114 protein-coding genes, 2 pseudogenes, 1 riboswitch and 1 other annotated feature are annotated in these 115,343 nt (G+C 34.8%); of the genes and pseudogenes, 83 read left to right on the top strand and 33 right to left on the bottom strand.

What is annotated here, in order from left to right:
• A partial coding sequence (locus ACSG5Z_RS00820; RefSeq protein ID WP_435710405.1) for a flagellin N-terminal helical domain-containing protein occupies nt 1–761 on the bottom strand: 761 nt, incomplete at its 3' end.
• Between the two features lie 255 nt (nt 762–1,016).
• On the opposite strand from ACSG5Z_RS00820, the gene ACSG5Z_RS00825 reads away from it, so the two are divergent.
• The 19 genes from ACSG5Z_RS00825 to ACSG5Z_RS00915 all read left to right on the top strand — a co-directional run bounded on the left by ACSG5Z_RS00825 (nt 1,017) and on the right by ACSG5Z_RS00915 (nt 16,418).
• Nucleotides 1,017–1,802, top strand: a complete 786-nt coding sequence (locus ACSG5Z_RS00825; protein WP_046955151.1) for a lytic transglycosylase domain-containing protein — start codon at nt 1,017–1,019, stop codon at nt 1,800–1,802.
• A 62-nt stretch (nt 1,803–1,864) separates the two neighbouring features.
• Nucleotides 1,865–2,089, top strand: a complete 225-nt coding sequence (locus ACSG5Z_RS00830) for a flagellar motor switch protein FliN (RefSeq protein WP_000775712.1) — start codon at nt 1,865–1,867, stop codon at nt 2,087–2,089.
• Nucleotides 2,090–2,103: 14 nt separating this feature from the next.
• Nucleotides 2,104–3,090, top strand: coding sequence for a flagellar motor switch protein FliM (gene fliM, locus ACSG5Z_RS00835; protein ID WP_000012366.1), 987 nt, complete (start codon nt 2,104–2,106; stop codon nt 3,088–3,090).
• Nucleotides 3,091–3,100: 10 nt separating this feature from the next.
• Nucleotides 3,101–3,460 carry a flagellar motor switch protein FliN gene (fliN, locus tag ACSG5Z_RS00840; RefSeq protein ID WP_000680010.1) on the top strand — a complete coding sequence of 120 codons (360 nt, stop codon included), beginning with the start codon at nt 3,101–3,103 and terminating at the stop codon, nt 3,458–3,460.
• Between the two features lie 12 nt (nt 3,461–3,472).
• The gene (locus tag ACSG5Z_RS00845; RefSeq protein WP_000121176.1) at nt 3,473–3,793 is read left to right on the top strand and encodes a hypothetical protein; all 321 of its coding nucleotides are present in this window, start codon (nt 3,473–3,475) and stop codon (nt 3,791–3,793) included.
• Nucleotides 3,790–4,548: a flagellar type III secretion system pore protein FliP gene (locus ACSG5Z_RS00850; RefSeq protein WP_001220582.1), complete on the top strand. Its 759-nt coding sequence runs from the start codon at nt 3,790–3,792 to the stop codon at nt 4,546–4,548. Before ACSG5Z_RS00845 ends, ACSG5Z_RS00850 begins: the two co-directional genes overlap by 4 nt.
• A gap of 33 nt (nt 4,549–4,581) precedes the next feature.
• Entirely contained in the window at nt 4,582–4,857 is a 276-nt protein-coding gene (locus tag ACSG5Z_RS00855; protein WP_001098085.1) for a flagellar biosynthetic protein FliQ, read from the top strand.
• A 15-nt stretch (nt 4,858–4,872) separates the two neighbouring features.
• Nucleotides 4,873–5,634 carry a flagellar biosynthetic protein FliR gene (locus tag ACSG5Z_RS00860; protein WP_001055716.1) on the top strand — a complete coding sequence of 254 codons (762 nt, stop codon included), beginning with the start codon at nt 4,873–4,875 and terminating at the stop codon, nt 5,632–5,634.
• A 10-nt stretch (nt 5,635–5,644) separates the two neighbouring features.
• Nucleotides 5,645–6,691, top strand: coding sequence for a flagellar type III secretion system protein FlhB (gene flhB, locus ACSG5Z_RS00865; protein ID WP_087983205.1), 1,047 nt, complete (start codon nt 5,645–5,647; stop codon nt 6,689–6,691).
• A gap of 24 nt (nt 6,692–6,715) precedes the next feature.
• A complete protein-coding gene (flhA, locus tag ACSG5Z_RS00870; RefSeq protein ID WP_087983203.1) occupies nt 6,716–8,782 on the top strand; it encodes a flagellar biosynthesis protein FlhA in 2,067 nt (688 codons plus the stop codon).
• A 14-nt stretch (nt 8,783–8,796) separates the two neighbouring features.
• On the top strand, nt 8,797–10,107 hold the full coding sequence (flhF, locus tag ACSG5Z_RS00875) for a flagellar biosynthesis GTPase FlhF (protein WP_098815373.1): 1,311 nt from the start codon (nt 8,797–8,799) through the stop codon (nt 10,105–10,107).
• Between the two features lie 42 nt (nt 10,108–10,149).
• Nucleotides 10,150–10,923 carry a flagellar basal-body rod protein FlgG gene (locus ACSG5Z_RS00880; protein WP_426707947.1) on the top strand — a complete coding sequence of 258 codons (774 nt, stop codon included), beginning with the start codon at nt 10,150–10,152 and terminating at the stop codon, nt 10,921–10,923.
• A gap of 819 nt (nt 10,924–11,742) precedes the next feature.
• On the top strand, nt 11,743–12,873 hold the full coding sequence (locus ACSG5Z_RS00885; protein ID WP_435710406.1) for an RNA-guided endonuclease InsQ/TnpB family protein: 1,131 nt from the start codon (nt 11,743–11,745) through the stop codon (nt 12,871–12,873).
• Nucleotides 12,874–13,265: 392 nt separating this feature from the next.
• The gene (locus tag ACSG5Z_RS00890) at nt 13,266–14,102 is read left to right on the top strand and encodes a TrmB family transcriptional regulator (protein ID WP_435710407.1); all 837 of its coding nucleotides are present in this window, start codon (nt 13,266–13,268) and stop codon (nt 14,100–14,102) included.
• Nucleotides 14,095–14,820 carry an AzlC family ABC transporter permease gene (locus ACSG5Z_RS00895; protein ID WP_262748406.1) on the top strand — a complete coding sequence of 242 codons (726 nt, stop codon included), beginning with the start codon at nt 14,095–14,097 and terminating at the stop codon, nt 14,818–14,820. Before ACSG5Z_RS00890 ends, ACSG5Z_RS00895 begins: the two co-directional genes overlap by 8 nt.
• Nucleotides 14,811–15,122 (top strand): AzlD domain-containing protein, encoded by a 312-nt coding sequence (locus ACSG5Z_RS00900; RefSeq protein WP_000425942.1) that lies wholly within the window; start codon nt 14,811–14,813, stop codon nt 15,120–15,122. The genes ACSG5Z_RS00895 and ACSG5Z_RS00900 overlap by 10 nt, the downstream gene beginning before the upstream one ends.
• A 62-nt stretch (nt 15,123–15,184) precedes the next feature.
• Nucleotides 15,185–15,355 (top strand): DUF3951 domain-containing protein, encoded by a 171-nt coding sequence (locus tag ACSG5Z_RS00905; protein WP_048561248.1) that lies wholly within the window; start codon nt 15,185–15,187, stop codon nt 15,353–15,355.
• A gap of 87 nt (nt 15,356–15,442) precedes the next feature.
• Nucleotides 15,443–16,027, top strand: a complete 585-nt coding sequence (locus ACSG5Z_RS00910) for a TetR/AcrR family transcriptional regulator (protein ID WP_087983192.1) — start codon at nt 15,443–15,445, stop codon at nt 16,025–16,027.
• Nucleotides 16,020–16,418 (top strand): DUF5367 family protein, encoded by a 399-nt coding sequence (locus ACSG5Z_RS00915; protein WP_142287555.1) that lies wholly within the window; start codon nt 16,020–16,022, stop codon nt 16,416–16,418. The genes ACSG5Z_RS00910 and ACSG5Z_RS00915 overlap by 8 nt, the downstream gene beginning before the upstream one ends.
• A gap of 27 nt (nt 16,419–16,445) precedes the next feature.
• Here the strand turns inward: ACSG5Z_RS00915 and ACSG5Z_RS00920 are convergent, their stop codons facing one another.
• From ACSG5Z_RS00920 to ACSG5Z_RS00940, 5 genes are all read right to left on the bottom strand, one after another.
• On the bottom strand, nt 16,446–16,805 hold the full coding sequence (locus ACSG5Z_RS00920) for a hypothetical protein (protein ID WP_087983188.1): 360 nt from the start codon (nt 16,803–16,805) through the stop codon (nt 16,446–16,448).
• Nucleotides 16,806–16,816: 11 nt separating this feature from the next.
• The gene (locus ACSG5Z_RS00925; protein ID WP_087983186.1) at nt 16,817–17,410 is read right to left on the bottom strand and encodes a dienelactone hydrolase family protein; all 594 of its coding nucleotides are present in this window, start codon (nt 17,408–17,410) and stop codon (nt 16,817–16,819) included.
• 2 nt (nt 17,411–17,412) lie between these two features.
• Entirely contained in the window at nt 17,413–17,748 is a 336-nt protein-coding gene (locus ACSG5Z_RS00930) for an antibiotic biosynthesis monooxygenase family protein (RefSeq protein ID WP_088610064.1), read from the bottom strand.
• 176 nt (nt 17,749–17,924) lie between these two features.
• Complete coding sequence (locus ACSG5Z_RS00935) at nt 17,925–18,104, bottom strand: H-type small acid-soluble spore protein (protein ID WP_137012631.1); 180 nt, start codon at nt 18,102–18,104, stop codon at nt 17,925–17,927.
• A 66-nt stretch (nt 18,105–18,170) separates the two neighbouring features.
• A complete protein-coding gene (locus tag ACSG5Z_RS00940) occupies nt 18,171–19,385 on the bottom strand; it encodes a helix-turn-helix domain-containing protein (RefSeq protein WP_435710408.1) in 1,215 nt (404 codons plus the stop codon).
• A 119-nt stretch (nt 19,386–19,504) separates the two neighbouring features.
• On the opposite strand from ACSG5Z_RS00940, the gene ACSG5Z_RS00945 reads away from it, so the two are divergent.
• A complete protein-coding gene (locus tag ACSG5Z_RS00945) occupies nt 19,505–20,773 on the top strand; it encodes an MFS transporter (RefSeq protein ID WP_435710409.1) in 1,269 nt (422 codons plus the stop codon).
• Between the two features lie 126 nt (nt 20,774–20,899).
• On the top strand, nt 20,900–21,424 hold the full coding sequence (locus ACSG5Z_RS00950; RefSeq protein WP_098815367.1) for a DUF4398 domain-containing protein: 525 nt from the start codon (nt 20,900–20,902) through the stop codon (nt 21,422–21,424).
• Nucleotides 21,425–21,464: 40 nt separating this feature from the next.
• On the opposite strand, the gene ACSG5Z_RS00955 is transcribed toward ACSG5Z_RS00950, so the two are convergent.
• Nucleotides 21,465–22,358: a LysR substrate-binding domain-containing protein gene (locus tag ACSG5Z_RS00955; RefSeq protein ID WP_098147404.1), complete on the bottom strand. Its 894-nt coding sequence runs from the start codon at nt 22,356–22,358 to the stop codon at nt 21,465–21,467.
• 160 nt (nt 22,359–22,518) lie between these two features.
• On the opposite strand from ACSG5Z_RS00955, the gene ACSG5Z_RS00960 reads away from it, so the two are divergent.
• From ACSG5Z_RS00960 to ACSG5Z_RS00980, 5 genes are read left to right on the top strand one after another with little or no spacing between them, the layout of a single operon-like run.
• Nucleotides 22,519–23,511: an ABC transporter ATP-binding protein gene (locus tag ACSG5Z_RS00960; protein ID WP_098068116.1), complete on the top strand. Its 993-nt coding sequence runs from the start codon at nt 22,519–22,521 to the stop codon at nt 23,509–23,511.
• A complete protein-coding gene (locus tag ACSG5Z_RS00965; RefSeq protein ID WP_046959003.1) occupies nt 23,489–24,514 on the top strand; it encodes an ABC transporter substrate-binding protein in 1,026 nt (341 codons plus the stop codon). Before ACSG5Z_RS00960 ends, ACSG5Z_RS00965 begins: the two co-directional genes overlap by 23 nt.
• 12 nt (nt 24,515–24,526) lie before the next feature.
• Nucleotides 24,527–26,197, top strand: coding sequence for an ABC transporter permease (locus ACSG5Z_RS00970; RefSeq protein WP_435710410.1), 1,671 nt, complete (start codon nt 24,527–24,529; stop codon nt 26,195–26,197).
• The gene (locus ACSG5Z_RS00975; RefSeq protein ID WP_435710411.1) at nt 26,194–27,456 is read left to right on the top strand and encodes an MBL fold metallo-hydrolase; all 1,263 of its coding nucleotides are present in this window, start codon (nt 26,194–26,196) and stop codon (nt 27,454–27,456) included. The genes ACSG5Z_RS00970 and ACSG5Z_RS00975 overlap by 4 nt, the downstream gene beginning before the upstream one ends.
• A gap of 20 nt (nt 27,457–27,476) precedes the next feature.
• The gene (locus tag ACSG5Z_RS00980) at nt 27,477–28,310 is read left to right on the top strand and encodes a hypothetical protein (RefSeq protein WP_262748392.1); all 834 of its coding nucleotides are present in this window, start codon (nt 27,477–27,479) and stop codon (nt 28,308–28,310) included.
• Nucleotides 28,311–28,362: 52 nt separating this feature from the next.
• Here the strand turns inward: ACSG5Z_RS00980 and ACSG5Z_RS00985 are convergent, their stop codons facing one another.
• Nucleotides 28,363–28,785: a YfmQ family protein gene (locus ACSG5Z_RS00985; RefSeq protein ID WP_073529983.1), complete on the bottom strand. Its 423-nt coding sequence runs from the start codon at nt 28,783–28,785 to the stop codon at nt 28,363–28,365.
• Between the two features lie 41 nt (nt 28,786–28,826).
• Between ACSG5Z_RS00985 and ACSG5Z_RS00990 the strand changes: the two genes are divergently transcribed.
• From ACSG5Z_RS00990 to ACSG5Z_RS01020, 7 genes are all read left to right on the top strand, one after another.
• Nucleotides 28,827–28,943, top strand: a complete 117-nt coding sequence (locus tag ACSG5Z_RS00990; protein WP_002011946.1) for a hypothetical protein — start codon at nt 28,827–28,829, stop codon at nt 28,941–28,943.
• A gap of 65 nt (nt 28,944–29,008) precedes the next feature.
• Nucleotides 29,009–29,170: a peptidase gene (locus ACSG5Z_RS00995; RefSeq protein WP_087983163.1), complete on the top strand. Its 162-nt coding sequence runs from the start codon at nt 29,009–29,011 to the stop codon at nt 29,168–29,170.
• A gap of 161 nt (nt 29,171–29,331) precedes the next feature.
• A complete protein-coding gene (locus ACSG5Z_RS01000) occupies nt 29,332–29,967 on the top strand; it encodes a cupin domain-containing protein (protein WP_060489788.1) in 636 nt (211 codons plus the stop codon).
• Nucleotides 29,968–30,063: 96 nt separating this feature from the next.
• Nucleotides 30,064–31,155 carry a serine hydrolase gene (locus ACSG5Z_RS01005; RefSeq protein ID WP_435710412.1) on the top strand — a complete coding sequence of 364 codons (1,092 nt, stop codon included), beginning with the start codon at nt 30,064–30,066 and terminating at the stop codon, nt 31,153–31,155.
• Nucleotides 31,156–31,205: 50 nt separating this feature from the next.
• Nucleotides 31,206–31,847 carry a DUF3885 domain-containing protein gene (locus ACSG5Z_RS01010; RefSeq protein ID WP_098222385.1) on the top strand — a complete coding sequence of 214 codons (642 nt, stop codon included), beginning with the start codon at nt 31,206–31,208 and terminating at the stop codon, nt 31,845–31,847.
• Between the two features lie 157 nt (nt 31,848–32,004).
• On the top strand, nt 32,005–32,580 hold the full coding sequence (locus ACSG5Z_RS01015) for a histidine phosphatase family protein (RefSeq protein WP_435710413.1): 576 nt from the start codon (nt 32,005–32,007) through the stop codon (nt 32,578–32,580).
• 89 nt (nt 32,581–32,669) lie between these two features.
• Nucleotides 32,670–33,041, top strand: coding sequence for a hypothetical protein (locus ACSG5Z_RS01020; protein WP_046959012.1), 372 nt, complete (start codon nt 32,670–32,672; stop codon nt 33,039–33,041).
• A gap of 18 nt (nt 33,042–33,059) precedes the next feature.
• Here the strand turns inward: ACSG5Z_RS01020 and ACSG5Z_RS01025 are convergent, their stop codons facing one another.
• From ACSG5Z_RS01025 to ACSG5Z_RS01035, 3 genes are read right to left on the bottom strand one after another with little or no spacing between them, the layout of a single operon-like run.
• The gene (locus ACSG5Z_RS01025) at nt 33,060–33,920 is read right to left on the bottom strand and encodes an alpha/beta hydrolase (protein ID WP_199695956.1); all 861 of its coding nucleotides are present in this window, start codon (nt 33,918–33,920) and stop codon (nt 33,060–33,062) included.
• 36 nt (nt 33,921–33,956) lie between these two features.
• Nucleotides 33,957–34,286 carry a DUF3147 family protein gene (locus ACSG5Z_RS01030; RefSeq protein ID WP_000545644.1) on the bottom strand — a complete coding sequence of 110 codons (330 nt, stop codon included), beginning with the start codon at nt 34,284–34,286 and terminating at the stop codon, nt 33,957–33,959.
• Complete coding sequence (locus ACSG5Z_RS01035) at nt 34,270–34,680, bottom strand: MarR family winged helix-turn-helix transcriptional regulator (RefSeq protein WP_435710414.1); 411 nt, start codon at nt 34,678–34,680, stop codon at nt 34,270–34,272. Before ACSG5Z_RS01035 ends, ACSG5Z_RS01030 begins: the two co-directional genes overlap by 17 nt.
• 124 nt (nt 34,681–34,804) lie before the next feature.
• Here ACSG5Z_RS01035 and ACSG5Z_RS01040 point away from each other — a divergent pair, with 124 nt between their 5' ends.
• A complete protein-coding gene (locus ACSG5Z_RS01040) occupies nt 34,805–35,632 on the top strand; it encodes a PP2C family serine/threonine-protein phosphatase (RefSeq protein WP_088062938.1) in 828 nt (275 codons plus the stop codon).
• A gap of 42 nt (nt 35,633–35,674) precedes the next feature.
• Here the strand turns inward: ACSG5Z_RS01040 and asnB are convergent, their stop codons facing one another.
• Nucleotides 35,675–37,498, bottom strand: a complete 1,824-nt coding sequence (gene asnB, locus ACSG5Z_RS01045; protein ID WP_435710415.1) for an asparagine synthase (glutamine-hydrolyzing) — start codon at nt 37,496–37,498, stop codon at nt 35,675–35,677.
• A gap of 416 nt (nt 37,499–37,914) precedes the next feature.
• Between asnB and ACSG5Z_RS01050 the strand changes: the two genes are divergently transcribed.
• The gene (locus ACSG5Z_RS01050; RefSeq protein WP_088062940.1) at nt 37,915–38,481 is read left to right on the top strand and encodes a sigma-70 family RNA polymerase sigma factor; all 567 of its coding nucleotides are present in this window, start codon (nt 37,915–37,917) and stop codon (nt 38,479–38,481) included.
• Nucleotides 38,478–39,623 carry a DUF4179 domain-containing protein gene (locus tag ACSG5Z_RS01055; RefSeq protein ID WP_088062941.1) on the top strand — a complete coding sequence of 382 codons (1,146 nt, stop codon included), beginning with the start codon at nt 38,478–38,480 and terminating at the stop codon, nt 39,621–39,623. The genes ACSG5Z_RS01050 and ACSG5Z_RS01055 overlap by 4 nt, the downstream gene beginning before the upstream one ends.
• Before the next feature lie 40 nt (nt 39,624–39,663).
• On the opposite strand, the gene ACSG5Z_RS01060 is transcribed toward ACSG5Z_RS01055, so the two are convergent.
• Complete coding sequence (locus ACSG5Z_RS01060) at nt 39,664–40,737, bottom strand: WD40/YVTN/BNR-like repeat-containing protein (protein WP_435710416.1); 1,074 nt, start codon at nt 40,735–40,737, stop codon at nt 39,664–39,666.
• A gap of 212 nt (nt 40,738–40,949) precedes the next feature.
• On the opposite strand from ACSG5Z_RS01060, the gene ACSG5Z_RS01065 reads away from it, so the two are divergent.
• Together ACSG5Z_RS01065 and fbpA are read left to right on the top strand one after the other, a co-directional pair.
• Entirely contained in the window at nt 40,950–41,849 is a 900-nt protein-coding gene (locus tag ACSG5Z_RS01065; protein ID WP_435710417.1) for a cation diffusion facilitator family transporter, read from the top strand.
• A 193-nt stretch (nt 41,850–42,042) separates the two neighbouring features.
• On the top strand, nt 42,043–42,213 hold the full coding sequence (gene fbpA, locus ACSG5Z_RS01070) for a Fur-regulated basic protein FbpA (RefSeq protein WP_000098301.1): 171 nt from the start codon (nt 42,043–42,045) through the stop codon (nt 42,211–42,213).
• A gap of 56 nt (nt 42,214–42,269) precedes the next feature.
• Here fbpA and ACSG5Z_RS01075 read toward each other — a convergent pair whose 3' ends face one another.
• The 3 genes from ACSG5Z_RS01075 to ACSG5Z_RS01085 all read right to left on the bottom strand — a co-directional run bounded on the left by ACSG5Z_RS01075 (nt 42,270) and on the right by ACSG5Z_RS01085 (nt 45,298).
• Nucleotides 42,270–42,941 carry a GntR family transcriptional regulator gene (locus ACSG5Z_RS01075; protein WP_087983249.1) on the bottom strand — a complete coding sequence of 224 codons (672 nt, stop codon included), beginning with the start codon at nt 42,939–42,941 and terminating at the stop codon, nt 42,270–42,272.
• A gap of 16 nt (nt 42,942–42,957) precedes the next feature.
• Nucleotides 42,958–43,923 (bottom strand): DMT family transporter, encoded by a 966-nt coding sequence (locus ACSG5Z_RS01080; RefSeq protein ID WP_262748386.1) that lies wholly within the window; start codon nt 43,921–43,923, stop codon nt 42,958–42,960.
• Between the two features lie 187 nt (nt 43,924–44,110).
• Nucleotides 44,111–45,298 (bottom strand): GTP-binding protein, encoded by a 1,188-nt coding sequence (locus ACSG5Z_RS01085; protein WP_435710418.1) that lies wholly within the window; start codon nt 45,296–45,298, stop codon nt 44,111–44,113.
• A gap of 185 nt (nt 45,299–45,483) precedes the next feature.
• Between ACSG5Z_RS01085 and ACSG5Z_RS01090 the strand changes: the two genes are divergently transcribed.
• The 5 genes from ACSG5Z_RS01090 to fumC all read left to right on the top strand — a co-directional run bounded on the left by ACSG5Z_RS01090 (nt 45,484) and on the right by fumC (nt 51,379).
• Nucleotides 45,484–46,461, top strand: coding sequence for a permease (locus ACSG5Z_RS01090; protein ID WP_435710419.1), 978 nt, complete (start codon nt 45,484–45,486; stop codon nt 46,459–46,461).
• Between the two features lie 13 nt (nt 46,462–46,474).
• A complete protein-coding gene (locus tag ACSG5Z_RS01095; protein WP_435710420.1) occupies nt 46,475–47,359 on the top strand; it encodes a TIGR03943 family putative permease subunit in 885 nt (294 codons plus the stop codon).
• A 112-nt stretch (nt 47,360–47,471) separates the two neighbouring features.
• Entirely contained in the window at nt 47,472–48,131 is a 660-nt protein-coding gene (locus ACSG5Z_RS01100; protein ID WP_001104679.1) for a class I SAM-dependent methyltransferase, read from the top strand.
• A gap of 332 nt (nt 48,132–48,463) precedes the next feature.
• The gene (nhaC, locus tag ACSG5Z_RS01105) at nt 48,464–49,867 is read left to right on the top strand and encodes a Na+/H+ antiporter NhaC (protein WP_000843982.1); all 1,404 of its coding nucleotides are present in this window, start codon (nt 48,464–48,466) and stop codon (nt 49,865–49,867) included.
• 123 nt (nt 49,868–49,990) lie between these two features.
• A complete protein-coding gene (fumC, locus tag ACSG5Z_RS01110; protein ID WP_046959025.1) occupies nt 49,991–51,379 on the top strand; it encodes a class II fumarate hydratase in 1,389 nt (462 codons plus the stop codon).
• Nucleotides 51,380–51,467: 88 nt separating this feature from the next.
• On the opposite strand, the gene ACSG5Z_RS01115 is transcribed toward fumC, so the two are convergent.
• Nucleotides 51,468–51,890, bottom strand: a complete 423-nt coding sequence (locus ACSG5Z_RS01115) for a PH domain-containing protein (protein ID WP_087983140.1) — start codon at nt 51,888–51,890, stop codon at nt 51,468–51,470.
• Between the two features lie 512 nt (nt 51,891–52,402).
• A complete protein-coding gene (locus ACSG5Z_RS01120) occupies nt 52,403–53,188 on the bottom strand; it encodes an MBL fold metallo-hydrolase (protein ID WP_435710421.1) in 786 nt (261 codons plus the stop codon).
• A 212-nt stretch (nt 53,189–53,400) separates the two neighbouring features.
• On the opposite strand from ACSG5Z_RS01120, the gene ACSG5Z_RS01125 reads away from it, so the two are divergent.
• Nucleotides 53,401–54,165, top strand: a complete 765-nt coding sequence (locus ACSG5Z_RS01125) for a DUF2087 domain-containing protein (protein ID WP_064470811.1) — start codon at nt 53,401–53,403, stop codon at nt 54,163–54,165.
• Nucleotides 54,166–54,264: 99 nt separating this feature from the next.
• Nucleotides 54,265–55,674: an MATE family efflux transporter gene (locus ACSG5Z_RS01130; RefSeq protein WP_000804152.1), complete on the top strand. Its 1,410-nt coding sequence runs from the start codon at nt 54,265–54,267 to the stop codon at nt 55,672–55,674.
• A 56-nt stretch (nt 55,675–55,730) separates the two neighbouring features.
• Here ACSG5Z_RS01130 and ACSG5Z_RS01135 read toward each other — a convergent pair whose 3' ends face one another.
• Nucleotides 55,731–56,429: a peptidase E gene (locus tag ACSG5Z_RS01135; RefSeq protein ID WP_087983132.1), complete on the bottom strand. Its 699-nt coding sequence runs from the start codon at nt 56,427–56,429 to the stop codon at nt 55,731–55,733.
• Between the two features lie 490 nt (nt 56,430–56,919).
• Between ACSG5Z_RS01135 and ACSG5Z_RS01140 the strand changes: the two genes are divergently transcribed.
• The 6 genes from ACSG5Z_RS01140 (at nt 56,920) to ACSG5Z_RS01165 (ending at nt 60,695) form a co-directional block, all read left to right on the top strand.
• Nucleotides 56,920–57,318: a DUF3942 family protein gene (locus tag ACSG5Z_RS01140; RefSeq protein ID WP_435710422.1), complete on the top strand. Its 399-nt coding sequence runs from the start codon at nt 56,920–56,922 to the stop codon at nt 57,316–57,318.
• Nucleotides 57,319–57,425: 107 nt separating this feature from the next.
• Nucleotides 57,426–57,842 carry a BlaI/MecI/CopY family transcriptional regulator gene (locus ACSG5Z_RS01145; protein ID WP_000495070.1) on the top strand — a complete coding sequence of 139 codons (417 nt, stop codon included), beginning with the start codon at nt 57,426–57,428 and terminating at the stop codon, nt 57,840–57,842.
• A 1-nt stretch (nt 57,843) separates the two neighbouring features.
• Nucleotides 57,844–58,656: a M56 family metallopeptidase gene (locus ACSG5Z_RS01150; RefSeq protein WP_327971666.1), complete on the top strand. Its 813-nt coding sequence runs from the start codon at nt 57,844–57,846 to the stop codon at nt 58,654–58,656.
• Between the two features lie 53 nt (nt 58,657–58,709).
• The gene (gene ccdA / locus ACSG5Z_RS01155) at nt 58,710–59,423 is read left to right on the top strand and encodes a cytochrome c-type biogenesis protein CcdA (RefSeq protein WP_000990445.1); all 714 of its coding nucleotides are present in this window, start codon (nt 58,710–58,712) and stop codon (nt 59,421–59,423) included.
• Nucleotides 59,424–59,441: 18 nt separating this feature from the next.
• The gene (locus ACSG5Z_RS01160; RefSeq protein WP_000733169.1) at nt 59,442–59,996 is read left to right on the top strand and encodes a TlpA family protein disulfide reductase; all 555 of its coding nucleotides are present in this window, start codon (nt 59,442–59,444) and stop codon (nt 59,994–59,996) included.
• 18 nt (nt 59,997–60,014) lie between these two features.
• Nucleotides 60,015–60,695 (top strand): prolipoprotein diacylglyceryl transferase family protein, encoded by a 681-nt coding sequence (locus ACSG5Z_RS01165; RefSeq protein ID WP_142936417.1) that lies wholly within the window; start codon nt 60,015–60,017, stop codon nt 60,693–60,695.
• A 53-nt stretch (nt 60,696–60,748) separates the two neighbouring features.
• On the opposite strand, the gene ACSG5Z_RS01170 is transcribed toward ACSG5Z_RS01165, so the two are convergent.
• A complete protein-coding gene (locus ACSG5Z_RS01170) occupies nt 60,749–61,294 on the bottom strand; it encodes a helix-turn-helix domain-containing protein (RefSeq protein WP_435710423.1) in 546 nt (181 codons plus the stop codon).
• 145 nt (nt 61,295–61,439) lie between these two features.
• Between ACSG5Z_RS01170 and dsdA the strand changes: the two genes are divergently transcribed.
• Nucleotides 61,440–62,780 (top strand): D-serine ammonia-lyase, encoded by a 1,341-nt coding sequence (gene dsdA / locus ACSG5Z_RS01175; RefSeq protein WP_435710424.1) that lies wholly within the window; start codon nt 61,440–61,442, stop codon nt 62,778–62,780.
• A 159-nt stretch (nt 62,781–62,939) separates the two neighbouring features.
• Complete coding sequence (locus ACSG5Z_RS01180) at nt 62,940–64,187, top strand: DUF445 domain-containing protein (RefSeq protein WP_435710426.1); 1,248 nt, start codon at nt 62,940–62,942, stop codon at nt 64,185–64,187.
• Nucleotides 64,188–64,216: 29 nt separating this feature from the next.
• Here ACSG5Z_RS01180 and exsE read toward each other — a convergent pair whose 3' ends face one another.
• The 4 genes from exsE to ACSG5Z_RS01200 are packed head-to-tail and all read right to left on the bottom strand — an operon-like array spanning nt 64,217 to nt 67,155.
• Nucleotides 64,217–65,173, bottom strand: a complete 957-nt coding sequence (gene exsE, locus ACSG5Z_RS01185; RefSeq protein WP_435710427.1) for an exosporium protein ExsE — start codon at nt 65,171–65,173, stop codon at nt 64,217–64,219.
• Nucleotides 65,170–66,240 (bottom strand): hypothetical protein, encoded by a 1,071-nt coding sequence (locus ACSG5Z_RS01190; RefSeq protein WP_435710429.1) that lies wholly within the window; start codon nt 66,238–66,240, stop codon nt 65,170–65,172. Before ACSG5Z_RS01190 ends, exsE begins: the two co-directional genes overlap by 4 nt.
• Complete coding sequence (locus ACSG5Z_RS01195) at nt 66,233–66,676, bottom strand: hypothetical protein (RefSeq protein WP_088082902.1); 444 nt, start codon at nt 66,674–66,676, stop codon at nt 66,233–66,235. The genes ACSG5Z_RS01190 and ACSG5Z_RS01195 overlap by 8 nt, the downstream gene beginning before the upstream one ends.
• Nucleotides 66,673–67,155, bottom strand: coding sequence for an RNA polymerase sigma factor (locus ACSG5Z_RS01200; RefSeq protein WP_435710431.1), 483 nt, complete (start codon nt 67,153–67,155; stop codon nt 66,673–66,675). The genes ACSG5Z_RS01195 and ACSG5Z_RS01200 overlap by 4 nt, the downstream gene beginning before the upstream one ends.
• Nucleotides 67,156–67,438: 283 nt before the next feature.
• Between ACSG5Z_RS01200 and ACSG5Z_RS01205 the strand changes: the two genes are divergently transcribed.
• The 6 genes from ACSG5Z_RS01205 (at nt 67,439) to cls (ending at nt 73,873) form a co-directional block, all read left to right on the top strand.
• Nucleotides 67,439–68,077 carry a response regulator transcription factor gene (locus ACSG5Z_RS01205; protein WP_060489832.1) on the top strand — a complete coding sequence of 213 codons (639 nt, stop codon included), beginning with the start codon at nt 67,439–67,441 and terminating at the stop codon, nt 68,075–68,077.
• Between the two features lie 4 nt (nt 68,078–68,081).
• Nucleotides 68,082–69,182 carry a sensor histidine kinase gene (locus ACSG5Z_RS01210; protein WP_435710432.1) on the top strand — a complete coding sequence of 367 codons (1,101 nt, stop codon included), beginning with the start codon at nt 68,082–68,084 and terminating at the stop codon, nt 69,180–69,182.
• 136 nt (nt 69,183–69,318) lie between these two features.
• On the top strand, nt 69,319–70,257 hold the full coding sequence (locus ACSG5Z_RS01215; RefSeq protein WP_435710434.1) for an ABC transporter ATP-binding protein: 939 nt from the start codon (nt 69,319–69,321) through the stop codon (nt 70,255–70,257).
• Nucleotides 70,258–70,294: 37 nt separating this feature from the next.
• Nucleotides 70,295–71,404, top strand: a complete 1,110-nt coding sequence (locus tag ACSG5Z_RS01220; protein ID WP_435710435.1) for an ABC transporter permease — start codon at nt 70,295–70,297, stop codon at nt 71,402–71,404.
• A 1-nt stretch (nt 71,405) separates the two neighbouring features.
• Complete coding sequence (locus ACSG5Z_RS01225) at nt 71,406–72,551, top strand: ABC transporter permease (protein WP_435710436.1); 1,146 nt, start codon at nt 71,406–71,408, stop codon at nt 72,549–72,551.
• 110 nt (nt 72,552–72,661) lie between these two features.
• Entirely contained in the window at nt 72,662–73,873 is a 1,212-nt protein-coding gene (gene cls / locus ACSG5Z_RS01230) for a cardiolipin synthase (RefSeq protein WP_435710437.1), read from the top strand.
• A gap of 315 nt (nt 73,874–74,188) precedes the next feature.
• Here cls and ACSG5Z_RS01235 read toward each other — a convergent pair whose 3' ends face one another.
• Nucleotides 74,189–76,225, bottom strand: a complete 2,037-nt coding sequence (locus ACSG5Z_RS01235) for a serine hydrolase domain-containing protein (RefSeq protein WP_435710439.1) — start codon at nt 76,223–76,225, stop codon at nt 74,189–74,191.
• Nucleotides 76,226–76,800: 575 nt separating this feature from the next.
• Here ACSG5Z_RS01235 and ACSG5Z_RS01240 point away from each other — a divergent pair.
• From ACSG5Z_RS01240 to ACSG5Z_RS01255, 4 genes are all read left to right on the top strand, one after another.
• Nucleotides 76,801–77,961 carry a serine hydrolase domain-containing protein gene (locus tag ACSG5Z_RS01240; RefSeq protein ID WP_435710441.1) on the top strand — a complete coding sequence of 387 codons (1,161 nt, stop codon included), beginning with the start codon at nt 76,801–76,803 and terminating at the stop codon, nt 77,959–77,961.
• Between the two features lie 548 nt (nt 77,962–78,509).
• Nucleotides 78,510–79,676: a serine hydrolase domain-containing protein gene (locus tag ACSG5Z_RS01245; protein WP_435710442.1), complete on the top strand. Its 1,167-nt coding sequence runs from the start codon at nt 78,510–78,512 to the stop codon at nt 79,674–79,676.
• Nucleotides 79,677–80,327: 651 nt separating this feature from the next.
• The gene (locus ACSG5Z_RS01250) at nt 80,328–80,918 is read left to right on the top strand and encodes a sensor domain-containing protein (RefSeq protein WP_435710444.1); all 591 of its coding nucleotides are present in this window, start codon (nt 80,328–80,330) and stop codon (nt 80,916–80,918) included.
• 4 nt (nt 80,919–80,922) lie between these two features.
• Nucleotides 80,923–82,713 (top strand): response regulator, encoded by a 1,791-nt coding sequence (locus tag ACSG5Z_RS01255; RefSeq protein WP_435710446.1) that lies wholly within the window; start codon nt 80,923–80,925, stop codon nt 82,711–82,713.
• Between the two features lie 153 nt (nt 82,714–82,866).
• Here ACSG5Z_RS01255 and pyrH read toward each other — a convergent pair whose 3' ends face one another.
• Nucleotides 82,867–83,610, bottom strand: a complete 744-nt coding sequence (gene pyrH, locus ACSG5Z_RS01260; RefSeq protein ID WP_137014168.1) for a UMP kinase — start codon at nt 83,608–83,610, stop codon at nt 82,867–82,869.
• A gap of 376 nt (nt 83,611–83,986) precedes the next feature.
• On the opposite strand from pyrH, the gene ACSG5Z_RS01265 reads away from it, so the two are divergent.
• From ACSG5Z_RS01265 to ACSG5Z_RS01290, 6 genes are all read left to right on the top strand, one after another.
• Entirely contained in the window at nt 83,987–85,258 is a 1,272-nt protein-coding gene (locus ACSG5Z_RS01265; protein WP_435710448.1) for a cation:dicarboxylate symporter family transporter, read from the top strand.
• A 24-nt stretch (nt 85,259–85,282) separates the two neighbouring features.
• A complete protein-coding gene (gene aspA, locus ACSG5Z_RS01270) occupies nt 85,283–86,722 on the top strand; it encodes an aspartate ammonia-lyase (protein ID WP_048543319.1) in 1,440 nt (479 codons plus the stop codon).
• Between the two features lie 75 nt (nt 86,723–86,797).
• Nucleotides 86,798–88,510 (top strand): oxaloacetate-decarboxylating malate dehydrogenase, encoded by a 1,713-nt coding sequence (gene malS / locus ACSG5Z_RS01275; protein ID WP_435710449.1) that lies wholly within the window; start codon nt 86,798–86,800, stop codon nt 88,508–88,510.
• Between the two features lie 63 nt (nt 88,511–88,573).
• Nucleotides 88,574–89,872, top strand: a complete 1,299-nt coding sequence (locus tag ACSG5Z_RS01280; RefSeq protein WP_079998372.1) for a sensor histidine kinase — start codon at nt 88,574–88,576, stop codon at nt 89,870–89,872.
• Between the two features lie 2 nt (nt 89,873–89,874).
• Complete coding sequence (locus ACSG5Z_RS01285) at nt 89,875–90,807, top strand: response regulator (RefSeq protein WP_048543316.1); 933 nt, start codon at nt 89,875–89,877, stop codon at nt 90,805–90,807.
• A 118-nt stretch (nt 90,808–90,925) separates the two neighbouring features.
• Nucleotides 90,926–94,120, top strand: coding sequence for an SNF2 helicase associated domain-containing protein (locus ACSG5Z_RS01290; protein WP_435710450.1), 3,195 nt, complete (start codon nt 90,926–90,928; stop codon nt 94,118–94,120).
• 95 nt (nt 94,121–94,215) lie between these two features.
• On the opposite strand, the gene ACSG5Z_RS01295 is transcribed toward ACSG5Z_RS01290, so the two are convergent.
• Nucleotides 94,216–94,350, bottom strand: coding sequence for a DUF3934 domain-containing protein (locus ACSG5Z_RS01295; protein ID WP_000047588.1), 135 nt, complete (start codon nt 94,348–94,350; stop codon nt 94,216–94,218).
• Nucleotides 94,351–94,755: 405 nt separating this feature from the next.
• Nucleotides 94,756–95,014: a binding site (T-box leader), on the top strand.
• 70 nt (nt 95,015–95,084) lie between these two features.
• Here ACSG5Z_RS01295 and asnA point away from each other — a divergent pair.
• Complete coding sequence (gene asnA, locus ACSG5Z_RS01300) at nt 95,085–96,068, top strand: aspartate--ammonia ligase (RefSeq protein ID WP_435710452.1); 984 nt, start codon at nt 95,085–95,087, stop codon at nt 96,066–96,068.
• A 136-nt stretch (nt 96,069–96,204) separates the two neighbouring features.
• Complete coding sequence (locus tag ACSG5Z_RS01305) at nt 96,205–96,642, top strand: helix-turn-helix domain-containing protein (protein ID WP_435710454.1); 438 nt, start codon at nt 96,205–96,207, stop codon at nt 96,640–96,642.
• Between the two features lie 207 nt (nt 96,643–96,849).
• Here ACSG5Z_RS01305 and ACSG5Z_RS01310 read toward each other — a convergent pair whose 3' ends face one another.
• Together ACSG5Z_RS01310 and ACSG5Z_RS01315 are read right to left on the bottom strand one after the other, a co-directional pair.
• A complete protein-coding gene (locus tag ACSG5Z_RS01310; protein WP_088082889.1) occupies nt 96,850–97,302 on the bottom strand; it encodes a VOC family protein in 453 nt (150 codons plus the stop codon).
• Between the two features lie 347 nt (nt 97,303–97,649).
• Nucleotides 97,650–98,879 carry an aspartate kinase gene (locus ACSG5Z_RS01315; protein ID WP_435710456.1) on the bottom strand — a complete coding sequence of 410 codons (1,230 nt, stop codon included), beginning with the start codon at nt 98,877–98,879 and terminating at the stop codon, nt 97,650–97,652.
• Between the two features lie 200 nt (nt 98,880–99,079).
• A riboswitch (Lysine riboswitch) is annotated at nt 99,080–99,266 on the bottom strand.
• 191 nt (nt 99,267–99,457) lie between these two features.
• Between ACSG5Z_RS01315 and ACSG5Z_RS01320 the strand changes: the two genes are divergently transcribed.
• Genes ACSG5Z_RS01320 through ACSG5Z_RS01330 form a run of 3 tightly spaced genes read left to right on the top strand, consistent with a single transcriptional unit; the run spans nt 99,458 to nt 102,612 of the window.
• The gene (locus ACSG5Z_RS01320; RefSeq protein WP_435710458.1) at nt 99,458–100,366 is read left to right on the top strand and encodes a DoxX-like family protein; all 909 of its coding nucleotides are present in this window, start codon (nt 99,458–99,460) and stop codon (nt 100,364–100,366) included.
• A 3-nt stretch (nt 100,367–100,369) separates the two neighbouring features.
• Nucleotides 100,370–100,981 (top strand): DUF4166 domain-containing protein, encoded by a 612-nt coding sequence (locus tag ACSG5Z_RS01325; RefSeq protein ID WP_435710460.1) that lies wholly within the window; start codon nt 100,370–100,372, stop codon nt 100,979–100,981.
• 5 nt (nt 100,982–100,986) lie between these two features.
• Nucleotides 100,987–102,612 (top strand): YndJ family protein, encoded by a 1,626-nt coding sequence (locus tag ACSG5Z_RS01330; protein WP_435710461.1) that lies wholly within the window; start codon nt 100,987–100,989, stop codon nt 102,610–102,612.
• Nucleotides 102,613–102,640: 28 nt separating this feature from the next.
• On the opposite strand, the gene ACSG5Z_RS01335 is transcribed toward ACSG5Z_RS01330, so the two are convergent.
• Nucleotides 102,641–103,126, bottom strand: coding sequence for an 8-oxo-dGTP diphosphatase (locus ACSG5Z_RS01335; protein WP_087983082.1), 486 nt, complete (start codon nt 103,124–103,126; stop codon nt 102,641–102,643).
• 169 nt (nt 103,127–103,295) lie between these two features.
• Between ACSG5Z_RS01335 and ACSG5Z_RS01340 the strand changes: the two genes are divergently transcribed.
• The 4 genes and pseudogenes from ACSG5Z_RS01340 (at nt 103,296) to ACSG5Z_RS01355 (ending at nt 106,885) form a co-directional block, all read left to right on the top strand.
• Nucleotides 103,296–104,537, top strand: coding sequence for an N-acetylmuramoyl-L-alanine amidase (locus tag ACSG5Z_RS01340; protein WP_097906901.1), 1,242 nt, complete (start codon nt 103,296–103,298; stop codon nt 104,535–104,537).
• Between the two features lie 255 nt (nt 104,538–104,792).
• Complete coding sequence (locus tag ACSG5Z_RS01345) at nt 104,793–106,205, top strand: S-layer homology domain-containing protein (RefSeq protein WP_435710464.1); 1,413 nt, start codon at nt 104,793–104,795, stop codon at nt 106,203–106,205.
• A gap of 130 nt (nt 106,206–106,335) precedes the next feature.
• Nucleotides 106,336–106,473 (top strand): annotated as a pseudogene (locus tag ACSG5Z_RS01350) (MFS transporter); the annotation flags it as partial.
• A 133-nt stretch (nt 106,474–106,606) separates the two neighbouring features.
• Complete coding sequence (locus ACSG5Z_RS01355) at nt 106,607–106,885, top strand: hypothetical protein (RefSeq protein ID WP_435710466.1); 279 nt, start codon at nt 106,607–106,609, stop codon at nt 106,883–106,885.
• 19 nt (nt 106,886–106,904) lie between these two features.
• Here the strand turns inward: ACSG5Z_RS01355 and ACSG5Z_RS01360 are convergent, their stop codons facing one another.
• Nucleotides 106,905–107,369 carry a YozF family protein gene (locus ACSG5Z_RS01360; protein WP_088608705.1) on the bottom strand — a complete coding sequence of 155 codons (465 nt, stop codon included), beginning with the start codon at nt 107,367–107,369 and terminating at the stop codon, nt 106,905–106,907.
• Nucleotides 107,370–107,618: 249 nt separating this feature from the next.
• Here ACSG5Z_RS01360 and ACSG5Z_RS01365 point away from each other — a divergent pair, with 249 nt between their 5' ends.
• From ACSG5Z_RS01365 to ACSG5Z_RS01375, 3 genes are all read left to right on the top strand, one after another.
• Entirely contained in the window at nt 107,619–108,431 is an 813-nt protein-coding gene (locus ACSG5Z_RS01365; protein WP_435710468.1) for a polyphosphate kinase 2 family protein, read from the top strand.
• 175 nt (nt 108,432–108,606) lie between these two features.
• Nucleotides 108,607–109,155 carry a PadR family transcriptional regulator gene (locus ACSG5Z_RS01370; RefSeq protein ID WP_435710469.1) on the top strand — a complete coding sequence of 183 codons (549 nt, stop codon included), beginning with the start codon at nt 108,607–108,609 and terminating at the stop codon, nt 109,153–109,155.
• Between the two features lie 36 nt (nt 109,156–109,191).
• Nucleotides 109,192–110,940: an MFS transporter gene (locus tag ACSG5Z_RS01375; protein ID WP_435710471.1), complete on the top strand. Its 1,749-nt coding sequence runs from the start codon at nt 109,192–109,194 to the stop codon at nt 110,938–110,940.
• A gap of 35 nt (nt 110,941–110,975) precedes the next feature.
• Here ACSG5Z_RS01375 and ACSG5Z_RS01380 read toward each other — a convergent pair.
• A pseudogene (locus tag ACSG5Z_RS01380) lies at nt 110,976–111,821 on the bottom strand (leucine-rich repeat domain-containing protein); the annotation flags it as partial.
• 251 nt (nt 111,822–112,072) lie between these two features.
• Between ACSG5Z_RS01380 and ACSG5Z_RS01385 the strand changes: the two are divergent.
• Nucleotides 112,073–113,341 (top strand): MFS transporter, encoded by a 1,269-nt coding sequence (locus ACSG5Z_RS01385; RefSeq protein WP_435710473.1) that lies wholly within the window; start codon nt 112,073–112,075, stop codon nt 113,339–113,341.
• Between the two features lie 85 nt (nt 113,342–113,426).
• Here the strand turns inward: ACSG5Z_RS01385 and ACSG5Z_RS01390 are convergent, their stop codons facing one another.
• On the bottom strand, nt 113,427–114,410 hold the full coding sequence (locus tag ACSG5Z_RS01390) for a ketoacyl-ACP synthase III (protein ID WP_435710474.1): 984 nt from the start codon (nt 114,408–114,410) through the stop codon (nt 113,427–113,429).
• A 180-nt stretch (nt 114,411–114,590) separates the two neighbouring features.
• On the opposite strand from ACSG5Z_RS01390, the gene ACSG5Z_RS01395 reads away from it, so the two are divergent.
• Nucleotides 114,591–115,145 (top strand): cobalamin biosynthesis protein CbiN, encoded by a 555-nt coding sequence (locus tag ACSG5Z_RS01395; RefSeq protein WP_435710476.1) that lies wholly within the window; start codon nt 114,591–114,593, stop codon nt 115,143–115,145.
• Nucleotides 115,146–115,343 lie beyond the last annotated feature (198 nt).

Consider the following 115,343-nt stretch of genomic DNA (forward strand, 5'->3'; position numbering starts at 1 on the left):
TCAGACATTTCTTTCGCCATGTCAGCGTCTTCGATTTGAGAAGCAGCAGAAGCCATGTTAGTAGCTTGGCTAGTTACGTTGTTTAAGTTATGGTCTAAACGGTTTAATTGAGAACCGAAAGTTGCTCTTGCATCAGCAACTGCTTGGATGGCAGTATCAATTTTACCCATTTCAGTTGTTGCTGCAGTTACAGCAGCTGCTGAATCAGCACCTGTTAATTTTCCAACAGCAGCACCAAGTAGTGTATCAACCTTTGCATCAATAGCTGTAATAACAAGAGTATCACTTGCAGCGTCAGAAAGTTGGATAGTCACATCTGAGCCCTTCTTAGTAGCATCAGCATCAGCAGAGTTTAAAAATGCATTACCGTTAAAGTTAGTTTTTTCAGCAATATGGTTAATTTCTTTTGCTAATTGTTGGTACTCTTCGTCTAGAGAAGCTGAATCTTTAACATTATTTGTACCACTAGCAGCTTGCGTAGCAAGATCACGCATACGAAGTAAGATGTTAGAAATTGAGCCTAATGCTGAGTCACCAGTACGTAAAGCAGACATAGCGTCTTGTGTGTTACGCGCCCCAACGTTTAATCCGCCTTCTTTCGCACGCATACGAGTAGCGATAGCTAAACCAGCAGCATCGTCAGCCGCACTGTTAATAGATTTACCGCTAGATAAACGATTCATCGCAGTATTCATTTTGTCTTGGTTTTGTCGCATGTATTCTTGCGTACGCATGCTGTTAATGTTTGTATTAATTCTCATGTTAAGAACCCCCATTTTTTTATATTGATTTTTCTGTTAATTGTTAAACATAAATATGCAAAAAAATCAATTTCGAGATTAATTGTAATCCTTGGTATATATCGTGTCAACGAATAATTGTAATTAATGAATATAAAAAAATGATAATTTCCTATTTGTTCATTTTTTTATTACAATATTATCAAAAGGATTATTGCAAACTTTTAAAAAAAACTCTAATATTAGATTATCTTTGTTTACCGAAAAGGTGATATTATGATAGTTGGAAATATAGTAAAAGAAGTGCTTGCATATAAGAAAGGACAAATTCAGCAAAAGCTAAGTAGTCCACAAGCATTCGTTAGTAGTCGTTTTCAAGAGAAGTTGCAGAGTGAACCTGCGAAGGAGACGAAGGGTACTGCGCAGCCGGCAAGTGTAGAGAATATGAGTCAGCCGGTACAATCTACGAAAATAGAAACGGTCGTAAATAAACCGGAACAATCTATTAATAAAGTAGAGGAAGCGAGTAAGCCTGAAGAAAAAGCTGAAACGAAGAACGTAGATGAAGTGCAAGTCGCACAAAAAGAGTTTGAACGACGTTTCCCAGAAACGAAAAATGAGGCTGCTGATACGTGGGAATTAACGAAGAAGTATAATATTCAAAAAATACGTTCTTCCAATGAGGGGAAGTATGAGGATATTATTGATCGCGCTAGCCGTACATATGGAATTCCGAAAACGTTAATTCAAAAAATGATTGAAGTAGAGTCTAATTTTAATCCGAAAACGGTGTCACATGCAGGTGCGATGGGTCTTATGCAGCTTATGCCAGCGAATGTGAAAGAGATGGGTATAAAAAATCCATTTTCACCAGCTGAAAGTATTGAGGGCGGTGTGAAAGAGTTAAGCGGTTATTTAAAGAAAAATAACGGCGACTTAGTATTGGCACTTGCCTCTTATAATGCTGGCCCTGGTAATGTGAGAAAGTACGGAGGCGTACCGCCATTTAAAGAAACGCAAGGATATATTAAAAAAATATTAAATATCGACGTTTCAAAATAAGAAGTTTCATATATAGAGAGAACATGAAATTTTCGTGAACATGATATGGGAGTTGGCTAGATTTGAAATTACAAGATGATATTCCGTTAACAATTTATTTTGAAATCGGAAATACGAAAAAGAAAATTGAAGATTTGCTTCATATTACGAAAGGTACATTGTATCGTCTTGAAAATTCAACGAAAAATACGGTGCGTCTTATGCTTGAGAATGAAGAGATTGGAACCGGAAAGATTTTGACGAAAAACGGGAAGATGTACGTTGAAATCGTTGAATTGAAAAGGTAGGGAAGGGGATTGTCATGAGTGGCGAAAAATTAAGCCAAGAGCAAATTGATGCCCTGCTGAAGGCGGTAAATGAAGGCGAGGAAATGCCAGCTTTCGCACAAGAAGCAGGGAAGCAAGAGAAATTTCAAGAGTATGATTTTAATAGACCGGAGAAGTTCGGTGTTGAGCATTTACGTAGCTTGCAAGCAATTGCTTCTACATTTGGTAAACAGACGTCACAGACGTTGTCAGCGCGTATGCGTATTCCAATTGAGCTAGAGCCTTCAACGGTTGAGCAAGTTCCGTTTACGAGTGAGTATGTGGAGAAAATGCCGAAAGATTACTATTTATATTGTGTTATTGATCTTGGCCTCCCGGAGCTTGGAGAAATTGTTATTGAGATTGATTTAGCGTTCGTTATTTATATTCATGAATGTTGGCTTGGTGGAGATAGTAAGCGTAACTTTACGATGCGCAGACCACTTACCGCATTTGAGTTTTTAACACTGGATAATATTTTTATGCTCCTTTGTAAAAATTTAGAGCAATCATTTGAAAGTGTTGTGGCGATTGAACCGAAATTTGTAACGACGGAGACAGATCCGAATGCATTAAAGATTACAACAGCGAGTGATATCATTTCATTACTGAACGTAAATATGAAAACAGATTTTTGGAATACGACGGTGCGTATCGGTATTCCGTTCTTATCTGTTGAAGAAATTATGGATAAGTTAACGTCTGAAAATATTGTCGAACATTCTTCGGATAAACGTAAAAAGTATACGTCTGAAGTGGAAGTGAAAGTAAATCAAGTGTATAAACCTGTTCACGTTGCAATTGGCGAGCAGAAGATGACAATGGGTGAGATTGAACAAATTGAAGAAGGCGATATTATTCCGCTTCATACGAAAGTTTCGGATGAATTACTTGGTTATGTAGATGGAAAGCATAAATTTAATTGTTTTATTGGGAAAGATGGAACGCGTAAGGCGCTCTTATTTAAAAGTTTTGTAGAGTAGGAGGATCCATATGAAGCATGAAGTATCTCCTGTGTCATTAATGGGATTAGAAGATTTTGCAGGGAAGCGAAATGAAGCAGGTAAAGCACATATTGATACTGTTTCAGACATTTCGATTGAACTTGGTGTAAAGCTTGGGAAGTCATCTATTACGCTTGGTGATGTGAAACAGTTAAAAGTGGGCGATGTTCTGGAAGTAGAGAAAAACTTAGGACATAAAGTAGATGTGTATTTAAGTAATATGAAAGTCGGCATCGGTGAAGCGATCGTAATGGACGAGAAGTTCGGTATTATCATTTCTGAAATTGAAGCCGATAAGAAGCAAGCTGCGCTTATGAAAGCGCAAAGTCAAATGCAAGATAAAGAGTAGAGGAGGAGTCATATGTCGTATATGACGACCTTATTTCAAGTCGTTTTACTGTTTGGTGCGCTCGGTTACGGTGCATATTATATGACGAAAAAGACGCGCAAGCAGCAGTTTTTTAAACAAGGTGAAAATGGCCATATTCAAGTAAAAGACGGCGTGTATTTAAATCATCAAACGAGCGCCTTTTTATTTGAAGTGGATGGCAAGCAAGTGTTCACTGTTATTAGTAATAACGGTGTACAATCTGTGCAATTAACAGGAACAGGAAATCAGTTTCAACAAGCGCTAGAAGACGCGGTAAAGAGTGAAACGAAAAAAGTAGAGGATCCATCATGAGAATAAAGAAACAGTTATCATTATTAGCCGTTATTTTCGTATTTTCTATCGTTTTTTCAATTATTTTTGTAAATCCAGCGTATGCGGCCCCGAACGGTTTTATTAATTTCGAAAATGGAAAAGAGTTTACGAGTAATTCAAGTGTACAGTTATTTGCGCTCGTTACCCTATTATCATTATCTTCTTCTATCGTTCTATTATTTACACATTTTACTTATTTTATGATCGTTCTTGGGATTACACGTCAAGGACTTGGGGTAATGAACTTACCACCGAACCAAGTGCTTGTAGGACTTGCACTATTTTTATCCCTCTTCACGATGCAGCCTGTACTCGGGCAATTGAAGAGCGATGTGTGGGATCCGATGACGAAAGAGAAAATAACTGTAAGTCAAGCTGCGGAGACGACAGCTCCGATTATGAAAGAGTATATGTCAAAGCATACGTATAAGCATGATTTAAAAATGATGCTGAAAGTGCGCGGAGAAGAGTTGCCGAAAGATTTGAAAGATCTTTCCTTATTTACGCTCGTACCATCCTTTACGTTAACGCAAATCCAAAAAGGGTTGTTAACGGGGATGTTCATTTATTTAGCGTTTGTATTTATAGATTTGATTATTAGTACACTTTTAATGTACCTCGGGATGATGATGGTACCGCCGATGATTTTAAGTTTACCATTTAAAATACTCGTTTTCGTATATTTAGGTGGATATACAAAAATCGTCGACATTATGTTTAAAACGGTCGCCTGAAGCGTTTGATGCTATGTGATAGGAGTCATATAAATGAATACGTCACCAATTATAGATATTTTTCAAACCTTTTTTTATAAAGGGGTTATGATTTTAATGCCGGTTGCCGGCGTAAGTATGATTGTCGTTATTATCATCGCTGTCATTATGGCGATGATGCAAATTCAAGAGCAAACGCTGACGTTTTTACCGAAAATGGCGAGTATTGTACTCGTTATTATCATTTTAGGTCCGTGGATGTTTCAAGAGTTAACGACGCTTATTTTAGATTTATTTGATAAAATCCCATCGCTATTGCGTTCGTACTAAGATAGGTGAACTGAAATGAATATGGAATTATGGGCGGCGACGTTTTTTGCGTTTTGCCGCATTACTTCATTTTTATATTTTTTACCGTTTTTCTCAGGTCGATCCATTCCAGCGATGGCAAAGGTTACAGTTGGACTTGCTCTTTCGATTACAGTGGCCGATCAAGTTGATGTCTCTCACATAAAGACAACTTGGGACGTTGCAGCTTATGCAGGTACGCAAATTGTAATCGGATTATCGCTTTCAAAAATTGTAGAAATGCTGTGGAATATTCCAAAAATGGCAGGGCATATTTTAGACTTTGATATCGGTTTATCACAGGCGAGTTTGTTTGATGTAAATGCAGGCTCACAGTCTACTTTACTATCAACCATTTTTGATATATTTTTCCTCATTATTTTTATTTCACTTGGCGGCATTAATTATTTCGTTGCCACGATTTTAAAGTCGTTTCAATATACAGAGGCGATTTCAAAATTGCTGACGACTAGTTTCCTAGATAGTCTACTCGCAACGTTATTATTTGCGATTACATCAGCGGTTGAAATTGCTCTTCCGCTTATGGGAAGTTTGTTCATCATTAACTTTGTTTTAATTTTAATCGCAAAAAACGCTCCGCAATTAAACGTTTTTATGAATGCGTACGTCATTAAAATTACATGTGGTATTTTGTTTATTGCGATGAGTGTACCAATGCTCGGTTATGTGTTTAAAAATATGACGGATGTATTGCTTGAGGAATATACGAAACTATTTAACTTTTTCTTAACGAAGTAGGGGGACGCGCATGGCAAAGGATAATAAAACAGAAAAGGCCACCCCGCAGAAGCGTAAGAAATCGCGTGAAGAAGGGAATATTGCCCGGAGTAAAGATTTAAATAATTTATTTTCCATTCTCGTATTAGCAGTTGTCGTTTACTTTTTCGGAGATTGGCTCGGTTATGAGATTGCCAATTCTGTAGCGGTGCTGTTTGATCAAATTGGAAAAAATACAGATTCGACCGAGTATTTTTATTTAATGGGTATTTTATTACTAAAAGTTTCAGCGCCAATCTTAATACTCGTATACGCTTTTCATTTATTCAATTATATGATTCAAGTCGGTTTCTTATTTTCTTCTAAAGTTATTAAGCCGAAAGCGTCGCGTATTAATCCAAAAAACTATTTTACGAGATTGTTTAGTCGTAAAAGTTTAGTAGATATTTTGAAATCACTATTTTATATGGGATTAATCGGGTACGTTTCTTACGTTCTCTTTAAAAAGAATTTAGAGAAGATCGTTAGTATGATTGGATTTAACTGGACTGCGTCACTTTCTGAAATTATTAGGCAAATTAAATTTATCTTTTTAGCTATTTTAATTATATTAATCGTTCTTTCTATTATTGATTTTATTTATCAAAAATGGGAGTACGAACAAGATATTAAGATGAAAAAAGAAGAAGTAAAAAGAGAGCATAAAGATAATGAAGGGGACCCACAAGTAAAAGGGAAACGAAAAAACTTTATGCATGCGATCTTGCAAGGGACAATTGCGAAGAAGATGGATGGTGCAACGTTTATTGTAAACAATCCGACTCATATTTCGGTCGTACTTCGGTACAATAAACAGGTTGATGCGGCGCCAATTGTCGTTGCAAAAGGGGAAGATGAGCTCGCATTATATATACGAACGCTTGCCCGAGAACAAGAAATACCAATGGTGGAAAACCGTCCGCTTGCTCGTTCTTTATATTATCAAGTCGAGGAAGATGAGACGATTCCAGAAGATTTATACGTAGCTGTAATTGAAGTTATGCGCTATTTAATTCAAACGAATGAACTTGAAGTATAATAGCGCGGTTGGAGGAGATCTCTTGTGTTTAAGATAGATTCTGCAAGAACCTATTTTTCTATCTTTTTAGCAGCGTCATTCGTAGTGGCGCTCTTAATTCCACTTCCACCATTTATACTTGATATCGTTATCGTTTTTTTACTAAGTATGTCAGTGCTTATTTATATGCGAGCAACAAGTATTAACGAGTGGGATGAATTAAAGTCATTTCCGACGATGTTGTTATTAATCGGGATATTCCGCGTATCGATTAACGTATCGACGACGCGAGCGATTTTGACAGACGGAAATGCGGGACATGTTATTGAAGAGTTCGGTCAGTTTGTAATTGGCGGGAACTTATTAATTGGTATCGTTATATTTACAGTATTAATCATATTCCAGTTTATCGTTGCAAACGGTGCATCTCGTACAGCTGAAGTTGCAGCTCGTTTTACACTTGATTCTTTACCCGGGAAACAAATGTCGATCGATGCAGATTTAAACCAGCGTATCATTACTGAAAAAGATGCACAGGCAAAACGAAAGAAATTAAATATGGAAACAGAGTTTTACGGAGCGATGGATGGTGCCGGAAAGTTCATTAAAGGGGACGTTATTTTCGGGATTGTCATCTTATTCGTAAACATTATTTTCGGTTTAATTGTCGGGATGATGCAGCAGGGGATGAGTTTTGCTGATGCAGCTATTCACTATACACAGCTAACTGTCGGTGACGGAATCGTAAACCAAATCGGTTCGTTAATGCTTGCGATTTCAACAGGTATTATCGTAACACGTGTATTTGATGGTTCAGCGGATACAGTAACAGAAGGTATCTTTAAAGAGTTATTAGCACATGAAGTTGTTGTATATGCGCTTGGTGGTTTATTTATTGCGATGGGTATTTTCACTCCGCTACCATTTCTACCGTTTGCTCTTGTTGGTGGAACAATTATTTTATTAGGAATTCGTAATAAAAACCGAATAAAGAAAGAAAAAGAAGACGAGCTTCAAAAAGAATTAGAAATGATTCAAGGCGAAGATGAGCAACTGCAACAAGTGGAAGATTCATTCGGAGTATTTACAGATAAATATCCAATTATTGTAGAACTCGGTTTAGATTTAGCAGCACTTGTAAAGCAGAAGATTAACGGGGAAACAGCTCGTGATAAAGTTGTTCTTATGAGGAAGTCGATTATTACCGACCTTGGTATTAACGTTCCTGGCATTAACTTTAAAGATAATACGAGTTTTAGACCACGCGGACGTTACATTATTCGTATTAAAGGTGCGAAGGCAGCTGAAGGTGTTTTAAAATCAGGTTATTTATTAGCATTGAAAACACCGAATGTAATGGCCGATTTAGATGCAGAACCAGCGAAAGATCCAATTTTCGGTGAAGATGGATATTGGATTTTAGAGCATATGGTACAAGATGCACAAATGAAAGGCTATCAAGTATTAGAGCCGCTTAGCATATTAATTACACATTTAGATGTTGTCGTTAGACGTAATCTTCATGAGTTAATTCAGCGTCAACATGTAAAAGACTTAATTAACTCGCTTGAAAATGATAACGGTGTTTTATTAGAAGAGATTAAGAAGAAAGAAATCGACTTATCACTCGTTCAAAATGTTATTAAACAATTGCTAAAAGAGGGTATTTCTATTCGTGATTTACCAACTATTATCGAAGGTATTATTGACGGAAAAGAAATTTATCAAAATCATGTAGACGGTGTAACGTCATTCGTCCGTGAATGTATTTCAAAAGTGATTTGTGAAAATGCAAAAAATCCTGACGGTAAAATTTATGCGGCGCTCTTCTCAGATTCAATCGAGTTAGATGCGGATGTTGTAAATAATTCATACCAAGGTTACTTATTAAACTGGGATTTAGATTTAGAAACACGTGTTGTTGAACAAGTACAGCGTGTCTTTAAACAAGCTCGTTTAATGGGAAGAGAACCAGTATTATTAACGCGTAGAAAAGATTTCAGATTTGCGATTGTAAGACTTCTTGAGCGTTATCAAGTAGAAGCGCAAGTACTTTGTATTAGCGAATTAGCACCGGAAATTGTTGTAGATCAAATTGCCTATATTGAATAGTAGGGGGTGAAGTAATGGAAAGTACAGAAAAGAAAGAAGCGTTAATGCGAATAAAAGCAGCTTCGAAAAATGAATTGTATCGAAAGTTATTTGACCAATATGGTACAGATTATTATTACGTTGTCGATGAAAGTGTAAAACGAAATATCCCGTTTTTTTGGAAAAAGAATTATGAAATGTTAGTTGCTTTTCCAGAGGATAAACAGGAAGAAGTGAATGAAGGCACAGCTCAATTTCATGAACAACTAATGGATGTTGTAAATGATTCTTCAGAACAAATTGTGAAGGCGAACGGAATTCAATCGGTACTGCACAATTTAGAAAACGTGACGACTTCTATGTCATATGCGGCGATGCAAACAGGAAATAGTGAAGAATGGACAAGAAAGAAAGAGAAACTATTAAAGCTGTTTGAAAAAGGTATCGTCGTTGTGAAACAGACGGAAGAAACGAAAGTAACGAAAAAGCAAAAAACTGTGAAAAAAGTCGTTCCCGTTAAGAAAGAAGAAGTTGTTGTAAAGAAAGAAAAGCAAGAATCTGTACCGTTTATTATTCAAAAGGTAATTCGCATGCTAGAGCAAAACGATGTAGAACAATATTTCATTCATGCATATGCTGAAAAGTTAAAAGTGAAGTTTGAGAATGCGACGATGATTACAGAAGAAGAAGTGATCGGATACATATTGGAAGATATGAGATCTCATTTCAATACGGAAAACGTTTTTGAAAAAGAAGTGCAAACAATTGCATTAATCGGTCCAACTGGAGTTGGGAAAACGACGACACTTGCGAAAATGGCGTGGCAGTTTCACGGTAAGAAAAAAACGGTTGGTTTTATTACGACAGACCATTCACGCATCGGGACAGTGCAGCAACTGCAAGATTACGTCAAGACAATTGGATTTGAAGTAATCGCTGTACGTGATGAAGCTGCAATGACAAGAGCGCTTACGTATTTTAAAGAAGAAGCGCGCGTCGATTATATTTTAATTGATACCGCCGGAAAAAATTATCGTGCGTCAGAAACAGTAGAAGAAATGATTGAAACGATGGGACAAGTAGAGCCAGATTATATTTGTTTAACGTTATCAGCTTCGATGAAAAGTAAAGACATGATTGAAATCATTACGAATTTTAAAGATATTCATATTGATGGTATCGTATTTACGAAATTTGATGAAACAGCAAGTAGTGGTGAATTATTGAAAATTCCAGCAGTATCATCAGCTCCAATTGTATTAATGACAGACGGACAAGACGTGAAGCAACATATACATATCGCTACAGCTGAACATTTAGCGAAACAAATGTTGCAAACATCATAGAAAAGAGGTGAAGGATAAGGCAACTGCCTTATTCAAACGAGTATGAACGGTCTTTATATAGGTTCTATGGGTATGATGAATTACATGCAGCGCATTAATGTTCATTCGAATAACGTTGCAAATGCTCAAACGACAGGATTTAAAGCAGAAAATATGACTTCTAAAGTATTTGATGTACAAGACACATATCGCCGCGGAGATGGAGCTGTGACAAATATCGGTTCGGTCGATTACGCTGTAGTACCAGCCGCAACGCATGTGAACTTAGTACAAGGAAATATACAAATGACAAATAGTGCTACAGATTTCTTTTTAGATGACGGTACGGCCGGCACATCATCATTTTTCGTTACATCTAAAAACGATGAAACATTTTTAACGAGAGATGGTAGTTTTACATTAAATAGTGATCGTTATTTACAAACAACTTCAGGCGCTTTCGTAATGGGAGAGAATAATGAACGTATTCGTATTCCAGAAGGAGCAAAAGTAGCTGTACAAGCAGACGGTACGTTATATGATGCAGTAACACAAAATAATATTGCCCGTCTGCAAACAAAAACAATAGGTGCAGAAGCGAATAATCGTCTCGTACAAAGAGAGAACAAAAGCTTTACACTAGCAGAAGGAAACATTGCTGATTTACCGAACGGAGTAGGGACAGTAAAAAATCATATGCTAGAAAATTCAAATGTAGATATGACGAAAGAGATGGCTGATCTTATGACGGATCAAAAAATGATTTCAGCGTCACAACGCGTTATGACTTCATTTGATAAAATTTATGAAAAAGAAGCGAACGAAATATTGAGATAGGAGACTTTCCTTAGCGGAAGTCTTTTTTTATTGCTTTTATTACAGTTACATCATAAAATGATAATGATTATCAACATCGTTATTGTGAGGATAGAATTTCATAATGATAGCAATGCTTATTTAACTAAGTGAATTAAAAAAGGGGTAACTAACTGTTACGATTTATTTAACCAATTATAACCAAAGTTAATTAAATATATCAGCAAGCCCTGCTAGTCAAGTGATTGGCTAGTAGTGAGGGTTAACTGCGGGCAATCCCTAAAGCTGATTGAACTACAACGTGGCTAGAAATAGCGAGTGTGAATGTCGCGAAAGCAGAAAAAATCAATCAGATGGTGCAAGGTTAAATCCTAAACAGTAGAATAATGGGTCTTCCGCCTCGAATCATCTAAGGCAAAATGGATAAGATGAATGTTCAACGACTATCTCGTATAACTGACGAGAGTACACCACAAGCCTATGGTGGTGGAAAATCCTCTATCTCTAAAGAGATAAACATATAGTCTGCGCTCATGTGAAAACATGAGAAGTTCATAAGAGAACTGGCTAAGGAATTGCGCCCTTAGTTGAACGAGATAAATTTTATTAAATTTATCAAACTTCATTGAATATATCGAACGTATGTGCTATGGTGGATTCAATGAGGTGAGAATAATAATGAAATTTTCACGAGTTAGTCAAGTATCGGAATTAACAGGTTTGTCTCCTAGTAGTCTTAGGAGAATGCTGGTGGAGTACGCTATTATTCAGAAGAATAAATCTTTCATTATCTGAAAGGTGAGTGCCCGAATAATCGCACAGTAAAGGAGTAGGCTTCTGATGATATTGGCGAAGAAAGTCAGACTGATTCCAACGCCTGAACAAGAAAAAGTGCTTAGAAACCATGCTGGTGCTGCAAGATTCGCTTATAACTATTGTAAAAGAATGAGTGATAGATACTATAAGCTATTTGGAAAATCTGTTTCACAGTTAGCTTTACAGAAACGATTTACAAAGATCAAGAAGCGAAAGAGATATGAGTGGTTAAATGACATCAACGCACAAGTTCCCAAACAGGCTTCAAAAGATTTTGATAAGGCGAGGAAACATTCGTTCAAAAAGTACAAAAATGGTTCTCACACTTCTTATAAATCCAAAAAAGATTTAATCCAAGGATTTTATGCTAATTATGAAAGACTGATTATAGGAAAGAAAGTAGTTCATATTCAATCCGTTGGAGAAGTGAAAACAAGCCAACAACTACCAAGAAACAAAAAGCCATCCAATCCAAGAGTTACCTTTGATGGTCGTCACTGGTGGATTAGTGTAGGGTTCCAAGAAGACTTTGCATCACAAGAACTAACCAATGAGTCGATTGGTGTGGATGTTGGTTTAAAAGAGCTGTTTGTAGCTTCTAATGGTACGAAAGAACGAAATATAAACAAAGATGCTAAGGTTAAAAAACTTTTGAAAAGGAAAAAGTCAGCGCAAAGAGATATGTCTAGGAGATTTAAAAAAGGTGTAAAAATTCAATCTGCCGGATATGAAAAAGCCAAAACTGAGCACCTGCGGTTATCTAGGGAAATTATGAATATCCGAAATAACCATATCCATCAAGCAACAGCTAAATTGGTGAAAACCAAACCAATGAGGATTGTTGTGGAAGACTTATCTATCTCAAACCTGTTAAAAAACAAAAAACTATCGAAAGCATTTTCATTTCAAAAATTAAACTTCTTCTTTCAATGTTTATCATACAAGTGCGAGAAGTATGGCATTGAGTATGTAAAAGCTGATAAATGGTTCGCCTCAAGCAAGATTTGCTCATGTTGCGGAGTAAAATACGACCATTCAGTTCAACCAGAAGGACAGTGGAGTTTAAAAATACGTGAGTGGTGTTGTGCTTCATGCAATAGCCATCACGATAAGGATGTAAATGCTTCGATAAATTTATCAAGATGGGTAAAATAAATGCTTGATAATAGGAGGTAACGATACTGCCTCGTGTGGAGTGTTATACCCCTCGTCCCCTCGGGGTTGCGAGAACACGATGAAGCACTAATTTGTATAAATTTGATTGAATTGTATAGATTTAGTTAAGTTTATCGTATCGGAAGAGTATACAGGTTCTACTTTACGGGAGCATTTGGAGGAGAATCTATCAAATACGTTGCAGCTAAAATAAGTGGAATAGTATGTAAAAAAAGCCTTTTAATTAGAAGGCTTTTTATTTTCGGATGAAATTTCAGAATTATCAATTGACTTTACAGTTCTGTTTTTTTATATTAGTAGGTATACTAATAACTACTAATATATATGTATCGTTTTGAGATGAGAGTTATATAGAATGTGAGGGATTACCGTTGGATGAAATAATAAAGGAATTACAAAAGTTAGGTTTTTCCCAGTACGAATGTAAAGCGTATATTGGATTATTAAAACATTCCCCAGTAACTGGGTATGAAGTGAGTAAACAGACAGGAGTACCTCGTTCGATGATTTATGAAGTGCTCGGTAAATTGATGGATAAAGGAGCAGTGCATATCGTTCCTACTGAACCAGTGAAATATGTACCAGTACCAGCTACGGAGCTAATGGATCGAATGCGAAAAGATTTTGAAAAGTCCTTTGAATTTTTAGACCGGAAATTAAATTGTTTAGAACAAGAGAGACAAATAGATGTAATTTCGCATATTCGCTCCAATGATCGTGTTGTAAAAGAAATATGCAATATAATTAATAGGGCAAAGGACGAGTTATGGATTTCTGTATGGGAAGATCAAGTACATGAAATTGAGCCATATATTCGTCAAAAGGAAGAGGAAGGTGTACATATATTTTCAATCTTATTTGGCGCTCCAAATACAAAAATAGGCGCGACGTTTCACCATAATTATATGACGCCCCACGTTGTTGAAAAGAGAATGGGTGGTCATTTAACTGTTATTGCTCGTGATAGAGAGGAAGTATTAATTGCGAACTTTTCAAATGATTGTACCTCATGGGCCGTAACAACGTATGACCCAGCTTTAGTGCTCGTTGCTACAGAGTATGTGCGGCACGATATTATGGTTGAAGAAATCACGAAGGAATTTGGAGCTAATAAGTTAGATACGTTATGGCGTGAAAATATAGATTTAGTTCATGTCGTAACAGGAAAACGAACGATGGAAAGAATGGAGGATGATACGAATGAGTAAAGCTCAGGCACATGTAGCTTTGCAGAGCGATGATACATTTCAGCAAGGAGTAAAAGATTGTTTACCAACTGTATTTGGTTATTTAAGCATCGGTATAGCAGCTGGTGTAATTGCAAAAACAGCAGGTTTCTCCATCATTGAAATTGCATTTATGTCCACTTTAATTTATGCAGGTTCTGCCCAATTTATATTAGCTGGTATGTATGCAGCTGGTGCGCCTGCTTCAGCAATTATTTTTACCGTCTTTTTTGTTAATTTACGCCACCTTCTAATGAGTGCTGCGCTCGCGCCGTACTTTACGAAACTTCCCCTAGTAAAAAACGTAATGATCGGTTCTCAAATTACAGATGAAACGTTCGGCGTTGCAGTGCAGCATGCAGCGCAAAAAGGATATTTAGGTGAAAGATGGATGATCGGGCTTAACGTAACAGCGTATTTAAATTGGATTCTTGCTACTATTATCGGCGGGCTGTTTGGTGAATGGATACCAGATCCGCATACGTACGGCATGGATTATGCATTACCAGCAATGTTTATCGGATTATTTGTCCTTCAGCTCATAAGTAGTAAACCGAAGTTAGCAATTCATCTTACTGTTGCAATTGTAGCGATTATGATCGCATACGTTTCACACTTATTTATGCCAGATAGTATAGCGGTTATTATCGCAACATTACTAGCTGCGACGATTGGAGTTGTGATTGAAAAATGGAAATGAGATTAGACGTACTATTACTTTTATTAGCAGCTGGAGCTGTCACACTCGTGCCACGTATTTTACCTCTACTCGTATTTAGCAAACTACAAATTCCAGACTGGGGTTTAAAATGGCTAAATTACATACCAATTGCGATATTAGCAGCACTTTTAGCACAAGTACTATTTATGCATGAGACGATGCAGTGGGATTACCTTATCGCAGCAATCCCAACATTTCTTGTTGCAATATATACTCGTAGTTTATTAGGTACAGTATTAACGGGAGTGATTGTGATTATTTTGTTACGTTTCTTTTTCTAAAAAGGATTACGCTCATATAATAGCGAAAGGTGTAATAACATGAAAGATATAGGGGTGGTGTTATGATACTTTTAACGATAGGAGCAATTTTGTTAACGTTGTTTATTTTATTTATTATCGGCTTCGTCACGTTTATGATGTTTGTTGATAAGGCGACACCTCAAATATATTATACACCTTGTGAATCAGTGACAGTGAAAACTAAAGGTAAACATAGAAGGAAGAAAAGTTGAATGTTGGCTTTTCTTTCTTTTATTTTATCTGATTTTTCTGTATAATTTAAGTTAGTTATCTAACTAACTTAAAAGGAGGTTGTAGAAGTGGCAAAACCGAATGTTGTTAATAAGAAGAAGTTATTAGAAGCGGCAAAAGCAATTATTGCAGAACACGGGATGGAAAAGTTGACATTAAAAGCAGTTGCAGAAAGTGCTGAAGTTACACAAGGTACCGTATATTATCATTTTAAAACGAAGGATCAATTATTACTTGAAGTAACTGAATCGTTTTGTAAAGCGTCATGGGAACAAATAGGAAAGGATGTACAGTTAGAGAAGGCTTTACAGTCTGCGGAAAGTAGATGTGTGAAAGATTCAATGTATCATCATTTGTTTTTTCAATTAGTAGCTAGTGGATTACAAAATGATGCGATGAAAGATAAAATTGGTGGATTGTTACATTATGAAAATCAAGAATTAAAAGGTGTGTTAAATAAAAAAATAGGAGATACAATGACAACTCAAATTTCAACTGAAACATTGAGCATTTTATGTAATGCATTAATTGACGGATTGGCATTGCAAGCATTATTCAATCCATCTTTTTCTACAGATAAAGTATATGGTGATTTATATACGCTCTTGGAAAAGTTTTCAGTGCTGCAAAAGGGAGGTAATGTCAGTGAATAATAGATTTTGGCTCACTATTTTATTTTCGATTGGTATATGGTTTTTTGCCTCAGCATTCTTCATTATTTTCGGTTCTTCCGTTTTATTAGAATACACTTCAAGTAGATTTTTTCTACAATTGACGTTTCTTGAATTAGGCACAGCTATAGCCTTATACTTTGTAATGTGGTTATACAAAAAACTAGATACTACGAAATATGCAGTTATTAAGTTAGGTATATGCGGTACAGCAATCGGTTTAATTTTAGATACTTACATCTTATATAATTCTTCTAATCTATTCTCACAATTCTCCTCAGAGCAAATCATATCATTTACCATTTGGATGGTTATTGCTTATGCTTTATATTTACTAATTCCTTTCGTCATGGAACGAAAAAAATTGTTGTAAAGAGGTATGTTATCCTCTTTACAACAATTACATCCCGGAAAGAACTAACAAAAACAACCCAAATAAAAAACTAATAAAGGAAAGAAAGCCAATACATATTGAGAACACACGATTGTTTCTCCATTCGCGCCAGAAAACGATAAGTCCTAAAATACAAAGGAGAAACCAAATGGGCAAGAATAGGAATTCGCTAACTTTATCGGGAAGTAACGTATAAAAAGATGTTAAATATAAGATCCAATTTGTAAAAAATAAAATGTAAACGATAATAGATTGTAAGTAGGGACGTTTGGAAAACTCCCCCTTTTTTACGGTTGCAATAATGATAGTTAGTGCTGAGAAAAAGGCAATGAATATGAAAAAAAGTAAGAGTAATGTAAGTGTCATTTAGATCTCCTTTATAAGATTGTTCTTGCAAGAAATGAATCTATTATATTGTATGCTTGCTTTGTAGAGTGCTCGTTATATTTTTCTGTGTACGGATTTAGGAATCCATGCTCACCGTGTAGTTGTTTTATTTCTAATAAAGGATTTTTTTGTTGCTGCAATGTTTGGATTAAAGAGGATATTGAAAAACTAACTTCTTTTTCAGGGAAAATAAGTAAGGTAGCACATGTTGGTTTCATATGAATATAGTCACGTATACGGGAACCGTAACAGCCGATAATAAAATCTATTTTCGGATTGTTACTGCATAGCCAAGAGATGGTAGCGCCAACACTAAATCCGATAAGTCCAATATGTGTATAATTACTTGAAAGAGTATTGATGAATTCTTTAATTTGTTCTTTTCCATCATCAAATCCAATATTATTTACAAAATGTTGATATGCTTTTTCTTCATCACTATAATGAAATGCATGTTGCGATTGTAGAAGATTAGGACAGAATACATCTATATGAGATGAAGTGAAGTGGTGGATAACGTGATGCATATGGTCGTTCACACCATATATTTCATGAACAGCAACGAGAGCTAATTTTTTCTTCATCGTTACAATGTACCTCTATGAAACTTAAATTCTTTCTCAACAAGGCAGATACGTAGATGGAAGTTTTCATACCATTGCTCACGACCTCTTTTTTTCGCTTCTTTATGTAAGGCGTTCTGTTTCCAATTGTCAATTGCCGCAAGTGATTCCCAATAAGAAATTGTGATTCCGAGTCCCGAATGATTTCGTGCACTTTCTACACCTAAAAATCCAGGTTGCTGCTTTGCAAGTTCCTCCATTTTGTCGGCAACGGTACTATAATCTGTCGTATCATTTGATAAATGAGAAGTGAATATAACTGCATAATAATGATTGTTTTTTTCTAAAGCAGATTTCATTATCTTTCCCCCTTAATATATAGTGCGAATAATTCATTTATAGTTTGTATTTTAGCAGGTTAAAAAAAGAAAAGAAGTAGAAGATTCTTATTTTTTCAGTTGTTGTAAAACAAGGGGGTATAGAGAATTTATATGAAAGTAAGAAAAATGCCACTTCAAAATCGAAGCGGCATTTTTTATATTTCCTCTAAGCTATTAACGGGGACCGTTAATTCGCGGTCTGGATTTTTAACTTCATATATGCGGGCGGTTTCGTTGCTTTCATCGACGTGTTGAATTGTAACAGGCATGCCTTGAAAACTAACATTAGCTTGCTCCGCTGACACAGAAAGCTCTTTTGCACGTTGAATATTCATTTATATTCCTCCCATCATTATTATCTTTGCTAAAAAAGAGGAATAATATACCATTTAGAGACATTCTTAAAGTTTTTGTATTATTTGTAATGTTTCTTCAATAAATGAAGAGAAGATGGAATCAGGATAGCTATCTATCGCTTGAACTGCTTCTTTTGCTTCTTTCAAGGCAGATTTTTTATCTTGAAGTTCTATATAGCAAAGGGCACGATAAGATCCAGCTGTTAATAACCACGATTGATCAAGTGGATGACTCATATAATCCGGTATGATAGCACGATCTAATACTTCTAAAGCTTCCTTGTAATGTTTTAAACCATACAGAGATTTTCCTTTTTCAAGATAATACAGTCCATCGTCTTGAAAAATTGGTACATCTTTTAGTTTTTCTCGGAATTGTTCTAAATGTGCTAATGCAATTGTATATTCATTCGTAACGGTATTGTAGTAATAAGCTTTTAATATATCTATATTTGCAACAGATAAAGTATCTTCTGTAAAAATGGCAAATTGCTCAGATTTTTTTATGTAATATAAATATCTTTCTTTATCAGTTGTAATGATTTTTTGATAAGATAAAATACGGTAAAATTCATCTGTTTTATAATACACTTGATGTTTTTTTGAAAATGCAAGTGCATCTAAAATGACTTTTTCACATTTTTCATAATTACCATATGCGAGTAAAATAATTGCTTCTTTTAAATATAATTGTATATGTGTAATAAGATCCATTTCTAAATTCTTCGTTTTATATTCATCGCGAATTTTGGTAATCAACTGTAAACATTCTTTATATTTTTTCCGTTTGTAGAGCATATAGTAAAACAGTAGTTTCGTTTCAGTACTTTCGCGATACAAAGTATATTTTTCAAATATAGAAACAGCTTTTTCAACGTAATATTCAATATTATAATCGTTCATAATAGCCGCTCCAGTTATGAACTGTTTATATAAACGTGCTGTATTTAAAGTAAGAGGTAGTTCTTTTTGAACGATAGGTAGTAAAGTCTCATATACTTCATCGCATTTATTTGCTTTTATTAATGGCTCCATTTTTTGAATGAGTGCTACAATTTCTACATCATCTTCTTCTAATAAAAAACTCGTTTCACATTCAAGTTTTTCTGCAATATATTGTAATGTTTTCATAGAAGGTGTAGCTTTTCCATTTTCAATTTGACTAAGCATGCTTTTTGTCAATTCGGAACCTGCCAGTGCTGTTTGAGTAAGCTTTTTTTCTTTTCGCAATGCCTTAATTTTTTCTCCGAGAGTTGCCATATTGTAGCTCCTTTATAATTAAAAAAGTTAAATGCAATTAAACTTTTTGTTGTGATAATTGGAAAGTTGATTATATAATAAGTTTAACACAATTTAACTTTTAAGGGGAGAGTGTCATAATGGAAGATGTAAGTATAGGTCAAGCTGATTCAAGAATGAAGATTGCAACGAGAAATATCATTTTAATGATGATTGGAAAGATGACGTCTTTGTTAGGGGCGGGTATTTATACGTTTGCAATGGGGTTATACGTACTAAAGACAACTGGTTCAGGAATGGGGTTTGCAATTACGCTCGTTTGTGGATCGCTTCCAAGGATGATCTGTGGTCCAATTGCAGGTGCTGTAGCTGACCGTGTCAATCGAAAATGGCTTGTCATTGGTACAGATTTATTAAGTAGTTTAACGATGCTTATTATGTTTATTCTTGCTACTATATTTGGACCATCACTTCTTTTTATTTATATTTCAGCAGCATTATTATCAATTTGTGCAAGTTTTTATTCTGTTGCATTAACGTCGTCTATTCCGAGTTTAGTGGATGAGGGGCGTATTCAAAAAGCGAGTGCTTTAAATCAAACGGCAGCTTCTTTATCAAATATTTTAGGGCCGATTATTGGTGGAGTTGTATTTGGTTTCTTTTCAATTAAGTCGTTCTTTTTGTTAAATAGCATTACATTCTTTTTAGCGGTTATTTTGCAATTATTTATTGTGTTTGATTTATATAAAAAAGAAGTGGCTGAGAGTAAAGAGCATTTCTTGACGAGTATAAAAGAAGGTTTTTCATATGTAAAACGACAGCATGAAATATATAGCTTAATGAGAATAGCATTGTGGGTAAACTTTTTTGCTTGTGGGCTAACCGTTGCACTTCCATACATTATCGTCCATACATTGCATTTATCTTCAAAGCAACTCGGTACTGTAGAGGGAATGTTAGCAGTCGGGATGTTAATGGGGGCGATTGCTTTATCAGTGCGTAAAGAAGTGAATAATCCGTTTCGTTCTATTTATACGGGACTGTTTTTGTTTGCTGGTTTGAGTTTATGTACAGTCTTCCCGTTGTTAGTTACCATTCCAAAAGTGGCAAGTTTTATTTACTATATTGCTTTTATGATGTTAACGGGTATATCAATTATGATTGTAAATATTCCGATGCAAGTACATATGCAAAAGACGACAGATCCGAGCTACTTAGGGCGTGTGTTTGGCCTACTTGAAACAATTGCTACTGCAATTGCACCGCTCGGTATGATTGTATATGGATTATTATTAGATATGTTGCCAACTAGCATTGTTATGATGACATTAGGCGGAGGTTTATTGTTAGTTGTATTAGTTGGAGTAAAGCAACATATGGCGAAAAAACAAGTGGACGTGTCGGCTTAAAAATAAGAAAATACTAAAAATTTGACTTATCATTATAAAAATGACCAAATTAGTATTTTAGTTTTTGAAACTCTTTTTCATGTATGTTACAGTATAGTGAGCAAGCAAAGAAAAGGAGAAAACATCATGAAAAAATTAAGTTTTGTTATGCTTTTTCTATTAGTCGTGATGGCTGGATGTAGCAACTATGACACATATATTGAAACAGGTATGCAATCATTGAAAGATGAAAAATATAGTGATGCAACGATGTGGTTTGGAAAAGCAGAAAAAGAGAAATCAGGAAATGAAGCGAAATCATATAAAGAAGTTGCTGAGAGAATGGATCACGGGGCAAAAGCATTAAAAGACGGTAAGTATTTAGAAGCGAAAGATATTGCAAATGTAGTGTTACAAATGAAAAAGGACGATGCACTTGAAACAGCTGTAACATCAAATGCAGAGAATATGCTTCAAAAAGCAAAAGATGTGGAAAAGAAAGTAAATGAAAGAGTGGCAAAGCGTAGAAAAGTAGAAGAAGAAGGAATTGATAAACTTATCAAAGCTGTCGATAGCATAGATGACGTGAAAGAAAAAGAGAAAAAATTTTCAGAAGCATTAGATAAGGCTGAAGAGGCACAAGCAAGAATTGAAGCGAAGAAAAATAAATAGAGTTGTAGTTTAAAAGGCTGTCGTGTATAACGACAGCCTTTTAACTTTTTTCTGCATAAGAAGTGATGCTATGTAGTAAAAAAGAAATAATTTTAGAATTCCATCTGTCCTCATGATGAATTGTATAAATGTTACGCTGAAATTCAAATTCAGGGATAGGTATGTAGCATAGTTCATTTCGTTGTACTTCTTGTTCAATAGCGAGTTTAGAAATAAAAGCGACACCATTACCGTATTTTAAAATTTGTTTCATCGTTTCTAATGAATCTAATTCAATTTCGGATTGGAATGTAATGTTATGAGCTAACATCCATTTTGTAAGTAAATCTCTCGTTGTAGATGGATTACGATGCAATAATATACGTTCCTTTTCAATGTCTTGTAATGATACATTTTCTTTTTTGGAAAAAGGATGTTCTTTGGAGAAAACAAGAACAAGTGTATCAGGCATTACAAGCGTCTGTTTTAAAAGTGATTCATCAAACGGTGCCGCAGAAATTACCCCGAGATCAATTTCATGATTTTGTAGCATTGTTCGAATTTCAGGAGCTGTTTTTACCATAAGTGTTATTTTTATATTTGGAAATTCACATTGAAATTGGTGAATAATTTCTGGTAAAAGATAAGTCGCTGGTACATAACTAGCGCCAATTGTTATAGCGCCTTTATGAAAATCTTTAAACTCTTGCGTGACCCGCCTAGCTTCTTTCATAAGTGCATCTATTTTACAAGCATAATGATGCAATGCCTCACCAGCCTCTGTTAAGAAATATCTTCCAGAACGTAATTCAAATAAAGACACACCGAGTTCCTCTTCTAAGCTTTTTATATGGAATGTAATAGTAGGTTGTTTAACACCAAGTTTTTCTGCAACAATCGTAAGCTTTTTATATTTCTTAATAAGCACTACAATTTCTAATTTTAAGAGATTCATGGCAATTTGCCCCTTTTTCTTCTAACTATAGAAAAAATCTATAGAAATAAATAGTTTATTAGAAGTTTTTTAATTTAATCTTTACAGTACATTAACATTCAGTATAAATCTTCCATATAGAATGAAAGCAGGTTAAGAATGAGGGGAGAGAGGTGAAACGATGGACATTAAAATTAGTGGATTAGAAAAGAATTTTGGAAAAACGCAGGCGTTAAAGCCGTTACAAATTGTTATGAAACAAGGTGAATTTACCACACTTTTAGGACCTTCGGGATGCGGGAAAACGACTTTACTTAGAATGATTGCAGGACTTGAAGAACCAGATAAAGGAGAAATATATTTCGGAGATACGTGCATGTATTCTAGTGCGAAAAAAATAAAAACATCTCCTCATGAACGTAATATCGGTATGGTATTTCAAGATTTCGCTTTATGGCCACACATGAATGTATTTGAAAATGTTGCATTTGGTTTAAGGGCTACAAAGCAAACGAATCAATTACGGGAAAAAGTAGAAGATGCAATAAAGCGAGTTCGCCTGCAAGGGATGGAGAAAAGATATCCACATGAACTCTCTGGCGGACAGCAGCAACGTGTCGCATTTGCTAGAGCGATTGTAACAAAACCGCACTTTATTTTGTTTGATGAACCGCTGAGTGCACTCGATGCAATTTTGCGAGAAGAAATGCGATTAGAGCTTATGGATATCGTTCATTCGATCGGTTTAACGGCATTGTATGTCACTCACGATCAAACAGAAGCAATGTCAATGTCAGATCAAATTATTGTCATGAAACAAGGAGAAGTATTACAAAAAGGAACACCAGAAGACATTTATGTGAAGCCATCTCATGAATTTGTTGCAAAATTTGTTGGTAAGGCAAATTGGCTTGTAGAGGGTAAACAAATGATTCGTCCAGAGCATGTGAGCTGGACGAAAAATGAAGTGTGTGAAATGTATACAGGTAAAATTCAGCACGTTACATATGTAGGAGAACGGTATGAAATGAAAGTAAACATGGGTGCACTTGGAATATGGACAGCTTATCACAATAGTAAATTAAGCATCGGTAAACCAGTATCGTTATATGTGCCAAAAAAATATATTCATCATATAGGGGGAGAATCGTATGAAGAAATTCAGTTCGCTTAAGTCTTTATTTGTATGTACGTTATTATTTTCTGCTGTAGTAACAGGGTGTAGTTCAAAGACAGGTAGTGCAGATGCCAAAAATAAAAATGCGAATGAAAAGAAAATTGTTGTATATAGTGCGGGGCCAAAAGGATTAGCAGAAAAAATTCAAAAGGACTTTGAAAAGAAAACGGGTATAAAAGTAGAAATGTTTCAAGGAACAACTGGTAAGATTTTAGCGAGAATGGAAGCTGAAAAGAAAAACCCAGTCGTTGATGTTGTCGTACTTGCATCTTTACCAGCGATGGAAGGATTAAAAAAGGATGGGCAAACGTTAGCTTATAAAGAAGCGAAACAAGCTGATAAGCTTCGTTCTGAATGGTCGGATGATAAAGGACACTATTTCGGTTATAGTGCTTCAGCGTTAGGAATTGTATATAACACAAAAAATGTGAAGACAGCGCCTGAAGATTGGAGTGATATAACAAAAGGGGAATGGAAAGGGAAAGTGAACCTTCCAGATCCGGCACTTTCAGGTTCAGCTTTAGACTTTGTAACAGGATATGTGAAAAAGAATGGGAAAGATGGATGGAATTTATTTGAACAGCTTAAGAAAAATGAAGTTACAGTAGCAGGTGCAAACCAAGAAGCGTTAGATCCAGTAGTAACAGGTGCGAAAGACATGGTAATTGCGGGTGTTGATTATATGACGTACAGCGCAAAAGCAAAGGGTGAACCGGTTGATATTGTCTATCCAAAAAGCGGAACAGTTATTAGCCCGCGTGCAGCAGGTATTATGAAGGATAGTAAAAATGTAGAAGGTGCAAAAGAGTTTATTGATTATTTATTATCAGATGATGTGCAAAAACAAGTTGCTAAAGCGTATTTATTACCAGGCAGAACAGATATAAAAGCTGAAAATAGACCGAATGTAGAAGAGATTCCCGTATTAAATATTGATTGGAAGACAGTTGAGAAAGAACAAGATGAAATAGGAAAACAATTTAAGAAAGTATTTCAATAAGATGGTGATTACATGGTAAATCGATTCGTATCAGTAAGACAAGTTGGAATGACGGTAGCGTTGTTACTTGTGGCGATGTTAATCGTCATTCCGCTTTTTCTCATTTTATTTTCTAGTGTATATGAAAATAGTAGTTGGAATTTTTTAAAGCCTTTTGAAGTGATGCAGAGTGGTGGATTAGCTGGGATTTTTCTAAACTCAATGCTCCTAGGTGTACTCGTAGTAATAGGAGCAACCATATTTGCATTTCCATTAGCATTTATTATGAGCAAAACAGATGTTGGAAAGTATAGTAAGTTAGATATTATTTTTATGATTCCATTTATGACACCGCCATATATTGGATCGATGGGCTGGATTTTGTTCATGCAACCGAACGGCTATTTCGAACAGTTTTTCCCGATGCTAAAGACGATTTCATCTTCGTTTTTTAGTTTAGGTGGTATGGTTTTAATTATGAGTCTGCATTTATTCCCATTTCTTTACTTCATGTTGAAAAACACGTTACTTCAAATTGGAAGTAGTAAAGAAGAAGCGGCAGCAGTTCATGGTGGAGGATTTTTCTATCGTTTACGAAAAATAATATTGCCGTTATTAGTATCAAGTTATGTAATGGGTGCTTTACTCATTTTCGTAAAGACGATTGCTGAATTTGGAACACCGGCTACATTCGGACGAAGAATAGGATTTCATGTGTTAACATCAGAGATTCATAAATTTATTTCGAGTTGGCCGATTGATTTTAGTAGTGCAACAGCATTATCTTCTTTATTACTTAGTGCGTGCATGCTCATTTGGTATATGCAAAATGTATTAAATCGAAAGTATTCATATGCAATGGTTAGTGGAAAAGGTGTGAAATCTAAAAGGTATACATTGTCTATATTTACACGCGTTGTGGCATGGGGCTATGTAATTGGTTTATTAATCGTATCAATTGGAATCCCATACTTTTCTATAATGATTGCTTCATTATCAAAATTAAGAGGCGGCGGCTTGCAGTTAAATAACTTTACAACAAGCCATTATGAAGCATTGTTTACAATTGGCTCTCCAGGATTAGAAGCTTTATGGAACAGTTTTCTCTTTTCACTTATAACAGCGATTATTGCTGTAATGATTGGGGTCTTTTTGGCGCTTATGATCCGAAAGGGGAAAAAGTCCTCTGAAAAATGGCTTGATATGTGCGGTATGTTACCGAATATGGTACCAGGAATCGTGATGGTTGTAGGGCTGATTTTATTTTGGAATTCACCCTATATGCCCATGTCAATTTACAATACACCAGTCATGGTTATCGTGACGTACGTTGTTCTTTTTTTACCTTATACGGTGCAGTATGTAAAAGCATCGCTCGGGCAAATTGATGATTCTCTTGTACAGGCAGGAAGTATTTTTTCTGGAAATTATGTTTATATTTTTAGAAAAATAATATTACCTCTTATTATCCCGGGCATTCTTGCTGGGTGGGCGATGACATTTACAATCTCGATAAGAGAGTTAGTAGCATCCCTTCTTGTACTGCCTCCATCAGTAGAAACTTCAGCAACATTTATTTTTGCTCAATTTGAACAAGGAGAAGTATCTATTGGAATGGCAATGGCTGTCGTTTCAGTTGGACTTACAACAATATGTTTATTACTTCTGCAACATATGGAGCAAAAACGAAAAGGGGTAGCATGATGAGGATAGAAGTGTGGGGAGGAGCGGGGGAATATGGTCGTTCCTGCTACTTCGTAAAAAATAAAGAGACGAAAATATTGTTTGATTGTGGTATTAATCGATCATATGAAGATAGTTATCCGAGAATAGAGAGGAAAGTTGTACCATTTTTAGATGCAGTATTTTTGTCACATATTCATGAAGATCATACGATGGGTTTACCATTATTAGCGAAGTATGGATATAAGAAAAAAATTTGGACGACTCGTTATACGAAGAAGCAACTTCCCGCTTATTATGAAAAATGGAGAAACTATAATTTGACGCAAGGATGGAATGTACCTTATAACGACCAAAATGTTAAAGATTTAAATTATGTATATATTGATGAAATTAGTAATCCGAATGAATGGATACAGATTACACCTACATTGCGTTTTCAATGGGGGTATAGTGGGCATGTATTGGGGGCTGTTTGGTTTTTAGTGGACATGAGTCATACATATGTATTTTATTCTGGCGATTACTCAGCAGAGTCTAACATACTACGAGCTAATTTACCTGAGAATTTGCGCGCTGATATAAAAGTCGCAATTGTTGATGCAGCTTATCATACTGATGATGTTTCGCAACATGAACGAGTAAACGAACTATGTACAGAAATTGAGGGAGTTGCGCAAAAGAAAGGAATAGCATTACTACCGTTGCCACCGCTTGGTAGGGCGCAAGATATCGTATTGTATTTGTATAAAAAATATAAAGAACTTCCCATTATAGTAGATCAAGAAATTTTGCATGGATTTGAGGAGATGTTCGCATATAAAGATTGGCTCAAAAATAATGAAGAACTTGAAGGGCTTATGGAGAGTTTAAAAAGAAACATAATCGCTATGGATCATGACATCGGTACGCAAAATAGTTATGGAATAGTTGTAATGAGTGATGCGAATATGCAAACGAAACGAGCGCAGTTATATTATGAACAACTGCGATATGAAGAACGAAATTCCATTATATTTACAGGACATATTGCTAAAGGGAGTTTTGCAGAAAAGGTTATGAAAGAACGTGTAAATAAAGAATGTAGGGTGAAGCGAGTTCCTTATAAAGTTCATCAAAGTATAAGTGACGTTAAGGCAATGTTAAATACACTATTACCAGAACATACGGTGTTAGTACACGCTTTGAAAGAGGATACGGATCGATTACAGAAAAAGCTTAGCACGGCAGGGTATGAAAATGTACATTCACTTACTATGGAACGTATAGAAGTCATTTGAAATGTAAAGGGGATAGGTATATGAAAAAAGTATTTGTATTCGTAAGCATTTTCTTTTGTTGTTTCCTTTATAACGTTAAGGAAGGGTTTGCTGCCAGTCCGATGACACCTAGTTTTGAAGTGAAATTATTATTAAAACCAGAACAAGTATTAGGTTATAACAAAGAGATAAATCAAGAGGTACTAGAATATTTCCAGGCTGGTACAAATTATGAAAGAATACAAGTGCAATTTTTAGATACGGTAAATAAAAATTTAAGTAAGGAAGGTTGGTTTGCTAGAATTCGAAAGAAAGAATTTAGTAAAGATTTTGAGCTAACATATAAAAAAAGATATCCTATTCCAAACGGTGTAATTCAAGATGCACTAGAAGTAGCTAAAAATGATGGATTTGATAGTAAAATCGATAACTATGATGCGGAAATAGATTGGGGATTTGAGAAGAAAACGTTAAGTATTTCAAATAAGAAAAGCTACAGTGCTAAAGGATATGGAGTACTTGATTTACCAAACGAACGAGCTGCTCAAAACATGTTAATAGAAAAGTTGCCAGGGAAAATGAACAAATGGTTGTATACGAATTGGGGAGAAGAAATGCTCAAAAATTCTCGTATTTATGGGCCTGTATTAATGAAAAGGTATACAGCTGAATTTGAAAATATTAAAACGAATATTGAAGTTTGGCCATTAAGTAATACAGGGAAAATAGAAGATGATTTCGTAATAGAAGTGTCGTTTAAAACAAAAGAGGAAAGTATTGCAACAAAACAAAGAGAATTATTAATGAAGAGTTTAGAACAAAAAGGATGGTTGTTACCGAAAGATAGTTTGAAGACAGAGCTTATTTTTCAGTGAATAGTAAAAAGGAATCCATATTCCATGGATTCCTTTTTCTAATATATGAGTATTAAGCTAAATCAGCTGACACGAACATATCATTATTTTGAAGGTTTTTAGAGCGTAAACTATAAGCAACTACTTTCTTTTTATGTTGCTTTACAACATCAACATGCTCTTCATGACTATAAATATAAAATGTAAAATCTTTTTTGCCACGTTTTGCATTGATTATTAAAGGCGTACCCTCATTGTGTGGCGGTGCATAATAGCGATCTAAAAATAAACCTTCGTTAAAATCATGAATAATTTTGGATTTTTGTTCGCCTTCTAAGTTATTTCCATTGATTGTAACAGTCGCATTCTCTTCTTCAAGTTGCGGATGTGTTTCGTACTTGCTAATAATGGATTCAATAACAGTGTTAGGAAGGCTCGAAACGATAATTTTAAATGCCCCAAATACAACTAACATAACAATAAACCAAGTCGTCATAGTATATCATCCCCTTTTTCCTATTAAATAATATAACTCATATGGTAATAGTACATATGGTGAAGTTTTGTATAATTTGTGAAAAATATGCCATTTTTACAAATGAAATATTAGAAAAATCAATTTTGTTACAAAAAGTTGAAATCGAAGTATTTTAAGAGAAAAAGGTTTATAATAAAAATATAACTAATAACCACATTACTAATTATAAGGAAGTGTAACTATGAGTACTGTAACAATCGTGTATGGTATTATTCTTTCCACAATTATCATTTTATTTATCGTTGGGGTTTCACGTTATATTCATAAATGGAAAGAAGGCGTTGCGAAATTAAATCACATTGAAGAAGAACTTAGTGATTTAATGTTACATCATGGTAAGTAAAAAATTTATTTTTTAACTAAATAATGTGAAGAATATCACAAAACATGCTCTCCTTATGAAGGCATGTTTTTTTGTTATGTGAATGATAGGCACATTCATACATTTTTTCCATACGATACAGTGTGAAACTAGAAATGTTCGGAGTGGAAAAGAGGGATAAAATGAGTAGTTCAGGTTATGTTCCAGATAATAAAAATTTAAAGAAAAGTTCAGGAACTCCAAACCTTTTCTTTGATTCGAGAAAAAACATCTTTTTTAAAAGAGATGAGAAAAACGTTGCCTATGAAGTTACGTCAACGCAGTTACCAGCAATGATCGGTGGAGCGTTTGTCGATTTATTTATGACAAAAGGGCACATGCGGGAACCACATTGGCATCCGAATGCGTGGGAATTAGATGTTGTTGTATCAGGAGAAGCGATTACATCTATCTTAAATCCGGAAACGAATCAATTGCAAAATTATCATGTAAAAGCGGGGCAAACCGTCTTTATTCCAATGGGATGGTGGCATTGGATCACAGCGGTAACAGAAGAAGTACAATTACATTTGTTCTTCAATAACGATCAGTTTGAAACAGCAGAAGGATCAGACATACTTAGATTAACACCGCCAGAAGTATTTCAAGCTGCATACGGTGTAAGTGCGGAAAAATTAGGGAAGGACCTTTCGCAAATTAAGGAGTCAGTTGTCATTGGTCCTCCTAACTCCAATCGATTAAAAGGTGCTAAAGAAAGTGGCGACTCAAATATAGTCGTTACGTTAAATGGACAAATAACATCATGTGAAATAGAGTAACTCTTTCTTTTTTAGGAAGAGTCACTCTGTTTTGTATAATTTTGTAATTAGATTCGTTATAATTATATAGTAGGGAACTTAAAAGGGGGGCATATTGTGAACATATTAAAGATTATAGGAATTGTTGCAGGAATTATTATAGTAGCCGCTATAGCTTTCTTTTTTATTATGAAGTACTATTTGTCAAAAGAAGATCCTAATTACGTATTACAGTACATAAAAGAGCATAAAGGTGATAAAACATGTTCATTACTAATTAGAAAAAATGGGGAAGTAGTAAAATCTATAAATGAAGATGTAAAATTGCCATTAGCGAGTATGGCCAAAATTGTAATAGCCGTTGAATTTGCTAAGCAAGTGTCAGAAGGAAAAATAAGTCGGGATGAACAAATTTCATTGCAGGAGTTAGAAAAATATTACGTTAAAAACACTGACGGTGGAGCGCACCCTGACTGGTTAGAAGATGCCAAAGCGAGAGAATTAGTGAAAAATGGACAAATCGCTTTAGAAGAAGTCGCTAAAGGGATGATTCATTATAGCTCTAATGCAAATACAACATATTTGTTAGATAAGCTTGGAATAGAAAGAGTAAATGATAGTTTAAAAGAATTAGAGCTTACGAGTCATGACAAGTTCTCTTCGTATACTGCTTCACTATATATGAGAGGGTATGTAGAAAAAGAGCTTCATGAGCCAGAAAATCAATCGTTAGAAATGATACGTAACATGTCAAAGGATGAGTATAATAAACATGTTTTACAAATTCATGAATGGATGAAAGATGAAGAAGAATGGAAAAAACGGGATATCCCCTTAAAAGTAGATATGGAATTTCAGCGAATTTGGTCAGATCGATTAGTGGGTGCAAACGCTAAAGATTATATGAGTATAATGGAAAAGATAAATAGTAGAAATTATTTTCCAAAACCAATGCAAGAAGAAATCGAGAATGTTTTCAAAGGAACAGTTAATAATAGTAAGTTAGAATACGCTGGTCAAAAAGGTGGCTCTACTGCATTCGTATTGACAAAAAGTTTGTATACTACGGATAAGAAGGGTAATAAGGTAGAAGCTGTCATTATGTTTAATAGTATAGAAGATCAAGTTGCATATCAAAAGCTGAGAAATAATGTAGATTATTTTATTCGAGACATTATAACAAGTGAGGAATTCAAAAATAAATTATAATAGAATAATTTTATTATGTAAACAAGGTGCTATTAAAGGTAGGTGTTGAGATGAGGTTGAATGAGTATATGCTTGAAACGTTTCCAAATTTAGAACTTAGACCACCTCTATTTTATAATGGGGATATTGGTATTCGCTTTAGATTAGGTGTGAACTATGATTGCAATAACATTTATGAAAACTGCCCATATTTAGAAGGCGTTTATAATAGAGCGATTACTTTATTTCAGTCTTTACATGCAACAGAAGATGATATTTATATCGTAGTGGATGTAAATGACTATGCAGACGGTGAAATTTTCAAACACAAATTGAATATCTTTTCTAAGTATGTAAAAGAGAAGTCCGATTTGTTTAAGTTACAGAAAAATACAATCCCTTATATTTTTCCAGAAGACGATGAAGACGGGGTATATAAAACTCATAGATATACTTTGAAATGTAAAGTTTCAGACTTGAAATACATTCCTATGCTAAAAGCAATTTGTAATCAAGATATGGGAATAAAACCGCGTATTTTTCATAGGGTGTATTTCATAAATATTAACAAGAATACTATATTTCACGTTTATGATGATAGGGGTTGTGATGTATTAGCTACCTCTCCTAATACAATTAGAGATATTTATCATACATATAATGATTGGATATTAGAATACGACAGAAATAAAATTGATAAAGTATTTAATTGAATGTAGTCTATTTTAAATGAGGGAAATACCATAGAGGTGTTTCCCTTTTGTTAATATGAAAATCAACATTCAAATTTGACAGCACTTATTATAAAGGTAAAGGGATTTGATGGTAATGTATTGAATTTGGATAGAAACAGAAAAGGGGGATGAATGAATGACGACAATATATTTCGTTCGCCATGCCCACTCTACCTATACAAAAGAAGAACGGGAACGGCCTTTATCTGAAAAAGGTTTGTTAGATACGCAGCATGTAACACGCTTATTAAAAGATAAACATATTGATGTTGTGATTTCTAGTCCGTACAAAAGGGCAATGCAAACTGTGCAAGGAATTGCGAATACATATAATTTATCAATACAACTGGAAGAAGATTTACGGGAAAGGCTATTAAGTAAAGAACCAGTACAGGATTTTAATGATGCTCTTCAGAAGGTATGGGAAGACTGGACTTTTGCATACGAAGGCGGAGAATCAAATGATGTAGCGCAAAGACGTGCTGGAATATGTATGCAAAGTATATTAAAAAAATATAAAGGTAAGAATATTGTAATAGGTACTCATGGGAATATTATGGTATTACTAATGAATTATTTTGATTCGAAATATGATTTTCAGTTTTGGAAAACCTTTCATATGCCTGACGTGTATAAATTAACTTTTGATAATAATTGTTTCAGTTCTGCTGAAAGAATACAGTCTACAGATTATCAGATAAATAATTTGTAAAAGTTTATCAAAAAAAGAGGAAAGGGAGAAGTTATTGTAGAAGTATGACTTTGTAACATAAAAAATATGTGTTAAAGGAGGCTGTTTACATGTTTGAGAAAGAGAAAGAAGGGCTTATTGAAGTTCAGAACGTATTTGAAATTGTACCAGCAGATGGAGCAATTATTGGTATGGCAACGGAAGAAGAAATGGAAATTGCTGCTGAACTAGAGCTGCAGTACTATGCCCATTCTCGTTTGTTAGAAGCAAATATTCAGTTAGACGGTTCCTCCTACAAAGAGTTACTTCAGGAGTTCCAGGAGTACGAAAGAAAATCAATGAGCTTTTGGCGAGCAATACATAAGCGTTTAGCTGTGCCATGGGCATGGGTATTACGTATTGACGTTGCGAATGGCCCTATATATGTAAGTAATGGGAATTCGTATTATGAAGAAATCGATGATGAAGAAGATTATGAATAGATAAGTAAGGAAGCAGCGTTAGTTGCTTCCTTTTTTTATTTGCAAGGAGTGAATTGCTTCAATAATAATATCTGGTCGAGTATTTTCAATTCCGTGACCAGCATGTTCGGCAAGTATATATTGGCTATTTATTGAGAGTTGTAATTGTTCATGAATCAGTTCTTGCCACATTGTTTCTAGTTGTGTTGCTTCCTCTTTTGGCATGCCATCCTCAGTCAACTGAGTAATAGAATATTGAGGGTCCCTACCAATAACGATTAAAGGTGTTTCTAATGTTTTATATAACTCTTTTATTAAGCGAGCACAATTTTTCCACGCACATAGTTCAGAAGCTGTCGCTTTATATAATAGAGGGGAGGTAGAAAATTCAATGTACTGTCTTGATTGATCAACGAGTATAGGTTTTAGTTCATTATTAAGCATGTCTATATCCATTTTGGAGTATGTATTATATTTTTGAAGCCACATATCATCCGAATCCGTTTGATCAGAAATTGGTAAATGCAGTTCATCTAATCGGTGTAAGTTCATAGAAGTAGAATCAACTAAAATAAGTGCTTGCAGCTTATCTTCATGTAACATCGCAAAATGTTGTGCACATAAGCCTCCATAGGAATGACCGATTAAAATGATAGGCTCGTGAATAGCAAGTTCATGTAGTAACATATGAAGTTCGTTTGTCGCTTGTCTTGTAGTACGCGAATAATTTCCTAGTTCACTTTTTCCGTAACCTGGGCGATGGTATGAAATGACTGTAAAATGTTGTGAAAGTTTTTCTATAATAGGGAGCCAATCATAAAATGAGCAACCCATTCCGGTCTGAATAACTACCGTTTGTTTACTACTTCCTTTTGTATATACTTCTATAGTTTGCTCCAATACCTCTACAAATTTATAAATAATAAACCCTCCTAACTAAGCTTGAAATAATTTTTGACAAGCAAAAACGATACACCAAACACCTATACCAAACAGGACAGATGTACTAAGTGAAAATGAGTTTTTTAGACCAATATAGACGATAAATAGTAGTAGTGCGGATGCAGGAAATCCATATAATACGCCTATAGCAAATTGACTTAATTCTTGTTTGTTCCCGCCTTCTAAAGAAATCCAAAATAGGCTTAGTAAACTTACAAGAGGAAGGGCAGCAATAAAGCCGCCTATCGTACTATAATGTTTAGCGACTTCAGTAATAACGCCAATAATAAGTGCAGAAACGATTACTTTAACGAGGAAATGCATATTTTGCCTCCGTCGCTAATAACGAAAAGGCTTTTTCAATTAATTGTTGTTCTTCTTTTGATAACTGTGATTCTAATATTTTTATCTTTTCTTTATCTAGTAAAGTATGCTTTTCTAATATTTCAATGCCTTCTTTCGTTAAAGTAAGGTTTACGACCCTTTCATCTTGTTTGTTTCTTTCTTTTATAATAAATCCTTTTTGAATAAGGCGCTTTACGTGTTCTGACGCTGTGTTATGAGAGAGACTAAGCTCAGTAGCCACTTTTCCAATTGTTATATCTTTCTCACGAGAAATGAGTTGTAAAATACGAATGGCTTGGTGAGAAAGGTTGTCCTCATACTCATATCGTAAGTGATAATAAATGCTCTCCCAATGTTGATTGATGTCTTTCATAATGATAAATCCCCCTGTTTTTATATCGTATAGTAAGATATATTCGTGAACGTAGAAATAAAATCCTTTTATTTGGATAAAAAATGTTGAAAAAGTTTATTTTTATTGAAATATAAGGTAATCTATGTGTAAAGGTATACATTTAGCAAGAGAGAGGATGATAGCTGTGAATACATTCAAATGGATGAGTCATGAACAGATGTATGTAGATGAAATACATGTTGAAAAATGTGGTCCTCTTTCAGTCGGCGTATATGGGGGAAATCAAGAGAGTGATGCATATGAACGAGGAGATGCGGTACTTGCTTGGTGGGATCCTGAATTACAATTTGAATTTGTTATGATTTTTGATACACACCACAAAACAAAAAATATTGATTATATAATAGAAGCAATTTCAGCAAGAAAAGAGAAACTAAAAGAGTTATTTTCTTACCCGATACATTTAGCTTTTCATCATACGCATATGTACTTATTAGCGTTATTTACAGATGAATTGTTTATTGAAAAATGTGATCAAGATGACGAGGAACTTGCATGCTTAATTTGTTTGCGAAAAGGCGAATTTTTATATTGGCTATCAGTTGGTGATTGCTTCGCATATTTATTCCATTCTGAAAAAACGAAGAATGGTAAAGGGCGGTTAAATAAACGGAAGAATTACGAATATATTGGTAGGAAAAATATTTTTGCTGCAAATACACCTTGCTTTACATCAGGTGTCAGAGGATTAGAAAAAGGAATGAATCACATTGTAATGGCAACGGACGGTATTTTAGAGTGTGATAAACGAAAATTTGATGATGATCAATCTTTAGTAGAAATATTGCACGACGGAAGTTGCTTACAGATTGAGCCAGTATTAACAAATGTACTGCAGTGGAAAGGTAGAGATTGTGCAACAATTATTGGATGGTCCATTGATACTGAAAATAAAAAATGCGCTAATTAATATAAAAGGAGTTCAAGGTTTTTATCCTTGAACTCCTTTTTGTTAAGCAATATGAATATGATACGTTTTCAACCATTCATTTACTTGTAGCATATATTCCATAGCACTTCTTGCTTCAAAATTGTTAATTTCTTTATTGCTTTCATCGGCAATGGCAAGTAATGTGGAATGATTAATAAGTGAGAAAATAGGATTGTTTTTATTACTGCACAAGTCGAGTGATAAATGACGGATTGTTTGTAAATAATGTGGATCTTGTGAAGTTGGATAAGCACTTTTTCTTCTATTGCGTACATCGTCAGGTAAAGCAGGTTGCAGTGCTCTACGTAAAATGCCTTTTTCAATATTATCAATGCTTTTTATATTGAAAGGAACGTTCCATAAATATTCAACTAATCTATAATCGCAAAACGGTACACGTACTTCAAAGCCTACAGCCATACTCATACGATCTTTACGATCAAGTAAGAACGGGAGAAATCTCGTTAAAAATAAATAAAACATTTGGCGTTGTTTCGCGGATTTTTTACTTTCCCCTTCAAGAGTAGGTACTTCAAGAATCGCTTCTTGGAAGCGTGTATCAATATAGTTTTCTAAGTTGCATTGGTTATTTACTTCATTTAGTAGAAGAGGGGAAGTGTTTTTCCAATTTGTTAGCCAAGGAAATTTATCGACAAATAGTAAATCCTCTTGATGAAACCAAGGGTACCCACCGAATACTTCATCAGCAGATTCGCCGGATAAAGCTACAGTTGCATCTTTTTTCATTTCGCAAAATAGTAAATATAGTGAAGTTTCCATTTCGCCAGCACTCGGTAAATCTTTTGCACGGAGAGGGACGAATAAGTGATTTGCTAATTCTTCAGCATTCACAATAATGTCATGATGAGATGTCCCTACATGTTCGGAAACACGTTTTACCCAAGGAGCGTCTAAACCAGTGCGAGCAAATGTCAGCTCGAAATCTTTTGCACTATTTACAAAGTCAACGGAATACGTATGAAGTGTTTTATTTTCCGCTGCAAACTCTTTACCCGCTAGTGCAGTAATACCGCTAGAATCTAATCCTCCTGATAACATACAAACGAGAGGAACATCGGCAATTAATTGTCTTTTTACTGTATCTTGTAAAATAGATAAAATATGTGATGATGTATCTTCAGTAGAGTCTGTATGAACTTTACTTTCTAAATTCCAATATTTCTTAACTACTTTTTTATCACGTGTAAACGTTATAGAATGTCCAGCACGCACTTCTTGAATATGTTTAAAGACGCCACATCCTGGAGTTCGAAATAATCCTAATCCAAATATTTCGTTTATGCCATCTGCATCAATTTCAGCAGGGACAGATGGATGCGCTAATAGTGCTTTTATTTCAGATCCGAAAATAATGCTGTCATTTCTTTCAGTATAAAAGAGTGGCTTTACGCCTAAATGATCACGTGCTAAAAATAATTGTTGCTTCTGATCATCCCATATTGCAAAGGCAAAAATACCATTTAAATGTTGTACGCAATCTTCTTTCCATTCTAAATAAGCATGTAGTAATACTTCTGTATCTGAATGCGTTTCAAATGCATGACCACATTGTTGAAGTTGCTCTCTAAGCTCGCGGAAATTATAAATTTCTCCATTATAAGTAAGAGCATACGTATAATCACCAGCACGAAATGTCTTCGGCTGTGTTCCGCCTTCTGGATCAATTACGATTAACCGACGGTGTGCAAAGGCCGCACGAGGTGAAAACCAAAATCCTTCAGCATCCGGACCGCGATGCTGGATACTATTTGCCATCTTTTCTAAAATAACATGTTCATTGGAAAGATCCTTACTCCAATTTACCCAGCCTGTAATTCCACACATACACATCTCATCTCCTAGTTTAAAATGTTGAAAAGTAGATTAATGAAATAAAGTGAAACTTTAATCAGTGGGGGGGTTCCATCCCCCACTGATTATTAGTTGAACCAATCGGGCTTTTACGGACAGTTATCTCCCACCTAACTTCCTCGCATTCGCCCAATTTTGAGGTGGGATTTATTGCCCGTTAATGCGGAGTAAAATGTACACCAAGTTAAAGAATGACTATATAAATAGTGTACTACATGAATTAAATTGCAGACTTGAGAAAATTTTCTTGTAATACATAGTTATGTGAGACAATGGCGTAGGGAAAGTATTCCATAACATACAAAAAATAAAAAAGATGAGAGAAAATATTTTGTAAGACGTTATATAGGGTGTAAAAGCTTTTACAAAAAAATAAGGGGAATCGCTACATGAAATCAAATGAGAAAAATTTTATAAAAAGATTACAACGGCAAAAAGAAGATGCGCTAGAATTCGTTGTCGATACATATTTACCACTTATAAAAGGAATAACGCATAAAATCCTTCTTCCGGTTCAAAATGATGGATTAATAGAGGAATGTGTAAACGATATATTTCTTTCCATTTGGAATAACGCAAATAAATTTCATGGAGAGCCGAGTGACTTTAAAAAATGGATAGCGGCGATTGCGAAATTTAAAGCGATTGATTATTACCGGAAAGCGACTAGAAAAGTAGAAATTATTTCAGATGAGTTTCATATTAGTACGGAAAAGTCAGCGGAAGATGAATTAATCGTTATGGAAGATAGGGAAGAGTTATTGAAGCTTATTAATCAATTAGAACCGTTAGATCAAAAGGTGTTCATTATGAAATATCTTCTCGGTATGAAGACAGAAGAAATAGGAGATAAGTTAGGGTTAACTCGGGCAGCGATCGATAATCGTGTGTACCGTGGAAAAAAGAAACTACAACAAAATGCTACGAAAATTAGTTTTGGAGGTAGTGCAATATGAAAGACATTTATGAACTATTAAATGATATTGATATAGATGAAAAAGAAATTGAGGAAATTGAGGCTTCTGAAATTGAAAAAGAAAAAGTGAAACGTAATGTAAAACAATCGATACGTACGAAGAAAAAGATGAAAAGTTGGAAAAAAGGTGTTGCTGCTGCATCTATTTTAGTAGGGTTATCAGTTGCAACGCTTGGTATCGGGTTTCCTACATATGCCGGGGGATTGCCAATTGTAGGTGACATATTCCGATTTTTAGATAATGGTAGAACAGGGTTATATGAAAATTATAAAGCGGACGCAGAGAAGAAAACGGGGCTTCATAATAATTATCAACAATACGCCACAGTACTAAATATGACAAAAGAAAGCAATGGAATTAAGATAACGATTAATAATGCGATTTTCGATGGTAAGACAGTATCAATAAACTATTCTATAGAAAGTAACAGAGATTTAGGTAAAAATCCAAGTACGTTGGATTTTTTAACTATTAAAGGAGCAGGTGCCCAATCAGGAAGCAATGAAATTATTAAGGTCGCTGATAGGAAATATGAAGGTTTAATAAAAACAAGTAGTGATCTAGTTAGTAATAAAGGAACTACAGTGAATGTTGAATGGAGTATACAAAGTATAAACATTTTAGAAACAGAAGAAGAGATAAAAGGAGATTGGAATTTTAATATTAATCTAAAAGGAATAGAAAATAAAGAGAAATTGATTAGAGGTAGTGCAGAAAAAGACGGTGTAAAAGTTAATATGGAGAGAATGGAAATAACACCCATGTCGTTTATTCTATATTACAACCAAGAAGTAGCTCAAGAAATAAGAGGTGTATGGGATGGAGTGGATGTTGATTTAAAAGTGAGAGATGATATAGGTAATCAGTATTATGGAGAAGGAAATGGAGGCTCAGGTGAAGATCCTTATAATTTTAATTGGAGTGAAACATTCCAACAACTTAATGAGAATGCGACTAAGTTAATAATAACGCCCTACATTAATTTAAGAATTCACACTCCTGAAAATTATGGCTCGGTAACAATAGTTGGAGGAGAAGTAAAGGAGCGTTTTGTGCCTCGAAGATTGGGAGGCAATAAGGGTATTGCGTTAGATGATATTGTAATTGACTTAAAGAAATAAAAAAGAGACTGCCTAAAACCATTAGGCAGTCTTTTTTTCGTTAAGAACTAGTAACGAGTAATGCATGTGGATGCTGCGTTTTATACTCATCTTTCCACGGAATGTTTAATTGTTCCCACGATTCGCCGCTATCTTTGGATTGAAAGGCGCCATTGTTATTTAAAGTGTAAAACGTATGTGGTTCTGCTGGATTTGTAGCAAACATTGAAATGACTGTACCAATTGCAGATGGTAGACCTTGTTGCACTTGCTCGAAAGGAGTATCTTTCGTTTTACGATAAATATAAGATTCATAAGGAATATGGTGATGGGCGAGGTCAGCGCTTGGTGCGGCAGAAACGAGAATTGTATTGCAATCAGCTGGATCAATAGCCATGCTGTATAAATAATGGTGTTCAAGTCCTTCACTGCATGAGATCCAGCTGTTTCCACTGTTATAACTTTCAAGGTATGCGCGATCAGGTCTGCCCATAAAACCATCACCACATGATGCATAAAGGCGATTTGGAGCTTCAGGGTGCATAAGCAATTGATGCGCATCGATAGGAGCACCGAATTTTTTATCAATCCAAGTATGCCCTCTATCATTACTTTGAATAACAGCACCAGCTTCAATTGAAACATGGATTGTATTTGGATTGTTTGGATCAACTGTAATCCAGCGTACATGATGGGTGAAAGGTCTAGGCGGAAAAGCCCACGTATAAGAAGATAATAATGATTTCATATTTTTAAGTTCAGTCCACGTTTCACCACCATTTTCAGAACGGAATAAAGCGCTCGGTTCTGAGCCGACATAAACGACGCCATAGCCGTTAACTTGTTCATTAGGACTTATCGTAATGGAAGTTATCGAAGAGTGTAAAATACCATCTTCTTTAGGGAAATCAAAGTAACGATATGAATCTCCAATCGGTTTCCACGAATCCCCGCCATCGTCGCTTAACCATAAACCTCGTCCAAATGTTCCGCAGTATACACGATTCTTTTGAAATGGATCAACAGCGATACAGGTAGGTTGCATATTTTGTAAGTGATACGCTGTTTCAAAGTGACCATATTGTTCTTTCACTACAACAAGTTCTCGCTCCATACAGAGAAATAAACGTTTCATTTTAGTAACCTCCTTAAAAATTCTTTCATTAGTAAACAATATGAAGCTGAAAAAGAAGTAGTCTTATTTTTTGTTGAGAAAAAGGACTTGTTTGAAAAATAGCGAAGTGTGTAGGTAGAGGAAGCGGACGTTTATGGGCAGTTAATGGGGGATAAAGAGCGGGAGTTTGTTTCATACTAACATACAGATATTGCACTTAAAGGAGCATTCGTATGGGACATTCACATGATCATGGTCATTCTAACAATAAAAAGGCGTTACTAATTGCTTTCGTACTAACGACAAGTTTTATGATTGCTGAAGTTATTGGGGGATTTGTAACAAATAGCTTAGCACTATTATCTGACGCGGGGCATATGTTAAGTGATGCAGTATCGTTAGCGTTAAGTTTACTTGCGTTCAAGCTCGGAGAAAAAACAGCAACAACTGCGAAAACATATGGGTATAAGCGAGTCGAAATGTTAGCGGCATTATGTAACGGTGTCGTTCTTATTGTCATTTCAGTATACATTTTTATTGAAGCAATTCGCCGTTTTAAAGAGCCAGTTGAGATTGCTAGTAATGGGATGCTTATTATTGCTGTACTTGGTCTGCTTATTAATATTTTATCAGCTTGGATATTAATGAGAGGCGGAGATGTGAAGGGGAATTTGAATTTAAGAAGCGCTTTCCTACACGTATTAGGCGATCTATTAGGATCAGTCGGAGCGATTATTGCTGCGCTATTTATTAAATTTTTCGGATGGACTGTTGCTGATGCGATTGCTAGTATTCTTGTGTCTATTTTAGTCATTATTAGCGGATGGCGTGTAACACGTGATACGGTCCATATATTAATGGAAGGTGCACCCCAGCACATAAATGTTGAAGAGGTAAAAAGTACATTATTAAATATTACGGTTGTAAAAGAAGTTCATGATTTGCACATATGGTCTGTCACATCTGATTTTCAAGTATTAACTTGCCATTTGATTATTACAGGTAATGAAACGCAAAGGGTACTAAAAGAGGCTACGGATGTATTAAAGGAGAAGTTTCATGTAGAACATGTCACCATTCAAGTAGAGATAGATGGTGAATTTAATCATAGTGAGACAACTTGCAAAGTATGAAAGAAAAAGGATAAGAAAAAGTGTCATAACATTTTTCGCGAGGCATACATATATATAATGTGGCCACAAATACTTTGTAAGGTAAATATTTCATGAAATTACTTTACTTATAAAGAGTCATCTTTTATAATCAGAAGTGATAATTGATAAAGATTATCATTTTCAATGATTGTAGAAAGGAGTTTTTTTAAAGATGAGTAGTCAACTCCGTTTTGCTGTTGAAAATCGTAAGAGGCATTTAATCGATGAGTTAATTGGAGCAGGTGTGTTTAAAATTCGCGATCGACAATTATACGAGCTGTCTTTAGAGGAATTGGAAAAAGAGTACGAAGATATGGAAGATTATGCAGATATTCAGGCATAACTATATAGATTAGTAAAAGGTGAGCTGGTTACGATTTTATGTAACCAGCTCTATTATTATTTCGTAGAAATTATTTTTGATATTTCTTTCATTGGACGGAGCCAGTTTTGAGACATCATTTGTTCTATTTGTTTTTCGTCCTGCTTTTGCAATGCTTGAATGATAGAGTGATGTTCTTCAATAGATTGACTTGCTGGAACAAAGTTTTGGAAAAACAAATATTCAAGGCGTAAAACGTGAAGTTGCATATTTTCTAGAAAGGGTTCAATATATTGGTTTTTAGCAATAGAAGAAATTGTATTGTGAAATTGTATATCTAGTTTTAAAGCTTGTTTTGCGTTTTTCTTCTCTATAGAGCGCTGAAAATCAGCATTTATTTCAGAAAGTAGTTTCAGATCAGCGTCTGTAATGTTTTGAAGTGCTTGCTTTCCTATAATAGAGTGAAGACCAGCCATCGTTTCATAAATGATAGGAATGTCGTCTAACTTAATAGGAGCAATTTTTGTTTTTTGCCCAGGTACCATTTCCACTAATCCAGAAAGTTCCAATATTTGAAGTGCTTCTCTTACAGGTGTTCTGCTTACTCCTAGTGCTTCAGCCAACTCCCCATCATTAATTTTTTCATCAGGCTGCAGTACACCTTCAATAATCCAATCTTGTAGTTGATTTAAAACGAGTGATTTTGCCGAAACTCTTCCTTGTTTTTTATAATTTTGAGGGATAGGCATAGTGAATTCAATCCTTTCATTGTATATTTTCTTTTTTCTCATGAACAAACTTTAATTCTTGTTTCCCTTCATCCGGTTTTTGGCTTAAGATGAGCACCATTACAATGACACAAAAAGCCCCTAATAACTGAAAAGATTGAAAGGGTACGTGTAATATAAGTACAGAAGAAATAATAGCTGCGAGTGGTTCAGTACAACCGAATAATGTCGTTTCTTTCGGAGTCAGGTATCGTATGCTGTCTAAGTATAAATAAAATGCAATCAGTGTTCCGAAAATGACGACAAATGTGATGAGCGGTAGGGTACTTAGTTTTACATATTTCATAGTCGATAATAAAATGAAATCGTTTGTAGAAATAAAGTGTAGAATCGTAACGCCAATACCCCCAATAATCATGCCCCATCCAACGATAACAGAGGAAGACCAGCTTTCTAGTAATTCCTTGGAATATAAACTATAAAAAGCAAGAGATAACCCAGATAAAATACCCCAAATAATAGCCGGTGTAGAAACAGCCAAGTTATGAACAGACCCATTTGTTAGTAAGAGAAAAGTGCCTACTAATGAAAGGGTAATGGAAATGAAATCAATTTTTGATGGCCGAACGTTCCATTTGAAAAGTAAGTATACAGTAATAAATATAGGAGCTAAATATTGCAATAATGTTGCGACGGCAGCGTTCCCTTCTTTAATAGAAGCGAAGTACGTGTACTGTACAGCAAGCATACCGAATAGGCCAAACAATATCATTTTAGTAGCATCAGATTTTTGTTTCCATATGCCGAATATTTCTTTTTTTCTCGTTCCGAATGATGAAATAAGGAGCAAGATAACGCCAGATATAAGCAATCGAATTGTAACTAACCATTCAGTAGAAACATTTTCATATTGAAAAAGTTGTTGTGCAGCTGTTCCGGACAATCCCCATAAACAAGCACCAATTACAACCATAATGATTCCTTTTAAACGATTTGGATCCATAAGGTATTTAGTCCTCCTTTCAAAATATATATTGGATATATTATGCAATATATCACAGGGTGTATAAAAAACAAACTGAAATTTCTTACTTAATGTAAAGTTGTTATTCAAATTAAAGAAAGTTTGTTAATTAAGAGAACGATAAAATAAAAAAGGCTTCTGTTGACGGAAGCCTTTTTATTTTAGATTATGAAGTGTAAGTAAAAGCCGGAATAGGGTCAACAAATGTATTCCACTTTTGTTCCATTTCCTTTTCTGTTAATAGACAATCATCTAATGATTGTTCAATCACAGAACGATTTATATTAATACCGATAAATACGAGCTCAGTTATTCGATCTCCATATCGCTCGTCCCAGTTTTTCAATACCTCGGGTTCTTCTGTAATAATTTGATTTCTTTCAGTTTCAGGTAATGCCGCTATCCATTCACCGGCTCCTTGAATTGTAATAGAGGAACCTGATTGAGATAGAAGCCCTATCATATTATTACGAGATGCGAGCCAGAAAAAGCCTTTCGCTCTTACAACATCTACAGGCCATTTTTTTAGCCAATTCATAAGGCGTTCAGGATGGAAAGGGGATTTACGACGGTACACAAAGGAATTGATACCATATTCTTCAGTTTCGGGTGTATGATGTTCACTATTTAGTTCTTGCATCCAGCCCGCCGATTGACTCGCTTCCTCATAATTGAATAAATTTGTATTTAAAATTTCTTGCAATGGTACGTTGCTAAATGAAGCTTCAATAATTTTTGCACCGGGATTTAATTTTTGTAGTAAATGATGAAGTTCTATCCTATCTTCTTTTTCTATTAAATCAATTTTATTAAGAATAATGACATTCGCAAATTCAATTTGGTCTATTAGTAAATCAATAACTTCTCGAGTATCATTTTCATCGATAGCCTGTTTACGGTCTAATAAACTTTCACCATCTGCAAAATCATCCCAAAATTTATTTGCATCTACAACTGTAACCATCGTATCGAGGTGACAATTTTTCGTTAAATCGATATTAAGTACTTCGTCAGTATAAGTAAATGTTTGGGCAACTGGAATCGGCTCACTTATACCTGAAGATTCAATAACTATATAGTCAATATCACCGTTTTCAACAAGCCGACTCACTTCTATCATTAAATCTTCTCGTAGTGTACAGCAGATGCAACCATTTTGAATTTCCACTAATTTCTCTTCCGTACGTGAAAACCCACCTTTTTTTATAAGCGACGCATCAATGTTTATTTCACTCATATCATTAACGATAACAGCCACTTTTAAGTTGCTCTTATTAGCCAAAATATGATGTAGTAGAGTGGTTTTTCCAGCTCCTAGAAACCCACTTAATACAGTAATAGGTACTTTTTTCATAAAATGATCTCTCCTTTAAATCGTAACGATTACGTTTTATATTAAGTGATAAAAAAGGAAAAATCAACAATAAATCATAATGATTACGATTTAAGAATAGGAATAGACTATAAAATTTGTGCTGTAGTAGTGTAGGGCATTTGGACAAGTATACGATTTAATATGAATAAAGTGGGGGGATAATGTTGGTATTTAATAGAGTTTCAAAAGAATTAATAGGAATAGCCCTTATTGCTATTTTTCTTTTTTTATTATTTTTTGTAGATTTTACAAGTCTAGCAAATTTGCACAAAAGTATGCCAAAAGAATGGTTGAATGTGAATACCGTGTTTTTAAGTATTATATTCGAAGCAATACCTTTTATTTTATTAGGGGTAATTGTTTCTTCTCTCATTCAAGTGTTTGTGACGGAAGATATGATTCAAAAAGTAATGCCGAAATCACAGATTGTTGCAATGATTCCAGCGGTATTTGTCGGAATCATTTTTCCGATGTGTGAATGTGTCATTATACCAATCGTAAGAAGACTTATTCAAAAAGGACTCCCTCTTCATGTAGGAATTGTAATTTTATTGAGTGCACCTATTATGAATCCGATTGTTCTTTTATCTACCGTATATGCATTTCAAAAAAATGATGTAGTTGTATATGCACGCTTTGGGATAACAATTTGTGCGGCACTATTAGTAGGGCTAATTGTGTATTATTTCTATCACGGGAAAAATATTTTAAAAGATAAAGAGGATTCGGTTCAGAAAAAAGAAAAAAAGGGCTGGGGGAATGTTGTGAATCACACTGTAGATGAGTTTTTTGATACGGGTAAATATTTATTGATTGGTGCTTTTTTTGCGAGCGTATTTCAAACGTTTTTTGATCGAAATGTACTTGATGCAGTGGCCCATAATGAAGTGATTTCCCCAATTATTATGATGGGATTTGGTTATGTTTTATCCATTTGCTCAGCTGCTGATGCATTTATAGCGGCATCTTTTGGACATGTTTTCTCTGTAAAAGCACTTCTCGCATTTCTTGTGTTTGGACCTATGCTTGATATGAAAAATACATTAATGCTATTTGCTTATTTTCAAAAGAGATTTGTATTCTTTTTGATTGGAATTATTATTTTATCGGTGTACACAATCGTGCAAATTACAACGTTATAGGAGGTGGGAGAAAGTGGAGGAAAAGGAACAGAAGGCCTATCATCGCTATATTCGTGGCATTATTTTAATTGGTTTAGCAATGCTCTTATTTAAATTACTTGTAACAGGGAATATTTATAATTTTATCGCTCCAAAAATGATTAAATTTACGTATATAGCTTTTGTATTGATTTTACTTCTTGGTTCTTTACAAGTTTGGAGAGATGGGAGAGAAAAACAGGATAATTGTAATTGTTGTAAGCATCATACAGCATTAAAATCAGGGATGAAAAGTTTCTTTGTATATGTTTTATTTGTTGTTCCGATTATGAGTGCTTTTCTATTTGGAAGTGTAACAATTGACGGAAGTTTAGCGGGAAAAAGAGGTATGAATCAAAGTGTACAGGCGAGAAGTATGGAAAAGAACGAAAAAGAGGGAATACAGGCAAATTCTGATTGGAAAGAAATATTAGTTGATCAAGATGAAACCTCGAATTTAAAAATGACAGATCAAGTGGAAGAGCAATTAACAAAAAGTATGTTAGGGCAGCGTAAAATAGAAGTAGAGGATATGGACTATGTTCAAACAATGAGTATAATTGGTCAAGCTGTTAATGGATTTAAAGGGAAAGAAATTACATTCACAGGGTTCATATATAAGGATAAAGATGTGACGGGGAATAAAGCAGTGGTGGCTCGATATGGCATAACTTGTTGCATTGCAGATGCATCAGTCTGGGGGATGATTGTTACGGGGCAAAACGTTGGAAAGTTCCCAGAAGAAACATGGGTGAAAGTAACAGGGATATTAGATAAAACGACATATAAAAGAACGCTATTTCCACTTGTGAAAATAAGTAAAGTGGAGAAAATTAATAAGCCAACAGACCCATATGTATATGATGCTTTACCACAATAAAAAAGAATTAATTCTTCATATTTTCATGAAATAGACTCATAATCATGACGATAAAAAAATAAAGATAAGAGTAATTTGGTTTGTTAAAAATATGTGTAGAAGGAGATACGCGATGAACTGGGTTACTCATAAACCAACATTTGAATTTGATAATTTTAGTCCATTTATTCGTGCGAATACTGCGTGGCTTGGGCATTTGGAGTTCGCATACGATTTAGTAAGATTTGAAAAACCCGAAATATTAGTTGAGCTAGGTACACATCTAGGCGCTTCTTTTTTCAGTTTTTGTCAAGGGGTAAAGGATGGGGGATTAGCTACAAAATGTTTTGCTGTAGATACTTGGACAGGAGACGGGCATACAGGTCCATATGGAGAAGGTGTTTTCCAAATCGTAGATAAAGTGGTAAACATGAGTTATCCAAATATAGGTAATTTAATTCGATCTACTTTTGATGAGGCTGTTGATCAATTTCAAGATGGAACGATAAATTTGTTGCATATTGATGGCTATCATACGTATGAAGCAGTTTCTCATGACTATAAAACATGGTTACCGAAACTTGCGAATAACGGTATCGTATTATTTCATGATATTGAGGTGAAAGATCGAAACTTCGGCGTGTATAAATTTTGGGATGAGGTTAAAGCGAAGTATCCTCATTTTCAGTTTGAGCATTCATATGGGCTTGGAGTGTTATTTCCGAAAGGTTGTAGCGAGAAGTTTGTGGAAATACTTAAAAATAAAGAAGAAATACAAAATATGTATAAATAAAAGTGGAGCATGCATCATTTGAATGATGTGTGCTTTTTTTGTGTGGGGAATAATGATACTCCTTAAAACGGTGAGGATAATAGTAAAAAGTTTTATGGTGGCAAATATTAAAAAAGTTACTCTTTGATTGTTAAATATAAAAAATGTAACATTTTTTATATTTTCCATTGCGAAAAGTAGTATCTACTTTTACAATAGAAAAGGTGTCCGTATATTATACTGGAAAAATAAATCGAAATAATATGAAAATTTTGTTTTGTCTTCGCTAATTGTATATTACATACATGTAAGACGACATACGTCATGTTATCGACTTGTAAGGAGAGAAAAAAATGAAAAGTGTAAGATTACCATCGATGCTAGAAATCATAGTTCTTTTATTACTATTTCTTGCTGTTGTCTTTTCCTTCCAAACGATTTTTGATCTCCCAATTCAATTAGCGCTATTTATTTCATGGTTTTTAGTAATTGCGCTTGGATTAAGATTAGGATTTCGTTATCAAGAATTGCAAGATGCAATTACGAAAGGGATTTCTAACGGATTAGAAGCAATACTGATTTTAGTTGCGGTAGGTGCTTTAATTGGAACTTGGATTGCTGGTGGCGTTGTACCAACATTAATCTATTATGGATTAGAGTTTATTCACCCTAGCATATTCCTATTAGCAACATTAATTATTTGTTCGATAACTTCTATTGCGACAGGAACATCATGGGGAACAGTTGGAACAGCAGGTATTGCTATGATGGCGATTGGTGAAGGACTTGGCTTACCACTTCCGCTTGTTGCTGGTGCAGTTCTTTCAGGAGCTTATTTCGGCGACAAATTATCACCACTTTCTGATAGCACAGTTCTTGCAGCTTCTATGGCGAAAGTAGACGTTATTGCTCACGTTCGAGCTATGCTCGTATTAGATGTTCCGGCTTACATTATTACTAGCATTATGTTTACTGTAGCTGGTTGGATGTATGGCGGCGATAATGTAGATTTGAATCGAGTAGAGTTTTTAAAAGAAGCTTTATTAAAGGAATTTGATATTAAAATATGGATGCTTGTTCCGGCAGTCATTGTTATCGCTTTATTAGCGATGAAGAAACCTTCTATGCCAACAATTGCAATGGGAGCTTTAATTGGTGCAATTTGGGCAACTCTTTTCCAAGGAATGAACTTTGGAGAGGCGATTGGAACAGCGTATAACGGATTCTCAATTCAATCAGGTGTTGAGTTTGTTGACAAGTTATTAAACCGTGGTGGAATTAACGGTATGCTTGGCTCAGTAGCCGTTATTATTTTCGGTTTAGGATTTGGTGGATTACTTGAAAAACTGGGTGTTTTAAAAGTGATTGTATCAAAATTTGAGAAGAAATTAAATTCTGCAGGTAATGTAACATTGTCTACATTAATCGTAGCATTCTTAGCGAATATATTTGGCTGTGCGATGTATGTATCATTAATTTTAACACCGAAAATTATGGAAGATAGCTATGATAAATTAAAAATAGACCGACGTGTATTAGCGCGTAACTCAGAAGTAGGTGGAACGCTAACTTCTGGTATGGTTCCGTGGTCGGATAATGGTATTTTTATGGCTGGTATTTTAGGTGTAGCAACGTTCTCATACGTTCCGTTTATGTGGTTAAGCTTTGTTTCATTAATTTTAGCAGTTATATACGGATACACAGGCAAATTCATTTGGTATGTAGATGACGTTGAAAAAGGAAAGCAAGCATCATAAAAAAATACCTTCTGCGATGGCAGGAGGTATTTTTTTATATATACGAGTGAGAATTCTTATCATTTGGGTGAGATTCTGTTAAAATGAGAAATGTAGGTATTTTATTTTCAAGGGGATGAAAAAATGGAGTACAGAATTGAAAGAGATACAATAGGAGAAATAAAAGTTCCAGCTGATAAATTATGGGCAGCACAAACGCAACGTAGTAAAGAAAACTTCCCAATTGGAACAGAGCAAATGCCGCTTGAAATTGTAAAAGCATTTGCCATTTTAAAGAAAAGTGCAGCACTTAGTAATCAAAAATTAGGAAAGCTATCAGAAGAAAAAGCAGAAGCAATTGTGGCAGCAGCTGACGAAGTGATTGCAGGGAAATGGAATGAACATTTTCCACTTGTCGTATGGCAAACTGGTAGCGGTACACAGTCAAACATGAATGTGAATGAAGTAATTGCAAATCGAGGGAATCAAATTTTGAAAGAGAAGGAATCTGACGTACATATTCATCCGAATGATGATGTGAACATGTCTCAAAGTTCAAATGATACATTCCCAACGGCGCTTCATGTAGCATGTGTAATTGCAGTGGAAAATCACGTATTACCAGCAATTACGAAATTAAAAGAAACGTTAGCAGAAAAAGTAACTGCATTTGAACATATTATAAAAATTGGTCGTACACACTTACAAGATGCAACACCGTTAACATTAGGACAAGAAATTAGCGGATGGCACCGTATGCTTGAAAAAACAGAGCGTATGATTGCTGAGAGCAATACATATATGAAAGAGCTTGCAATTGGTGGTACTGCAGTTGGAACAGGTATTAATGCTCATCCTAAATTTGGTGAGATGGTGTCAGAGGAAATTAGCCAATTTACAGGTAAGCAATTTATTTCTGCACCAAATAAGTTCCACGCATTAACGAGCCATGATGAAGTTGTATATACGCATGGTGCATTAAAAGCATTAGCAGCTGATTTAATGAAGATTGCTAACGATGTGCGCTGGCTGGCAAGTGGTCCACGTAGTGGGCTAGGAGAAATTATTATTCCGGCAAATGAGCCAGGAAGCTCTATTATGCCAGGTAAAGTAAATCCAACGCAAAGTGAAGCGTTAACGATGGTTGTAGCGCAAGTAATGGGAAATGACGCAACAATCGGATTTGCAGCGAGCCAAGGTAATTTTGAATTAAATGTATTTAAACCTGTTATTGCATATAACTTCTTACAATCTGCTCATCTATTAGCGGATGCAATTGTTTCATTTAATGATAATTGTGCAGTTGGTATTGAAGCAGATGAAGAAGTAATTAAAGAGAATGTGAATCGTTCTTTAATGCTTGTTACAGCATTAAACCCGCATATCGGATATGAAAATGCAGCGAAAATTGCGAAGCATGCTCATAAAGAGGGCTTAACGTTAAAAGAGGCAGCGCTGCAATCTGGACTACTAACAGAAGAACAATTTAATGAAATTGTCGATCCGAAAAAAATGATTGCTCCGAAAGAGTAATAAAAAAGCCAAGATTCTTTAGAATCTTGGCTTTTTTGATATTTATTTTTATGACTTCCATTTGTATTACTACAAGTGCCAAAATATATTATTTGTTAGCAGGCATGTTCAATACTTTCATTTGTGGACAGTTTTCTTTTAAGAGTGAAATGAACTTTTCTTCTTCTTGTGGTACGAAAGTTGTCACAGAATCAAATAAATTGTAATGGATTTCTAATTGCTGCCTAGTCCACTTTTCTGAGCGAAGTGTTTTGCCAGAGTATGTAATATGGCGAATATCTTCAAATGGAATTTCAGTACGCAGTATGAAACCATGTTTTACGACAAGAGATGATTCCGTTACGTCGTAGTGAGAGAAATAGAATGAAGAAAGATTCACGATATTTAACAGCATCATGAGAGTGAAAAAAATAGAATTTTCATTTTGGAAGAATAGCGAAACGAGAAAAATAGTAATAAATAATGTAATAAAAATGACGTGAAATGGATTCTTTTTCGCTTTGAATTTCAAGTTAGTCACCTCGGTTTACGTGTACTCTAACTAAATTAAATCACAACATCGTAATAAAACGTATATATATGCATAATTGCATATTCACACGTTTTATTATTCATGTAAAATTTCCTGATGGGATAAAGTGAAACTTTAATCAGTGGGGGTTTTCTTCATCCCCCACTGATTATTAGTTAAACCAATCGGACTTTTATGGGCAGTTGATCCCCCACCTAACTTCTTTGCTTTCGCTGAATTTTGAGGTGGGGATCTTACTGCCCATTAAAGTGGGATAAATTTAAATGGAATTTTGTAATAGTGGAGAGGTATGAAGTGACTTACAAGAATAGAAAGTTAGCGCTAGTCATAATTAGTTGTATAACGGTCATGGGTAGTTGTGCAAATAAATTTGTTGAGGATGGAAATCGAAAGCATATATTTGTATAGGTAAGTAAGGCTTTAGTCGAGGTTATAAATAGAATATATAATGGATAAAAGGTGTTTCCATATACGGAAATACCTTTTTGTAGTTAAAATTGAATGCTGAAGTTTTGGAATGAGTGAATACCGGTTCCGTGTTGAACGAGGTTGTTATTATTTAAATATTGAATAGCATATTTTACTTCTTTCAAAATAGTAGGCGGAAGACCAAGAGTATGATGTGAGCCGTAAATTTGTTGAATAGGAGAGAGGTTTGTAATTTTGTTTAGAGACTGAACTAAGTCTACAGGATTTGTCGATGGATAAAACGCAAAAATCGTGCCTTCATAAAGTAAATCTCCTGTGAATAAAAACGCAGTTTCATAATCGTATAGGCAAATATGTCCTGGTGAGTGACCTGGGGTATGTATAATTTGAATTTTCCTATTTCCGGTATCAATCATATCTCCATCTTGTAGTAATTTTGTTGGTGTCCCTTGGAATGGCTCGAATGTTTCAGGTTGAAATGTTTTAGGTGTAGGTAAAGTAATATCACGAGCGATGTCGTGCCTAATTTGAGTAATAGGAAGTCCTTTTATGCCGTTAATGAGCCAATCTTCTTCTAAAGCATGTACATAGATTTCTTCATATTGTGCGTGCCTACCGATATGATCCCAATGGACGTGTGTTGTGACAACTGTAATGGGTAAGTTTGTTAGTTGGTCCGTTATACGTTTCATATTATCGATACCAAGTCCTGTATCGATAAGAATTGCAGCAGTATCGCCTATAAGTAAGAAGGAATGTACTTTCTCCCAATGTCCATATTCACTAATTGCATATGTATTTTGTGCAATCTGCATTACAGTAAACCAAGGGTCTTGAGGGATAGTCATGTTCTATTCCACATCCTATTGAATGAATTTATATAAGTACATTCGCTTTTCGTTGTATCAAACCCTTTTAATAGATGTTTTTATAAAAGTTTATAAAATTAGTAAACGAAACGTTGAAGTGTTTGTTTGTTTTATGTTAAGATGATGAAGAAATAGCAAACGTTATTGGAGAATGTCTGTTTTTAGATAAACATTTTAAAGGAGTGTTTAGTGTGAGTGATATTTCAGAGAAGTTTTGGGATGCTTCGGTAGAAGAATTGAAGAAAGGGTATGTATTTGAAGCGGAAGCAGAGGAGTATATTTGTTTAGCTTGTGGAGAAGCGTTTATTAAGGGGGTTATTTATCAAGATAATCAAGTTTTGTATGAAGCAGAGAAGTTTGTGCAATTGCATGTGCAAAATGAACATACGTCTATGTTTGATTATTTATTAAACCTTGATAAAAAGTATACGGGTTTAACGGATTTGCAAAAGAAAATGGTTCAGTTTTTCCATATGGGGCTGAATGATAAAGAGATTGTAAAAGAGATGGATGGCGGAAGTACATCAACCATTCGTAATCATCGATTTACACTTCGAGAGAAAATGAAGCAAGCGAAAGTATTTTTAGCATTAATGGAACTGTCAGAAGAAAAATCAAAAGTACAAACGAAATTTGTACCAATTCATAGAACCGCAACGATGGTAGATGATCGCTACAATATTACGGAAGAAGAAAATGATGAAGTATTAAAAGCGCATTTTACAGAAGGATTAGATGGACCACTTTCTACATTTCCGAAAAAGCAAAAGCGCAAATTAATTATATTACGCCATTTAGTGACGAAGTTTGATAGTAATAAAAAGTACACTGAAAAAGAAGTAAATACTATCATAGAAAGAGTATACCCGGATTTTGTAACTTTAAGAAGGTATTTAATCGAATATGGGTTTTTAGATAGAACAGCAGATGGAAGCCAATATTGGGTAAAGTTATGATAATATGGAAAAGAAAATAAATAGAGGCACATTATTATAACAACTATACAAAGAAATAGAAGTTGAAAAACAGATTTTTAATAAAAGGAGAAATGAAATTTGAAACCACCTACAGATAATAATAAAGAAGGTGCGGAGTCACATAAGTTAGAAAGTGAGAGTAAACCGATTTGGAAATCGATGTCCATGTTTTTAGTACCGTTACTATTAAGTAATGTATTACAATCGATTGGACAATTATTCGGTATGGTAGTAGTAGGAAGATGGCTTGGCGTTAATGATTTAGCGGCTATATCAGCATTCTTTCCACTATTTTTCTTACTCGTTTCATTTGTAATTGGTATTGGTTCAGGGAGTTCTATTTTAATTGGTCAGGCGTTTGGTGCTAAAAACGAAGATCGTTTAAAAGCTATCGTTGGTACGACACTGACATTTACATTTATTATTGGAGTTGTGTTGGCGATAATAGGTAGTATTTTTGCGATGGATATTATGCGCCTAATGGGAACGCCGGAAAATATTATTGATATAAGTGTTCATTATGCACGTATTTTATTTATATCGATGCCAGTATTATTTTTATATTTTGCATACACAACATTTATGAGAGGTACAGGAGATTCTAAAACGCCATTTTACTTTTTAATTGTAAGTACAGCGCTAAATATGATCTTATTACCAATTCTTATTTTTGGATGGTTAGGAGCTCCGAAATTAGATGTGTATGGAGCAGCCTATGCTTCTGTTATATCTACAGTTATTACGTTTATTGTCATGTTGGTGTATTTAAAGAAGAAAAATCACCCACTACAATTAGATAGTACGGTAAGGAAATATCTTCGCATGGATAGGGAGTTATTGAAGCTATTGTTACGACTCGGAATTCCAGCGAGTATTAATATGATATTAGTTTCATTATCTGAAATTGCGGTAATCGCGTTTGTGAATCGTTATGGTTCGGATGCAACAGCAGCTTATGGCGTTGTGAACCAGGTTGCAAGTTATGTACAAATGCCAGCAGTTAGCCTTGGTATTACAGTTTCCATTTTTGCAGCACAATCAATTGGTGCGAATCAATTTGATAGATTGCAGAAAGTTGTGAAGGCCGGAATTATTATGAACTACGTCATCGGTGGTGTGCTAATATCTCTTATTTACTTGTTCTCAAGAGACATTCTATCACTATTTTTAACGAGTCAAACTACAATTGAAATTGCTCATAGCCTAGTTATGATTACGTTATGGAGTTATTTAATTTTCGGGCATGCGCAAATTATTAGTGCGACAATGCGAGCGAGTGGTACAGTATTATGGCCAACTGTTATCGGAGTTGTATCAATTTGGCTTGTTGAAGTACCTGTAGCGTATTACCTTTCTTACCATACAAGTCTTGGCATAGAAGGGATATGGATTGGGTACCCAGCAGCATTTATTGTCAGCTTAATATTACAGTATGCATATTATAAGCTTTCATGGCAGAAGAAACGAATTACACGACTAGTGAGTTAAATCATGCAAATGTCCCTAAGCTATTATACTTAGGGACATTTTTTGTAAGTGTATGTTTACAAATAGCTTTTTAAAGTGATATCAAAATGTTGTCTAATGAGCTTGTTATCGCTCATATAAAACTCCCACGCTTTTTCAGGTTCACCGATAATTTCAAAAGATTCTTCTGTAATATATAAAGCGCAATTATCCTCTAGTGCAATTCCTTCTATATTACCTTGATGATTTTGTAAAAAGGAATGGAAGGCGTTCATTCTATTTAATTGATTATAATGTGGACAAAACCTTTTGTTAACAATCCCCCAACCGTTACACTCTATATAACCAGAACCTTCATAATCTGATCGGATACTAGATGTGAACCAACACATAGCACCGGCGCTATACCCCGCAATGAGCGTTCCTTGTTGCAGAGCCAATAGTAATTTTTCATCGAGTTTAAGTTCTTTCCACTCTGTAACCATTTGAATATAGTTCCCGCCACCGAGATAAATTAAATCAGCAGACTGAATCATTTCGTCTATTTCATATTTAGAAGGTGTATCAGCTATAGTACGTAAAATTTGTACTTCACAGTGTAATTGTTTTTCGAACGTGTCTAAAAATAGCTTTATATAGCTTTCATCATCATGACTAGCTGTAGGAATGAATAATACTTTTGGATACTGTTTATTTGTTAATTCTATAAGTCGCTCATTAATAGGCGAGTGATTGGAATCTTGTAAATCACCGCCACCAATGACAGCTAATTTCATAGTAAAGCACCACCTAATCATTTTTGTTATATAAAAATTCGATAGAAGAGAGTAACATTCCTTCTCTCAAGTAATGAATAAGTAGAAAATATAGTTTAAGTATATCGGAATAGTAAAGGTAGTGATAACTATATAGAAAAATGAATTTGAAACAAATTACCCGGCTATTTGCGGGCTGCCCGTAAAATCTTGATTGGTGAGGGCTGATAATCAGTGGGGGATGAACGAAACTCCCATTGATTAAAGTTTCACTTTATCGATATATAATATTTCATACTATTGTTTCAAAATACGGAAACAATATGTTTAAATGGATATAACAAAGCATTAATTCAAATTGAATTAGTGTTTATATTTTAAAAAGGAATCGGAAATAATAGAGATTTCACAAATCGTTTTTTACTTTTAATAGGAACTTGTATTACAATATGGTAAAATTATTTCAATATATTTATTTAATATAAAAATAAAAAGAGGGAGCGTGAAAAAGGTGGATTTTCGATTTGAGTTTGCAGCGAAGGTGAAAGAATACTTAGATGATGAGAAGGATGAAAAAATAATAAAAGATGGACATAGAGATATAATTTTTCACTATTTATATGCGTTAGAGGCTGAAATTGGCGTTGTGAAAAATCCTAATTTTACTTTTTTTACATCAGGAAGACGTTCACATATCGTATTAGAAAATGTTGAATTTAAAACAGAGGTAAATGCAAAAAGTAACATCATTGAAATTACAAAAATAGTGGATAATGTCGTTATTCCTTTAGATACTATCGTAGCAAAGGATCGGGAATTATTTGCACTTGGGCGCAATGAGAAGTTTAATGTACAAATATTAGAGCAGTATCTCTTTGAGACATTTGGAGAGAAATTAGGTTTAAAATGAATGGAATGGCCTACGTATTTATAGGTAGTGAATTTTAGTGTATATCATTCTTGTTTGACCTTTCATTTAATTTGTACTACAATTTGTAGTGTGAAAGGAGCCATACTATGTTTACTCAAAACTATAAATTAAATGAGCAAGGATTAAATCACTTTTTTGGACCTCTTGAAGCAAAAATTATGGAGATTGTTTGGTCTACCGAGGGTATTACGATTAAAGAAGTGCAGCAGAAATTAAGTGAAGAATCACCTGTGAATTTTAACACTGTTATGACAGTTATGAACAGGTTAGTAGAGAAATTACACTTAGAAAAACAGACGGTGAAAAGAAGTGGCATATATCGTACTGTACAAACAAAAGAAGAATTCTTATCCAATCAAACGAAGAAAATGACACAGGAATTGATGGGGGAATTTGGAGATTTAGTTGTAAATCATATGCTAGATGAGTTAGAGCAGGCTGATCCGACTTTAATAAAAAAATTAGAAGACAAATTGAGTCAGTTAAAAAAAGAGGATCAATGAAATGAAATGGCAAATGCGTAAAATCGTATTGTTAGCAGTAATTGTTAGTACCCTCTTTTTCAGCATGTTAGTATATTACGTTACATATCCATTTCTGTTTCAAAATAAGGCGTTCTTTCTTTCAAATTTTTGCTTGTTTCAATTAGAACAACATATGAAGGAATTATCGCTCATTCGTATTATAATTGCTGGATTACTATTACTTACAGTACTCATAGTGTGCAAAAGAATTTGGCGACAATTTTTCTATAGTAAAAAATTACAAAAAGTACTTATCCCTTTCATTCGAAAAGGAAAACAAATATATATATTGCCGACCTTAGAAGTTGCGGCATTTACAATTGGGTTATTTCGTCCGAAAGTTGTCATGTCAGAAGGCATGCTTCAAACATTTTCAGATGAAGAAATGGATGCGATTATTTTCCATGAAGAATATCATCAAACTAATCGAGATCCATTAAAATTATTTTGTTTTACGTTATTAGCAGAAGGAATGGTGTACATCCCGATATTAAAAGGGTTATTGCAGCGCTATCATGTGTATCAGGAGCTAGCAGCAGATAAATATGCAATGCAAAAGATGAAATCTTCATTCGAATTAGGTAGTGCGTTATTAAAATTAATTAAAATAAAGACAATGGAAAATCGATGTGTGACAGCTTCATTTGCAAAAACAGCAATAAATTTACGAATCGAGCAAGTGTTAAATGAAAAAGTTGTTAAGCTCAATATTCCGTTACATACGAATTCGGTATATGTTACATTAGGTTTATTCTGTATGTCGATTGTACTTATTGTCGGAGAGTGCATATAGCCTCTTTTTTTAAGAATTAACACTACTTATTGTAGTGCTTTAGGGGGAGTAAAATGAATGCAGCAGATTTAACAATTTGGCTTGTAGCTGGGGCAGGGGTATTGTCATTTATATCACCATGTTCTTTACCGCTATATCCATCTTATTTATCATATATTACAGGTGTGTCTATTCAAGATTTAAAAGAGAATCGTGGAATTATGCAAAAATCAGCGATTATACATACCGTATTTTTTATGATCGGATTTTCGGTTATATTTTATGCGTTAGGTTTATCGGTAAGTTGGATTGGAATAACATTTTCATCTAACCAAAAATTGATTCAACAAATTGGTGGGGTTTTTATTGTTTTGATGGGACTGTTTATGACAGGTTTGTTTCAACCTAAGTGGCTTATGGCAGAGAAAAAAGTACAATACAGAAGTAAATCGACTGGATATATTCGCTCGATTTTAGTCGGTATGACATATGCAGCGGGTTGGACGCCATGTGTTGGACCGATATTTTCAGCTGTACTCATGCTTGGTGCGACGAATCCTGAAGGGGCACTTCTTTATATTACAGCGTATACTCTTGGCTTTGCGGTTCCATTTTTCGTGATGGCATTCTTTATTGGGAAGGTAAAATGGATTGTTACATATGCCAATGTCATGATGAAAATTGGCGGTGGAATGATGATTGTAACAGGGGTTTTATTGTATACAAATCAAATGACGAAAATTACCGCATTCTTTATTCGTCTATTCGGTGGATTTACAGGCTTTTAAAAATGAGGAGGAAGAAAAGTGAAGAAACTAATTGCGATTATACTGGCCGGGGCATTAATTTGGGCCGGAGTTAATTTTTATAATACAAAGAAAGAAGAAAAAGAAAGAAAAGCAAAACAAGCGGAGTTACAAGAAACAGAAGTATTACCACAAGTAGGATTTAAAGCACCAAACATAACATTAAAAGGGTTAGACGGGAAGCTGTATTCGTTAAATGATGCAAAAGGCAAGCCATACCTTATTAATTTTTGGGCATCATGGTGTGGCCCATGTGAAATGGAGGCACCTGACTTAGTTCGTATGTATGATAAATATAAAAAGGATGTTGAAATTTTTGCGGTAAATGCGACAATTGGAGATCCAGTACAAGAAGCGAGTGCATTTGCAGATCGTCACGGATTTAAGTTTCCTGTTTTACTAGATATGGACGGAGTAGCTGGATTAGATTATAAAGTATTTTCGTTACCAACGACATTTTTTGTTAATAAAGATGGAATTATCGTAGAGCAAGTACGAGGCGTATTACCTCCAGATCAATTAGAAGAGAAATTTAAGAAATTAATTGAGAGTTAAAGAGGGGATTTTGTATTGATGGAGTGGATCGTGAGGTTACAACCCGTATCTCTTATAATTGGAAGTTTATTTGGATTTATGTTGATGAAACGAAAGATGAAGAACGAAAGTGTACCATATGAAAAAATGATGGATGCAGTAACAAATGCTTTTCTTATCATCGTATTTGTATGGAAATTTGCACCGGCAATTTTAAATCCAGTATGGGCCTTTAGGTCGCCATTGCAGGCACTATTAGCTGTAGGAAGTATGCAGCATATTATAGCAGGATGTGTAATTGCGAGTATATACATTGTTTGGAAAAGTAAAAAGGGACAATTTTCGCTTCGTATTTTACTTGATGCATTACCTATTGGACTATGTATGAGCATTATTTTTTATTTTCTATTCAACCACAAAATAGGTGTACAAACGACATTGCCTTGGGGTGTGAAAATATATGAATCTAAATTTTTATATCACCCTATTTTCGTATACGAGATCATCCTCGCCCTTTGTATAATCGGCTTGTTATGGATGAAAAATGAAAGGCTCGGAAATGGAAAGAATATAAGTGTTTTTCTAATAGTTGAGGGAGTTGCTCATATTATTATTTCGCTTATTAGTGAACAAAATTCGGTTTTATTTGGTTTATCAATACAGCAAATAATGAGCTTCTTTTTTATTAGTTTAGGGATTTTGTTGGTGCCGAAAAAATAAAAAGATAGCCACGTATGGAGTGTGTCCGTACGTGGCTATCTTTTTATTATATATTAAAAAATCGGCGGAGTAACAGAAAATAAAACAATTGCATTTTTCTCGAATTGATTTACCCATTTATGTTTTAAATAAGCGGGTATTTTTACGCTATCACCCGTTTCTAATATGTATTCTTCTTCATTTAAATGTAATGTAATTTTCCCGTCTAATACGTATGCTAACTCTTCACCTTTATGTTCTAGTACATTTTCTGATGAAGCTGTATTCGGTGGAACAGTCATAATTGCTGTTGCTAAATTTCCTGTAAAATCAGGTGATAGCAATTCATATGATAAATTATCGATAATCATTTTTTTTCGTTTATGAGCACGTACAATTAAATCGTCTGTATTTGTATCTTCCAATAAAAAGCTAAATGTTGGAACATCAAGAGCTTTAGCGAGTACTTTTAATGTTTGAATAGAAGGGTTAGCAGACCCACGCTCAATTTGACTTAACATAGATGGTGTAATACCTGCCATCGTTGCTAGTTCTTTACTCGTTAAACCTTTTTCTTTTCTTTGCTTTTCAATCTTTTTACCAATATCTATATTTTCCATAATGAAAGGCTCCTCACTAATTATTAAATTATATTTAAATAAATTAAATTAAAATTAACTAAAGTAAATAATTTATGTTAAACTAAATTAAAATTAATTATAATTTATTGAATCGTAAGCTACAAGGTTATGAGGAGGAAGAGAAATGAAGGGAATAGAGAAATTAAAAGAGGAATATCCACTATTAAATAAATTAATCTCAACAGAAGAAGTGTTTTGGGTGAATCCGAACATGGAAAAGTATGAAACGGCAATAAAAGATTCCCCATTGAATGAAGGTGATGTAAAAGATGCGGAAGAGAGGTTAAAGCGTTTTGCACCGTACATTGCGAAAGTTTTTCCAGAAACGAAAGAAACGGGCGGCATTATAGAATCACCTTTAGTGAAGATACCTACTATGAAACAGTCTTTAGAGAAAAATTACGGGAAACCTATATTAGGTGAATTACTATTAAAATGTGATAGCGGGCTTCCGATATCAGGGTCAATTAAAGCTAGAGGCGGCATTTATGAAGTGCTGAAGCATGCTGAGAAATTAGCTTTGCAGTATGGAATGTTAACAGAAGAAGATGATTATTCCATTTTAGACAGTGATACATGTAGAGAGTTTTTTGCAAAATACTCAATTGCGGTAGGTTCTACAGGTAATTTAGGACTAAGCATTGGGATTATGAGTGCAAAACTAGGTTTTAACGTAACTGTTCATATGTCAGCAGACGCAAAAGAATGGAAAAAAGATTTATTAAGAAGTAAAGGTGTAAACGTTATTGAATATGAAGCTGATTATAGTAAAGCAGTAGAAGAGGGGCGTCAGCAAGCAGATGCAGATCCTAGCTGTTATTTTATAGATGATGAAAACTCACATGATTTATTTTTAGGATACGCAGTAGCAGCATCGCGTTTACAAAAGCAATTAGAAGAGTTAGAGATTGTAGTAGATGAAGAGCACCCTTTATTCGTTTACCTTCCGTGCGGAGTCGGAGGAGGGCCTGGCGGCGTCGCATTTGGTTTAAAGTTATTGTATAAAGACAACGTGCACTGTTTCTTTGCGGAGCCAACGCATTCTCCATGTATGTTACTCGGTTTAATGACAGGACTTCATGATAAAATTGCTGTTCAAGATATCGGGATTGATAATGTAACAGACGCGGACGGACTAGCGGTAGGAAGACCGTCTGGATTTGTCGGTAAAACGATGGAACCATTTTTGAGTGGGAATTACACAGTAAGTGATGAAGAGTTATATAGATTGTTGAAAGAACTAGCAGATACAGAAAATATTTATTTAGAACCTTCTGCGTTAGCCGGTATGATAGGTCCAGTGAAAGTATGTAAAGAAGATGAGTATGTACAAAAAAAACAGTTAACAGAGAAGATGAAGAAAGGTACTCATATTGTGTGGGGAACTGGCGGTAGTATGGTTCCAGAAGATGTGATGAGTGGATATTATAAAACAGGTGAGTCATTAACAATATTAGAAAAATGAGGCTAATTGTGGCCTCATTTTTTATTTATATGACAAATGTATTATTATAAATTCTTTGTTATTTTCGCATTAGTTCATTATAGTATAGATATAAAGAACGAATATCAAATAAACATAACAAAAAAGCTTTATTTTACATAATAAGAGGATGTGTATACGATGTCATTACAGACTAAATATATAGCGGGTATTTCGCTTGGGGTTATGGGAGTAGGTTTTGCGGCTTCTATCCCTTTTCAAGGAACGGTAGCTGGAGAGATTATACAAGGGGGATTTGAAGCTGGATTAGTTGGTGGACTTGCGGATTGGTTCGCAGTTACAGCATTATTCCGTCATCCGATGGGAATTCCAATTCCTCATACAGCGTTATTACCTAAAAATCGTAAACGAGTAACGAATGGGCTCATTCATACGTTAGAAAATGAGTGGCTGACGAAAGAAAGTATTACGAATAAAGTAAAAGAAATGCAGCTAGCGCAAATGGTACTGCAAATCGCTGAGAGAGAAATGCAGTCTGACGCTGTGAAAAAGGGAATTGTAAAAATTGCTGAGAAGGCGATTGTTACAATAGATACGGAAAAGTTAGCGGTTATTATTGAAAAAGAATTAAAAACGTATTTGCATACAATTAATACAAGTAACATATTACAAGTGCTTGTTGATCAATTGGTAGTGCAAGAGTACGATGAAAAGACACTGGATTACATATTAGTAAAAGTGAAAGATTGGACAGCGCAAGATGAAGCACGTTACCAGCTCGGAAGCTTAGGTATGAAGGCGATGGAAAACATAAAAGTAGATGGATTTTTACAGTTTACTTTGAAATCGTTTATGAATATTGTAGATGAAGATAAAATTGGCGGCATTTTGCAGAAATTTATTATTAGCAATATTAACAGCTTACAAGATGCAGATAATAGTACGAGACAACTTATATTATCGAAAATTCGTCAAGAAATTATAAATGTAAAAGAAAATGAAGCTTTACTACAAGAATTAGAAAATTGGAAAGAAAAATGGATTGCCAATTGGAATGCTACTGACAAAATTAAAGAGATGCTGGAGCAAGTGCAACAAAGGGCAATTACTTTTGTGAAAAACGAAGAGTTTACGGATAAATATGTTATTCCATTTTTACAAACACAAATGAATAAAATAAAAGAAGATGAACAGACTGTTCAAAAAATAGAAGATTGGTTACAAAAACAAGTTGTCACACTTGTGGAAAAGAATCATTCGAAAATCGGAAAACTTGTACAAGAAAACCTTGATAAGTTAGATGATAAAACGTTAATTGAAATGATTGAAAATAACGTCGGTAAAGATTTACAGTGGATCCGAGTAAACGGGGCTGTTTGCGGATTTATGATTGGATTAGTGTTAGAAGGAATTAAAGCGATTATATGAGAAAAACCTTCCACAATTGTGGAAGGTTTTTATTTTTCAATAATACTCATATTGATATTATAAGCTTTTTCAATATTTAACTTGTACGTCCCATTGCCTGTTTTAATCGAATTTTTATACCAATGTTCTTGTTCGTTGAATTCTTTATTTTCTTCCGAAGTTTTCTCTTCTTTTTTCGTTAAATCTTCAACTTGTTCCCAAGGTGTGTTTCCGTGGGATTCTTTTTTGTTTGTTATGGCGATTAAAGATACATCGCTTTCTTTTGCTAAATGAACAGATACATGTGAACTTTCTTGTACAAACCAATTATTTTGTAATTGACCAGGATAAAGGGATAGTTCGTTATTTGAAGCACGAACTTCTACATTTTTATTTTGCGGAAGAACGAGTGTCGGTTTGACTTGTGGTGCTGAATTCCATAACGTATGTTGAACGGGTAATGATTTTAAAGTAATATACATCGTTTCCCCAGCTGTTTGAACCGAAAGGAAATCTTCTTGTTTTAAATTAAGTTTTTCATTAGTTTTCGTCGTCATTTCATATGTTCCAAGAAGGTGAATTTGATTTGTATCATTTCCCTCTATTGTTAGAGGGTGCTGTCCTGCATCCACTACAATTTTTTTGATAGATTCAGGTATATCAATTTGTCCACTTGGAATATTGCTCGTTTGGCGAGTGGTATGAATAGAATGACGAACTTCATCTAGTAATCCAGTTGATAATAAACAGTAAAAAGCAATTCCAACGCTTCCTAAAATGCCGATAAAGAAAATACTAAAAATATCATATTTAATAAAGGATTGTTCCTTTTTAGAAAATAGAAGGTATAGTAAAATTTCCACGCCAAGAATAATAAGTAAAACAGGCCACCATGCTGTTAAGGAATCTAATACCTCAGTACCTTTTACAACTGAAAATAGTAAGAAGCAACCTAATGAAATAATAGAAAGCCCCATTGAAAATGTTCCAACGCGCCATGTTCTCATTCTTTTGTACCACCTTTGTTTTCTTTATTTCCAAGTAACAATTTAAAGCCGCCACCAATTAAGAGGAGTGCAACGATAGATGTTTGGAAATAGCGATAATATAGCTCGCTAAGATGAATGTTAAATATAGTTGCAAAGTAATCATTCAAAATAGGAAGGAGTGTTTGATCTAATAAATAATAACCACCGAGTGTAATTAACCCAATACCGATCCATCTTTGATGATTGATAAAATAATCAATGATAGGTTCGTCATGTACACGTTCTTTTCCATACTTTGCAGTTTGCTGTAAAGCGTCAAAGAAGCTATAGAACCAAATGATTGGTACTAAAAATAAAAACGCTGAAAGTCTTAATAAGTCGAGTAAATAGATGGAAAGTAAAAAGGCTGCCATAAGCTGAAGACCGCGGCGTTGTAAGCCTAAATACATATGTCCCGCTCCAGGGAACATCGCTAAAATAGAAGCGAATGTTTTATTCTTCTTTCCTTGTTCACGATGCTCTTCAAACTCTTCGAAAATAGTACGGTCATCTAGTTGCTCGCCACGTTCTTTTTTCTGGAGTTGCTGAACAACATCGAAGAAATTGTAAATCCATAAAACAGGTAATGTTATAAGGAAGATAAGGAAACTTTCTTGTGATGTTAAAAGTGAAACGAAAATAATCATACTTCCGATCCCTGTGCAAGCTACTAAAAATGTAAGTCCACGTTGCATAAGCCCTAATTGGAAATGACCAAGTCCAGGGATGATGGATAGAAGAATGATATAAAATCGTTCGCTTTCTTTAGAGGAATTTATTAATTCTCCAGCTTCTTGTTTTTTCGTTTGGTTTATAATGGTGATAACTAAATCTAGTAAGTTAATTATCCATAGAACAGCTAGTAAAAATAGGGGGAGAAAGACAATGGTGCGCTCTCCTAATTCTACTACGCAAAAAACTGCAAAAGAAAATAGTAATAAAGCCCCTCCGCTATATAAAATAAACCGTCCAAACTTCTTTAAATATAAATGTCCAAGCCCAGGAATTAGCCCTAATACAAGTGCTAAAAAGGGATTTTTATTCATGCTTTGAACCTCCGTCCTTTTTTGATGTATCTACCGATTTGTTTACAATTTGTTGTGAAATAGAAGACTCGTTATGTTTTGAAGATTTCTCGAAATTTGATGTCGCTGTGAAAATATACTGGAATAAACCACTTACCATAAAAATAATTGTAGCTGCGGTCGCAATTATGTAGTGAATAATCGTTCGCTTTAATGAGTTTGTTTTTATATTTTCATTAGGTTGTAGCGTTTCAAAATCAATTTGCGTCATAACTTCATTCGTAAATGAATCATCATTTATCATTGGAAGGTTTTCATGTTGTTCATCGATACTTTCCATATAAAGTGCTAAACAATGATCACATTCATAAAGGTGTTCTTCCATAGATTCACGTTCATTGCTTTCTATAAAATCTAAAGTATAATTGCGCCAATCTTCTTTTGAATAATGCGTCATAGAAACTCTTCCTCCTTCCAATGTTTTTTAATCCACTTTCTTGCCCGATACAGTTTCATTTCGACTGTTTTCACTTCGATGTTTTCCTGCAAAGCAATTTCTTGATAGCTTTTTTCTTCTAAGTAATGTGAGAGAACGATGTCACGGTAATTCTCGGGAAGTTCTCTCAGTTTTTGAGCAATGAGTAATTTTTGCTCTTTCGTCAATAATAAATCCTCAACGTTATGAGAGGATTTTATATTTTCCTCAGTTTCTTTACATAAGGAGAGTTCTTCGTTTTCTCTAGCTTTTTTTCTCTTATAATCAATAGCGTGATTGGTGGCAATACGCGACATCCACGTTTTTAATCCGCGAAATTGATAATTTGGGAGAGAGGCGTGAATTTTTACGAATACTTCTTGTGTAACATCTTTCGCATCTTCTTCATGTCTTAAAATAGAAAAGATGACTTGAAAAATATAATGACGATATGTTTGCACAAGGATACGAAAAGCGTGTTCGCTTCCTTGCTGTGCTTTTTCAATTAATTGTTTTTCCTCAATGGGTCTCTCCCTCCTTTTTGACGCATTCTATTATATAGACGTAAGAAATGATCGGTCACCCTACACATGTTGTAAAAAAAGAATAATATATTTTTAGGAAGGAAGCTATACGAAAAAAGGTGTGAAAAAATGGTAAAGAGAAGTATATAATGAGCAAGTAGGAAATGTTACGTGAAGAAAGGATGTGAATGTTAGTAGGGGAAGGTCCATACTAACAAACATGAAAATTAAAATATTAATAGCAGATGATAATTCTTTTATTAGAGAAGGCATGAAAATTATTTTAAATACATATGAAGAGTTCGAAGTTGTAGATACAGTAAATGATGGGAAAGAAGCAGTGGAATATTGCAAAAAGAACGACGTTGATATCGCTCTTTTAGATGTTCGCATGCCAAATATGAACGGGGTAGAGGCAACGAAATTCATTTGTGAAGGGACGAAAACGAAACCGCTAATTTTAACGACGTTCGATGATGATGAATATATTTTGGACGCAGTAAAAAACGGGGCGAAAGGTTATTTATTAAAAAATAATGATCCAGAGCGTATTCGTGATGCAATAAAAGGAGTATATAACGGTCAAACTGTTATGCAAGATGTAGTGCTTGATAAAATTAAGTGCAATTTAATGGAAAGCAAAGAGGACGAATGTAAAATAGATACAAGTCTTTTTACAGAAAGAGAACTTAGTATTATCGCATTAATTGCGAAAGGTTTCTCGAATAAAGAAATTTCAAAGCAACTTTTCATATCAGAAGGAACGATTGCAAATTATATTACATCAGTTTTAGGGAAAACTGGACTTGAACATCGCACACAAATTGCGATTTATTATTTAACAGGGAAAGTAGATTGAAGATATGGAATTTTGGTTAATTGTAAGTAAATTAATTGTCTTTATTTATATTGTGTTTAGTTACATTTATTTAAATGTTGTGAACTTACCATGGATTATACTTACTTTGCTTTTATATCTTTCTGTAAATGTGCTGATCTCTATATTTAAACAAGATACGTACAAAAACATATTATCTAGTCTGTCAATTGGCATAGTTATGTTATTTACATGGAAGGTTCATCCGTTTTTTATTTTATTTTTACCATTGAACTTATATGAAGTTATATTTCGTTATATAGAGAAGAAATGGCAGCTCTTTATCATTATGATGATTCCTATTATCTTTACAGAAGAAAGTATTCGAATGACATATGGATTAATTGTTACATTTTCTTTCATCGTATTAACTATGGCAGAACGGTATATATCGCGTGTATTAAAGCTTGAATCACAAAATGATAAGATGCGAAAAGATATGCAGCGGCTGACGAAAAGCTTAAATGAAAATAAAGAGTACATAAAGCAATCAGAGTACACATTTAAGTTAGAAGAGAGAAATCGGTTGTCACAAGAAATTCATGATAAAATTGGCCACTCGATGACAGGGGCGCTAATTCAAATGGAAGCAGCAAAGAGATTAATGGGGATAGATAAAGAAAAATCTGCCGAGTTATTACAAAATGCAATTCATATATCGAAAGATGGAATTGAAAGTATTAGAGTTACATTAAAAAATATGAAGCCACCAACGGAGCAAATTGGCATTCATCGTATGAAATTATTCATAGAGGAATTTGCCGGTAAGCATGATATAAATATTCCTTTCGTATATAAAGGGAATTTAGATATGATCTCACCGATTCAGTGGAAGATTATCGGTGAAAATGTTACGGAGGCACTAACGAACGCGATGAAATATGCTGATGCGACAGTCATTTCAATCGATATTCATGTACTTAACAAGATGGTGAAAGTACAGGTGAAGGATAATGGAAAAGGTGCAGCTCTCGTTAAGAAAGGTCTCGGGATTATGGGGATGGAGGAGCGAACAGCATCAGTAAACGGAAAAATTATTGTAGACGGAAGAAGTGGTTTTTCAGTAACGATGCTGTTGCCGATATAAGAAAATGGGACGAAGATGAATCATCTCATATGAAAAAAGTGAATAATCTCATGTGAAAAGAATGAACTTCTGCACTGAGCAGGTTCATTTTTTTGTTTATAATGAATAGCAGAGAAACCGAAATAGGGGTGAAATGATGAATACATTAGAAATTAAAAATTTAACGAAAAAATTTGGTGATTTCATCGCGGTAGATAATATGTCTTTATCTATTAAAGAAGGAGAGATATTTGGCTTTTTAGGATCAAATGGTGCTGGTAAGAGTACAACGATAAATATGATTGCTGGGTTGTTAAGAAGTAATGAAGGTGAAATTAGCATATTAGGAAAAAATATAAAGAAACATAATCGATTTGCGAAGATGAATATCGGTATCGTTCCGCAAGATATTGCGATTTATGAAGAGTTAACTGCCTATGAAAATGTGAAATTCTTTGCTGGACTGTACGGGTTAAGAGGAGCTGAACTAAAAGCGAGAGTAGAGGAAGCACTTCAATTTGTGGGACTTAGTGATAAACATAAAAGTTACCCGAAAAACTTTTCAGGCGGGATGAAACGAAGACTGAATATTGCTTGTGCGATTGCTCATAGACCGAAGTTAATTATTATGGATGAGCCGACGGTTGGAATTGATCCACAGTCAAGAAACTATATTCTCCAGTCGGTTCGAAAATTAAATGAAATGGGAAGTACCATTATTTACACGAGCCACTATATGGAAGAAGTAGAAGAGATTTGTACGAAAATAGCAATTGTAGATCACGGTAAAGTGATTGCAGAAGGTACGAAAGAACAGTTAAAAGCGATTATTACTGATACGAAAGACATTTGGATTGAAGTAAAATCAGTAGAAAATTTAGATGTAGAAAAGTTAAAAGAGATAAACGGTGTGAAAGCTATTCAAATTGAAGAGAACGTAATCAAGGTAAACTCGGATGCAGGAGTAAATAATTTAAATAAAATTATTCAGCACTTCATTAATCATGACATTGAAGTTCGTTCGTTAGAGGAGCAGGCTCCGAACTTAGAAACAGTATTCCTTACGTTGACTGGAAGAAACTTACGAGATAAATAAAAGGTAAATGAAGAAAAGGTAAAGGGAGGTTCATCAATTGAACATCTTCAATATTGCAGTTATGCATATTAAAAGAGATTTCAGAGACGTAAGAACTTTAGTTTTTATGTTAGCATTTCCGATTGTACTAATGCTTGTGTTAGGAACAGCGTTAACGAATGCATTTGATAGTGATAGTCAAGCGATTAAAGATATACAAGTGCTCTACAAAGATGAAGCGAGTAGCACATTTTCTCAAACGTTCAAAGCATTTACGAAAGAAGTCGATAAATCGGGTATTCATTTTAAAAAAGTTTCAGGCAGTATAGATGGGAAAGAAGAAGTGAAGCAAAATAAATATGATGCTTATGTAGAATTAAATAAAGATGGTGCGAAATTTTACGGAAGTGACAAAAGTAGTATTGAGGGAAGTATTGTGGAAGGCATGCTTACAACATTTATTGATAAGTACAATGTAGCGGCCGAAGTTGCAAAGGTTGATCCTAGTAAGGTGAGCGCGGTTATTTCAAGCGGAAATCATAATGATTATATAAAAGAAACATCTTTACAAGCTGCGAAAAAGCCAGGTTCTATGGATTACTATGCGGTTGTAATGACGACGATGATTGCACTATATGCTGCGATGGGAGCGAGTTCTTTAATTCGTGGAGAACGAATACGTAAAACAGGAGATCGCCTCATTGCTGCGCCTATAAGTAAGGCTGAAATATTCATTGGAAAAGTACTTGGTAGCCTAGTAGCAAATGCTCTTTGCGTATTACTTGTCATGTTATTTAGTAAATTTGTCTTTCAAGCGAATTGGGGCGAACATCTTGGAATCATATTTATTATTTTATTAACACAAATCTTTCTAGCAATTAGCTTCGGTTTAGGGATTGGATATATTACGAAAACAGCTGAATCATCGAGAGCGATTATTCTTGTAGTTGTGCAATTAGCCTCTATTTTTGGTGGTGCATATTTCGTAATAGAAGAAAATTTCGTTACGAATTTATCACCATTAACGTGGGCAAACACAGCTGTTATGAAAATTATTTATGCAAATGATGTAGGAGCAGCGTTGCCAGTAATATGTTTGAATCTTGGCATTTCGGCACTCTTTTTATTAATTGCAATTATTGCATTACGTAGACGGGAGGGGCTATAGTATGAAAGATATTTTATGGCTCATACAAAAAACGTTATCTGTACTTTTGAAAAATAAAAAAGGGTTATTCATTATTATTAGTTTGCCGATAATTGGAACATTAATCTCCTTCTCAATGTATGGGAATGTCGGGCAAGGGACGTTAAATATCGGGGTTATAAATAAAGAAAATCAATCTATAGCAAATGATACGGTGAAATTTTTAGAAGGATTAAATCAGGTAAAGGTAAGTAAAATTAAAGAATCTGAAGTAGAAGATAAACTCACTTCCAAAAAACTTGATGGAGTTATTACATTAGATTCTGGTTTTTCAAAAAGTGTTCGAGAAGGGAAACCAAATCATATTGAAATTTCATCGATTAAAGGTGATCAAGTAACAGGATTTATAAAATCATATTTATACAATTATATTGATAATGTAGCAGCTATTAGTAAAGTAGCAGGAACAGATCAAAGTGCATTTGATAGTATGTACGCAGGATATCAAAAAGGTTCATTTAAAATGAAAACTGAGACGCTAGAAGATACTTCGAAAAATAAAGATATGACAAACCAAACGATGGGTTATCTTATTATGTTTATGCTATTTTCAGCAGCGAACTTATCAGGTTATATTTTAAAAGAAAAAGAAAATAGAACGTATTTTAGACTCTTATCAACGCCAATAGATGGGAAGAAATTCATATTATCTAATGTCGGGGTAAATATGATGATATTAACAGTACAAATTCTGATTACAATCCTATTCCTAACGAATGTTTTTCATACAAATATCAATATGCCTTTCATAGTGATGCTTGGCGTACTCATGCTATTTGCTTTAATAGCGATTGGAATATCGTTAGTGCTTGTCGCTTTTTCGAAAAACTCAGCATCGGCAAATGCACTGCAAAATATGATCATTGTACCGACATGTTTACTCGCTGGATGCTATTTTCCGTATGATATTATGCCGAAAGCAGTGCAAAAAGTAGCTGATTTTCTTCCGCAAAGATGGCTATTAGATACGGTATCAAAACTACAACAAGGAATTCCGATTTCAGATTTGTATTTAAATATATTAATCTTAATTGCCTTTGCGGTAGCATTCTTCTTAATTGCTATTTATAAGTTTGGAAGAAATAATGATGCGAGAAACTTTGTTTAATATGAAAAGGGTGTGACGTTAAGTCACATCCTTTTTTGTATGAAGCATGAAATCTAAATTGGAATGACAAAATAGAAGGGTAGAAAGAAAATGAGCGGAAGGAAATCAAAATGATTAAAAAAATATTGCGAGTTACTTCTATTATTATTGCTATTGTTGTTTTTATTTTAATTTGGATGCATATCGATGTTACTTTAGGTAGGAAAATGGAAGCTGGGAAAAACATGCCGACAGAGTATGCACCTCATTATAGTGATTTTCAATTATTTGTAGAAGGAAAGTCATTTTATAAACAGTTATTTACTGATATAAGGGAAGCGAAGCAATCTATTTACACGTACTTTTTTATTTTGTCGGATGATAAAAGTAGCCATACTTTTTTAAACTTATTAAAAGAGAAGGCAAAAGAAGGATTAAACGTCTATTTATCCGTTGATCGCATTAATGATTTATCATTTGAAAGCAAGATGATAAGTGAATTGCGGGAAAGTGGTGTACATTTTACATATAGTAGAAAACCTGAATTGCCATTCGGATTTTATTCACTTCACCATCGTAATCATCGCCGTATTACGACGATAGATGGGGAGATTGGCTATACAGGTGGTTTTAATATAGGAGATGAGTATTTAGGGAAAGATAAGCATTTTGGATATTGGCGTGACTATCATGTGCGGCTTAGAGGAGAAGGAGCAAAAGATTTAGAAGAGCAATTCGCTTCAGATTGGAAACGAGATACGAAAGAAAATATAAAAAGAAGTACGAATAAAGCTAGTAAAGGGAATACATTACATACGATGACTAGCTACAATGGACATTACGTCGCTGAAAAGTATATCGAATTAATAAAACAAGCGAAGCATTCAATCGTAATTACAACACCTTATTTTATAGCGAAAAATAAAGAATTTATGAATGCTTTAATTGAAGCGCAAAAACGTGGTGTTACAGTGAAAATACTTTGGTCATATAAACCAGATATTCCTCTCATTAAAGAGGCAGCGTATCCTTATATTCGTCAAGCTGTTAATAATGGAATTAAAGTATATGGTTATAAAAAAGGAATGTTTCATGGGAAGTTAATGTTAATTGATAATGAACTAACTGTTATCGGTACAACGAACATGACTGCACGTAGCTTTTATATGAATGATGAGATGAATTTGTATATTCACGGTGGGACTATCGTATCAGAAGTGAATGAGGCATTAACAAAAGATTTTCGTGATTCGAAAGAGATGACGAAACAATTTTTTGAGAAGTTATCGTTTTGGGAGCGTTGTAAGGAGAAGTTGGGGAGATTGTTTGATTTTTATTTGTAATGATTTAATGAAAATATTTGAAATTAAAAATATAGTGAGTATAAAGAAGGATGTGAATTTAATAAATAGGAAGTTGTATTGCTTATTTAATGAATAGAGAAGAAGTAGGAAAGAACCTTCAAAAACAGAAGGTTCTTTTTTACCTATAACTTACTGTTGGTCTTTAATAAATAATTGGGTCTAGCAGGTACTACCCGTTTATAGTTTGATTTTCTATATTATTGATATAAAAATATTGGCGCACTTTAACATAATAATTTTCATCAAAAAATTTTAAAGATAAAATATCAGTCAAATATTTGCCGTCGTTCATGTCTACTTCTGTTTAATAGGTAAAGCATAATGGCCAAAAGCTAAATCTAGCAAAGCACTTGCTTCTTGACGCAGTAACAGGTCTTTCGGACGGAACATAAGGGATCCGTCAGCATTAATGGAAGTATCAGGGTCTAGAATTCCTTGGGAGGCAAGTGCCTGAATCGATTGGACTGCCCAGTCATCTGCGGCATCCAGTAATTTAACTTTAATAGCTTTGTCAGGTTGAATCGTTTTCAAGTCTTGAATTTGCTTTACGTTTTGAATCATGGTTGCTGCGACCTGTCGGGTAATCGGAGTAGCACGGTTATACTCTGGAATTCCATTCATAATTTTTGCCCTTGCCTCTTTTGATTCGTCTGGAAAACCGTTCCATCCATGAGCAAGTAACAACGTATCCGCAAACTCTCCTTGTGTCATGGTTTCCATCGGATTGAATAGATTACCTGTTTTAGCACCCATAATATTTAGGGCATGAAGATTATCAATGTGACTTCTATAGTTACTCTTTTGTGAAATGTCATCAAAAGATGGTTTGTTGTTAATTCTCTGGGCATCTGCTACAAAATCAAGGCTTTTAGGAGAATCGTAGTGAAAATATGTGATTTCTCCAGCTGAATTCTTTTTGAAAGCAACTTTGTTGCCTTCCGAATCTTCAAATAACAACGGATGAATCATTTTGAGAACTTGTTTTCCAGTTATTCCACCCTCCATGACTAAATTCCCATTTTCATAAGTAAAATGAGTGCGAATTGCAGCGAAACGCGTATTTTGGAATAAGCCCAAGTATTTATGAGCTTCTTTTTCCTCTAACGGGAGATAACTTGTTTTTACTTCATTCTTCTTAGCAGGGAAATAGTGATCCATGAGAGCTTCATATACGTCTATACTCATCATTGAATCATTATTATAAGACATGAAGAATGCTGTTTTTTGTTCAGGCACTAAAATCATCAGTGATTGATGTCCAGGCATACTTCCCCCTTTCATTACAACGTGTTGACCGTTAGCAAATTTATTAAAAGGCGTTTCAAATCCAATTGTCGCAACAGGGTTGATCTTATCATCAAAAACTTGATAGGCATGCATCATATCTATGCTTTTTTTACTTGCAATTTCTTTGTCTTTAAACTTTCCTTTCTGTAGTTGCATAATCATGTATTTTGACATGTCTTCTGCAGTAGATAAAATGCCTCCTTGTGGTGTATCCCTTAAACCGCTCCCACTTGTTGGGATCGGTTCGCCAGTGGGACCATAATGTGTAGCCATTCTTTCTAGAAGTTCAGGCGTGAAGCTCATACTTGTAGATTTCATATCTAATGGTTTGAAAATATTCTTTTCCATATATTTGGAGAAAGGGCTGTTAGTAACATTCTCTACTGCAAACCCTGCGAGCGCAAATGAGACGTTATCATACGTATAAACTTCCCCTGGTGGCCGTACCACCGTTGGCATATGTTTAGAGAAAAATTCCTTCATTGGCATGTTGTTTTCATTATCGGTATATTCAGGTCCGGTTATATTTGTAAGGTCGGGAAAATCAAATCCGCTGGTATAAGTGAGCATATCAAACAGTGTTACAGGTTTCCCTGTTTGATTAGGTATTTGTAATCCACCAAGATATTTTTGTACGTCTTGATCTAGTTTAATATTTCCTTTATCGACTTGTTGCATCACAGCCAAGGCAGTAAAAGTTTTTGAGACTGAAGCAATTTGAAAGACCGTGTCCTTAGTAACGGGAATTTTCTTTTCTTTATCAGCATATCCATACCCTTTATTAACAACAACCTTTCCATCATGAACGACGACAAAACTAGAACCATTCACATTATACTTTTTCATTTTTTCCTCGAATAATGGATCAGCAAAAGATTCTATTTCTTTTTTATTATTGAGTCCTTTCGTCATTTCAATATTAGTTGTGGATACCGATGGTTTTGATGTTTCTCTTTCTAATGATTGTTGAGAACATGCAGAAATCATGGTTGAAGAAGAAAGAAGAATTGTAACGATACCCAGTTTGTTAATTGCTTGTTTCATTTTTGTACGCCCCTTTATTTGGTTGGAATTTTTTTGTTGGCGCAACGAGTTAGCGGCTCGTTAGCGTATGAACAGAGTGTAGCAAGTGGCGAGTCATAGTAGATAGTGAACTTCTGTCATATTTATAAAGAAAAACAAAAATTGAGTGGATGAGGCTGTTTTGATAGTTATGTCATAAAAGTCATGACATTTTGACACTACCGTATGTGACAGAAAAACTCTTAGAATCAAGGAGCAGTTTATTACCCATTAATAATAAATGAGGAGGGGGAGCTTCATTGTGTATGTTAAAAAATAAAGAGGCGTGAAAGAGGAAACAGGCATGACCTATTCACGAAAAAAACAGTAACAAGAGTGTTTCAAGGATAAAAGTAACTTCTAGGGTTAACAGTTAACATACATGTGGAAATAGAGAGACTTACTTGGGACAGAACGGAGTTTGTAAAAATAATAATTATGAATATGATTAGGAATTCAATTCTGGCTTTTAGTCATTGGTGGAGATAATAGCTGTGTGATTAATACGAAACAGCAAGTAACTAACTATACAATTTAAATAGAGGAGAGGATACTTTATGAAAACATGCAGTAAAATTACATGTGCAAGTCTATCACTTTTAATAGCTGGAAGTTCTCTGTTATACACAACACCAATCTCAATTGTAAAAGCAGAGCCCACGCAAAATGTATCTAGTTCGTTACAAACAGGTATTCAAGGCGATCGTACTTCCGTTAAGAAAGCAATGCGGGGTGCACTGCAACTTGGATACCCTGGAATACTCGCTCAAATTTCTAAGGGGGGTAAAACTTGGAGTTATACCACTGGGATAGCGGATTTGAAAACCAAGAAACCGATGAAAGCAGATTTTCGCTTTCGCATTGGTAGTGTTACGAAAACGTTCATTGCAACAGTGCTACTTCAATTAGCTGGAGAAAACCGCTTAAATTTAGATGACTCTATTGAAAGATGGTTGCCTGGTGTTATTAACGGAAACGGATATGATAGTAACCAGATTACTATCCGGCAGATATTGAATCATACAAGTGGTATCGCTGACTACATAAAGTCACAAGACTTTGATATAAAAGATACAAAAAAAGCGTATACAGCTGAAGAATTCGTAAAGATGGGGATTTCTCTTCCTCCAGATTTTGCTCCAGGAAAGGGCTGGTCTTATTCAAACACGGGATACGTATTACTGGGTATCCTTATTGAAAAAGTAACTGGAAACAGTTATGCGGAAGAAGTTGAAAATCGAATTATTGAACCACTTGAATTGTCAAATACATTTCTACCGGGTAATTCAACGGTTATTCCAGGCACCAAGCATGCCCGTGGATATGAAAGATATGACGGAGAAAGTGAGCTAAAAGACGTTACTTATTCTAACCCAGGTAGCTCGGATGGAGATATGATTTCTACTGCCGAAGATTTAAATAAATTTTTCTCTTACTTGCTTAGTGGCAAATTACTGAAGGAACAGCAACTAAAACAAATGCTTACTACAGTTCCTACAGGAATAGAAGGAATCGATCGATATGGTCTTGGAATCTATGAAACTAAACTTCAAAACGGTACCTCGATATGGGGACACTCAGGCGGTGTTCCAGGCTTTTCTACTTTTGCTGGAGGCACACTTGGAGGCAAGCATATATTGGCCATCAATTTGAATGGCCATAAAACTAGTCATTCTGATCCTTTTAAAAATATTTTACTTGCTGAATTTAGCAAGTAGGTACAAAGGAAAAACGGATAAATTTTGTCATAGTTTTTATAGTTAAAAATATACCTTTCTGGTTCAAAAAAACAACTTACTTTAAAAAAATTTGAGGGTAAAGCAAGTTCTTAATTTGATGGACATGTGGCGGTATCCCATTGTTATCAAGTTAATAGAACTGAGTGTTCTTAAAATAAAAACCACCGAATTATAGAAGTGGTTTTGAACGTAAGGAAGAAGTAAGAAAAAAGAGATTTTCATTGTGTATAATCAAAACGGAGAGAAGAACGCGAGGGGGAATAGTTACCATATATTTATATAAAGATAAATTAATTAAAAAACTTTGTGGAAGAAAATAAGAAATTACAGAGATCAACATACATCTGAAAAAGAGGGATTAATCATTTATTAGGTCAGAAAGTTGTTTGTAGAAATAATTGGTACACAGATGATTGTAAATTCAAAGTTATCCTTTTGTTTTTGGTTAAGAGGTACGTTGTATGGTTAATATGAGACAGCAAATAATCATCTATACAATAATGTGAATAGAGGGGAAGAATACTATTATGCAAAAGCAATTTCAAATTACATTTAGAGGTTTAGTCCTTTTAATAACAGGAAGTTCCCTGTTATACATAACACCAGCCTCAATTGTAAAAGCAGAATCCACGCAAAATGTATCTAGTTCGTTACAAACAAGTACTCAAAGCGATCGTACTTCCGTTAAGAAAGCAATGCGGGATGCGCTGCAACTTGGATACCCTGGAATACTTGCTAAAATTTCTAAGGGTGGAAAAACGTGGAGTTATACCGCTGGGATAGCGGATCTGAGAACCAAGAAGCCGATGAAAACAGATTTTCGCTTTCGCATTGGCAGTACGACAAAGACATTCACTGCAACAGTGCTACTTCAATTAGCTGGAGAAAACCGCTTGAATTTAGACGACTCCATTGAAAAATGGTTGCCTGGTGTCATTCAAGGAAACGGATATGATAGTAACCAGATTACTATCCGGCAGATATTGAATCATACAAGTGGTATTGCTGACTACATAAAGTCACAAGACTTTGATATTAAAGATACAAAAAAAGCGTATACAGCTGAAGAACTCGTAAAGATGGGGATTTCTCTTCCTCCAGACTCTGCTCCGGGAAAGGGTTGGTCTTATTCAAACACAGGATACGTATTACTGGGTATGCTTATTGAAAAAGTAACTGGAAACAGCTATGCGGAAGAGGTTGAAAATCGAATTATTGAACCGCTTGACTTATTGAATACATTTTCACCTGGTAATTCAACGGTTATTCCAGGCACTAAGCACGCCCGTGGATATGTAAGATATGACGGAGAAAGTGGGCTAAAAGACGTTACTTATTTTAACCCAAGTATAGCTAGCTCGGCTGGGGATATGATTTCTACTGCAGACGATTTAAACAAATTTTTCTCTTACTTACTCAGTGGCAAATTACTGAAGGAACAGCAACTAAAACAAATGCTTACTACAGTTCCTACAGGAATAGACGAAATTGATGGATATGGTCTTGGAATCTATGAAACTAAACTTCAAAACGGTACCTCGATCTGGGGACACGCAGGCGGTGTTCCAGGGTTTTCTACTTTTGGTGGAGGCACACTTGGAGGCAAGCATACATTGGCCATCAATTTGAATGGCCATAAAACTAGTCATTCTGTTCCTTTTAAAAATATTTTACTTGCTGAATTTAGCAAGTAGGTACAAAAAATGTTCAAGAATCATCCACTATAAAGAAACAAGACGTTATTCAAGCATTGTTATCCCTACAACTAGGTAACCATGATGATTTGATCGAACTAGGGAGGCGAACTTCTAGAGCATAATATTTTTACATGCAGCAAGAGCTCTAAGAAATGTTACTGGAACAACAAGGGTAGGGAAAGGTTTATTTGGAAATACAAAAAAAAATTGAATCTCTTAAAATCTAATACTACGTATTATTTAGTAGATAAAATGAGGGGTCAAGGAATTTATAAGTATGATGCCGGAAATCAAGGAATTGATTATGACACTTTGTTTCTTTCAGGAATCCTTATTTTAAGGATTCCTTCTTTGTATCAAAAAATTTGCAAAGAAAAAAGATAAGATCGGGAACACAATCTTATCTTTAGCACAACGAGTTAGCGGCTTGTTAGCGTATGGACAGAGTGTAACAAGCGGCGAGTCATAGTCGATAGTGAACTTCTGTCATATTTATAAAGAAAAACAAAAATTGAGTGGATGAGGCTATATTGATAGTTATTTCATACAAACCATGACATTTTGACACTACCGTATGTGACAGAAAAATACTTAGAATTAAAAAGTAGCTTTTAATGCATTAGGAATGAATAAGGAGGAGAGATTTTAATGACAAAAGCATCAGTTCAAAAAACTTTGCAAGATTTTTATTTCTTGTTATTTACCTTTTTATCCGGATTTTTTTACTTTTGTTTCTATCTAGTCAGCATTACATTTGCATTAGTAATGACGATTATCTTTTTGGGTATTCCCTTGTTGGCGTGGGTGCTGCAAACAACTCACACGTTTGTTCAGTATGAACGTATTCAGACGAAGATTTATACAGATATATCGATAGATTTATTCGAACCAAGAGAAAAAAAGGAGGGAGATAAATGGATTAAAGTTAGAGATACAATCCTCAATAATAGCAACTGGAAGGCTATTTTTTGGCTCATGCAGAAATTTTTGATCGGAATAATGAGTCTTATATTTGCTGTTTTACTGTATATAATGCCACTAGTATGTATCGTTGCACCCTTACTTTTTCGATATTTTAATATATACTTATTGGGCATAGTTGTGGATTCATGGGAGACAGCAATTTTTGTCATGATTGTTGGTTTCATTCTCATCGGGATACATAATCTTATTGGAAACTGCTTAGTTCAAATTATTGGAATGTACACGCATTCCATGTTTAAAGCTATTAAGGAGTGATAATTTGTTTAAGACTTTGAAACTATGGTTTTGGTATGATTGGGCCTTACTTTGTATCCGTTTTATTGTTTGGCTATCATTGATATCAACGACTATCCAACGACAAGATCATTTGACAGTACCACTTTGGATCATAATTCTTTGGGAAATCGTTTCATTTTCAGTACCTTGGATTTGTTTAATGTTCAGTTATCGCTATTATTTATTTACTGAAATAATATTATTTGGCGGAGTGTGTTTCTATTTAACTTTATTATTTCCGTCAGCGTATCTTACTTTTTTAATGCCAACTTTTATGATTGCAGCAAATAGCGCTCATAAATCTTACCGCTGGTCGGGGCCTATCACAATTATTTTGTTCCCGTTGCTCATTGCGATATTTTCCAAAGTAACAGATTTATGGGTAATCATCCTGCAACTTAGTTTAGCTTTTGCTATGGGCTCTTTCTTTCGTTTACTGGCTATTAATTACCGTCAAAGTGAAACCATTCGGAACCAGAAACGTGTATTAGAACAATACGTATCCCAAGTTGAGCGGATTACTTTACTAGAGGAGCGTGATAGGCTCTCAAAAGACTTACACGATACAATGGGGCATTCCTATACTTCAATTATTATGGGTATGGAAACATTACGTACGGAATTAAAGACTAAAGAAGGAGAGCAAAGGCTTGACTCATTATTGCAATTGGCTCGTAATAGTATGGAAGAGGTGAGGACGTATTTACATCAAATAGATTTACCACAAGAATCGCTTCCCTTAACTGTTATGCTGAAAAAATTAACTAAAGAATTCGAGAAACATGCAAAGATAAATGTACGAATTCAAATAATCGGAGAAGAGTATATAGTCTCCAAACAATCAAAAATGATGCTGTATCGGAGTTTGCAGGAATCACTAACAAATGCGGTGCGGCATGGAAACGCTACTGAAATTATTGTTTCACTACATTTTGAGCCACAACAAACGAGATTAGATGTACAGGATAATGGCTGCGGGGTAGAAGAGTGGAAGGATGGGTTTGGAGTAACTGGAATGAAAGAGCGTGTGAGGCAGTTGCAAGGGAGAGTCACTGTATACTCTAAAAAAGGGGAAGGGACGTTGATCTCATGTGTGTTACCCAGACTATCACAATCGTCCGATGAACAGATCCGGTTGTGTATCATCGATGACCACTCGTTTGTTCGAGAAAGTCTCCATACAATCTTGAATGGACAGGAGGACTTACAGGTAGTGGGAATGGCTGAAGATGGGGAACAGGCTGTGGAATTGTGCGAAAGCCTGAATCCAGATTTAGTATTAATGGATCTAGAAATGCCCAATCTGGATGGGATTCTTGCGACTAAAATGATTAAGGAAAAATATCCTGATATTCGTGTCCTCATTTTGTCAACGTTTCAGGATACAGAAAGAGCAAAAGAAATTATACGGAGCGGTGCGGATGGCTATTTGTTAAAATCCATAGAGTCACGGGAATTGGCTGAATCAATTCGTCTCGTTTATCGGGGAGGTACAATGATTGACCAACATTTGTTCCATAGTATGTGGGAAGGAAATGATGAGGCGAGTTCAGATGAATCGAAGTTAGATGGGAAAGAGTATGGCCTAACGAAACGTGAACTAGAGATTTTGAGTTTTTTATCACAAGGCCTTCGTTACAAAACAATTGCGGAAAAAATGTACTTATCAAATGGTACAGTAAGAAATTACGCATCTAACCTCTATGACAAGCTAGGAGTCAAAAATCGTGAAGAAGCTGTGCAAAAAGCCAAAGAGAGAGGGTTAATTCCATAAACCAATTTACAATATTGAATTCATTAATTTATCTCGCAAACATCCGGTTGGTGTGGAGTAATAATCAGTGGGGATGAACAAAACCCCCACTGATCAAATTTAGAAAACTTCTCGAAAGTTAATGGTCTATAAAAAACTTTTAAATAAAAATAATTATTTTTCATGCATAAGCAATGAAGCATCATCATTAATCAATGTCCCCACATGCTCCCCTAAGCAAATTCTTTTCATTACACCAGGCTCATCAAAGTTAAAGACGTGTGCTGGTAAATTGTAATCACGAGCAAGTAATAAAGCGGCTTGATCCATGACTTGAATGTTTTGCCTAACAACATCGTTATAGTTTAGTTTTCTGTACATTTTTGCTGATTTATTATGTTTTGGATCACTAGTAAAGACGCCATCTACTCCTTGTTTTGCGACTAATATTGCGTCACTATTCATTTCAATGGCTCTTTGAACACTTGGATAATCTGTCGTAACGAACGGCTGCCCGTTACCGCCGCCAAAAATGACAACATAACCGTTATCTAAATGATGTACTGCTCTGAGGCGAATATAAGGCTCTGCTACTGCATTAAACGGGATGGAAGTCATAACGCGTACTTCTTTATTTGTTTTACTTGTTAAGACGCCGCGAAGCATTAAGCTGTTAATGATTGTACCTAACGTACCGATATTATCAGCTTCTACTCGATCAATGCCCCATTCTTCAGCTAGATGACCTCTGAAAATGTTACCGCCGCCGATGACAATGGATACTTCGATACCTAAGTCAATAATGGATATAATTTCGTTTGCGATATGTTCTAATCTTTTGGAGTTAAAGCTATTTCCGGATTGATCAGCAAGTGCGCCGCCGCTTAATTTAATTAAGACTCTTTTATATGGCTTCATAACAATTCCCCCTATATAGATCGCAATAAAAAAGGAACAAAGGCAAATGCCTTTGTTCCTTTTTAAGAAAATGAAAAAGAAAAGAAGAAGATAGGACGAATTTTTGTACATAATTTTTCATACCATCCACTCCTTTTCATTTCGATTTATTGTAAGTGTATATCTTTTTGATTATACGAAACAATCTGATTACTTATCAAGTATATTGTATCTCTTTTTAATAAAAAGGTGTCAATGAAAAAGAAAAGAAAAATTTTCGAATTTTTTGTGACGAACTTGTAGGTTTTTGTATGATTTTGTAGGTTCGCTTATAAGATGTGTGAGTAGCTTTTATAAATTCAAATTGAAAGCGTTCGCATGAAGGGGATGAACATAAATGAAAAAATTCGGATTGGCAACACAAATTTTTGTCGCGCTTGTTTTAGGGATTGTAGTAGGGGCAGTCTTTTATGGCAATAAAACGGCGATTTCTTATATCACACCAATTGGGGATATATTTATTCACTTAATTAAAATGATTGTAGTACCGATTGTTATTTCAGCATTAATTGTTGCGGTAGCTGGTGTAGGAGATATGAAGAAGCTTGGGAAACTGGGTGGTAAGACAATTCTTTATTTCGAAATTATTACGACGATTGCTATTTTAATGGGATTACTTGCGGCGAATATATTCCAACCAGGTACTGGCGTTGATATGAGTAATTTACAGCAAAGTGATATTTCTTCTTATAAACAAACGGCAGATGCTACAGAGAAGAAAGGATTCGCTGAGACGATTGTTCATATTGTACCAAAAAACGTATTTGAATCGATTTCACAAGGTGACTTATTACCGATTATTTTCTTCTCCGTATTATTCGGTTTAGGAGTTGCGGCAATTGGGGAAAAAGGGAAGCCTGTCTTTAACTTCTTTGAAGGTGTACTCGAAGCGATGTTTTGGGTTACAAATCAAGTTATGAAATTTGCACCATTTGGTGTATTCGCATTAATTGCGGTTACGGTTGCAAAATTTGGTGTAGCAACACTACTTCCTTTAGGAAAACTAGTGCTAGCTGTATACGTAACTGTTATACTATTCGTTGTGATTGTATTAGGTATTAATGCACGAATGGTTGGAGTAAACATTTTTACATTAATGAAAATTTTAAAAGAAGAACTCATTCTTTCATTTACGACAGCAAGTTCAGAAGCTGTTTTACCTAATATAATGAGAAAAATGGAAGAATTCGGTTGTCCAAAGGCAGTTGCCTCTTTCGTAATTCCGACAGGTTATACATTTAACTTGACTGGATCGGCTATTTATCAAGCGTTAGCAGCATTGTTTGTTGCACAAATGTACGGTGTGCACATGTCACTGACAGAGCAAATAACGTTATTATTCGTTCTCATGTTAACATCCAAGGGTATGGCGGGAGTTCCAGGTGCATCGTTCGTTGTTGTATTAGCAACGTTAGGTTCAATGGGGTTACCACTAGAAGGTATCGCGTTAATTGCGGGAATTGACCGCATTTTAGATATGATTCGCTCATCTGTCAATGTATTAGGAAATGCATTAGCGGCCATTGTTATGTCGAAGTGGGAAGGCGAATTCGATGATGAGAAAGCAAAACAATATGTAAAAACAGTCAAAGAAACAAAAGCAGCATAAGAAATCGTTAAGGAGTGAATAATCATGGCAACATTAACTGAAGTTAAAAATGGTGTTCGAATTGAAAAAGATTTTTTAGGTGAAAAAGAAGTACCGAATTATGCATACTACGGCGTACAAACAATGCGTGCAGTTGAAAACTTCCCAATTACAGGATATAAAATCCATGAAGGTTTAATTAGAGCGTTCGCAATTGTAAAAAAAGCTGCAGCGCTTGCTAATACAGATGTAGGAAGATTGGAATTGAGCAAGGGCGGCGCGATCGCAGAAGCTGCTCAAGAAATTCTTGATGGAAAATGGCATGATCATTTCATCGTAGATCCAATCCAAGGCGGAGCAGGTACTTCAATGAATATGAACGCAAATGAAGTCATGGCCAATCGTGCTCTTGAATTATTAGGAATGGAAAAGGGAGACTATCATTATATTAGTCCAAATAGTCATGTAAACATGGCGCAATCAACAAACGATGCATTCCCAACGGCGATTCATATCGCAACATTAAACGCATTAGAAGGTTTATTACAAACGATGGGGTATATGCATGATGTATTTGAATTAAAAGCAGAGCAGTTCGATCATGTTATTAAAATGGGTCGTACACATTTACAAGACGCTGTGCCAATTCGTCTTGGACAAGAATTTAAAGCGTATTCCCGCGTACTTGAACGTGATATGAAACGTATCAAGCAATCACGTCAACATCTATATGAAGTAAATATGGGAGCAACTGCAGTTGGTACAGGCTTAAATGCAGATCCAGAATATATTGAAGCAGTTGTAAAACATTTAGCTGCAATCAGTGAATTACCACTTGTTGGTGCAGAAGACTTAGTAGATGCAACGCAAAATACGGATGCATACACAGAAGTATCAGCAGCACTTAAAGTATGTATGATGAATATGTCTAAAATTGCGAATGACCTTCGTCTAATGGCATCAGGTCCGCGTGTTGGTTTAGCAGAAATTATGTTACCAGCTCGTCAACCAGGTTCTTCTATTATGCCAGGGAAAGTAAACCCTGTTATGCCAGAAGTAATTAATCAAATTGCGTTCCAAGTAATTGGTAACGACCATACAATTTGCCTTGCTTCAGAAGCAGGACAATTAGAATTAAACGTTATGGAACCAGTACTTGTTTTCAACTTACTTCAATCTATTAGCATTATGAATAACGGTTTCCGTGCCTTTACAGATAATTGCTTAAAAGGAATTGAAGCGAATGAAGATCGCTTAAAAGAGTATGTTGAGAAGAGTGTAGGAATTATTACAGCCGTGAACCCTCATATCGGTTATGAAGCAGCAGCTCGCGTTGCGAAAGAAGCAATTGCAACAGGTCAATCCGTTCGAGAACTTTGTGTGAAAAACGGTGTACTGTCACAAGAAGACTTAGAGTTAATTCTAGATCCATTCGAAATGACACACCCAGGGATTGCAGGAGCAACTCTTTTAAAGAAAAATTAAAAGAAGAGGGGGGACAATCCCCTCTTTTTTGTTTACAATATAGAAATGCTATATATGAATAGAGGTAGGGATGTTATGAGTAAGTTTACAGTAGCTTCTAATGGTTCATTAGAAACGACATTAAGAGGAGTAGAAGTATTATCAACACCACTTTTAAATAAAGGGGTCGCTTTCACGCAAGAAGAGAGAGAAGAATTAGGTTTAAAAGGGTTATTACCGCCAGCGGTTTTAACATTAGAAGAACAAGCACGCCGAGCGTATGAACAATTTTGTTCTCAGCCGGACGATTTATTAAAGAATGTATACTTAACAGCGTTACATGATCGAAACGAAGTGTTATTTTATCGTATATTAACAAATCATTTACGTGAAATGTTACCAATCGTATATACACCAACTGTTGGTGTAGCGATTCAAAGATATAGTCATGAATATCGTAAACCGCGTGGTGTGTATTTATCAATTAACGATCCGTCGGGTATTGAAGAAGCATTTGCGAATATCGGTGCAACAGCTGAAAACATTGATTTAGTCGTTGTAACAGATGGAGAAGGCATACTTGGAATTGGTGACTGGGGTGTTGGTGGTATAAACATCGCAATCGGGAAATTAGCTGTTTATACGGCCGCAGTTGGTATCGATCCTAGCCGTGTATTACCGGTAATTTTAGATGTGGGTACAAATCGTGAGGAACTATTAAACAATCCATTTTATATTGGAAATCGTCACCCTCGTATAACTGGTGAAGCTTACGATGAATTTATTGATACATTTGTACAAGCAGTGAATAAACAATTCCCGAAAGCACTTTTACATTGGGAAGACTTTAGCTCTCGAAATGCACGAAAAATTTTAGATAAATACCGTCATGATATTTGTACATTTAATGATGACATTCAAGGTACAGGTGCAGTTTCACTTGCTGCTGTGTTATCGGCAGTGAAAGTTTCGGGTGTACCTTTAAGTGAACACCGCGTTGTTGTGTTTGGTGCTGGTACGGCTGGAATCGGTATCGCAGATCAAGTTAGAGATGCAATGGTCCGCGTTGGCGTATCAGAAGAAGAATCATATAAGCGTTTCTGGTGTATTGATCGTAACGGGTTAGTTACAGATAATATGGAAGATCTTCTTGATTTCCAAATTCCATATGCAAGAAAAGAAGCGGAAGTAAGTGAGTGGAAACAAAATGATGTGATCGGACTTGCTGAAGTTGTGAAGCATGTAAAACCGACAATTTTAATCGGTACATCAACTGTTGCAGGAGCATTCAAAGAAGAGATTATTAAAGAAATGGCTTCTCACGTAGAAAGACCAATTATTTTACCGATGTCGAATCCGACGCCACTTGCTGAAGCAAAACCAGCTGATTTAATCGAGTGGACAGAAGGAAGAGCATTAGTTGCAACAGGAAGTCCATTTGAACCAGTTACATACAACGGTGTAACGTATGTGATTGGACAATCAAATAACGCACTTATTTTCCCAGGTCTTGGTCTTGGAACAATTGTTGTACGTGCAAACGTCATGACGGATGGAATGTTCGCAGCAGCTGCTGAAGCAGTTGCAAGCATGGTAGACACAAGTCAGCCAGGAGCACCTATTTTGCCAGAGGTTGAAGAGTTACGTAATATCTCGGAAATGGTTGCAATTGAAGTAGCGAAAGTTGCCGTTGCAGAAGGTGTTGCTAGAGAGAACTTAAGTGATAACGATATCAAGATTGCAGTGAAAGAAGCAATATGGGAGCCGGAGTACCGCCAAATAAAAGCGGTAGAAAAGGTTAGAATATAGAAATAAAGCCCGTTTATAAAAATAAGCGGGCTTTCACTTTTATTACCGAAAAAAGTATAGGAAGTGGCACCTTTGAATTGGAATCAATTATGGAAGAAAGATATATCCCTTTTAATTATATTAATGGTTGTTGTTCCGATTGCTGGAGAGCTTAATTTTCACCCTTTTAACGATACGTTTCGCGTTAGCTTTGGGACACCGCTTTTCTTCTTTTTATTATTATTTTTAAGAAGAATACCAGCAGCGGCTGCAGGTATTCTTGTCGGTATATGTGTCGTTTTATTCCGTGTATGCCTTGATTGGATCATGCAAGGTTCATTTCATATGACAGAATCATTTTATTTGCGCTATCCTGTGTTCTTTTATTATTTTATTTATGGAAGTCTTTTTTCACTTTGTAGGGTGAATAAGTTTCATCAGAAACCAATCGTTATTGGGTGCCTTGGAATTACAATTGAAATTATCGCAAGTATGTCAGAACTTGCGATTTATCATATGGTAGTACTCGGTACAACAATAACAGTTTCTGAAGTGAATAAATTAATTATTATTGCTATTTTTCGTAGTTTCTTTGCACTTGGCTTTTTAAATATGATGATTTTATATGAAACGAAATTAAAAGAGTCACAAGTCCGAAAAGAAAATGAAAAAATGTTCATGCACCTTTCAAATTTATATGTAGAATCTGTTCACTTGAAAAAAACGTTACAAAATGCAGAATTGATTACACAAGAAGCATATCAACTATATCGAAATTTACAGACAGACGATGATTCCAGTAGTAAAACAGCATTGAAAATAGCAGGAGAAGTGCACGAAATAAAAAAGGATAATCAAAGGATTTTTGCAGGATTATCTAAACTGTTATTAGATAAAAATGTGACTGAGTATGTAGAAGGACATGAGCTTACAGAAATGATCGTAAGAATAAATGAGAAATATGCTGAAATGCTAGGGAAAGATATACGTTTTTCAAAACATATAGAAGGTGAACACGCTGCATATCACGTGTATACAGTGCTATCAATCTTTAATAACTTAGTTGCCAATGCAGTGGAAGCAATTGAAGATAGAGGTCTCATCCGTATTAAGTTATATAAACGAGAGCAACATGTAATCTTTGAAGTAATTGACGATGGCCCTGGTATTGCACAAAAGTATAAGAAATTAGTATTTAAGCCAGGGTTTACTTCCAAGTATGATCAAACAGGAACACCGTCAACAGGTATTGGACTTTCTTACATACACGAAATGGTAACAGAGCTCGGCGGAGAAGTAAGGTTAGAAGACAATGAAACTGAAAAAGGGTGTAAGTTTATCGTTTGTTTACCGGAGTGCAGTTTAAAGCGGGAAGGGGAATAGGTTTGTTTTATTATATAGTAGATGATGATGAAGTTTTCCGTTCAATGCTTTCGCAAATTATTGAGGATGGCGATCTTGGGGAAGTAATTGGAGAATCGGAAGATGGAGCGTTTATTGAAGCAGAACAGCTAAATTATAAAAAAGTAGATATTTTATTTATTGATTTACTAATGCCGATGAGAGACGGCATTGAAACAGTTCGTCATATAGCGTCTTCATTTACTGGGAAAATTATTATGATTTCCCAAGTTGAATCGAAACAGCTCATTGGTGAGGCGTATACACTTGGTGTGGAATATTATATTACAAAACCACTAAATAAAATAGAAGTAGTATCTGTTGTACGAAAAGTGATGGAGCGTATTCGTTTGGAACGTTCTATACATGACATTCAAAAATCATTAAATAATGTGTTTCAGTGGGAAAAGCCGCCAATGCGTAGTGAAACAGTACAAGAAGGAAAAAAGATATCAGATTCAGGACGCTTCTTACTAGCAGAGCTTGGTATTGCGGGAGAGAACGGAAGTAAAGATTTACTTAGTATGCTGGAATATTTATACGGACAAGAAAAGGCGCAAACATTTGAATTTGGCTTTCCTGCGTTAAAAGATATTTTTCACTATATTACGATAAAAAAATTAGGGGATGAAGCTTTACATACGGATATTGATAAAGAGAAAAAAGCATCTGAACAAAGAGTGCGCAGAGCAATTTATCAATCATTGAATCATTTAGCCTCCCTCGGACTAACAGACTTTTCAAATCCGAAATTTGAAAGCTATGCTCCGAAGTTTTTTGATTTCACTGTAGTTAGAAAACGGATGACAGAAATGACAAAGGATGAAGTAGCAACTTCTGGCCATATACGAATTAATACGAAAAAATTTATTCAAGTGTTATATTTTGAGGCGAAACGGTTGATGGAGATAGAGTGAAGAAGGTGCTTATAAATAAGCATCTTTTTTTGTTCAATCAATATTTTATATTTTCTCGTAGAGCATGTAAAATGTTAAGTAAGAGAAAATGGTTTTACATTAAGGAAGTGTCAAAACAATGAGTTTTACATTAAATAAATCGATTATAAAAGAAGTATGCGGAGAGACCTCATATAAAAGAGGCGAAGCTTATTATAAAGCAAATAAAGTAATCGTGAATCATTATGATGAAACGAAAGAAATTTGTGAGGCGACGGTAAAAGGGAATGAGGATTTTCATGTTACAGTAGAAAAAGCTAAAAAAGGTGATGTAGTTGCGAGATGTAGTTGTCCTTCATTAGCGTCTTTTCAAACGTATTGTCAACATGTTGCAGCCGTACTAATACAAATAAATTATAACCAGCAAACGGACGGCATGTCCGAAAATATGAGCGGAAATGATCAATTAACGAGCGGGATGTTTCAGTTGTTTGCAGACAAACCACTTAGGCCAAAAAGTAAACAACACCGTTTTGATACACGTGAAATATTAGATGTGGCTTTTATATGTTCATCAGTGGATACGAAAAGTGGTGGGGCCCTTCTTGGAATTCAGTTAAAACTTGCGCAAACATATTTTATAAAGCATATTAGAGAATTTCTTTCTAAAGTGGAGAAAAGAGAAACTTTTCATTGTTCTAATGAATTTACATACACACCAGATGTACATAGCTTCAGGCAAGAAACGGATGCGGTTATTCAGCAACTTATTAAAATGTATCATAATGAAAAAATGTATGAAGATGCGTTAGAAGTACATGCGAAACAAGATGAAAGTATGATATTCATACCGCCAGCTTCGTGGAAAGATATGCTCTCTTCACTTTCTAAAGTTGAGTATGTACAGCTGAAACAAAATGAACAACAGTTTCAGGGCTTACAAATTTCAAACGGTTTATTGCCATTACATTTTGAGTTTACGAAAGGAAATAATGGTGGATTTACACTTCATATAGACGGCCTAAATCGTGTTCAAGTTATGGAAATGTATAACAACGCTCTTTACGATGGGAAATTATATCATTTACCTATGGAAGATTGTATGCGACTTATTGAATTACAAAAGATGATGAGTCGCTCAAATAGCAATCAGTTTTATATTCCTGAAAGTAAGATGGAACATTTCGTAGCGAAAGTTGTGCCAGGATTAATGAAACTGGGAACGGTACGCATTGATGAAGTAATATCAGATTGTGTTGAAACGCCGTCGCTAAAAGCAAAGCTGTATTTAGATCGAGTGAAAAATCGTTTGTTAGCAGGTCTTGAATTTCATTATGGAAACGTCATGATCAATCCGTTAGAAGAAGATGGACAGCCGTCTGTTTTTAATCGTGATGAGAAAAAGGAAAAAGAGATTTTAGACATTATGAGTGAAAGTGCCTTTGCAAAAACAGAAGGCGGTTATTTTATGCATAATGAAGAGGCTGAGTATAACTTTTTATATCACGTCGTTCCGTCGTTAAAAGGCTTGGTTGACATTTATGCGACGACAGCAATTAAATTACGCATTCATAAAGGCGATACCGCACCTCTTATTAGAGTGAGAAGAAAAGAAAGAATTGATTGGTTATCATTTCGTTTTGATATAAAAGGAATACCGGAAGCGGAAATTAAAGGTGTGTTAGTGGCTCTGGAAGAGAAACGCAAATATTACCGATTAGCGAATGGTTCTTTATTATCACTAGAGAGCAAAGAATTTAATGAAATTAATCAGTTTGTAAAAGAATCGGGTATTCGGAAAGAGTTTTTACACGGAGAAGAAGTGAACGTTCCGCTTATTCGGAGTGTAAAATGGATGAACGGACTTCACGAAGGTAATGTTTTAAGTTTAGATGAGTCTGTTCAAGATTTAGTAGAAAGCATTCAAAATCCGAAAAAATTAAAGTTTACAGTGCCGCAAACTTTAAATGCTGTAATGAGAGAGTATCAAGTATACGGATTTGAGTGGATGAAAACACTCGCCTATTACCGTTTTGGCGGTATTTTAGCAGATGATATGGGACTTGGAAAAACGCTGCAAAGTATTGCTTACATAGATTCTGTGTTGCCTGAAATTCGAGAAAAGAAACTACCTATATTAGTCGTTTCACCGTCCTCTCTCGTTTACAATTGGTTTAGTGAATTGAAAAAATTCGCCCCGCATATTAGAGCGGTTATTGCAGATGGAAATCAAACAGAGCGGCGAAAAATATTAAAAGACATAGTGGAATTTGATGTCGTAATTACGTCATATCCATTACTGAGAAGAGATATAAGATCGTATGCGAGGCCGTTTCATACACTGTTTCTTGATGAAGCACAGGCGTTTAAAAATCCTACAACCCAAACTGCAAAAGCAGTGAAAACAATTCAAGCTGAATTTCGTTTCGGGCTAACGGGAACGCCTGTAGAAAATTCATTAGAAGAGCTATGGTCTATCTTCCATGTCGTATTTCCGGAATTATTACCAGGAAGAAAAGAATTCGGTGATTTAAGGCGCGAAGATATAGCGAAGCGCGTAAAACCTTTCGTATTAAGACGATTAAAAGAAGACGTATTACAGGAGCTTCCAGATAAAATAGAGCACTTACAGTCATCGGAGTTATTACCAGATCAAAAGAGACTTTATGCTGCTTATTTAGCGAAATTAAGGGAAGAAACGTTAAAACATTTAGATAAAGATACGTTACGTAAAAATAAAATTAGAATTTTAGCTGGCTTAACAAGACTGCGCCAAATCTGTAATCATCCGGCTTTATTCGTTGATGATTATAAGGGTAGTTCAGCTAAATTTGAACAACTATTAGAGATACTAGAGGAATGCAGAAGTACTGGTAAGAGAATTTTAATCTTTTCTCAATTTACGAAGATGCTGTCTATTATTGGTCGTGAGTTAAATCGTCAAGCGATTCCATACTTTTATTTAGACGGGAGTACACCATCACAAGAACGTGTAGAGCTATGTAATCGGTTTAACGAGGGGGAAGGGGATCTATTTCTCATTTCTTTAAAAGCTGGTGGTACGGGTCTTAACTTAACGGGTGCCGATACGGTTATATTATACGATTTATGGTGGAATCCAGCTGTTGAACAACAAGCAGCTGATAGAGCATATCGAATGGGACAAAAAAATACAGTACAAGTTATAAAATTAGTAGCCCACGGAACAATTGAGGAAAAAATGCATGAACTGCAAGAGAGTAAGAAAAATTTAATCGCTGAAGTGATTGAGCCAGGAGAAGAGAAATTATCATCAATCACGGAGGAAGAAATACGAGATATTTTAATGATTTAATATAAAAAGCTATGCTTTCACATGTATGAGAGCATAGCTTTTTTAGTGTAATAATTATAATTTGTTTTGAACAAAGTAAAGAGATAATACAGAATTTATTTTTTAGTCCCTTTACTTTTATATGGCTTGGCAGCTGCCTTTTTCTTTGCACTTGATTGCCAACGATTCCATCCTTTACTTCCTGTACCTTGCCCTACACCTTTTTTCGGTTTTGCTTTCGTTTTACTCATATGATCACTCCGTTATATAAAAATCTTATTTGATAATAGTCAATGATTTAGAACATACTCTTTATAAATGACTATGATTGCTTTAAGTAAAAATAAACTGCTTGAATGTTATAGTATAACACGAATTTGCAAGTAAACTGAAAGGAATTACAAAGAAAATGAAAATAATACGAAATACTGCGGATTCTATATTTCGAACGATTACATTACTTGTTGTGTATATGTTAGTTTCGGTTAGTGAAACGTTTTTTGGATTGACAAGACAAAAGAAGTGAAGACGTTATATTGAAAACAATCAATAAAGCCGTAAAATAAAGAATTGAAAAATATTTTTAAATTTTTGTTGACTTTCTTTATTTTTTGTATAGAATAATCATTAATAAAATGTTTCAGAGATGTGACAACAAAACGACTATGAAAGGACGAGTAGTAGTAGGAAGTAGTTTAAGCGAGTCAGGGGTGGTGTGAGCCTGATACGAAGCCTATTATGAAGAACCTCCTGGAGTTGCTAACCGAAATCCTTTACAGGAAAGTAGACTTAGCCGGGAACTTCGCCGTTACAAGAAGAACAGTATCGAGATATTTCATCTCCGTATTGTATAAGTGAGCAACCTCTGTTGCTAATTTGGGTGGTACCGCGGAACCAAAGTCTTTCGTCCCAGTTTTTTGGGAAAGAAGGGCTTTTTTTGTTGGCTTCTTTTCACAACATCCAAACATTTTAGGAGGAAACCACCATGTATCAATCATTAATGACAGTAAGAGAGACTCAAATCGCAATTAAGGAAGTTAAAACATTTTTCGAGGATCAATTAGCAAAACGCCTTGAACTATTCCGCGTATCTGCACCATTATTCGTAACGAAAAAATCAGGATTAAACGATCATTTAAACGGTGTAGAACGTCCAATTGAATTTGATATGTTACATTCAGGAGAAGAATTAGAAATTGTTCACTCACTAGCGAAGTGGAAAAGATTCGCATTACATGAATACGGATATGAAGCTGGTGAAGGTTTATATACAAACATGAACGCGATTCGTCGTGATGAAGAACTTGATGCAACACATTCCATTTACGTTGACCAATGGGATTGGGAAAAAATGGTTCAAAAAGAATGGCGTACTGTAGATTACTTGCAAGAAACAGTACAAACAATTTATGGAATATTCAAAGATTTAGAAGACCACTTATTTGAAAAGTATCCGTTCCTTGGAAAGTATTTACCAGAAGAAATTGTTTTCATCACTTCCCAAGAACTAGAAGATAAATATCCAGAATTAACACCGAAAGATCGTGAACATGCAATTGCGAAAGAACACGGTGCAGTCTTCATTATCGGAATTGGTGATGCACTTCGTTCAGGTGAAAAGCATGATGGACGCGCAGCTGATTATGATGATTGGAAATTAAACGGTGACATTTTATTCTGGCACCCAGTATTACAATCTTCATTCGAATTATCATCAATGGGAATTCGTGTTGATAGTAAATCACTTGATGAGCAGTTAACGAAAACAGGTGAAGACTTCAAACGTGAGTACGATTTCCATAAAGGTATTTTAGAAGACGTACTACCGTTAACAATTGGCGGTGGTATTGGACAATCAAGAATGTGCATGTACTTCTTACGTAAAGCACATATTGGTGAAGTTCAATCTTCTGTATGGCCTGACGATTTACGTGAAGCTTGCAAGAAAGAAAACATTCATCTGTTTTAATAGAAGAGAGAGGATAGCTCAAAGAGTTATTCTCTCTTTTTCATTGTGTAAACGAATGGTTTACAGTGGGTTTTACTAATGGTTTCTTTCTTTTTTGGATCCTTTTATGTAATAATTTGTTAAAGGAGGGGATGTTATGAGCTTAGGACAACAACTTAAAAGATTACGAGAGTCAAAAGGGTTTTCACAGGAAGATGTTGCTAAGAAAATTGGTGTGACAAGGCAAGCTGTGTATAAGTGGGAAAATGATAAAAGTTGCCCTGATATTGAAAATTTAATTTTATTGAGCGAAATGTATAATGTTACGCTCGATGAGTTAATAAAAGGGAACCGAAATTTAAAAGAGAAAATACATATTGATGAAGATGAGGATTTTGAGAAAGAGAATGAGTTTGGTTTTTATATTGGGTTTGGTTTGCTAATTGTGAGTGCTTTCATTGATTATAAAGGAATGCAAGAGATTTTATTAGGAATTGCACTATTCATGATGGTTTTTTACTCTGACGTGAAGAAAGTTATTTTGAATGAGTTCAGATCGTTTTTTAAAACAAAAGATATATATGATAAGAAGTGAGAAGAGTCCGTTATATTTCCTAGGAAAGAGTATAACAAGTAATTGAATTGTTTTATAATGATTTCGGGATGTTGATAGTATGTTAAAAAGCTCAAACAAGTATAACCCCGTTCTAAAGCTAGGACGGGGTTCAAAATCTAAGTTTTATTAAGCGTAAAGTTCTTTCAAGTATTTTTACTTCAGCAAAGACTTCATATAAAACATTACTTATTTGTTACCGAGCTCTTCCGCCAAACCGATTAAAATACCTTCGGTTCCACGAATGTAGCAGAGTCGATATGAGTCCTCGTACTGAACTACTTCGCCAACGAGCTGAGCACCATGCTTTGTAAGTCTCGATACCATTTCGTCAATGTCTTCAACAGTGAACATGACGCGCAAATAACCGAGGGCATTTACAGGAGCTGTCCGGTGATCTGCTATAGTAGGGGGTGTGAGAAATCGTGAAAGTTCAATTCGGCTATGGCCATCTGGGGTTACCATCATAGCAATCTCTACGCACTGAGAACCGAGTCCGGTTACGCGACCAGCCCATTCACCTTCGACAGTAGCGCGCCCTTCGAGTTTTAATCCAATCTCCTCGAAGAAAGAGATTGCGTTATCAAGGGATTCTACAACGATGCTGACATTGTCCATTCTTAGTAATCTGTTGTTTGCCATAGTCTTTATCTCCTTATATGTATAATTTTATTAGTTAATTCTCCTCATAATTATACTAAAATCTCTTCTAAACAAAAAACACCTTGTCGCAGTGTAGGAAAATGTGACAAGGTGTTTTCGAGTATAGTATATAATATCTTATTAACGAACAACACGTCGTAAACCCTCTACTATTGAAATACGTGTGAACTTACTTTCGTGAATGCTATTATTTTATGAATTTGATAATGTAGTTGCTATTCGATAATATAACTTCGACTCCCCCGTAAAATATTTCCACCCTATTTCTATTAATATTAGGAAAGAAATAGATTCATATAATTTGCTTTAAGTTTTACTAGTGGAAACTAACTCATCTGTACTAAAGGCTCAATTTTTGCCATAAATGATTGATGTAGTGCCTCGACACCTGTTACTAAATGAAGGCGGTCAATAACGACAGACACTTTAATTTCTGATGTACTTACCATTTTAATATGAATATTTTCTTCTTTTAAAGTAGTGAACATATTCGCAGCAACACCAGGATTAGAGACCATACCAGATCCAACAATCGATACTTTTGCTAAATGATTTTCATATTCTACAGATTCATAGTGAAGTGTTTCTTGATTTTGTTCCAATACCTCTAATGTTTCTTTTAAATCATTAGAATGGATTGAGAAGGAGAGGTGAACAGTTCCTTCATTTGTAATACTTTGAATGATGATATCTACATTAATATGTGCCGCTGCTAATGTAGAGAAAACTGTTGAAAGTGCACCTTGTTCTAATCCTTTCATTGTGACGCGTGTAATATTATCTTCAAATGCAATACCTTTAACGATTGATTGTTGTTCCATGTTACATTCTCCTTTTACAATTGTTCCGTTTTCTCGTTCCATACTTGAGCGAACTTCTAACATGACATTGTGATTTTTAGCAAACTCAACAGCACGCGGATGTAATACACCAGCACCGAGATTTGCAAGTTCTAACATTTCGTCATAAGAAATTTCATCTAATTTATAAGCATTTTTTACAACTCGTGGGTCCGTCGAATAAACACCGGTCACATCCGTGTAAATATCGCATTTTTTTGCTTTCAGTGCAGCGGCTAATGCAACAGCAGTTGTATCAGAACCACCGCGGCCAAGTGTTGTAATTTCATGGTTTTCACTAACTCCTTGGAAGCCAGCTACAATAACAATCGTGCCTTCAGTAAGATAAGACTGAATTCGATCAGTATTAATTTCAGTAATCCGTGCACTACTATGTACAGATTCTGTCGTAATACCAGCTTGCCATCCAGTTAATGAAGTCGCGTTATAGCCTTTTGTTTGTAGTGCCATCGTTAATAATGAAATAGTCACTTGCTCTCCTGTTGATAGAAGCATATCCATTTCGCGTTTACTCGGATTTTCTGAAATCGCGTTAGCAAGTGCTACGAGTTCATCTGTGCTTTTTCCCATTGCTGAAACGACAGAGACGACGCTATGTCCTCGTTCATATTCTTCAATAATTAAATTTGCTACATGTTGAATGCGCTCAACGCTTCCAACAGAAGTGCCACCAAATTTTTGTACAATCGTTTCCATTACGAATTCCTTCTTTCATCCATTTTTAAGAATAGATTAGGACATATATAGATCCCAATATTCCTGTAGTTACCAGAGAAAAAACAAAAAACACCATCTCAAATAAGTGAGGATGGTGCTGTTACAGGAAAAGGGAAACAGAAAACGGAGCTAATAAAAAAACCGCCAAAAAAGGAATACCATAAAAATGATATCTCTTTTTTGTAGATAGCTCTTCATACATACACGTCTGTACATATGACAGTTCTGTTTCTATTCGAAAACAGCCCCAATCGATAAATGCAGAGAAATGTATCGATTTCGGCAATACTTCCTTTCATCTAATTTCATAGACATCTCTGTGTCTCCATTAGAATACTCATAAGTATCGCAACCTCTATCTCACGTTTTAGGCGAGAGTGTTTGATTTATGAAGTTGTTGGTAACATTTGTTTTATAATAATTTAAATTTTTCGGGGAATCAAGTGTTTTATATATATTTTAAAAATTCTTTCTATTCCTGAGAAAGTTTGTGAAAAATGTAGCAAAATAAATTCATTGCATGTACATTAAAATTATAGTGCATTGGAGGTGGAAGAATGAAGGGGAAAAAGCCTATTTATGTTTCGGCAGAAATGAACACAACAATGGAGAAATTATGGGAATACACGCAAGAACCACATATACATACAGAATGGGATGCTCGCTTTACTGAAATTTCATATTTAGAGAAAAAAGAAGGAGAACCACAGAAGTTTTTATATAAAACAAAGATCGGATTTGGACTTGAAATAGCTGGGGAAGGAGAATCGATAGGTGAAATAAGAAAAGAAACGGGAGAACGTATTTCTTCTTTAAAATTTTGGACGGATAATAAATTATCTCTTATTCAAACAGGGCGTGGTTATTGGAAGTATACCCCTCGTAAAGAACACATTCATTTTGAGACGCAATATGATTATGATACGAGGTTTGGTCGTATAGGGAATGTAATAGATTTTTATATGTTTCGGCCGTTATTAGGCTGGGCGACTGCTTGGAGCTTTGATGCTTTAAAATTATGGTTAGAAAAGGGATTGCACCCTAGGTTACTAATTAGAAGAACAATGACATATTGGCTCGTATGTTTTTTATTTGCTTTTGTATGGATATATCAAGGAATAGTGCCGAAACTAATGTTTACCCATTCAGAAGAAGTAAAAATGCTATCTGTGATAATTGGTTCAACTGAACATAGTATTTTTGTACTTAAAATAATTGGATTGTTAGAAATTATTTTTGGTGTCATATGGCTGTTGCCATTTCCAAAACGAAAAGTATTTATCGTACATATTTTTATGTTAATAGCCTTAACGATAGCGGCAGGGATTACGAATGTTGCAAGTTTTACAGAGCCGTTTAATCCAATTACATTAAACGTTCTAATCATGGGATTATCAATTGTCGGTTATATAAATAGCACGAACTTGCCAAGCTCAAAAAATTGCAAGAGGAAGAGAAAGGGATAATGTATGGCAAATATGTATGAAAGACTATTAGGGGATTCTTATAAAAAACTACATCCAAAATTACAGAAACGCTATGAAATTACAGAAGAAAATAGTTTTACTGGAGAAGGAAAGATGGATGAGATTTATGGTGGTTCTTTTTTCGTAAAATTCATATTAAAAATTGCATCAAAGTTCCGTATGTTTTTCTCTGAGCGAGGGAAGGAAGTGCCATTTACAATACATAATACCGCTGAGCGGGATGAACATGGACATGAACTTGTGCGGTGGAATCGTACTTTTTATTTTCACAATAAGAAAAGATATTTTAACGCCGTTATGCAGTTGGATGAAGAGAATAATGAAATTGTAGATTGTTTTGGTGAACCACACATACTTGTTTCTACATTGAATTTTCATATTGATGAGGTGGGGGCAATGCATATTTCCTCAAAGAAACAATGGTTTTACATTTTTGGCAGAAAAGTCCCGTTACCTAGATTCTTATACGGAGAGGCCAACATTGTAGAAAGTTATGATGAAACACGACAATGCTTTCGAATTCATGTACAAGTACGCAATCCGTTAATCGGTTCATTATTTTTATATAAGGGAACATTTGTGGAGAGGAAATAAATGATATGAAAAATATAATAGTTGGGCTTGCTTGTTATATTGTTTTTCTAATATGTGAGTGGACAAATGTAAACCCAGTTGAAGCAATTATTTTATTATCTATTTTGTTATTTATACCGATGTCATTTTGCATTCTTGATAAAAAGACAAGAAGTGGATCATTTGTATCCTTTTATAAATTAGTATCGCTTTTATATCCAATCGCAGCAATTAGTGCAATGTTAGCTTTCGTAACAAATCACTATTTCTTTGCATTACTTTGGTTTGTATATACAGGAATCGTTGCGTTATTCGGTGTAAGTAGAGTGCTAGAAAGAGGATGGAAACCGTTAGAGGAGACAGCTATCGATAGTGCGTTTATGTATTTGTTTTTAGGTGGTTTCTGGTTTTTTGCTTCTGTAGCAAAGCTTTCCATTATGCACTTTAGTTCCGACATTGTTTTGCTTACAGCTGCACACTTTCATTATTCGGCATTTCTATTGCCGTTATCAGCTGGTTTAATTGGGAGGAAAAGAGAAAAGGAAAGTAAAGTATATGATGCTATTATGTTTGTCATCGTCATTTCACCTATGACAGTTGCAATAGGAATTACGTACTCAAGAGTATTTGAATTTTTTGCAGTGTTCCTATATTTATGCGCTATTTATAGTTATGGGATTTATGTTTGGCGTACGAAATTTAATGCTATTAGTGCAATGGTTCTTCTGATCATATCGTCTAGTACACTCATGGTAACAATTATGTTTTCGCTTATATATTCATATGGGAATTTGAAACATGTAATGACGATTACAATTGCTCAAATGGTTTGGATTCACGGTGTTGTCAATGGAATTGGAGTAGCGTTACCCGCATTTGTCGGCTGGATGATTGAAAAGACTGCTCCGAATTATAAATATTACGGGAAACCAATGAGCAGGTTAAGAGGAAATACGACAGTTGGTGAAGCATTTTTACATAACAGAAGTTTAATAGATAGCAAGGAATACAAAGGTTTAGTTGATAATATGAACGATTTTCATAGTGAGGGATTTGACATGGCAAAGATTCCTTTAAGTATTACTCGTTTTTATGAAAATACAAAAGAGTATGAGTTACAATCGCATATTAAGTGGGCTCGTTGGTTTCGTCCGGTTGCATTTTGCTATGAGAAAATGAGTAAGCGTGTAGGACAAATACATTTAGGAATGGGCGGTAAGTGGGAAACGATGCATGGCTCTATCGTTGGGATAATAGATGAGAAAGATGGAAGGGAGAATGTAAGGGCTTGGCTAAGAAAAAATGAAGCAGGAGAATCTATTTTTGTAGCTCTTTACTCAAAGCACACATATAAGAGTGAGACATATATGAATATTGCATTACCTTTACCATATTCGAATATGACGGGGGTTTTAAAATTATGTAATAAGAGTAATGATTTAATCATTACTAGTAAGCTGAGAAGAAACGGTAAAGGAGATGAGGGGATTTATTTACATACTCGTTTCTTTACAATTCGTTTACCGTTAGCAGAGACTTTTATTATGAAAGAGAGCACGAATCACATATTAGAAGCTAATCATAGAATGTGGATATTTGGAGTTAAATTTTTAGAAATTGATTATGAGATTAAGAAAATAGAAGGAAAGTAAAAAAAGCTTGGAGAGATACCAAGCTTTTTTACGTATGCGTAATTGTCATAGCAACTTGTTTATCTAAGTCCCGATCCCAAACACGTTGAATTTCAAACGTACCTTTTTCAAAAAATAATGGGAATCTCTCTTTAAACCAATTTTGCATAGGAAGATTTAATGCTGTATCAATTGGCACCCATAATAATTCGCCCTCAGGAGGATTCATAAGAAGTTCGCCTTCAAATGAGTCTGTCCAATAATTAAATACCATATATCGAACGCTTTCTTTCGGATTTACGTATTCATCTAATCCCTTAAAAGTTAAATTTGAAACAAGTAATCCAGTTTCTTCTTTTACTTCTCGTTTAGCAGCGTGAACGATACTTTCTGGGAAATTTACTTTTCCGCCAGGAGCGATGTAACCAGGGAATCCTAGATGATCGGGGCGCTGTATTAGCAATACTTCGTTATTCCGCTGAATCATACACATTGTATACATACGGTGTTCTATATCTTTCCAATTGTTGCTCATATGAATCTCTCCTCTTATAAAACCGTATAGTTTTTAATTATAGTTAAATATGACAAAAAATACAATAATAATACAAAATTATACAAATTACAATTGACTATTACTAATTTTCAGAACTATAATGAGTCTGTTACATAAAAACATTGTACTTGAGAGGGGAGTATATTCTATGAAAAATAGAATAATCGCAGCAGGAATAATTGCAGCTAGTATATTATCTTATTCATCTAGTAGTTTCGCACAAACAAAAAAATTTCCAGATGTCGTAGCTAAACATTGGGCAGAAGATTCTATTTACTACTTAGTAGATAAAGGTGCAGTTACAGGTAACGATAAAGGAATGTTCGAGCCTGGAAAAGAAATCACTCGTGCAGAAGCAGCTACAATGATGGCAAAAATCTTAAACTTACCAATCGATAAAAATGCTAAACCATCTTTCGGTGATTCTCAAAAACATTGGGCTACTCCAGTAATCGCAGCTGTAGAAAAAGCTGGCGTTGTTAAAGGTACAGGCAATGGATTCGAGCCAGACGGGAAAATCGACCGTGTTTCAATGGCATCTCTTCTTGTAGAAGCTTATAAATTAGAGTCTAAAGTAAACGGTACTCCAGCAACTAAATTCAAAGATTTAGAAACATTAAATTGGGGTAAAGAAAAAGCTAACATCCTAGTTGAATTAGGCATCTCTCTTGGTACTGGTGAGAAGTGGGAGCCTAAGAAAACTGTAACGAAAGCAGAAGCTGCACAATTTATTGCAAAGGCTGACTCACTTAAAGTAGGTAATCCTTTAGTAGAACAGGTGATTATTATTGATCCAGGTCATGGAGGAACAGATCCTGGGAAAGCAACACAAGGATTACATGAGAGTGATATTGTATTAGATACATCTAAAAGATTACAAAGTTTAATAGAGAAACAAACTCCATTCCGCGTGATGTTAACACGTGAAACAGATATTCGTCTTGATGAAAAACAAGGAGAAGACCTTAAAAAGCGTGTGGATTTCGCAAAGGAACATAATGGAGATATTTTTGTAAGTATCCATGCAAATGCTTCTCAAAAACATGATGGACATGGAACGGAAACTTTTTATTATAAAGGATCTGAAAAGAAAGAATTAACTGAGCGTGAAAAAGATAGTTATATGTTAGCTGATAAAATACAAAAGCGATTAGTTAAAGCTCTAGATACAAGAGATCGTGGTGTGAAACCAGAAGACTTTTATGTACTAAGAGAAAATGAGATGCCAGCAGTACTAACGGAGCTAGCATTTTTAGATAACAGCGCGGATTATGAGAAGTTAGCTTCAGAATCTGGAAGACAAATAGCTGCTGAGGCAATTTATGCGGGTATTTTAGATTATTATGAGTGGAAAGGTTTTGATGTTTCAAAATCTCGTTTAACGAAATAACAATGTTGATTGTTAAGTCCATCGTCTATATAGAGGTGGGCTTTTTATGTAAGTTTTTGTAATTTTATATCGGAATAGAAAGATATATCGTATTATGCTGATTATGAATAAAATAATGGTAGATTAGTTTATTTTTATCACGTATACTTTTACTGTTGACTAATTAAGAGTTTGTTAGTTTAATAGGGAAAATTATACGATAAAGGGAGGCAAGTTAACACGGTATAAGCATATAGAAAACGTGTTAAACAATTTATGAAAAAAGTTATTTCTAATGTGTTAGCAGTGACAGTCGCACTTCAAGTAGTACTGGCTCCACCAACTTCTTTTGCATCTACAAAAGAATTTCCAGACGTTCCGAAAAATCATTGGGCACTTGAAGCGATTACTGATTTAACGTCAAAAGGGGTTATTGCAGGTTACGATAATGGTAAATTTGGCTTTGGAGATGTTGTAACTCGTGAGCAAGTAGCAGCATTAATGTATCGCGCATTAAAACCAGAATTAAAAAGCGATTATAAAAATCCATACTCTGATATTAGCGCAGGAACGACGATGTTCCCAAAAGAAATTTTGGCATTAACAGATATGGGGATTTTCATAGGTGATGGTAAAGGGACGTTTAGACCGAAAGAATCATTAACTCGTGCTGAAATGTCTGTTATTTTGCAAAGAGCATTTAAATTAGAAGTAAAAGCACCACATACATTTAATGATATAGATGCAACACACTGGTGGGCAAAAGAAGCAATTAGTGCATTGCAATCCAATGGTGTATCGGTAGGAAATGGACTTGGAGGATTTGATCCATCAGGTATATTAACACGTGAAAGCTATGCGCAATTATTATATAAAGCGATGAAAATTAAAAATGATGTTCCTGTTGAACAGCCATCGTATATTAATCTAGACGTAACTTTGCCATCTAACGTAACGGCACTAGAGATTGATAATTTCATTAAAAAATCTCATTCGGATAGTCCACTTATTGGAACTGGTAAAGATTTTATTCAAGCACAAAATGAGTATGGTGTGAGCGCACTATATTTAGCTGCACATGCAATCTTAGAATCAGCGTACGGTAAATCAGAAATTGCATATCGTAAACATAATTTATTTGGCTTAAGAGCATATGACCGTGACCCATTTGCATATGCAAAATATTTACCGTCATACAAGGAAAGTATTTCTTACAATGCTGATTATGTAAGGAAGAACTACTTAGAAGAAGGTGCTAATCATTTTAATGGTTACACATTACCTGCTATGAATGAAAAGTATGCAACAGATAAAGAATGGGCTGGCAAAATCGCTAATATTATGGAGCGTATTAAACCGTTTAACAAGAAAGATTATGAAAATGTAAAACGATTACCGAAAAATCCTAATACATTAAATGTAGAGGCATTAGGAAAAGACATCCCATATAAAGATTATGCAAAAGATGCAACGGCTACGGTTCAATTAGTAGGTTCTTACTATCAAGTGCCATATCCATTTGGTTATACAATTAAGAGTGTACCAAATATTACACAAAATGAAGTTGGAAAATTAGAAAATGGTAAGAAAGTAACTGTATATCGTGAAGATCCAAACGGTTGGGTAGAATTTTCACTTGAAAATACTCAAGAAAAATATTGGACATTGAAGAAGAACTTAAAATTATAGACAAAAAAGGTGTTTTCATTTATGAAAACACCTTTTTATATTTTTGCCAATAATTTAACAGTTTCATATATAATTAAAGGTATTAAAGTTTTAATTTTCTGTTAACCTAATTTAAAAAGAGGAGAGAGGTATGCAAGGAGAAATACGAACAGAGAAAAATGTAAGTTATGTTGGTAAATTGATATTGCCGGTTAAAGCGTCACCACATTTTAAATTTTTGTGGATTGGGCAATTACTTTCGACTTTAGGTAGTTCGATAACTATGGTTAGCTACTGTCATAGGTGCGAGATAACGATTATAACACTAGCTATTTTAGTACTTGTAACAATTGGAATAGCGTTATGTGTACCACGTATTCGACGATTTGATTAATGATATAAGGGAAAGGGGAACGACTTATATGATTATAGGAAAATTGAAAGATATAGTAATAAAGGAATTGGCCAGCCAATACACTTTGCAGGAAAAGGTCTTTGAAGCAAAAAATTTCACAGTCTATATTGCTACCCATAGAGAAAATAAGCTAGCATATAACCAACTAGTATTAATAAAACATTTTTGTAACGAAAAGCCTTCCGTACATATTTGGCATAAGAAAATTAGCACCGATGCAACAAAACTGGATATCACAAAAGAAGTGACAGAAGCAATTCAATCTGGTTTTGTAAATGAAGAGTAAGCCCTAATCAAATTAGGGCTTACTCTTCATTAAATACAAATGTTTGTTTCATTTGTTTCCCTTCATTTACCGGATGACCGTTGTAAGAGAAATTCTTTTCTTCCCAAGTGATGACGACTTTGAAATTGTGGCTGTTAAAATCTAAAGGGAATACGATGTAGTCAAAGCTCGTCTGATTTTTTGAAACGTTGCTATTTAGCAAAGTAGGATTAAAAGTAGCTTTAGAGGTAGGGGTGTTATCAACTATTTCTACAGCTACGTTTGACACATCATTGCCGATGTTTTTTACGAGTAAGCGATATGTATCGTATACACCTTGTTTTGGCTGCACTGCTTGCTTGTTTGCGTTATGGGATTTATCAATTTCGATATACCACTGTTTTGACTTTGATGCAATTGGTAGTGATTGAAATGTGTATGCACTAGCTTGTATTGGTAGTGTTAAACAGATTAGTGCGAAGAGAGAAAATATTTTTCGTTTCATTTTTAGAGAGCTCCCATTCTGTAACGGATTTATTTATTAGTATCTTCTCTTTATGTGAGTATATACCATATAATGTAAGGTGATATTTATGACCCTCATGAATGTAATTTACATTTTAAATGCGAAAATTAACTGCTGTATTCTTTATGAAAACTGTGTAGAGATTTTTCTACACAGTTTTTTCTGGTGAGAAAATTTTCCAATATTATGTTAAAATATCATTGTCATACAACAAGGGGGATTTGTTTTATGGAAAATGGATATCTTGCTAACGTAGATGTAACGAAAAGAATTGAATCGAAATCTAAGTACAATAAGAAACTTGAAAAATATCAAAGGCGCTTATTAGCATTGCAGCAAATAGTAAAAGAAGAAAAAATCGCAGTTATGCTCGTTATGGAAGGCTGGGATGCGGCTGGAAAAGGCGGAGCAATTAAGCGAGTGACGGAACATCTTGATCCGCGCGGGTTTCAAGTAAATCCAATCGGAGCACCAGCACCTCATGAAAAACGGTACCACTACTTGCAACGTTTCTGGCGAAAACTTCCTCAGTATGGGCAAATTACTATTTTTGATCGCTCATGGTACGGCCGCGTGTTAGTTGAGCGTGTTGAAGGTTTTGCTACAAAGGAGGAGTGGACGAGAGCGTATGATGAGGTTAATGATTTTGAAAAACTATTAACAGATGATCATTATATAATCGGGAAGTTCTTCTATCATATTAGTAAAGATGAACAATTAAAGAGGTTTAAAGATAGAGAGAAAAACCCTTTGAAAAGATGGAAAATTACAGACGAAGATTGGCGTAATCGTGAAAAGTGGGACGAGTATGTTGAAGCAATGGAAGACATGTTTGAAAAAACAAATAAGCCAAATGCGAAATGGCAAATTATCGCAAGTAACGATAAATTATACGCACGTTTGAAAACGTTGAAAGTTATTATTTTATTAATTGAGGATTATCTCTTAGAACATAATATAGAATTACCTTCGTATTATTATGAAATAAAAGATGGAAAGACAGAAGGCTTTGAAACTATTCAAGATGAAGTTGTAAAATAGTACAAAGCTTGTATATGAAATATAAAGTAGAGCCACCCTGTAATTTTAGATAATAAAATTACAGGGTGTTTTTATTTAGAAACATTTTACAATTAACGGAATGAGGTATATAATCAATAATCATATTAACAATGTTAATATGATTATTGATTATATACAGTATGGAGGTTTTATTTTGAAGGGAAGAGATGTTGTTTTAGGCTTGTTAATGGGAAAAGAAATGTCTGGTTATGATATTAAAATTGTGTTTGAAGACGTATTTACTCATTTCTTTGATGGGAGTTTTGGAATGATTTATCCAACGTTACGACAGTTGGAAAAAGAGGGGAAAATAAAGAAAGAGGTTATTATGCAAGAAGGGAAACCGAATAAGAAAATGTACTTTATTACAGATGAAGGGAGTGAAGAGTTTTATCAGTACATGCAAACAGATGTAGAGAAAGATGTTTTACGTTCAGATTTTTTAATGAGGATGTATTTCGGTAATTATAGCGATGACAAGGCAATAAAAAAATGGATTGCGGACGAAATTGAAAGGAAAGAAGCATATATTGCGGATCTTCGTTTGAAATATGAAAAGTGGAGAGAAGGTATTACTTTTGTTGAGGAAATTTCACTCGATGTAGGTATTGCATCGTATAGTGCTCAAGTAGAGACATTGAAAAGAAAACTAGAGCAACTAGAGCAACTAGAAGCAAAAGAACAAAATAAAATGGAAGAATAAAAAACACGTTCATAATAAATAAAGGGGTAGATGAACATGGAGCAATCAAAGGGTATTAATATTGTCTTTTTAATGTGCTTAGGTATATTTCTTTGTATGATTGATACGACAATTATGAATATAGCTTTACCAGCGATACAAACGAGTGTAAATACTTCACTAGAAAAGATGTCTTGGGTATTAAATGTTTATACAATGACAATAGCAGTACTCGCTATCCCGCTTGGACGGATAGCTGATATTTTTGGGAAAGCAAAGATGTATATTCTTGGTTTGATAATTTTTGGCGGCGGGTCAGTACTTTGTGCTTTTGCTAATACGGGCGATTTTCTTATCTTTTCTCGCTTTATACAAAGTGTAGGTGCGGCGATTTTATTTCCAACTAGTATGGTAATTGGTGTATCTGCAATGCCATTAGCTAAGAGGCATGTTGCACTTGCAATTTTAGGCGTAACACAAGGACTATCAGCTGCGATGGGACCAGTAATAGGTGGAATTATTACACAAAATTTCGGTTGGAGATGGGTGTTCTTCGTAAATGTTCCAATTTGTATTCTTGGAATCATTTTATGCTGCTTTATGCTACAAATAAAAAATGAAGAACGTATTATCTCAAAAATAGATTGGATAGGATTGCTATTAAGTAGCACAGCAATTTTTTCTTTTACTCTCATATTAGTAAAAGGCAATACATGGGGATGGCAAAGTAATATTGCTTTGTCTTGTTATGCAATTAGCACTATTTCTCTTATTCTATTTGTTTTAGTAGAACGAAAGATTCATAATCCAATGGTGAATTTAAAGTTATTTCAAGATCGAATGTTTGTCGGAGCGTCTATCGTTGTCATATTAAGTAATTTATTTTTAATTGGAGTTACTGTATTGCTTCCGACGTTCTTGACGAAAATACAAGGCCGAACGGAAATTGAAGCAGCTTTTTTAGTGACACCTATTTCAGCGATGATATTTTTTGTCTCACCAGTTGCAGCAACTTTAATTAAAAAACTCGGAAAATTAACTATTATTTTGTCAGGCTTTCTTGTTATGGGCTTATCTTATTATTGGTTGCAAATGATTGATGTTAATTCAACAAATATAGAAATTATTATTCCATGTATGATATTAGGTGTTGGGTATGGTTTAGTAGTAGGTCCAATTACAGTTTTAAGTGCTTCTTCGTTTGAAGGGGAATTATTAACCGCTTCTCAAAGTGTTGTCTCGATGTTGCGGCAAGTAGGAATTGTATTAGCAGTTGCAATATTTGTATCTAACTTAACGCATAATTTAGCTGTAAATAAAGAGAATGTATATCGTTATGCAGAAGAAAAAGTGCATAATATTCATGTGGATAGCTCACAGCAAGCTGAAATACTACAAGTAACAAAAGAAAAAATAGAGAACCAAAGTATAGAACCAAGTGTAGAAAAGCATCAAAATAAAACATTTGTAGGGTTAAATAAAGAGAAAAAAGATGCATTAATTCACCAAAAAGTGGATGAAGTATTAAGAGAAATTCCAGTAGAATATAGAGATGTAAAAAGAGAAGAAGTTATGAATCAAGTGACAAAAGAAGTTGAAAAACAAGAGGGAAATATAAAGAAAGAGGTACTCGCATTTTCGAATGATGTGAATCACTATGCTCAAAATCAGATGGCAATGAGTTTTACAGATTTATATAAAGTAAGTGTGCCGATTATCTTAGTTTTTGCGTTAGTAAGTTTGTTATTTTGGGAAGGAAAGGCTTTGAGTAAAGGGAGAAGGAAAAGGGTAGTAGAGGAAGCGTAAAAAAACAGGCTAATAACAGCCTGTTTTTCTTTACGTTAGTATGAGGAATCTGGGTTTAATTTATTAAACTTATGACTATAATGCCTCTTATTATTAAAGCCAACAAAATCAATTCCGACGCAAGGTTCTAAATTGCCGTCTACAATTGTAGAATCCACGAAACTTAATTGCTTTAATTTAGGTAGCTCTTTAATGAATTGTAGATTTTGTATGTTACCACAACTTGATAGAATGACGGTTTCTAACTCTGTTAAATAACGTAAATAGTCGTGATTTTTCATTTTACTGCAATGATTGAATTCGATGTATGTTAAAGTTGAAGCGTTGTTTTCAATTTCATCAATATGTTCTAAATTTCTTAAATAATGGATTTCTAAATGCTTTAATTTTGGGAATGCTCTGCATCCCTTTAATGAGTTAATATTGCCATGTGTAATGCTTAGTTTTTCAAGTTTTTGTAAAGACATTAATTCTTCAAGGCTTTTTTGTTTCGGTTTGTATTTCCAAATGTATAGTTCTTTTAAGTTTGGACAAGATTCGAATCCTGTAATGTTTTTATTCCACTGTATGTGAAGTTCCTCCAAATTTGTATAGCTTTCTAGTGCTGTTACGTTTAGTGGAACTTGTGGTTCTTCTAATGCTAAAGATTTTAAGTTTTTTAATTTATATAAAGCTGAGTAATCAGTAATACATGTACTACTAATTTGTAAGCTTTCAATTTGCGGGCAGCGTTCTAGAAAGTTAATATGTTTTAAACTATATCTAAGATCATTAATGTAAACATTGGTAAAGTTGTTTGTATTAATGAATTCTACGTATTCATCCAGTCTATTTTCATGAATTTGTACGCTGCCATTCATAACTAAAAAGTTTTGTGGTTGATTTGCTTCATCGAATTCTTCTATTTTATGTACTGGGTTTTGTTTGCAAGCCTCACATAATTCTAGATTTTTTTTCATTGTTTTCTCCTTGTATATTGTAAATAGTAGTATTTTTAATATAGCATGAGATAAGTAGTCTATGGTTAGTAAGTTTTTAGAATGAAAAGAACGAATAGAAAATGCTGTTGAATATGTAATGGAAAACATAGTACATTAACAAGGGGATTTTATTTCAAAGGGAGGATGAGAACTTGTTAGATGAGGCGGGGGCTTTAAAAAGTAATCATATATATACAGAAGAACAACAACAAAAATTATACAAAAGAACATTACTAATCGTAAGTATTTCACAAATGTTCGGCGGAGCAGGGTTAGCTGCTGGCATTACAGTAGGTGCACTTCTTGCGCAGCAAATGCTTGGGACAGATGCATATGCAGGATTACCGGCAGCTATGTTTACAATGGGATCTGCGGTAGCGGCTTTCTTTGTTGGGAAGTTATCGCAAAAACATGGTCGCCGCATAGGGCTTGCAGGAGGTTTTATAGTAGGTGGGCTAGGGGCTATTGGAGTTGTGGTGGCAGCTTTAACAAATAGTATTATTCTTTTACTAGTTTCTTTACTTATATATGGCGCGGGCACAGCTACGAATTTACAAGCACGTTATGCTGGAACGGATTTAGCGAATAAGAAGCAAAGAGCAACTGCTATTAGTATTACGATGGTAATGACGACTTTTGGTGCAGTCGCAGGTCCAAATTTAGTAGGAGTAATGGGAAGGTTTGCTCATTCAATTGGAATTCCTGAACTTGCAGGTCCGTTCATATTATCGGCAGCAGCGTTTATACTAGCTGGTCTTGTTCTATTTGTTATGCTTCGTCCAGATCCGTTACTTATTGCTAATATGATAGAAACATATAAACAAGAGCATACATATAAAGGGCAAGCAGTAACAGAAGAAGCTACAGAAAACAAACGAGGTATTACTGTTGGAGCCATCGTAATGATACTTACACAAATCGTGATGGTTGCGATTATGACGATGACGCCAGTCCATATGGGACATCACGGTCATGGATTAAGTGCAGTAGGGCTTGTGATTGGTTTTCATGTAGGTGCAATGTATCTTCCATCTCTCGTTACAGGAATGCTAATTGATAAAATTGGCAGAACTACGATGAGTATAGCTGGTGGAGTAATTTTACTAGCAGCAGGTGTCATAGCTGCGATAGCGCCGAGTGATTCTTTAATACTATTAATTGTTGCTTTGTCTTTACTTGGATTAGGATGGAACCTCGGTTTAATAAGTGGTACTGCTCAAATTGTTGATGCAACTATACCTTCCACACGTGCAAAAACACAAGGGAAAATAGATGTGTTTATTGCACTAGCTGGAGCTTCAGGTGGAGCGATGTCAGGTATGGTAGTGGCGAATTCAAGTTATGCGGCATTGTCATTAGCTGGAGGAGTGTTAGCTTTCATGCTCATTCCTGTTGTGATATGGGCTCGGACAGGTAAATAAAATTAAGATGAAAGAAGCTGCGTTCAAAGGGAGGTAACCAATCTTTGAATGCAGCTTTTTTGTAGTGAATTGTATAAAAAAACTTTTAGTTTAAATCCCACTCCACAATAAGTCCTAAATGCGTAAGACCACCACCAAATCCGTATAGTAAAAGTGTGTCTCCATTATTTAATTTTCCTTCTTTCCTAGCTAAGTCCAGAGCGAGTGGAATGGAAGCTGAAGATGTATTTCCCATGTGTTTTACACTTGTTAAAGTTTTTTGAATTGGAATTTCGGTTTTCTCACAAATAGATTCAATCATTCGTAAGTTAACACTGTGTGGTATGAACCAGTCTATATCATCTATTTGCATATTTGCGGTATGTAATAGTTCTTTTATACCTGCTGGCACTGTACGAGTTGCCCATTTATATACTTCTCTCCCATTTTGCACGATTTTTTCATTTGTTTGTAGTTGTGTGCCATTCATAGTAGTAGATAAGTTTGTTCGGTATAGATGAATACCACCGTGCCCATTTGTTCCCATATGAGCAGCAATAAAGCTCGGTTTGTTTTCATCTCTTTCTAATAAAATAGCTCCAGCACCATCGCCAAATAAAATGCAGGTCGTTCTATCGGTGTAATCAGTAACTTTAGATAATGTCTCTGTCGTTACGACTAGTACTTTTTCATGTGATCCAGAAGTAATCAAGCTATTCCCAACGTGCAGACCATATGTGAAACCAGCGCAAGTTGCATTTAAATCAAATGCTATTGTATGAGGTATGTTGAAGTGTTGTTGTATTTGACATGCGACACTAGGAAAAACATAGTCAGCGGTTGTTGTAGCGACGATGATACAGTCTATATCTTCTAAGTTCTTTTTAAAAGTTGTACATAAATTTTCAATTGCTTTAATGGCTAAGTGTGAGGAGTATTCGTCTTCGCTCGCGATTCGTCTTTCCTTCATTCCTGTTCTTTGTACAATCCATTCATCATTCGTATCAACCATTTTCTCTAAATCGTTATTAGATAATATTTGATTTGGAACATAAGTACCAATTGCAGTAATACGAGATTTAGAATTCATAGGAACATCTCCTAACTTATTTTATAACCTGATACTATTATCAGGTTATAAAAATGTCAATAAAGACTTTTATTGTATTGAAACGAAAAAGCTTAACTTACCATGAAGGAATTTGGCGAGTATTGTAAAAAATAATATACGATAAGTTTTTAAAATTGATAATGAAGAGAGTTGGGCTCTTTGAAAAGAATTTTGTATATATTGCCTGTTGTCATTATTTGTAGCTTTATTCTTATTATTTTTCCAGGGAAATCTTATGCTTGTGATTGTATTAACGTATCAGCAGAAGATGCATTTCAAAAAAACGATGTAGTATTTGAAGGGAAGGTAATTGGGGTTGGAAGGAAAGAAGGGGTTGGGATTGAAGTATTATTTGAAGTGAAGAAAATTTGGAAAGGGACAACTTCTTCGCAACTTATTGTATATACAAATGGTGGTGATTGTGTATTTCACTTTGTAGAAGGAGGAGAGTATTTAGTATATTCTTCTCAAAGAGGATCAGAAAAACAATTACACACACATAGTTGTAGTGGAACGAAGAGATTAGATGAGGCAGGGGCGGAGAAAGTGGCTTTAAGTCAAATTGCAAAAGAGTCTATTCCGACGAAGAAAGTCGATTTAAAAGGGAAGATGGTCAGCGGTTTCAGTTGGTGGCAAGTTGTTACCCTTTCTATAGGTCTGTTACTGATAGTAGCTTTTGTGATTTTTAGTGTAAGAAGAATGCGCAAAAAATGACGATTAAAGTAAATATATAAAGAATTTCTTTCTGTTTCTATAGGTGGTTTAATCTTGTGAAAGCGAATTACTTATGCTACACTTTATGTAACTTAAAATGAACGGAGGGGCTTCCTTTGATCTTAATCAGATTACGTCTCAATACTTTGTGCCAATAATTGAATAGCGCTCAAAGGCTCTGTCTGTGTGCAGAGTGAA

The sequence above is a fragment of the Bacillus pretiosus genome (assembly GCF_051294775.1).
Taxonomy (GTDB): domain Bacteria; phylum Bacillota; class Bacilli; order Bacillales; family Bacillaceae_G; genus Bacillus_A; species Bacillus_A wiedmannii.

Bases quoted from the DNA above. Each gene is read 5' to 3' on its own strand.
- ACSG5Z_RS01240 (WP_435710441.1), top strand. From the start codon at position 76,801: ATGAAAACATGCAGTAAAATTACATGTGCAAGTCTATCACTTTTAATA.
- ACSG5Z_RS01055 (WP_088062941.1), top strand. From the start codon at position 38,478: ATGAAAGACATTTATGAACTATTAAATGATATTGATATAGATGAAAAA.
- asnB (WP_435710415.1), bottom strand. From the start codon at position 37,498: ATGTGTGGAATTACAGGCTGGGTAAATTGGAGTAAGGATCTTTCCAAT.
- ACSG5Z_RS01030 (WP_000545644.1), bottom strand. From the start codon at position 34,286: ATGCATTTCCTCGTTAAAGTAATCGTTTCTGCACTTATTATTGGCGTT.
- fbpA (WP_000098301.1), top strand. From the start codon at position 42,043: ATGAGTAGTCAACTCCGTTTTGCTGTTGAAAATCGTAAGAGGCATTTA.
- ccdA (WP_000990445.1), top strand. From the start codon at position 58,710: ATGAATGCAGCAGATTTAACAATTTGGCTTGTAGCTGGGGCAGGGGTA.
- flhB (WP_087983205.1), top strand. From the start codon at position 5,645: ATGGCAAAGGATAATAAAACAGAAAAGGCCACCCCGCAGAAGCGTAAG.
- ACSG5Z_RS00905 (WP_048561248.1), top strand. From the start codon at position 15,185: ATGATACTTTTAACGATAGGAGCAATTTTGTTAACGTTGTTTATTTTA.
- ACSG5Z_RS01075 (WP_087983249.1), bottom strand. From the start codon at position 42,941: ATGCCTATCCCTCAAAATTATAAAAAACAAGGAAGAGTTTCGGCAAAA.
- ACSG5Z_RS01235 (WP_435710439.1), bottom strand. From the start codon at position 76,225: ATGAAACAAGCAATTAACAAACTGGGTATCGTTACAATTCTTCTTTCT.
- aspA (WP_048543319.1), top strand. From the start codon at position 85,283: ATGGCAACATTAACTGAAGTTAAAAATGGTGTTCGAATTGAAAAAGAT.
- ACSG5Z_RS00955 (WP_098147404.1), bottom strand. From the start codon at position 22,358: ATGAATCTCTTAAAATTAGAAATTGTAGTGCTTATTAAGAAATATAAA.
- nhaC (WP_000843982.1), top strand. From the start codon at position 48,464: ATGAAAAGTGTAAGATTACCATCGATGCTAGAAATCATAGTTCTTTTA.
- ACSG5Z_RS01315 (WP_435710456.1), bottom strand. From the start codon at position 98,879: ATGGAAACGATTGTACAAAAATTTGGTGGCACTTCTGTTGGAAGCGTT.
- ACSG5Z_RS01085 (WP_435710418.1), bottom strand. From the start codon at position 45,298: ATGAAAAAAGTACCTATTACTGTATTAAGTGGGTTTCTAGGAGCTGGA.
- ACSG5Z_RS01010 (WP_098222385.1), top strand. From the start codon at position 31,206: ATGAGGTTGAATGAGTATATGCTTGAAACGTTTCCAAATTTAGAACTT.
- ACSG5Z_RS01040 (WP_088062938.1), top strand. From the start codon at position 34,805: ATGTGTAAAGGTATACATTTAGCAAGAGAGAGGATGATAGCTGTGAAT.
- ACSG5Z_RS01020 (WP_046959012.1), top strand. From the start codon at position 32,670: ATGTTTGAGAAAGAGAAAGAAGGGCTTATTGAAGTTCAGAACGTATTT.
- ACSG5Z_RS00975 (WP_435710411.1), top strand. From the start codon at position 26,194: ATGATGAGGATAGAAGTGTGGGGAGGAGCGGGGGAATATGGTCGTTCC.
- ACSG5Z_RS00860 (WP_001055716.1), top strand. From the start codon at position 4,873: ATGAATATGGAATTATGGGCGGCGACGTTTTTTGCGTTTTGCCGCATT.
- ACSG5Z_RS01145 (WP_000495070.1), top strand. From the start codon at position 57,426: ATGTTTACTCAAAACTATAAATTAAATGAGCAAGGATTAAATCACTTT.
- ACSG5Z_RS01080 (WP_262748386.1), bottom strand. From the start codon at position 43,923: ATGGATCCAAATCGTTTAAAAGGAATCATTATGGTTGTAATTGGTGCT.
- ACSG5Z_RS01165 (WP_142936417.1), top strand. From the start codon at position 60,015: ATGGAGTGGATCGTGAGGTTACAACCCGTATCTCTTATAATTGGAAGT.
- ACSG5Z_RS01325 (WP_435710460.1), top strand. From the start codon at position 100,370: ATGGCAAATATGTATGAAAGACTATTAGGGGATTCTTATAAAAAACTA.
- ACSG5Z_RS00920 (WP_087983188.1), bottom strand. From the start codon at position 16,805: ATGACACTTACATTACTCTTACTTTTTTTCATATTCATTGCCTTTTTC.
- ACSG5Z_RS01015 (WP_435710413.1), top strand. From the start codon at position 32,005: ATGACGACAATATATTTCGTTCGCCATGCCCACTCTACCTATACAAAA.
- ACSG5Z_RS01210 (WP_435710432.1), top strand. From the start codon at position 68,082: ATGGAATTTTGGTTAATTGTAAGTAAATTAATTGTCTTTATTTATATT.
- ACSG5Z_RS01225 (WP_435710436.1), top strand. From the start codon at position 71,406: ATGAAAGATATTTTATGGCTCATACAAAAAACGTTATCTGTACTTTTG.
- ACSG5Z_RS01345 (WP_435710464.1), top strand. From the start codon at position 104,793: ATGAAAAAAGTTATTTCTAATGTGTTAGCAGTGACAGTCGCACTTCAA.
- malS (WP_435710449.1), top strand. From the start codon at position 86,798: ATGAGTAAGTTTACAGTAGCTTCTAATGGTTCATTAGAAACGACATTA.
- ACSG5Z_RS00930 (WP_088610064.1), bottom strand. From the start codon at position 17,748: ATGAAATCTGCTTTAGAAAAAAACAATCATTATTATGCAGTTATATTC.
- ACSG5Z_RS00855 (WP_001098085.1), top strand. From the start codon at position 4,582: ATGAATACGTCACCAATTATAGATATTTTTCAAACCTTTTTTTATAAA.
- pyrH (WP_137014168.1), bottom strand. From the start codon at position 83,610: ATGAAGCCATATAAAAGAGTCTTAATTAAATTAAGCGGCGGCGCACTT.
- ACSG5Z_RS00950 (WP_098815367.1), top strand. From the start codon at position 20,900: ATGAAAAAATTAAGTTTTGTTATGCTTTTTCTATTAGTCGTGATGGCT.
- ACSG5Z_RS01205 (WP_060489832.1), top strand. From the start codon at position 67,439: ATGAAAATTAAAATATTAATAGCAGATGATAATTCTTTTATTAGAGAA.
- ACSG5Z_RS01265 (WP_435710448.1), top strand. From the start codon at position 83,987: ATGAAAAAATTCGGATTGGCAACACAAATTTTTGTCGCGCTTGTTTTA.
- ACSG5Z_RS01180 (WP_435710426.1), top strand. From the start codon at position 62,940: ATGTCATTACAGACTAAATATATAGCGGGTATTTCGCTTGGGGTTATG.
- ACSG5Z_RS01360 (WP_088608705.1), bottom strand. From the start codon at position 107,369: ATGAAACGAAAAATATTTTCTCTCTTCGCACTAATCTGTTTAACACTA.
- ACSG5Z_RS01120 (WP_435710421.1), bottom strand. From the start codon at position 53,188: ATGACTATCCCTCAAGACCCTTGGTTTACTGTAATGCAGATTGCACAA.
- ACSG5Z_RS01390 (WP_435710474.1), bottom strand. From the start codon at position 114,410: ATGAATTCTAAATCTCGTATTACTGCAATTGGTACTTATGTTCCAAAT.
- ACSG5Z_RS01150 (WP_327971666.1), top strand. From the start codon at position 57,844: ATGAAATGGCAAATGCGTAAAATCGTATTGTTAGCAGTAATTGTTAGT.
- ACSG5Z_RS01305 (WP_435710454.1), top strand. From the start codon at position 96,205: ATGAGCTTAGGACAACAACTTAAAAGATTACGAGAGTCAAAAGGGTTT.
- flhF (WP_098815373.1), top strand. From the start codon at position 8,797: ATGGAAAGTACAGAAAAGAAAGAAGCGTTAATGCGAATAAAAGCAGCT.
- ACSG5Z_RS01355 (WP_435710466.1), top strand. From the start codon at position 106,607: ATGATTATAGGAAAATTGAAAGATATAGTAATAAAGGAATTGGCCAGC.
- ACSG5Z_RS00995 (WP_087983163.1), top strand. From the start codon at position 29,009: ATGAGTACTGTAACAATCGTGTATGGTATTATTCTTTCCACAATTATC.
- ACSG5Z_RS01250 (WP_435710444.1), top strand. From the start codon at position 80,328: ATGACAAAAGCATCAGTTCAAAAAACTTTGCAAGATTTTTATTTCTTG.
- ACSG5Z_RS00980 (WP_262748392.1), top strand. From the start codon at position 27,477: ATGAAAAAAGTATTTGTATTCGTAAGCATTTTCTTTTGTTGTTTCCTT.
- ACSG5Z_RS01295 (WP_000047588.1), bottom strand. From the start codon at position 94,350: ATGAGTAAAACGAAAGCAAAACCGAAAAAAGGTGTAGGGCAAGGTACA.
- ACSG5Z_RS00945 (WP_435710409.1), top strand. From the start codon at position 19,505: ATGGAAGATGTAAGTATAGGTCAAGCTGATTCAAGAATGAAGATTGCA.
- ACSG5Z_RS01310 (WP_088082889.1), bottom strand. From the start codon at position 97,302: ATGGCAAACAACAGATTACTAAGAATGGACAATGTCAGCATCGTTGTA.
- ACSG5Z_RS01365 (WP_435710468.1), top strand. From the start codon at position 107,619: ATGGAAAATGGATATCTTGCTAACGTAGATGTAACGAAAAGAATTGAA.
- ACSG5Z_RS01330 (WP_435710461.1), top strand. From the start codon at position 100,987: ATGAAAAATATAATAGTTGGGCTTGCTTGTTATATTGTTTTTCTAATA.
- ACSG5Z_RS01135 (WP_087983132.1), bottom strand. From the start codon at position 56,429: ATGAAATTAGCTGTCATTGGTGGCGGTGATTTACAAGATTCCAATCAC.
- ACSG5Z_RS01340 (WP_097906901.1), top strand. From the start codon at position 103,296: ATGAAAAATAGAATAATCGCAGCAGGAATAATTGCAGCTAGTATATTA.
- ACSG5Z_RS00900 (WP_000425942.1), top strand. From the start codon at position 14,811: ATGGAAATGAGATTAGACGTACTATTACTTTTATTAGCAGCTGGAGCT.
- ACSG5Z_RS00965 (WP_046959003.1), top strand. From the start codon at position 23,489: ATGAAGAAATTCAGTTCGCTTAAGTCTTTATTTGTATGTACGTTATTA.
- ACSG5Z_RS01375 (WP_435710471.1), top strand. From the start codon at position 109,192: ATGGAGCAATCAAAGGGTATTAATATTGTCTTTTTAATGTGCTTAGGT.
- ACSG5Z_RS00970 (WP_435710410.1), top strand. From the start codon at position 24,527: ATGGTAAATCGATTCGTATCAGTAAGACAAGTTGGAATGACGGTAGCG.
- ACSG5Z_RS01170 (WP_435710423.1), bottom strand. From the start codon at position 61,294: ATGGAAAATATAGATATTGGTAAAAAGATTGAAAAGCAAAGAAAAGAA.
- asnA (WP_435710452.1), top strand. From the start codon at position 95,085: ATGTATCAATCATTAATGACAGTAAGAGAGACTCAAATCGCAATTAAG.
- fliN (WP_000680010.1), top strand. From the start codon at position 3,101: ATGAAGCATGAAGTATCTCCTGTGTCATTAATGGGATTAGAAGATTTT.
- ACSG5Z_RS00885 (WP_435710406.1), top strand. From the start codon at position 11,743: ATGATATTGGCGAAGAAAGTCAGACTGATTCCAACGCCTGAACAAGAA.
- ACSG5Z_RS01190 (WP_435710429.1), bottom strand. From the start codon at position 66,240: ATGAATAAAAATCCCTTTTTAGCACTTGTATTAGGGCTAATTCCTGGG.
- ACSG5Z_RS00850 (WP_001220582.1), top strand. From the start codon at position 3,790: ATGAGAATAAAGAAACAGTTATCATTATTAGCCGTTATTTTCGTATTT.
- fliM (WP_000012366.1), top strand. From the start codon at position 2,104: ATGAGTGGCGAAAAATTAAGCCAAGAGCAAATTGATGCCCTGCTGAAG.
- cls (WP_435710437.1), top strand. From the start codon at position 72,662: ATGATTAAAAAAATATTGCGAGTTACTTCTATTATTATTGCTATTGTT.
- ACSG5Z_RS00940 (WP_435710408.1), bottom strand. From the start codon at position 19,385: ATGGCAACTCTCGGAGAAAAAATTAAGGCATTGCGAAAAGAAAAAAAG.
- ACSG5Z_RS01320 (WP_435710458.1), top strand. From the start codon at position 99,458: ATGAAGGGGAAAAAGCCTATTTATGTTTCGGCAGAAATGAACACAACA.
- ACSG5Z_RS01100 (WP_001104679.1), top strand. From the start codon at position 47,472: ATGAACTGGGTTACTCATAAACCAACATTTGAATTTGATAATTTTAGT.
- ACSG5Z_RS00960 (WP_098068116.1), top strand. From the start codon at position 22,519: ATGGACATTAAAATTAGTGGATTAGAAAAGAATTTTGGAAAAACGCAG.
- ACSG5Z_RS00925 (WP_087983186.1), bottom strand. From the start codon at position 17,410: ATGAAGAAAAAATTAGCTCTCGTTGCTGTTCATGAAATATATGGTGTG.
- ACSG5Z_RS01065 (WP_435710417.1), top strand. From the start codon at position 40,950: ATGGGACATTCACATGATCATGGTCATTCTAACAATAAAAAGGCGTTA.
- fumC (WP_046959025.1), top strand. From the start codon at position 49,991: ATGGAGTACAGAATTGAAAGAGATACAATAGGAGAAATAAAAGTTCCA.
- ACSG5Z_RS00825 (WP_046955151.1), top strand. From the start codon at position 1,017: ATGATAGTTGGAAATATAGTAAAAGAAGTGCTTGCATATAAGAAAGGA.
- ACSG5Z_RS01335 (WP_087983082.1), bottom strand. From the start codon at position 103,126: ATGAGCAACAATTGGAAAGATATAGAACACCGTATGTATACAATGTGT.
- dsdA (WP_435710424.1), top strand. From the start codon at position 61,440: ATGAAGGGAATAGAGAAATTAAAAGAGGAATATCCACTATTAAATAAA.
- ACSG5Z_RS01290 (WP_435710450.1), top strand. From the start codon at position 90,926: ATGAGTTTTACATTAAATAAATCGATTATAAAAGAAGTATGCGGAGAG.
- ACSG5Z_RS00895 (WP_262748406.1), top strand. From the start codon at position 14,095: ATGAGTAAAGCTCAGGCACATGTAGCTTTGCAGAGCGATGATACATTT.
- ACSG5Z_RS00935 (WP_137012631.1), bottom strand. From the start codon at position 18,104: ATGAATATTCAACGTGCAAAAGAGCTTTCTGTGTCAGCGGAGCAAGCT.
- ACSG5Z_RS01050 (WP_088062940.1), top strand. From the start codon at position 37,915: ATGAAATCAAATGAGAAAAATTTTATAAAAAGATTACAACGGCAAAAA.
- ACSG5Z_RS00985 (WP_073529983.1), bottom strand. From the start codon at position 28,785: ATGACGACTTGGTTTATTGTTATGTTAGTTGTATTTGGGGCATTTAAA.
- ACSG5Z_RS01195 (WP_088082902.1), bottom strand. From the start codon at position 66,676: ATGACGCATTATTCAAAAGAAGATTGGCGCAATTATACTTTAGATTTT.
- ACSG5Z_RS01060 (WP_435710416.1), bottom strand. From the start codon at position 40,737: ATGAAACGTTTATTTCTCTGTATGGAGCGAGAACTTGTTGTAGTGAAA.
- exsE (WP_435710427.1), bottom strand. From the start codon at position 65,173: ATGAGAACATGGCGCGTTGGAACATTTTCAATGGGGCTTTCTATTATT.
- ACSG5Z_RS01000 (WP_060489788.1), top strand. From the start codon at position 29,332: ATGAGTAGTTCAGGTTATGTTCCAGATAATAAAAATTTAAAGAAAAGT.
- ACSG5Z_RS01245 (WP_435710442.1), top strand. From the start codon at position 78,510: ATGCAAAAGCAATTTCAAATTACATTTAGAGGTTTAGTCCTTTTAATA.
- ACSG5Z_RS00990 (WP_002011946.1), top strand. From the start codon at position 28,827: ATGGTAATAGTACATATGGTGAAGTTTTGTATAATTTGTGAAAAATAT.
- ACSG5Z_RS00845 (WP_000121176.1), top strand. From the start codon at position 3,473: ATGTCGTATATGACGACCTTATTTCAAGTCGTTTTACTGTTTGGTGCG.
- ACSG5Z_RS01215 (WP_435710434.1), top strand. From the start codon at position 69,319: ATGAATACATTAGAAATTAAAAATTTAACGAAAAAATTTGGTGATTTC.
- ACSG5Z_RS00880 (WP_426707947.1), top strand. From the start codon at position 10,150: ATGAACGGTCTTTATATAGGTTCTATGGGTATGATGAATTACATGCAG.
- ACSG5Z_RS01035 (WP_435710414.1), bottom strand. From the start codon at position 34,680: ATGAAAGACATCAATCAACATTGGGAGAGCATTTATTATCACTTACGA.